The sequence below is a fragment of the Streptomyces sp. NPDC044106 genome (assembly GCF_056433985.1).
In genome coordinates this window covers 112,111-226,384 of record NZ_JBWKFZ010000011.1, presented here as the reverse complement: position 1 = coordinate 226,384, position 114,274 = coordinate 112,111, and the positions used below count along the sequence as shown (strand labels likewise).

Below are 114,274 nucleotides of genomic sequence, written 5' to 3'. Positions count from 1 at the left end.
CAGCTGGGCCGGGTGCAGGGCATGCGGGGACTCGCGCAGCGCATCGCCACCGTGGCCGCGGCACCCCTGGGCGGCCTCGCCGTCGCGCTCGGCGGCCCGGCGGCCGCGTTCGGCGCGGCAGGCGCGCTGTTCGCCCTCTCGCTGGCGCTCCTGACAGCCGTACGTCTGCGCCCGCTGCCCACCACCACCACCGCCGCCGCCGCCGACGACGAGGCGGCGGCGGCGGCGCGCGGCGGCCCGCCCGGACGCCAACTCGCCGACGGACTGCGGTACATCCGCGGCCACCGCGTGCTCGGCCCGCTGATCCTCGTGGCGGCGGTGATGGAGCTGGGCTTCTCCGGCCCCGCCAACATCGGCCTGGTGCTGCTCGCCGACGAGCGCGGCTGGGGCGCCGTCGGCATGGGGTGGATCGTCGCGGGCTTCGGCGCCGGAGCGGGTCTCTCCGCCCTCCTGCTCACCGTGCGCGGGCGCATACCGAGGGCCGGGGCGGTGCAGTCCTGCGGCGTCCTCGCCGGCTCGGCAGCCCTGGCCTGGATCGGCTTCGCGCCCTCGGTCGCGACGGCCACCGCGGGCGGGCTCTGCGTCGGCCTGTGCATCGGCCTCGGCGGCGCCCTGATCGGCGCGCTCACGCAGACCGTCGCGGACCCCGCCTACCTCGGCCGCGTCACCAGCGTGGCCGCCCTCTTCAGCATGGGCATGGCCCCGCTCTGCTACCCGGTCGTCGGCGCCGCGATCGGCGCGTGGGGCATCGAACCGGTCTACGCGGCCTGCGCGGCGCTGTGCGCGACAGGCGGCCTCATCGGCCTCTGCTCAACGCCCCTGCGCCGCGCCGAACTCCCGCGCTGACGCGGCTCCTCCACCGACGCCGACGCGGCCTCTCAGAGCCCCAGCCGCTTCGTCTCGTGCAGGGCGGCGATCGCGTCCTTGTCACCGTCGAGACCGACGTCCGCGACCTCCTGCCTGCCGTACGCGAACAGCAGCAGCTCCGCGGGATCACCGGTCACCGTCACCACAGGAGCTCCCCGGTGCGCCACCACCGTCTGGCCGTCGGGACGGCGCAGGACCAGGCCCACCGGCGCCTTGCGGCCCACCAGGCGGGCCGTGCGCTCCAGACGGGACCACAGGGCGTCCGAGAAGACCGGGTCGAGCACGCGCGGCGTCCAGCCGGCCCGCGCGCGGCGCACGTCCTCGGTGTGGATGTAGAACTCGACGGCGTTCGACGCCTCGTCGATCTGCTTGAGCGAGAAGGGCGAGAACCGCGGCGGACCCGTTCTGATGAGCTGGATCAGCTCGTCGTACGGCTTCGCGGAGAACTCGGCCTGCACCCGCTCCAGGCGCCCGGCCAGCTGTTTGATCAGCAGCCCGCCCGCCGCGTCCGCGCGGCGTTCGCGCACCACGATGTGGGCCGCGAGGTCACGGGTCTTCCAGCCCTCGCAGAGGGTGGGCGCCCCGGGGCCCTCCGCCTCCAACAGATCGGCGAGGAGAAGTCGTTCACGCTTCGCATGGGTCGACATGACAGCCAGCCTACGACCGCGGCACCGGTCCGCCCAGTGGACGGCCATCAGAAGCCCCGCCGACGCGCGGCACAATGGGCCCATGACCAGCGTTCCGCCGCCCAGCAGCAACCTCGCCCCGGAGATCGCCGCGCGCCTCAGGCGCAGCGCCGACGGTCTCGTCCCCGCCATCGCCCAGCAGTACGACACCGGTGAGGTGCTGATGCTCGGCTGGATGGACGACGAGGCGCTGCACCGCACCCTCACCACGGGCCGCTGCACCTACTGGTCCCGCAGCCGCCAGGAGTACTGGGTCAAGGGCGACACGTCCGGCCACTTCCAGTACGTCAAGGAAGTGGCGCTCGACTGCGACGCGGACACCGTCCTCGTCCAGGTCGACCAGGTCGGCGCCGCCTGCCACACCGGCACCCGCACCTGCTTCGACACCGACGTGCTGCCCGTCCTCCGCGTGCCCGGCGCCGACGCGCCCGGTCAGTAGGGTCTGCTGCCATGGACCTCGAGACCTTCCGCAAGCTGGCCTGTGACCGCCGCGTCATCCCCGTCGGCCGCAAGCTCCTCGCGGACGGCGACACCCCCGTGGGCCTCTACCGCAAGCTCACCGCGGAACGCCCCGGCACCTTCCTCCTGGAGTCCGCGGAGAACGGCCGCGCCGGGGCCCTGTGGTCCCGCTACTCCTTCGTGGGCGTCCGCAGCGCCGCCACCCTCACCGTCCGCGACGGCGAGGCCCACTGGCTGGGCACCCCGCCCGTCGGCGTACCCACCTCCGGCGACCCGCTCGAAGCCCTGCGCGCCACCATCGGCATACTGCACACCCCGCGCGACGTGGTCAGCGCCCACGGCCTGCCGCCCTTCACCGGCGGCATGGTCGGCTACCTCGGCTACGACATCGTGCGCCGCCTGGAGAAGATCGGCCCCGGCGAGCGGGACGACCTGCGGCTCCCCGAGCTGACCATGCTCCTCACCAGCGACCTCGCCGTCCTCGACCACTGGGACGGCTCGGTCCTGCTGATCGCCAACGCGATCAACCACAACGACCTCGACACCGGCGTCGACGAGGCCTACGCCGACGCCGTGGCCCGCCTCAACGTCATGGAGGCCGACCTCTCCCGGCCGCTCTCCCAGCCCCCGGCCGCCCTGCCGCCCTCCGAGCTCCCCGAGTACACCGCCCTGTGGGGCGGCCCCCAGTACCAGGACGCCGTCGAGGACATCAAGGAACGCATCCGGGCCGGCGAGGCCTTCCAGGTCGTGCCCTCGCAGCGCTTCGAGACCCCGTGCACCGCGAGCGCCCTCGACGTCTACCGCGTGCTGCGGGCCACCAACCCCTCGCCGTACATGTACCTGTTCCGCTTCGACGGATTCGACGTCGTCGGCTCATCGCCCGAGGCCCTCGTCAAGGTCGAGGACGGCCGCGCCATGGTCCACCCCATCGCGGGGACCCGGCACCGCGGCGCGACGCCGCAGGAGGACCAGGCGCTCGCCGACGAACTGCTCGCCGACCCCAAGGAGCGCGCCGAGCACCTGATGCTCGTCGACCTCGGCCGCAACGACCTGGGCCGGGTCTGCGAGCCGGGCTCCGTCGAGGTCGTCGACTTCATGTCCATCGAGAAGTACTCCCACGTCATGCACATCGTCTCCACGGTCACCGGCCGCGTCGCCGCCGACCGCACCGCCTTCGACGTGCTCACCGCGTGCTTCCCGGCCGGCACCCTCTCCGGCGCCCCCAAACCCCGCGCGATGCAGATCATCGACGAGCTTGAGCCGTCCCGGCGCGGCCTCTACGGCGGCTGCGTCGGCTACCTGGACTTCGCGGGCGACTCCGACACCGCCATCGCCATCCGCACCGCCCTGCTCCGCGACGGCACGGCATACGTGCAGGCCGGAGCCGGGGTCGTCGCCGACTCCGACCCCGTCGCCGAGGACACCGAGTGCCGCAACAAGGCCGCCGCCGTGCTGCGCGCCATCCACACGGCGAACCGGCTGCACGACAGTTCGAGCCGTGAGGGATAGTGGACAGGTGACTTCTGCCGTACCACCGCCCCGTACCGAGGCCGAACCCGAGAGCCGGGCCCAGCGCAGCAGCAGGCGCAGCATCGCCGCGGCGCTGCTGCTCGGCGCCGTCGGCGCCGCCCTCGCGCTGCTCGCCTCCCGACAGGACTGGGCCCACGGCACCGCGTCGGTGGCCGGTGGCCAACTGCCGCTGTCCGCCAAGGGCAGCGACGTCACCGGCGTGCCAGCGGCCCTCGCCATAGTCGGCCTCGCCGCCCTCGTCGCCGTCTTCGCGGTCCGCCGCACCGGACGCGTCCTGGTCTCCCTGCTGCTCACGCTCAGCGGCGGGGGCATCGTGGCCGCCGCCCTGCTCGGCGCGGACGACAGCGGCGCCCTCGACGAGAAGGCCGCGACGGCCGCCGGCGACACCGCCGCCACCATCGGCGGCCTCTCCCACACCGGCTGGCCGTACGCCGCCGCCGCCGCGGGCGTGCTGATCCTGCTCGCCGGGCTGCTCGCGCTCACGTACGGCCGTTCCTGGCCCGCGATGTCGGGACGCTACGAACGCGACGGCACCCCGGCCCCCCGCAAGGCCCGCCGGGCCGTCGACCCTGAGCGGCCCGAGGAGCTGTGGAAGGCCCTCGACCGCGGCGAGGACCCGACGCGCGGAACATGACCCCCCGCGCTCGGGGCACCCGCGCGCGTACGGGACAATGTGACCGACCGTCGGACGCGTGGCGGGCTTCCCACCCACCGCCGCGCACAGAGCAACGAGGAGCACATCAATGGCGGGCAGCCACGGACACACCCCGGCCGCTTGGACCGGATCCATCATCGCCTTCATCGGCTTCTGCGTCGCGGGCGCCTTCATGGTGATGGCCAACGTCCCCGGCTTCTGGGCCGGCATGGCCGTCATCGCCATCGGCGGCCTCGTGGGCGGTGCCATGCGCATGGCGGGCCTGGGCTCGGAGAAGCGTCCGCAGCGCCGGGCCGCCGGCTCCGAGAGCTGACCTCGCCGTACGGACAAGAGGCGGACCGGCAGGCGCCGGGGCCGCCTCTTTCGCGTCCGCGGGCGCCGGGTCCCCGGCCGGGCCGCCGGGCGACGCGCCCGGGCGCGCGGCACAATGCACGGGTGACCGCCGAACCCGGGAGCGCCGCGCCCGCCGCCCTGACCCGCCTGCTCGTTCCCGCCGGTGTGCTCGCCTCGGTCCTCGGCGCCTTCGCCTACGTCGGCGCCGTCGACCCGAACGAACCCGGCCACTACCCCGCCTGCCCGCTGCTGCGCCTCACCGGCATCTGGTGCCCGGGCTGCGGCGGCCTGCGCAGCGCCCACGCCGTCGCCCACGGCGATCTCGCGGCGGCCCTCGGCGCCAACGCGCTCGCCGTCGCCGGATACGCCCTCTTCGCCGTGGTGTGGACCGCCTGGGTGCTCGGGGCCGTGCGCGGACGGCCCCTGCGAATCAATGCCGGACCCCTTCAGCTGTGGGGTTTCGGAGTCCTCGTCACGCTCTTCACCGTGGTCCGCAATCTGCCGTTCGGGTCATGGCTGCATCCCTGAAACCGCAGGCCGCGAGGGGTTGCCGCGGTCCAGGTCGTGGGACGGGTGTCAACCGGATGCGGGGGCTTCGCCCTCCTGCGGATACCATCGCAGTGACCAGCTTGAACGTCAGCTCAACCGTCAGGGAAGGGGGCCGCTCGCGTGAGTGTGCTCGACGAGATCATCGACGGAGTCCGTGCCGACCTCGCGGAGCGGCAGGCACGCGTCAGCCTCGACGAGCTCAAGGAGCGTGCGGCCAAGGCTCCCGCGGCCAAGGACGGCGCGGCGGCCCTGCGCGGCGACGGCGTCAAGGTCATCTGCGAGGTGAAGCGCTCCAGCCCCTCCAAGGGCGCGCTCGCCGCGATCGCCGACCCGGCGGGTCTCGCCGCCGACTACGAGGCGGGCGGCGGCGCCGTCATCTCCGTACTCACCGAGGAGCGCCGCTTCGGCGGCTCGCTCGCCGACCTGGAGGCCGTCCGGGCCAAGGTCGACATCCCGGTGCTCCGCAAGGACTTCATCGTCACCTCGTACCAGCTGTGGGAGGCCAGGGCGTACGGCGCCGACCTCGCGCTGCTCATTGTGGCCGCCCTGGAGCAGCCCGCCCTGGAATCCCTCATCGAGCGTGCCGAATCGATCGGCCTCACGCCCATCGTCGAGGTGCACGACGAGGACGAGGCGGATCGTGCCGTGGACGCGGGCGCCCGGGTCATCGGCGTCAACAACCGCGACCTGAAGACCCTGAAGGTCGACCGCTCCACCTTCGAGCGCATCGCGCCCGAGCTGCCGGACAGCGTGGTCAAGATCGCCGAGTCCGGTGTGCGCGGCCCGCACGACCTGATCGCCTTCGCCAACGCGGGCGCCGACGCGGTGCTCGTGGGCGAGTCCCTGGTGACCGGCGGCAACCCGCGGGCCGCCGTCTCCGACCTGGTCGCCGCGGGCACCCACCCGGCCCTCCGCCACGGACGGGGCTGACCCTCCTCATGGCCATCTCCGCCCGCCTCGCACCCGGCTGCCGCCCCCGCGGCTGCCGGGCGCCCGCGCGGCGCGTGCGGGGCCGGCGGGTGCGGTACCACATCGGTGCGGAGCCGGGCCAGATCCCCGGGATGCGATGGCGACGGCGCCCTGAGCGCCGACCGAGCTGAGGGCGCCCCTTCAGGGGCGCGGGGAACTGCGCGACCAGCCCACGCCGGGCGATGGTCGCGACGGAACCTGCTCCAGCTACGGCGACCGGGCGATCTCATGCCATACGCCAGCGTCAGCCATTGCGAGGTTTCCGCATGTCAAGCGAGTACTTCATCCCCGACCCGGAGGGTCAAATCCCCAGCGCCGAAGGGTACTTCGGCGCGTTCGGCGGCAAGTTCATCCCGGAGGCCCTCGTCGCCGCCGTGGACGAGGTCGCCGTCGAGTACGACAAGGCCAAGAGCGACCCCGAGTTCGCCCGCGAGCTCGACGACCTCCTGGTCAACTACACGGGCAGGCCCAGCAGCCTCACCGAGGTCCCCCGCTTCGCCGAGCACGCCGGCGGCGCCCGCGTGTTCCTCAAGCGCGAGGACCTGAACCACACCGGCTCGCACAAGATCAACAACGTGCTCGGCCAGGCCCTGCTCACCAGGCGCATGGGCAAGACCCGCGTCATCGCCGAGACCGGCGCGGGACAGCACGGCGTCGCCACGGCCACCGCCTGCGCGCTCTTCGGCCTCGAATGCACCATCTACATGGGCGAGATCGACACCGAGCGCCAGGCCCTGAACGTGGCCAGGATGCGGATGCTCGGCGCCGAGGTCGTCGCCGTGAAGTCCGGCAGCCGCACCCTCAAGGACGCCATCAACGAGGCGTTCCGCGACTGGGTCGCCAACGTGGACCGCACCCACTACCTCTTCGGGACCGTCGCGGGCCCGCACCCCTTCCCCGCCATGGTCCGCGACTTCCACCGCGTCATCGGCGTCGAGGCCAGGCGGCAGATCCTGGAGCGCGCCGGACGCCTGCCGGACGCCGCCGTGGCCTGCGTGGGCGGCGGCTCCAACGCCATCGGCCTCTTCCACGCCTTGATCCCGGACGCCGGTGTCCGCCTCATCGGCTGCGAGCCCGCCGGGCACGGCGTCGAGACCGGCGAGCACGCGGCCACGCTGACCGCGGGCGAGCCGGGCATCCTGCACGGCTCCCGGTCGTACGTCCTCCAGGACGAGGAGGGCCAGATCACCGAGCCCTACTCGATCTCCGCGGGCCTCGACTACCCCGGCATCGGCCCCGAGCACGCCTACCTCAAGGACAGCGGCCGCGGCGAGTACCGCGCGGTCACCGACGACGCCGCCATGCAGGCCCTGCGCCTGCTCTCGCGCACCGAGGGCATCATCCCGGCCATCGAGAGCGCCCACGCGCTCGCCGGTGCGCTCGACGTCGGCAAGGAGCTCGGCAAGGACGGCCTGATCGTCGTCAACCTCTCCGGGCGGGGCGACAAGGACATGGACACGGCCGCGCGCTACTTCGGCCTGTACGACACGGACGCCGCCGTCGAGGCGGACGCGGCAGCCACCGCGGAGATCGAGGGGGACGCCAAGTGAGCGGCAACATCCAGCTGTTGGACGAGACCCTCGCGGCCGCGAAGGCCGAGGGGCGCGCCGCCCTCATCGCCTACCTGCCCGCCGGGTTCCCGACCGTCGACGGCGGCATCGCGGCGGTCAAGGCCGCCTTCGAGGGCGGCGCCGACGTGGTCGAGGTCGGTCTGCCGCACTCCGACCCGGTGCTCGACGGCCCGGTCATCCAGACCGCCGACGACATCGCACTCAAGGCGGGCCTGAAGATCGCCGACGTCATGCGCACGGTGCGCGAGGCCTTCGAGGCGACCGGCAGGCCGGTGCTCGTCATGACGTACTGGAACCCGATCGACCGCTACGGCGTGGAGCGCTTCACGGCCGAGCTCGCCGAGGCGGGCGGCGCGGGCTGCATCCTGCCCGACCTGCCGGTCCAGGAGTCCGCGCTCTGGAGGGAGCACGCCGAGAAGCACGGCCTGGCCACGGTCTTCGTCGTCGCGCCGAGCAGCAAGGACGAGCGGCTCGCCACGATCACGGCGGCGGGCTCCGGCTTCGTCTACGCGGCATCGCTGATGGGCGTCACGGGCACCCGCGAATCCGTCGGCGAGCAGGCCCAGGACCTGGTGCGGCGCACCAAGGCCACCACCGACCTGCCGGTCTGCGTCGGACTCGGCGTCTCCAACGCCCGCCAGGCCGCCGAGGTCGCGGGCTTCGCCGACGGCGTGATCGTCGGCTCGGCCTTCGTGCAGCGGATGCTCGACGCGCCCGACGAGGCCGCAGGACTTGCCGCCGTGCGCGCGCTCGCCGGTGAACTCGCGGACGGGGTGCGCGCCCCCGCGTAACTCGTACGGGTGGACCTGGACCGGGGAGGCACGCTGGTGCCTCCCCGGTTCGTTTGGCCGGGTGTGAGCGAGAAGAACCGTGAGGGAAAGCGATCGGCCCGCGAGCGGCTGACGGAAGAGCGAGAGCGGCAGAAGGCCCGCGACAAGCAGCGCCGGGCGCTGATCGTCGGGGCCGCCGTGGTCGGGGTCCTCGGCCTCGCCGCCGTGGTGGGGCTGCTCGCCGCGGGCTCGGACGACGACAAGAGCGACTCGTCGGGCCCGGTGGCCGTGCCGAAGGGGGCGACAGGAAAGGACCGGCTGGCGCTCCCCGCGGGCAAGGACGGCGCCAAGTCGACCCTCACCGTCTGGGAGGACTTCCGCTGCCCCGCCTGCAAGGGCTTCGAGGACGGCTTCCGCTCGACCATCCATGAGCTCACCGAGAAGGGCCGGCTCAAGGTCGAGTACCACCTGGCGACCCTCATCGACCGGAACCTCGGCGGCAGCGGCTCGCTGCGCGCCGCGAACGCGGCGGCCTGCGCCCAGGACGCCGGCAAGTTCGCGCCGTTCCACGACGTGCTCTACAAGAACCAGCCGGCCGAATCCGACGACGCGTTCGGCAAGAACGACAAGCTGCTCGACCTCGCGGGCCAGGTCGACGGTCTGGTCACCGACTCCTTCAAGAAGTGCGTCGACGACGGTGCGCACGACAGCTGGGTCCAGAAGTCCAACAAGGCGTTCCAGGACGCGAAGTTGCGCGGTACCCCCACCGTGCGGCTCGACGGCAAGGACATCTTCGGCGACCAGCGGAACCCGGTGACGCCCCAGAAGCTGAAGCAGATGGTGGCGGAGGCGAACAAGAGCTGACGCCCGTGGCGCGGGGGCGGTGGTCCTGTTATGGATACGTAGCCGGACCGGTTGCCGCCCCCGACGCCCGGCACGGTAGCGTCGGACGCGTCATGGACCTTGCCTTCATTCCCAGTCCGTCGCGCGGTGTGGTCGAACTCGGACCCATTCCGTTGCGCGGCTACGCGTTCTGCATCATCATCGGCGTCTTCGTAGCCGTCTGGCTCGGCAACAAGCGGTGGGTCGACCGCGGCGGCCGGCCCGGCACCGTGGCGGACATCGCCGTGTGGGCCGTGCCGTTCGGCCTTGTCGGCGGCCGCCTCTACCACGTGATCACGGACTACCAGCTGTACTTCAGCGACGGCCGTGACTGGGTGGACGCCTTCAAGATCTGGGAGGGCGGCCTCGGCATCTGGGGGGCGATCGCGCTCGGCGCGGTCGGCGCGTGGATCGGCTGCCGCCGCCGCGGCATCCCGCTGCCCGCCTGGGCCGACGCGCTGGCCCCCGGCATCGCCCTCGCCCAGGCCATCGGCCGCTGGGGCAACTGGTTCAACCAGGAGCTGTACGGCAAGCCCACGGATCTGCCCTGGGCCCTGAAGATCACCTCGGCGGAGGACGGCCGGGTCCCCGGCACGTACCACCCCACCTTCCTGTACGAGTCCCTGTGGTGCGTCGGCGTCGCCCTGCTCGTCATCTGGGCCGACCGCCGCTTCAAGCTCGGACACGGCCGGGCGTTCGCGCTGTACGTCGCCTCGTACTGCGCCGGGCGCGGCTGGACCGAGTACATGCGGGTCGACGACGCGCACCACATCCTCGGCGTGCGGCTGAACGTATGGACCGCCATCGTGGTCTTCCTCCTGGCGGTCGTCTACCTCGTGCTGTCCGCAAGGAAGCGCCCGGGGCGGGAGGAGATCGTCGAGCCGGAGGCCCCCGCGGAGCCTGCGAACGCTGACGCGAACGCTGCCACGAAGGACGAAGTGAAGGCCGACACCAAGGACGAGGCCAAGAGCGAGGCCGAGAGCGGGGCCAAGAGCGGAGCCAAGTCCGTCGACAAGAGCTGACGCTCCGGCTGTACGCCGAGGGGGCCGCCGGATCGAACGATCCGGCGGCCCCCTCGGCTGTGCGGCGGGCGAGGAGAGTCCGGCACCGGACGGAGCCGCTACCCCCGGCGGGCCAGAGCCAGCGCCAGGACCCTTCGGGCGCCCTCCACCACCGCCTTGTCCACGAAGCGGCCGTCGGCGAGTGCCAGCGCGCCCTCGTCCGTCGCCGCCGCCTTGGTGATCTCCTCCGCCTCCTCGATCTCCCGGGCGGTGGGCAGGTAGGCACGTTCGATCACCGGGAGCTGGCGGGGGTGGATCGCCGCGCGGCCGAGGAAGCCGAGGGCGCGGCCACGGGCGCAGGAGGCGGCGAGGCCGTCCAGGTCGCGGATGTCCGGGTGGACCGACTGGGCGGGCGGGACCAGGCCCGCCGCCCGTGCGGCCACCACCACCCGGGAGCGCGCCCAGTCGAGGCCCGCGTCCGCGCGCACGCCGAGGTCCGCGCGGAGGTCGGCCTCACCGAGGGAGATGCCGTGCAGGGCCGGGTGCGCGGTGGCGATGGCGAAGGCGTGCTCCAGGCCGAGCGCCGACTCGACGAGGGCGTGCAGGGCGGGGGCGCCGCCGTCGGCGGGAGCCGCGCGGTCGGCGACGCGGACGATCTCGGCGCGGGAGGCGACCTTGGGCAGGCGCAGGCCCGCCAGGCCCGGCAGCGCGGCGACGGCGCGCAGGTCGGCGTCGGCCAGCGGGCCGTCCAGGGCGTTGACACGGACGTGGACGGGGAGCGGCTGGGGCTCGGAGAGGAGTTCCGCGGTCGCCGAGCGCGCGTACTCCTTGCGGTCGGGGGCGACCGCGTCCTCCAGGTCGACGATCACGGCGTCGGCGCCCGCGTGGAGGGCCTTGACGACCACGTCGGGCCGATCCCCGGGAACGTACAGCCAGGTCAGGGGAGAGGGCGTGGTCACAGTGCGCCCTCCTTGCGCAGGGTGGTGATCTCCCGTTCGCTCAGGCCGAGTTCGGCGAGGACCGCGTCGGTGTCGGCGCCGTGCGGGCGGCCCGCCCAGTGGATCGCGCCCGGGGTCGCGGAGAGCCGGAAGAGGACGTTCTGCATGCGCAGGGGCCCGAGTTCCGGGTCGTCGACCGTGGTGAGGGTGTTGAGGGCCGCGTACTGGGGATCGGTCATGACGTCGCGTACGTCCTGGACGGGAGCGACCGCGGCCTCCGCCTTCTCGAACGCCTCGATCACCTCGGCGCGGGTGCGCCGGGCGATCCAGCCGCCGACCGCCTCGTCGAGGACGTCGGCGTGGCGCGCCCGGTCCGCGCCCGAGGCGAACCACGGTTCCGCGATCAGTTCCGGGCGGCCGACCAGCCGCATCAGCCGCTCCGCGACCGACTGGGCCGAGGTGGAGACGGCGACCCACTTGTCGTCCGCCGTGCGGTAGGTGTTGCGGGGCGCGTTGTTGGTGGAGCGGTTGCCGGTGCGGGGCTGGACGTGGCCGAGCTGGTCGTACCAGAGCGGCTGGGGGCCGAGGACGGTGAGGATCGGCTCGATGATCGCCATGTCCACCACCTGCCCCTCGCCCGTGCGGTCGCGGGCCGTGAGCGCGGTGAGCACCGCGTACGCCGTGGCCAGGCCCGCGATCGAGTCGGCGAGGCCGAACGGCGGAAGCGTCGGGGGTCCTTCGGGATCGCCGGTGATCGCGGCGAAACCGCTCATCGCCTCGGCGAGAGTGCCGAAGCCGGGGCGGCGGGAGCAGGGGCCGAACTGGCCGAAGCCGGTGACGCGGGTGAGGACGAGGCGGGGGTTGGCGGCGCTCAGCTCCGCCCAGCCGAGTCCCCACTTCTCCAGGGTGCCGGGGCGGAAGTTCTCGATGACCACGTCGGCGGTGGCGGCGAGCCGCAGCAGCGTGTCGTGGCCGCCGGGTGTCGACAGGTCGAGGGTCATGGTGCGCTTGTTGCGGCCGAGCAGCTTCCACCACAGGCCGACGCCGTCCTTCGAAGGGCCGTGGCCGCGGGAGGGGTCGGGGCGTGTGGGGTGCTCGACCTTGACGACCTCGGCGCCGAAGTCGCCGAGCATGGTGGCGGCGAGCGGGCCCGCGAAGAGGGTGGCGAGGTCGAGGACGCGGATGCCGGTGAGGGGAGCTGTCATGGCGTACGGCCCGCCTCGTCGTCGATCTCCTTGCGGTACGGCATGGACGCCGAGGCTCCGGGCCGCTGCACGGAGAGCGCGGCGGCCGACGAGGCCCAGGTCAGCGCCTTCACCACGGAGGCGCCCTCGGCCAGCGCCACGGCGAGGGTGCCCGCGAAGGTGTCGCCCGCGCCCGTCGTGTCGACCGCGGGCACCCGCGGGGCGGCCACCGTGACAGGTTCGGTGTCGCGGGCCGCGTACAGGCTGCCGCGCGAGCCGAGTGTGATGACGACCTCGGGGACCTGGGAGAGGAGTGAGCGGGCGGCGGCGGACGGGTCGTCGATGATGCCGGTGAGGGCGGCGGCCTCGTGCTCGTTGGGCAGCAACAGGTCGGTGGCGTCCAGGAGTTCGGGGGGCAGGTGTTGTGCGGGAGCCGGCGTGAGAAAGGTGCGTACGCCGTGGCGGCGGGCGGCCCGCGCGGCGGCGAGCACGCCCTCGACCGGCACCTCCAGCTGGAGCAGCAGGGCGTCGGCGGAGGCGATGAGGCCCTCGTCGCCGGGGGTGAGGGCGGTGACGGTGCCGTTGGCGCCGGGGACGACGACGATCGCGTTGCCGCCGTCGTCGTCCACGACGATGTGGGCGGTGCCGGTCGGGCCCTCGACGGTGCGCAGCATGTCCGTGTCGACGCCGGAGTGTTCGAGGGCGGAGCGGAGCTGGGTGCCGTAGGCGTCGGTGCCCAACGCGCCGATCATCGAGACGGTGGCGCCCGCGCGGGCCGCCGCGACGGCCTGGTTGGCGCCCTTGCCGCCGGGGGCGGTGCGGAACTCGCGTCCCGTCACGGTCTCACCGCGCCGCGGGGCCTTCGCGACGTACGCGACGAGGTCCATGTTCGCGCTGCCGAGGACGGCGATGTGGGGGGTGGGGGTCATGAGTGGTGCGCCTCCCGGGCGGTGAGTTCTGCGAGGGTGTCGAAGCCGATGCCGTCGAAGTCGCCGACGGAGGTGGCGAGCCGGTTCTTGAGGGGCGCCGTCCAGTGGCCGGGGAGACGGTCCGGGTGCCCGGCGATGAGGCCCGCGACGGAGCCCGCGGTCGCGCCGTTCGAATCGGTGTCCCAGCCGCCGGAGACGGCGCGGGTGATCGATCCGGTGAAGTCGCCTTCGGCGTGGGTGAGGGCGGCGGCGAGGAGGGCGGCGTTGGGCAGGACGTGGACCCAGTGGTGGTTCGCGTACGTCTCGTGGAGCCGGTCCACCACGTCGTCGAAGTCCCTTGTGCAAGCCGCCAATTGCATGCCGCCGCTGACCGCGCGGGAGAGGCGGGAGTCCGCGGGTACGGTGGCGAGTCCCGCGCGCAGGCAGCCGTGGACGTCCGCGTGCCCGGCCGCCGCCTCGGCGATCGTCGCGGCCACGAACATCGCGCCGTACACGCCGTTCGCGGTGTGGGTCAGGACGGCGTCGCGGCGGGCCTGCCCGGCGGCGGCCGCCGGAGCGCCGGGGTTGGTCCAGCCGTGCAGGTCGGCGCGGATGAGGGCACCGATCCACTCGCGGAAGGGGTTGTGGTGGGTGGCGGTGTGCGGGGGCTCGATGCCCTGGAGGAGGTTGCGGTAGGCGACGCGCTCGGCGGTGAAGGTACGGCCCGCGGGCAGCTCGTCGAGCCAGAGCCGCGCCACGTCCGCCGTGGTGAAGGCCTTGCCGTGGCGCTGCAGCAGAAGCAGGTTGAGCAGCGGGTAGTTGAGATCGTCGTCCTCGGGCATGCCGTCGATGTTCTCGGCGAGGGAAGTGGCCGCGGAGCGCTTGTTCCAGGGGTACGCCGCCTTGAGCTCGGGCGGCAGGCCGCGCTCGGTGAACCAGGTGGTGAGGGGCCAGTTGCCGGTCGCCCGGGCGAGGCCGCGGATGCCGTCGAGGGGCAGCTTCTCCACAGGTTTGCCCAGCAGGCAGCCGGCGGCCCTGCCGAGCCAGGCGGCGTGCAGCCGGTGCCGCAGCCCGTCCTCGTCGGGTGCCGCGCCGCCGGTGTCCGGCGCCGTGGGGACGGGCTCGTCGTGCCACGGCCCGGGCGCCAGTTCGTCAAGGAGCTGCTCCGCGAGGGCCCGCAGGCGGGCGGGGGCCGGGCCCGGTGACGCGCCCGCGCGGAGCGGGGCCGGGTGGCCGCCCGCCGCGAGCCAGCGGGCGCGCACCGAGGTGACGGCGCGCCCCTCCTGCTCGGCCTGGTGGAGCTCGTGGCCGATCAGGTCCTCCGGCTGGACCCAGGTCAGCCGGATCATCGCGTGGCCGTCAGGGCCGTGAACGCGGACTCGTGGGTACGCCGGCGGCGTACGTCCCTGGCGAAGATCTCCTCGGCCACCTCGGTCAGCGCCGCCGCCGGGGCACGCAGGTCGATACGGCTGGCCTCGGCGACCTGTCCGGCCCACTCCGCGGGGACCGCCGCCTCGCCGCGCAGCGCGCCCACGATCGCGCCGCTCATCGTGGCGATGGAGTCGCAGTCGCGGCCGTAGTTGACCGAGGCGAGCACGGTGCGGCGGTAGTCGGCCTCGCCGACCAGGAGCATGCCGAGGGCGACCGGCAGCTCCTCGATGGCGTGCAGGCGGGAGGGGCGGCGGGCGCCCAGGGACGGGGCGCGGTAGTCGGGACCGACGGTGTCGAAGGGGGCGACGGCGGCGCGCAGCGGAGCCAGCGCCGCCTCGAAGTCCCGGTACCGCGCGGCGACTTCGGCCACCGCCTCGATCGCCGCACGCGTGCCGTCCTTCGCCAGGCCGACGCACGCCTCGATCACCGAGTCCGCCGTGGCGCCCGGCGTGCAGGCCGCCGCCACCGCCGCCGCGAAGACGCCCGCCGCCTCCCGGCCGTACGAGGACTGGTGGGCGCCCGCGATGTCGAGGGCCTCGGCGTACGCGGCCCGCGGATCGGCCGCGTTGACCAGGCCGACCGGTGCCATGTACATCGCCGCGCCGCAGTTGACGATGTTGCCGGTGCCGGCCTCGCGCGGGTCGACGTGGCCGTAGTGGAGACGGGTGGCGAGCCACTTCTCGGCGAGGAAGATCCGGTGCAGCGGGAGCGCCTCGGCCTCCAGCTCCGGGATCCAGCGCGGGTTCGTCATCAGGTCGGGGACGAGGTGGTCGGCCACGGCGTAGGCGTCGAGGTGGTCGCGGACCGTGGCGTACACCCGGATCAGGGCGTGGGTCATCAGGGTGTCGTCGGTGACGTGCCCGTCGCCCTTGTGGTACGGCGCGATGGGGCGGGCCGTGCGCCAGCGGTCGCCGTTCCAGGGGCCGACGATGCCGCGCACCCGGCCGCCGTGCCGCTCGGCGATCTGCTGGGGCGTGTACCCCTCGACGGGCCCGCCGAGCGCGTCACCGACCGCGGCGCCGACGAGGCTGCCCGTGATGCGGCAGGACAGGGAGGGCTCGGACGGTACCGGCTCGGAGGACGGTTCGTCAGTACGCGGCGTCATGGTCGTCATGTCGGGATTGTCCCCTTGGAGTGACCAGTTCCGTGTCTGCCAGATGCCCGGCGAGTTCCACCAGATCGGTGCCCGCGAGGCGGGGCAGGGCGCAGCCGGAGAGGGTGCGGCAGGCGTCGCGCCACGCCTCGGGGATCGCGGCGGCCGTCCCCAGTATGCCGGTGAGCGCGCCGGCCAGCGCGGGCGCGGAGTCCGCGACGCGCGACAGGCAGGCGGCGGCGGGCACCGCCTCGCCGATGCGGCCGCGGGCCGCGGACGTCAGGGCGAGGGCGACCGGGACGGTCTCGGCGGCGGCGATGCCGTAGCTGTAGACGTGGTCGACGATCTGGTGCTCAAGGAGCGGTACGAGGGCGAAGGCGCCGTCGTCCGTCTGGGCGCGGGCCATCTTCACGGCGTGCCGGGCGTTGCGGCCGATCTCCGTGTGCGCGGGGAGCTGGGCGAGGGCGGCGTCCACGGCGGTGTCGACGTCGGCGTCGGCGAGGGCGGCGGCGATCGCCGCGGCCATGGCGCGGGCGCCGTGTGTGCCGTCGCCGTCCTGGGTGTAGCGGGCGTCGAACTCCGCGAGGTCCGCGGCACGTTCGGGGTCGCCGGGGTGGGCCAGGGCGAGCACACAGGCGCGTACGCAGGCCGCGTCGTCGAAGTAGTGCGGGTTGTCGTGGCCGGTGGCGGGGGGCCGCAGACCGGCGGCGAGATTGCCGAGGCCCGCGCGCACGGAGATCCGGGCGCGCAGGGGCGGCACGGCGGACTCGACCTCCGGGGCGCGGGCCGCCGCCGCGGCGATCTCGGCGGCGAGGGTGTTCCAGGCGAGGTCCAGGGCCGCGCGGACCCGGCGGTCCGGGGACAGCCGCGCGTCCAGGGTGCCGTCCGCCGCGCGAAGCAGCGACTCGGCGGTGAAGGCCGCCCATTCGGCGCCGTCGGAGGGGCCGAGGCGCAGCGGTTCAGGGGGCTGGTTCAGGGCGATGGGGACGGGGAGGGTGGTCGTGGCGTTCTGCTCGGCGAAGGTGTCGAGTTCGCGGGTGAGCCGCCGTGTCCACTCGGGCATGCGGGACGCTCTGTGCCGCGCGGCGGGCCACCCGGCGGCGTCGCCTGCGGCGAGCCCGAGGAGGAGGGCTTCGGCGGTGCGGCTCCGCTCCAGAGCGGGCGCGGGTTGGTCTGTTGCGGTGCTGGACGGTGCGGGGCGAACGGATGGGTGGGTGGGAAGGATCCGCCGCGGAGCGGCGGGGTTCGAGGCGCCGGGCGGCACGACGCCGGAGGAGGCCGCCGGAGGCGAGCCGCACCCCGGCCCGGCGGGGTCCCCCGGCGTCACGAGACCCCGCCCGCGGGGGCCAGGAGATCGGCCACGTCCAGGACGTGGCGCCCCCGCATGGAGGGAAGACAACTGCCCCGCACCGGCCCGATCGCCGCAGCCCAGGGCGCCGGGATCGCCGAGGCGCCACACGTGGCGCCGGAGAGCGCCCCCGCGACCGCCCCCGTCGTGTCCGCGTCCCGCCCCATGTTCACCGCGGCGAGCACCGCGCCGCGAAAGTCCCCGCGCGCCACCGCGTACGCCCCGAACGCGAGACCCACCGCCTCGGGCGCGAGGTCCGTCCAGGGGTAGCCGCCGATGACCACCGCGGAGCGGACCGCCCGCTCGCCCCGGTGCGCGACCGCCACCGCGCGCCGCAGGGAGCGAGCCGTCCAGCAGTCGTCCGGGATGACGGAGAGAGCCGCCGTCACGACAGCGTCCACCCGCGCTCCGCCCATCGCCGCCGCGACGCCCGCCGCCACCGCCTGGCCGCCGTAGATGCCCTCGCCGTCATGGCTGACGGAGCCGTCGACCGCGACGAGGCGGGCCGCCTCGCCGGGGCGGCCCGCGGCGAAGACGCCGAAGGGCGCGGCCCGCATCGCGAGACCGTCGCTCCACGCGTGCCGGTGCTGGGCGGAGATGGGCGCGGCCAGGCCCCTGCGCAGGTTCTCCAGGGTGCCGCGCTCGCTGAAGCCCGCGCCGCGGAACGGGCCCTCGTCCAGGTCGGCGATCCACTCGTGCCAGGCCGCCTCGACGTGGGCGACCGTCAGCGCGGAGCCGTGCCGGGCGAGGAGAAGGCCGGAGAAGATCGCGTACTCGGTGTCGTCCGTGCCCGCCGGGTGCTCGGCCACGTACCCCGTGATGCGGCCCCAGCGGCGACGGATCTCGGACGGCTTCATGTTCTCGGCGGGGGCGCCGAGCGCGTCGCCGACCGCGAGGCCGAGCAGCGCGCCGCGCGCCCGCTCGCGGAGGTCGTCGGCGCCGCCGGGCGCCGTGGCCGAGGGAACGCATGCGATGGACGCCATGCCGTGCCTCCCTTGTACGCGGACCCGCGCACATCCGCGCGAAGGTGCGCGGGTGTGCACGGACCGCTGGATGCGGTCCTTGCTGCATCCCTGCCACGCGAGACGCTCACACGAGCACGCATGAGCTCAGATCACCCCTTCGCCCGCCGCGGAGGCGCGTCCCGTGGCCGGACAACCGTCCCCACCGCGGCGCGTTTTCGCAGGTAAGTACGGCCTTCCTTGCTGGCGGGAGATTTTTTTCGCGCGTACTTTCGAGGTGTCCGACCACGCACGAGGGGGCTCACCATGGCGATCATCGAGACCGAAGCGACGCTGCACGAGGCGCACCGCGACAACCACACCCACCGCGATGTGAACGGCGGCTGGCTGCGCCCGGCGGTCTTCGGCGCGATGGACGGGCTCGTCTCCAACCTCGCCCTGATGACCGGCGTGGCGGGCGGCTCCGTCTCGCAGCAGACCATCGTCATCACCGGTCTCGCGGGGCTCGCCGCGGGAGCCTTCTCCATGGCGGCGGGCGAGTACACCTCCGTGGCCTCGCAGCGCGAGCTCGTCGAGGCCGAACTGGACATCGAGCGCCGTGAGCTGCGCAAGCATCCCGCGGACGAGGAGCGCGAGCTCGCCGAGCTGTACGCCTCGCGCGGCGTCGAGCCCGGACTGGCCCGCGAGGTCGCCCGGCAGCTGTCCAAGGACCCCGAGCAGGCCCTGGAGATCCACGCCCGCGAGGAGCTCGGCATCGACCCCGGCGACCTGCCCTCGCCGACCGTCGCCGCGGTCTCGTCCTTCGGCTCGTTCGCGCTCGGCGCGCTGCTTCCCGTCCTGCCGTACCTGCTCGGCGCCACCGTGCTCTGGCCCGCCCTGCTGCTCGCGATGATCGGCCTCTTCGCCTGCGGCGCGGTGGTGGCCAAGGTCACCGCGCGGTCCTGGTGGTTCAGCGGTCTGCGGCAGCTCGCGCTCGGTGGGGCCGCGGCCGGTGTGACGTACGCCCTGGGCGGGCTGTTCGGTACGGCCGTAGGATGAGCCGCCGCAGGGGTATGCGAGAGCTCGCATAAGTTTCCGTTACTCGGCGGTTTCGAGTGGCTGATCGCGGGGCATGAGCCGTAAGCGCTGCGGGCAATGAGGCCTGCTTCGCTCAGGGCCTGTCCGAAGGCGGGCTCCCAGGGCCGTCGGTCACGGATCTGTCCGCAGGGTCCCCGCGAACCGCTCCCCACTCCGCGAGCGGTGTCCACATGGTGGAATGAGCTATCCGCTTTTCGAGAAGCGTTCCATCATGTAACCTGCACGAAATTTCGCCAGGGCCAACGTCGTCCCTCGCCTTTCACCAATGCCTCGACGACGACGGGAGTGCCGATGCGTACCCACGCCTGGTCGCCCATGGACGGTCGCCCCGCCCCCCAGGGGCTGTACGACCCCCGCAACGAACACGACGCCTGCGGTGTCGGGTTCGTGGCCACTCTGACCGGTGTGGCCAGCCATGAACTGGTCGAACAGGCGCTGACCGTACTGCGCAACCTCGAGCACCGCGGCGCCACCGGCTCCGAGCCGGACTCGGGTGACGGTGCGGGCATCCTGCTCCAGGTCCCCGACGCCTTCCTGCGCGAGGTGGCCGGATTCCAGCTGCCCGCGGCCGGTGCCTACGCCGTCGGCATCGCCTTCCTCCCGGTGGACACCGCCGGTACGACCGAGGGAGCCGTCTCACAGATCGAGACGATCGCCTCCGAGGAGGGCCTGACGGTCCTCGGCTGGCGCGACGTGCCCGTCGCCCCCGAGCTGCTCGGCGCCACCGCGCGCTCGACCATGCCCGTCTTCCGGCAGGTCTTCGTCGCCGACGGCGACACCACGGGCCTGGAGCTGGACCGCAAGGCCTTCCTGCTGCGCAAGCGCGCCGAGCGCGAGGCCGGGACGTACTTCCCCTCGCTCTCGTCCCGCACGATCGTCTACAAGGGCATGCTGACCACCGGCCAGCTGGAGCCGTTCTTCCCCGACCTGTCCGACCGCCGCTTCGCCACGGCCGTCGCGCTCGTCCACTCCCGCTTCTCGACGAACACCTTCCCGAGCTGGCCGCTCGCGCACCCGTACCGCTTCGTGGCGCACAACGGCGAGATCAACACGGTCAAGGGCAACCGCAACTGGATGCGGGCCCGCGAGTCGCAGCTCGCCTCCGAGCTGTTCGGCGCCGGGAACAAGAGCCTCGACCGCCTCTTCCCGATCTGTACGCCGGACGCCTCCGACTCCGCGTCCTTCGACGAGGTGCTGGAACTCCTGCACCTCGGCGGCCGCTCGCTCCCGCACTCCGTCCTGATGATGATCCCCGAGGCCTGGGAGAACCACGCCTCCATGGACCCGGCACGGCGCGCCTTCTACCAGTACCACTCCACGATGATGGAGCCCTGGGACGGCCCGGCCTGCGTCACCTTCACCGACGGCACCCAGGTCGGCGCGGTCCTCGACCGCAACGGCCTGCGCCCGGGCCGCTACTGGGTCACCGACGACGGCCTCGTCGTCCTCGGCTCCGAGGTCGGCGTCCTGGACATCGACCCCGCGAAGGTCGTCCGCAAGGGCCGCCTGCAGCCCGGCCGGATGTTCCTCGTCGACACCGCCGAGCACCGCATCGTCGAGGACGACGAGATCAAGGCGTCGCTGGCCGCCGAGAAGCCGTACCAGGAGTGGCTGGAAGCCGGCGAGATCGAGCTCTCCGACCTGCCCGAGCGCGAGCACATCGTGCACACGCACGCCTCCGTCACGCGCCGACAGCAGACCTTCGGCTACACCGAGGAAGAGCTGCGCATCATCCTCGCGCCGATGGCCAAGACCGGCGGCGAGCCGCTCGGCTCCATGGGCACGGACACCCCCATCGCGGCCCTCTCCGCCCGCCCGCGGCTGATCTTCGACTACTTCACGCAGCTGTTCGCGCAGGTCACCAACCCGCCGCTTGACGCCATCCGGGAAGAGCTCGTCACCTCGCTGCACAGCTCGCTCGGCCCGCAGGGCAACCTGCTCGACCCGACCGCCGCCTCCTGTCGCAGCGTCACCCTGCCCTTCCCGGTGATCGACAACGACGAGCTCGCCAAGCTCATCCACATCAACGCCGACGGCGACATGCCCGGCATGAAGGCCGCGACGCTCTCCGGCCTCTACCGCGTCAGCGGGGGCGGCGCCGCCCTCGCCGCCCGCATCGACGAGATCTGCTCCGAGGCCGACGCCGCCATAGAGGCCGGTGCCCGCCTGATCGTGCTCTCCGACCGGCACTCCGACGCCGAGCACGCGCCGATCCCCTCGCTGCTGCTCACCTCGGCCGTCCACCACCACCTCATCCGCACCAAGCAGCGCACTCAGGTGGGCCTGCTCGTCGAGGCGGGCGATGTGCGCGAGGTCCACCACGTAGCCCTCCTCATCGGCTACGGCGCCGCGGCCGTCAACCCCTACCTGGCGATGGAGTCCGTCGAGGACCTCGTCCGCGCGGGCACCTTCCTGCCGGGGATCGAGGCCGAGCAGGCCATCCGCAACCTGATCCACGCCCTCGGCAAGGGCGTCCTGAAGGTCATGTCCAAGATGGGCATCTCCACCGTCGCCTCCTACCGCGGTGCCCAGGTCTTCGAGGCCATCGGTCTCGAAGAGGCCTTCGTCGAGCGGTACTTCAGCGGTACGACGACGAAGATCGGCGGCGCCGGGCTCGACGTCGTCGCCCAGGAGGTCGCCGCCCGGCACGCCAAGGCCTACCCGGCCTCCGGCGTCCCCTCCGCGCACCGCGCCCTCGACATCGGCGGCGAGTACCAGTGGCGCCGCGAGGGCGAGCCGCACCTGTTCGACCCCGAGACGGTCTTCCGCCTTCAGCACTCCACGCGCAACCGCCGCTACGACGTCTTCAAGCAGTACACGGACCGCGTGAACGAGCAGTCCGAGCGGCTGATGACGCTGCGCGGCCTGTTCGAGCTCAAGTCGGACCGCCCGTCGATCCCCGTCGACGAGGTCGAGCCCGCCTCCGAGATCGTCAAGCGCTTCTCGACCGGCGCCATGTCGTACGGCTCCATCTCCAAGGAGGCGCACGAGACCCTCGCCATCGCCATGAACCAGCTGGGCGGCAAGTCCAACACCGGTGAGGGCGGCGAGGACCCCGAGCGCCTGTACGACCCGGCGCGCCGCTCCTCGATCAAGCAGGTCGCCTCCGGCCGCTTCGGCGTCACCAGCGAGTACCTCGTCAACGCCGACGACATCCAGATCAAGATGGCGCAGGGCGCGAAGCCCGGCGAGGGCGGCCAGCTGCCCGGCCACAAGGTCTACCCGTGGGTCGCCAAGACGCGTCACTCGACGCCCGGCGTCGGCCTCATCTCGCCGCCGCCGCACCACGACATCTACTCCATCGAAGACCTCGCCCAGCTGATCCACGACCTGAAGAACGCGAACCCGCAGGCGCGGATCCACGTCAAGCTGGTCTCCGAGGTCGGCGTCGGCACGGTCGCCGCGGGCGTCTCCAAGGCCCACGCGGACGTCGTCCTCATCTCCGGGCACGACGGCGGCACCGGCGCCTCCCCGCTGACCTCCCTGAAGCACGCGGGCGGCCCCTGGGAGCTCGGCCTCGCCGAGACCCAGCAGACCCTGCTGCTCAACGGCCTGCGCGACCGCATCGTCGTGCAGACCGACGGCCAGCTCAAGACCGGCCGCGACGTCATCATCGCCGCGCTGCTCGGCGCCGAGGAGTTCGGTTTCGCGACCGCGCCGCTCGTCGTCTCGGGCTGCGTCATGATGCGCGTCTGCCACCTGGACACCTGCCCGGTCGGCATCGCCACGCAGAACCCGGCGCTGCGGGACCGCTTCTCCGGCAAGGCCGAGTACATCGTCAACTTCTTCGAGTTCATCGCCGAAGAGGTCCGCGAGCTCCTCGCCGAACTCGGCTTCCGCTCCATCGAGGAGGCCGTCGGCCACGCCGAACTCCTCGACACCGACAAGGCCGTCAGCCACTGGAAGGCGCAGGGACTCGACCTGGCACCGCTGTTCCACGTGCCGTCGCTGCCCGCGGGCGCCGTCCGGCACCGGATCGCGTCCCAGGACCACGGCCTGGAGAAGGCGCTCGACAACGAGCTGATCAAGCTCGCCGCCGACGCGCTCGCCGCGGCCGGCGTGGCGGACGCCCACCCGGTCCGCGCACAGGTCCCCATCCGCAACATCAACCGCACGGTCGGCACCATGCTCGGCCACGAGGTGACGAAGAAGTTCGGCGGCGCGGGCCTGCCCGACGACACCATCGACATCACCTTCACCGGATCCGCGGGCCAGTCCTTCGGCGCCTTCGTGCCGCGCGGTGTGACGCTGCGCCTGGAGGGCGACGCCAACGACTACGTCGGCAAGGGCCTCTCCGGCGGCCGCATCATCGTCCGCCCGGACCGCGGCGCCGATCACCTCGCCGAGTACTCGACCATCGCGGGCAACACCATCGCGTACGGCGCGACCGGCGGCGAGCTGTTCCTGCGCGGCCGCACCGGCGAGCGCTTCTGCGTCCGCAACTCCGGTGCGACGGTGGTCTCCGAGGGCGTGGGCGACCACGGCTGCGAGTACATGACCGGCGGCCACGCGGTCGTCCTCGGCGAGACCGGACGCAACTTCGCGGCCGGCATGTCCGGCGGCATCGCGTACGTCATCGACCTCGACCGCGACAACGTCAACGCCGGCAACGCCGCGGCCGTCGAGCCCCTCGACGAGAGCGACAAGCAGTGGCTGCACGACGTCGTGCGCCGCCACCAGGAGGAGACGGGCTCCACCGTCGCCGAGAAGCTGCTCGCCGAGTGGGACACCGCCGTGCAGCGCTTCAGCAGGATCATCCCCACCACGTACAAGGCAGTGCTCGCCGCCAAGGACGCCGCCGAGCGGGCCGGTCTCTCCCAGACCGAGATCACCGAGAAGATGATGGAGGCGGCGACCAATGGCTGATCCCAAGGGCTTTCTGAACCACGGCCGCGAGGTCGCGCGGACCCGCCCGGTCGACGAGCGCGTCAAGGACTGGAACGAGGTCTACGTTCCCGGCTCGCTCCTGCCGATCATCTCCAAGCAGGCCTCGCGCTGCATGGACTGCGGCATCCCGTTCTGCCACAACGGCTGTCCGCTCGGGAACCTCATCCCGGAGTGGAACGACTACGCCTACCGCGAGGACTGGTCGGCCGCTCAGGAGCGGCTGCACGCCACGAACAACTTCCCGGAGTTCACCGGGCGGCTCTGCCCGGCCCCGTGCGAGTCGGCGTGCGTGCTCGGCATCAACCAGCCGCCCGTCACCATCAAGAACGTCGAGGTCTCGATCATCGACCAGGCCTGGGACCGCGGCGACGTCGCGCCCCAGGCGCCGGAGCGCCTCTCCGGCAAGACCGTCGCGGTCATCGGCTCGGGCCCCGCGGGCCTGGCCGCCGCCCAGCAGCTGACGCGGGCCGGACACACCGTCGCCGTCTACGAGCGCGCCGACCGCATCGGCGGCCTGCTGCGCTACGGCATCCCCGAGTTCAAGATGGAGAAGCGGCACATCAACCGCCGCATCGAGCAGATGCGCGCGGAGGGCACCAAGTTCCGCACCGGCGTGGAGATCGGCCGCGACATCGACGCGGCGAAGCTGCGCAGGCGCTACGACGCGGTCGTCATCGCCGCCGGTGCCACCACCGCCCGCGACCTGCCCGTCCCCGGCCGTGAGCTCAAGGGCATCTACCAGGCCATGGAGTACCTGCCGCTGGCCAACAAGGTCCAGGAGGGCGACTACGTCACCACGCCCGTCTCCGCCGTGGGCAAGCACGTCGTCGTCATCGGCGGCGGCGACACCGGCGCGGACTGCGTGGGCACCGCCCACCGCCAGGGCGCGGCATCCGTGACCCAGCTGGAGATCATGCCGAGGCCGGGCGAGGACCGTGCCCCGCACCAGCCGTGGCCGACCTTCCCCATGCTGTACAAGGTCACCTCCGCGCACGAGGAGGGCGGCGAGCGCGTCTACGCCGTCAACACCACGCACTTCGAGGGGGACGAGGAGGGCAACGTCCAGTTCCTGCACCTCGTCGAGGTGGAGTTCATCGAGGGCAAGCTGACCCCGAAGCCGGGCACCGAGCGCAAGATCCCCGCCCAGCTCGTCACCCTCGCCATGGGCTTCACCGGCACGGACCGCGAGAACGGCCTCGTGGACCAGTTCGGCCTCGAACTCGACGCGCGCGGCAACATCGCGCGGGACGCCGAGTTCCAGACGAACGTCCCCGGCGTCTTCGTCGCAGGCGACGCCGGCCGCGGCCAGTCGCTCATCGTCTGGGCCATCGCCGAGGGCCGCTCGGCGGCGCGCGGCGTGGACAGCTTCCTCACCGGTGCGAGTGATCTTCCGGCCCCGATCCGCCCGACGGACCGCGCCCTGACCGCCTAGCCCGTACGGTCTGCTTCCGTACGACCTCTCAGACGTCCCGTACAACGGCGTACGGAACTGAGCGGCGCCCGCCCCGTCCCCGACCGGACCCGGGCGGGCGTCGTGGCGTCCGGGGCCGCGTCCCACCGGTGGAGCCGGTCCAGGCCGAGCTCCTTGATCAGCACGACGCGGGAGAGCGCGAGCGCCGCGACGGGGACGCAGAACAGCACGGCGGCCGTGCTCAGCACGTTCATCCGCAGCGTCTTCAGGGGCGTCGGGACGGATCTCCTGAAACCGGCGTCCCGCGCAACGGGTGCGTTGCGTGGGGCGCAATGCTATGAGCGTATGTTGCGTCACTCGCAACCCTCATTACGGTTCGGCCGCTTATACCAATGGGTCTAGACCGCCTAGGCCCGGTGTGACCACAATCGCTCCCACCAATCGGAACCTGGAGGGGGCCGGCATGAATCGACGTGTCATCGCCGCTGGTTGTATCGCCATGAGTCTCGGACTGACCGCTACGGCGTGCGGTGGCGATGACGGCGACGACGGCGGCAGCGCCACCGACGGCAAGGGCAAGACCCTCACCGTATGGATCATGGAGGGGACCAACCCCGACGCGCGGCCCTTCTTCAAGGAGGCGGGAGACGCCTTCGAGAAGAAGACCGGCGCCAAGATCAAGGTCGAGTACCAGCAGTGGGCCACCGCCCAGAAGAAGTTCACCACCGCCATCGAGGGCGGCGCCGACCAGGTGCCCGACGTGGCGGAGGTCGGCACCACCTGGCTCCCGCAGTTCGCCGACGCCGAGGCGCTCGTCGACGTGACGGACGACGTGAAGAAGTCCGGCCTCGGTGACGACCTCGTCGCGGGCTTGAAGGACGCGGGAACGCTCGACGGCAAGCAGTACGGCATGCCGTGGTACGCGGGCGTCCGCTCGATCGTGTACCGCAAGGACATCTTCGAGAAGCACCACCTGAAGGCCCCCACGACCTGGAAGGAGCTGGAGTCCACCGCGAAGACGCTGAAGTCGAAGGAGCCGGACCTGGTTCCGTTCCCGGTGGCGGGTGGCGCGGAGATGTTCGCCATGCCCTTCGTCTGGGGCGCCGGCGGCGACCTCGCCAAGGAGGAGGGCGGCAAGTACACCGCCGCCATCAACTCCCCGGAGTCCATCAAGGGCATCGAGTTCTACACCGGCCTCGCCACCAAGGACAAGGTCTCCCCGGCCAAGGTCAACACCTGGACGGAGAAGGAGGTCGGCGACGCCTGGAACAAGGGCGAGGTCGCGATGTCCATCGGCGGTAACTGGACACCGAAGGCCATCACCGACAACAACCCCAAGCTCAAGGGCAAGCTCGGGGTCGTCCCGATCCCCGGTCAGAACGGCGGCATGTCCAAGTCGTTCCTCGGCGGCTCCTACCTCTCCACCTTCAAGTCGCACAAGCAGGCGCTGGCCTGGGAGTTCGTGAAGATGCTGACCACCGGTGAGTTCGCCGCCAAGTGGGCCGAGCAGACCAACTACTTCCCCGGCCAGAACTCCGAACTGAAGAAGATCGAGGCCAAGAAGGACCCGCTGGTCGAGCCGTTCGCCAAGCAGATGATCGAGGCCGGGGCCACCATGCCCAAGACCAAGGCGTACAGCGAGATGCAGGCCTCCAAGGTCGTTCCGGCCATGGTCCAGTCCATCCTGACCGGCAAGTCCAGCGTCAAGGAGGCGGCGGACAAGGCGGCCAAGGACGTGAACGCGATTCTCGCGAAGGACAAGTGAACGAGGGCGAGTTCGGCACTGTGAAGGACGCGACTGTCGTGAAGGACACGCCCGTCGGCGGCGGGCCGAAGATCCCGGCCCGCCGCGGCCCCCGGCAACAGCCCGACGGCGGGGCACAGGCGGCCCTGCGCCGCAAGAAACTGATCACGAGCACCCGGCCCTGGCTGCTGCTCGCGCCGTCCCTCGTGGTCCTCGTGGGCCTGCTGCTCTGGCCGCTGATCCAGGTCGGCAAGCTCTCCCTGCAGGACTACGAGGTCAAGTTCGGCGGCGGCAAAGGTACGTTCACCGGCTTCGACCACTACAGCGACCTGCTCTCCAGCAGCCTGCTGTGGCAGACGGTCCTGCCCAACACCGTCTTCTTCGCCGTCGCCTGCGTCGGCCTCACCGTCGCGCTCGGCACCCTGGTGGCCCTGCTGCTCAACCGCCTCGGCGCCACCTGGCGGATGATCTGCTCGATCGCGATCCTCGCCGCCTGGGCGATGCCCGCGGTCACCGGCACGTACGTCTGGATCTGGCTCTTCCAGCCGCAGGACGGCATGGCGAGCCAGCTCGCGGGCTCGATCGGCCTGATCGACCCCGAGACCACCAACTGGTTCACCGAGCGCGGCCCGTTCTACGCCATCGCCACGCTCAACGTCGTCCACCACGGCTTCCCCTTCGTCGCCATCACCGTCCTCGCGGGACTCATGACGATCCCCAAGGAGCTGTACGAGGCGGGGGAGCTCGACGGGGCCAACGCCTGGCAGCGGTTCTGGAACATCACCGTGCCGACGATCAAGCCCGTCTTCCTCGTGGTGACCATCCTCTCCACCATCTGGGACTTCAAGGTCTTCACCCAGGTCTATCTGCAACCCGGCGGCGACGGTTCTAACGAAGACGTCTACAACCTCGGCGTCTTCTCCTACATCCAGGCCTTCGCCAAGAACGACTACGGCACGGGAGCCGCGGCCGCGGTCCTGCTCACCGTGCTGCTCCTGGCCATCACCGTCGTCTACATCCGCACGCTGTTCCGCCAGGGGGAGGAGGACCTGTGACCACCCGCCGCACCACTCTCGCCGCACGCGTCGGCCTGCCGGCCGCCGTCGTCGGCCTGCTCCTCTTCACGCTCTTCCCCGTCTACTGGATGATCTCCACGGCGCTCGACCCGAAGGCCTCCGTGCGCGGCTCGGACGTGCTGCCGAGCGGCCTGAGCCTCGAACACTTCGAGTTCGTCTTCGACAAGGGCAACTTCGGTACGTACCTGCTGAACTCGGCGGTCGTCGGCATCGCCACGATCGTCGCGGCCGCGCTGCTCTCGCTCTTCGCGGCCATCGCGGTGGCACGGTTCAAGTTCCGCTTCCGCACCTCCGTGCTGATCATGATCCTGATCGTGCAGATGGTGCCGCTGGAGGCGCTGGTCATCCCGCTCTTCATCCAGATGCGGGACTACGACATGCTCAACTCCCTGCTGGGGCTGAGCGTCGTCTACATCGCCCTCTCGCTCCCGTTCGCCATCTGGACGCTGCGCGGCTTCGTCGCCACCGTGCCCAAGGAGGTCGAGGAGGCGGCGTACATCGACGGCGCTTCCTGGCCGCGGATGTTCTGGTCGGTGCTGCTCCCGCTGGTGGCGCCGGGGCTCGTGGCCACCTCGATCTTCGCCTTCATCACGGCGTGGAACGAGTTCGTCTTCGCGTACACCTTCATGAAGGGCAGCGACAAGTACACGGCCGCCGTGGGCATCTACCAGTTCTTCGGTGAGAACTCGACGGCCTGGGGCCCGGTCATGGCCAGCTCCACGCTGGTCACCGTGCCGGTGATGATCTTCTTCGTGATCGTGCACCGGAAGCTCGGCTCGGGCCTGGCGGCGGGCGCGGTCAAGGGCTGAGCTGCGCCCGGACGGTGTACGGGGAAAGGGCCCTACGGCACCTTGTACGTATCCCCGTACACCTTCCAGGTCAGCGGCGTGTCCAGGCCCAGATTGCCGTCGTCGAGGAACTTCCGCTGCGCCGTGTCCACGCGCGAGGTGTCGCGGTGGGCCGCCTCCCGCTTCATCGCCCCGCGGCGGATGTCCAGGAAGACGTCGAGGTACGCCTTCTCCCCGCCGCCCCGGGACGGCGGGTCCGCCTTCTTCAGCGCCGCCGCGCGCAGGCCGTCGAAGCCGCGCGCGCCGGGGCCGTGCACGACCATCGCGTCGTAGTAGACGAACTGACCGAGCGTGCCGAGCCCGTCGCGCCTGGCCAGGCGCACCGCCGGGTCGAAGTAGCCGCGGTCGCGCGCGCGGTCCTGCGCCGAACGGAACGCGGCCTTCGACGCCTCCGCCCGCCACGCGTCGGGGAAGCCGGGCGCGAGGCCCTCGTGCGAGTCGCTGCCGTCGACCTCACGCAGGGCGGGCAGATAGCGGGCCAGGCCGTTGTCCGGGTGGTCCTTGGTGTAGCGCTCGACGAGGGCAAGCAGGTCGTGGGTGCCGGTGCAGAAACCTATGATCCCCGCCGTGTAGCCGCGCCCGTCGCCGATGTCCTCGACGTAGCCGTACTGGCCGCGCCAGTCGAGCGTCGAGTTCTCCGCGCTCGACACCAGCTTCTGGGCGAGCTCCTTCTTCGCGGGCGCGGCCAGACCCTGCCCGCCGTGCTGGGGGTCGCCGCCGCCCGCGCCGTCGCCGTGCGAGCCGCCGCCCAGGGCGTAGGCGGCGACGGCGGACGCCAGGGCGAGGGCGACGAGAAGGAGGAGAGCGGCACGTTTCATCCGCGCAAGATTACGTGGGCATGACCGGCGGCACGGCTCCCAGGCCCCCGCCCGCCGCCACTATTGACTAAAAGTCAGTTCGGCGTCAGTCTCGGGACCCGTACCCAGCCGTGGGGTCAGCCCTGGGAGGCGACGTGGACACCGGAGCACGGGCACAACACGAGCGACTCGGCGCGGAACTGCGCGACCAACCGCCCGAATCCTTTCGGGAGTTGGATCCCGAGCAGCTGGCGGCGCTGGCCGACGCGCTGGAGCGGCAGCGCGAGAGCCGCGCCGCGGGACTGCACGAGGCCGCCGAAGACGCGCTCGCACTCGTGCCCGCGCTGGCCCGCGGCCCCGTCCGCCGCATTCTCTTCCGATAGCCGAGTGGAGCGAGGAGTCAGCATGGACAAGCTGCGCGGCAGGGCCGAGACCCGCAAGATCGCCCACCTGCTCGACGTCGAACCCGACACGCTCGCCTTCCTCCAGGCGCTGCCCGTCGAGGACGTACGCCGATTCCGCGCCCAGAGCGTCGCGGCGCTCTTCGACCGGGCGCCCGACATGCTCGACCGGATCGCGTCCGCGACCAAGCTGGTGCCTGCCGGAGTGGCCGCCGCCATCTCGCAGAAGGCCCTCGGCCCGCGCCTGGCCGCCGCCGTCGCGGGACGGCTCGAACCCGCGCGCGCCGCCGACATCATCGAGAAGCTGCCGGTCTCCTTCACCGCCCCGGCCTGCGCCCACCTCGACCCGCGCCGCATCGAGGGCATCGTCGGCCGGCTCGACGAGGACCTGCTCGTCCGCATCGCCGTGGCGCTCGCCGAACGCGGCGACCACCTCACCATGGGCCGCTTCGTCGGCCACCTGCCCGACCCCGCGCTGCGCCGCATCCTGCCGCAGGTCGACGACGCCGCCGTGCTGCGGACGGGCTTCGCGATCGACGTGCCCGAACGGCTCGGCCACCTCATCGAGCTGATGGGCCCCGACCGGCTCGCGTCGGTCATCGGCTCGGCGTCCGCCGACGGCCTGTGGCCCGAGGCGCTGGCCGTCGCCGGCATGGTCACCGGGGAGCAGCGCGGCCGCATCGCCTCGCTCACCGCCGCACAGCCGCAGCACCGCCTCGACTCCCTGGTCGCCACGGTGGCGGAGCAGGACCTGTGGGAGTCCCTGCTTCCGCTGGTCGCGCTGCTCGGCGACGAGGAGCGGCGCACGGTGGCCGAACTGCCCTCGCTGCGGGACGCGGACGTGCTCGGCGGGGTCGTCAGGGCCGTCGTGGCCACCGGGCTGTGGGCGGAGTTCCTGCCACTGGTCGACGTGCTGCCCGCTCAGTCCCGCAAGGCCGTCGCCGACACCGCGGGGGCGCTGCCCGAGCCCGCCCTTGACGCGCTGGCCAGGGAGGTCGACAAGCAGGACCTGTGGGAGCTGGTCATGCCCCTCGTCGAGCTGATGGACGATACGGCGAAGACCCGGATCTTCGCCCTGCCCGCCTTCCAGGACCAGGCCGGAGGGTAACCCGCACGGCGTACGAAGAATCGATGCGGCAGCACCGCACGGGTGACACCGCGTGTCCCGGGGCCGCCGAGCGGGGAGAGCGCCTGGCGGACCCGTCGACTCCCGTACGGGTCCGGCCACCCACCCCGCCGGACCCCCGCGTCCGGCGCCGGACCGAAACGGACCCCATGCGCCTGCGCCACACCGTCGCCGCCGCCCTCGGCGCGCTCGTCCTCGTCGTCACCCTGCCGACCTCGGCGAACGCCGCCGAAGGCGACTTCTCGTACAAGTTCGTGGGCCTCGACGGAACCCCCCGGAAGGCCACGCTCCACGACCCGCAAAGCCCCGGCTGCGCCACGCTCCCCGAGGTCGCGGACCCCGAGGCCTCCGAGCCCGCGTTCGCCCCGCACAACGACACCGACACCTGGGTGATGGTGTTCACCGAGCCCGACTGCACCGGCGACTCCTGGACGCTGCGCCCGCACGGGCACCCCGCATCGGACCGCCTCAAACTGCGCTCGGTGCACTTCACCGGCCGCCACTGAACCGGCCCTCACCCCGTCGTCGACCCGCCGTCCACGGTGAACTCCGCCCCCGTGACGTACGACGACGCGTCCGACGCCAGGAACAGCACGAGAGCGCCGACCTCCTCCGGGCGGCCCATCCTGCCCAGCGGCAGATGCGAGAAGTCCCGCCCGGCGGAGGCCGCGGAGATCATCGGGGTGTCGATCACCCCCGGATGCACGGAGTTGACCCGCACCCGGTACTTCGCCAGGTCCAGCGCCGCCGACCGGGTCAGGCCCCGCAGCCCGAACTTCGACGACCCGTACGCCGCGTGCCCAGGGATGCCGACGAGACCGGCCGTCGACGACACGTTCACCACCGAACCGCCGCCCGCCTCCTTCAGCGCGGGCAGCACCGCCTGGATGCCCAGGAAGGGTCCCAGCAGATTGACCCGGAGCACGGCCTCGAAGTTCTCGCGCGTCTCGTCCTCCACGGACGCCGTGCGCCACAGCGCGGCGTTGTTCACCAGGACGTCGAGGCGCCCGAAGGCATCGAGCGCACCCGCCACGGCCGACGCCCAGTCCGCCGCGTCGCTCACGTCGTGCCGTACGAACAGCCCCTGGTCCCCCAGGGAACCGGCGACCGCGCGCCCCTCCTCCGCGCGTACGTCCGTCACCACGACCCGCGCCCCCGCCTCGGCGAAGAGCCGGGCCTCCGCCGCGCCCTGGCCGCGGCCCGCGCCGGTGATCAGGACGGTCCTGCCGTCCAGGCGGTAGGCGGTCCTCGGCGTCTCGCCGCGGGAGTCCGCCGGGTTCATCGGCCGACCAGCTCCTCGCGCAGTCGCAGGACCGTGCGGGCGTCGAGCCCGAGCCCCTTGGTCAGGTACCCCTGGAGACCCCCGTACCGCTTCGTCGCCTCGTGGAGCGCCGTGCCGAGGTAGTCGGTGCGGACCTCCTGGAGCGGGATGATCAGGTCCGGGTTCTGCATGAGGCCGCCCTGTTTGAGCGCCTCGCGCAGCCGCGCGTCGTACGCGGCCCGGTAGGTGTTGGACGCCAGGTAGTCGCCGGTCGCGGTCCGGTCCGGCACGCCGACCAGGCGCAGCAGCAGATACGTCGTCCAGCCGGTGCGGTCCTTGCCCGCGGTGCAGTGGTAGAGCAGTGGTGAGCCGCCCGCCGCGATGTCGCGCAGGGTGGCGGCGAACTGCGCGCGGTTGACGTCGTCGGTGACGAAGGTGCGGTAGACGTCCCGCATGAACGCCGCCGCCCTGCCGTTGCCCAGCATCTCCTCCTGCTTGACCGGGTCCTTGGAGGCGATCGCGGTGAGCAGCCGGGTGAACAGGCCGTTGTCGGTGATCGGCCGGGAGACCGCGGCGACCCCGGCGGGCAGCCGGTCCGCGCCGTCGTACTGCACCTCGGCGGGCACCCGGAAGTCGACGACCTTCGTCAGGCCGAGCCCGGCGAGGGTGCGCAGATCGGTGTCGGTGAGCTTGCCGAGGGCGTCGCCGCGGAAGACCCGGCCGTAACGGACCTGCTCCCCGTCGTACGTGCGGTAGCCGCCGACGTCCCGCACATTGACCGCGCCCTGCAGCGGAATGTGACGCACGGTGTCGGCCGCGGACCGGGGCGCGGTGGCCGCGGTGGCCGCAGCGGGTGTGCCGGGTGCGGCGATCCCGGCGGGGGACGCCCAGGCGGGCAGGGTGCCCAGGGCAACCGCGGCGATCACGAGTCCGGTCGCGGTACGGGTACGAGAGATGCGCATCGGTCCGCCTTCCCATGCTTCCCATCGGCCCAACCAAGCGATTGTTTGGCAGGGGGTCGAAGGTAGCGAGGCGCCGGTGGGCGGGGAAGGGGCGCGCCCGGGAAACTGACGAATGGTCAGTTCTGTACAGCGGCGGGTGCGAGCGCGAGCGCGGGTGCGGGCGGGCGGCGGTCGGGGTGTACGGGGCGTAAGGTAGGTGTGAGGCGTACGCGTCTCGCGGGTCCGGGAACACGCGGGCGCGTGAGCGTGTTAGGCTTTTAGTGTTGCAGTTTTGGTACCCATGAACTTTATGTGCGCCTGACGGGAATGCTCCGAGGGCGCATTATTGTTTTTCCGGTTCTCTCCGGTATGGGGGTCATTGCAGCGCTGGAGATTCGCAATTCGGTGTTTCTCCATTCACTGCCCCTGTTGAGGAGATTGACATGGCAACCGGCACCGTTAAGTGGTTCAACTCGGAAAAGGGCTTCGGCTTCATCGAGCAGGACGGCGGCGGCCCCGACGTCTTCGCCCACTACTCGAACATCGCGTCCTCCGGCTTCCGTGAGCTCGTCGAGGGCCAGAAGGTCTCCTTCGAGGTGACCCAGGGCCAGAAGGGCCTGCAGGCCGAGAACATCGTTCCTGCCTGATCGCCGCAGCGCGCGAACCTCACAGCCGAGGCCCGCACCGGAAGGTGCGGGCCTCGGCTTGCGCTGTCATCGGGCCCGACGGGCCCAGAGCCGCACCGGCTCAGAGGTCCGGAAAGTCCAGCGACCAGGAAGGCATTACTGCATGAACCGCTCCGAACGCCCGGCGCGCCCCGCCCGCAAGCGTCCCGCCACCGCAGGCGGAAAGGGCCGGCCGAACGGCCAGGCGAAGGGCTCCGCGCATTCTTCGCAGTCCGCGAAGAAGTCCGGCGGACGCAGGCCCGTGCAGGGCGGCGAGTTCGCACTGCCCGAGAGCATCACGCCCGCGCTGCCGGCCGTCGAGGCCTTCGGTGACCTGGACATGCCCGAGGCCCTCCTGAAGACGCTGGCCGCCCAGGGCGTCACCGAGCCCTTCCCGATCCAGGCGGCGACACTCCCGAACTCCCTCGCCGGGCGCGACATCCTCGGCCGCGGACGCACCGGCTCCGGCAAGACCCTCGCCTTCGGCCTCGCCCTCCTGGCCCGCACGGCCGGACACCGCGCCGAGTCGAAGTCCCCGCTCGCCATGGTCCTGGTCCCCACGCGCGAGCTGGCCCAGCAGGTCACGGACGCCCTCACCCCGTACGCCACCTCGGTGAACCTCCGCATGGCCACCGTCGTCGGCGGCATGTCGATCACCCGGCAGTCCGGGACGCTGCGCCGCGGCGCCGAGGTCCTCGTGGCCACCCCCGGCCGCCTCAAGGACCTGATCGAGCGCGGCGACTGCGACCTGTCCCGGGTCCGTACGACCGTCCTCGACGAGGCCGACCAGATGGCCGACATGGGCTTCATGCCGCAGGTCACGGCGCTGCTCAAGCAGGTCGAGCAGGGCGGCCAGACGATGCTGTTCTCGGCGACGCTCGACAAGAACATCGACCGGCTCGTACGGATGTTCCTCACCGATCCCGTCGTGCACTCCGTCGACCCGTCGGCGGGCGCGGTGACCACGATGGAGCACCACGTGCTCTACGTCGCCGACGAGACGGACAAGAAGGCCGTCGCCATGCGCATCGCCGCCCGCGAGGGCCGCGTGATCATGTTCCTGGACACCAAGCGCGCGGTGGACCGCTTCACCAAGCGGCTGCTCGCCAACGGCGTACGCGCCTCCGGACTGCACGGCGGACGCTCGCAGCCGCAGCGCAACCGGACGCTCGACCAGTTCAAGACCGGCCAGGTCACCGCATTGATCGCGACGAACGTCGCGGCGCGCGGCATCCACGTCGACGACCTCGACCTGGTCGTGAACGTCGACCCGCCCACCGACCACAAGGACTACCTCCACCGGGGCGGACGCACCGCGCGGGCGGGGGAGTCGGGCAGCGTCGTCACCCTCGTGCTCCCCGACGAGAAGCGTGAGATGACGCGGCTCATGTCGGACGCGGAGATCAGCCCCAACACGGCGCGCGTCTCGTCCTCCGACGAGGAGCTCGTACGGATCACCGGGGCGCGGGAGCCCTCGGGCGTCCCGGTCGTCATCGAGACGCCGCAGCCGCAGCAGCAGCAGCCGTCCGCGCGGCCCGGCTCCGCCCAGCGGCGCCGTCGGCCCCGTGGGAGCGGGGGCGCCGCGGCCGGTCAGGGCCAGGGCCAGGGGCAGCGCAGGGTTCCCCGGCAGGGTCAGGGCCAGAGTCAGGGTCAGGGCCAGGGTGGCGGCCAGGCCAGGAGCGGTTCCGCCGGAGCCGGTGGCGGCGTCGGCGGTCGTGCCCGTCGCGGTCGCTCCGGTGGCGGCGCTCAGGGAGGCCGCCGCTCCGCGGCGTGACGCAGGCAGGAACTGATCCACACCGCCCGCAGCCGGAACCTTCCGGCTGCGGGCGGAACAATGACGTGACGTACCACCGCACAGCCCGGCACCGAGGAGCCCGCCCGATGACACCGGAGCGACCGGAGCGCGAACCCGCCGCCCTGCCCCGGCACCTGCCCCTGCTCGACGACGACCGCGCGGCCCTGCGCGCCGACTGCGGCAGCTGTTTCGGGCTGTGCTGCGTGGCCCTCACCTTCGCCAGGTCCTCGGACTTCGCGGTGGACAAGGACGCGGGCACGCCCTGCACCAATCTCCGGGCGGATTTTCGCTGCGGCATCCACCGCGACCTCCGGGACAAGGGGTACCGGGGCTGCACGGTGTATGACTGCTTCGGAGCCGGGCAGCGCGTCTCCCAGTCCACCTTCGAGGGCCGCGACTGGCGTCAGGATCAGGCCACGGCGCGCCAGATGTTCGAGGCCTTCCCGGTCATGAGGCAGCTCCACGAACTGCTCTGGTACGTGACCGAGGCGCTCACGTACCCGCAGACCCGGCCGATCGCCGCCGACCTGAGGCGCGCCCTCGCCGCGACGGAGCGGCTGGCCGGGGGCACCCCCGAGGCCGTCGTCGACACCGATGTGGCCGCCCACCGCCAGGACGTCAACAAGCTCCTCCTGCGCACCAGCGAACTCGTCCGCGCCGAGCACCAGGGCGCGGGCGGCAGGGGCGGAAAGGGCGCCAGGAACGGTAAGGGCGGTAAGGGCGGCAAGAAGAGCCGCAGGGGCGCCGACCTCATCGGCGCGCGGCTCAAGGGCGCCGATCTCAGGGGCGTCGATCTGCGCGGCTCGTACCTCATCGGCGCCGACCTGCGCGACGCGGACCTGCGGGCGGCCGATCTGATCGGCGCGGACCTGCGCGACGCGGACCTGCGGGGCGCCGATCTCACCGGCGCGCTCTTCCTCACCCAGTCGCAGGTCAACGCGGCCAGGGGCGACGACCGCACCAGGCTCTCCGACTCCCTCCACCGCCCCGGACACTGGTCCGCCGCCTGACACGGGCAGCCTGATACGCGGCTGCCCGCCGCCCGTTGCCGACGCCAGGGGGGCGGCCCCGCTACGTGTCTAACTCCAGCACCGTCCGGCACAGCGTGCACCGCGCCCGCATCCGCCCCCGCGCCGGCAGCCGGATCCGCTGGTGGCAGGCGGGGCAGGGGAACGTCACCCGCAGGGTGCCGCCGCCGACGGAGAAGGAGTAGTCCCCGCCCGTTCCGCCCGCCGCGACCGCGCCGCCGTGGTCCCGCGCGTACCGCCGGTCCTTCGCGTACCGCCGCCGCCCCGCCCACCCGGCGGCCGTCAGCGGAGGCTGCTGCTCGTCGCGGCGCGCCTGGGCGAGACCCTTGGTGTACGCCGTGTACGCCTGCGCGCTGGTGAACCAGGTCTCCGGAGCCTCGCCGAACGCCAGCGCCCGCTTGGCCAGGACGTAGCCGAATTCCTCCGGCGTGAGGTAGCCGAGCTTCTGCGAGGACGCGCCGTCCTCGCGGTAGGCGTCGAGCAGCAGCCAGCCCGCGCCCAGGTAGGCGGTGGCGGTGTCGGTCAGGATCTCGTTGTCGCGGGTGCCGGGGAACGACAGATCGAGCCGGTGCAGGTAGACGTGCATGACCTCATGGGCGAGCGCCGCGCCGATGTCCCTGCGGTGCGTGCGGAAGCGGTCGTTGAGCTCGATGAAGTACTCGGGTCCCGCGGCGAGTTCGACGTACGCGGCGTGCTCCATCTCGCGGAAGCTGACGATCATCCGGGCGTCGGGCAGGCGCAGGTGCCGCACCATCTCGCGGGCCACCCGCTGCACGCCGAGGTACAGGTCGTCCTGGTCGCTGAAGGCCACGTCGGCGGGGGCGACGCTGGTCTCGAAGGTGTGGACGGTGTCGTACGAGAGGCGTCTGTAGAGCGCGGTGACAGCGGCGCGCACGGTCTCCAGATGGGGGTAGCCGTGCACGACTGGACCGCCGCCGACCGCCACGTCCGCACCCCCTGAAACCACGCACCGGGCACTGCAACCCTGGCCCACTGTACGGGGGTTGCCCCGCCCGGAGCGGGTCCGTGCGACACGTCGTGGCCGGAAACCGCCCCTTGTCCTGAGCGGACACCGATCTCCATAATCCGCAACAACGCTTTGGCGGGCACATGCCATGACGCCCGTACGACTCATGAACCCCCCACCTAGGAGAGTCAGTTGAAGACCAAGCTGCGTGGAGCCAAGAGAGCCGCCGCCCTCGGTACGATCGCGCTCGCCGCCGTCAGCCTTCAGCCCGTCGCCGCCCAGGCGGCCCCGAGCCCGGGCCCGAAGCCGGGCGAGAGCGTCGTCGGCGGCACCCGTGCCGCACAGGGCGAGTTCCCGTTCATGGTCCGTCTGTCGATGGGCTGTGGCGGCGCTCTGTACGCCAAGAACATCGTGCTGACCGCCGCCCACTGCGTGGACGGCTCGGGGAGCAACACCAGCATCACCGCCACCGGCGGAGTCGTGGACCTCCAGAGCTCCTCCGCGATCAAGGTGAAGTCCACCAAGGTCCTCCAGGCCCCCGGCTACAACGGCAAGGGCAAGGACTGGGCGCTCATCAAGCTCGCGAAGCCGATCGACCAGCCCACCCTGAAGATAGCCACGGACACCAAGTACAACACCGGCAACTTCACCATCGCGGGCTGGGGCGCGGCCAGGGAGGGCGGCGCACAGCAGCGCTACCTCCTCAAGGCGACCGTCCCGTTCGTCAGTGACGCCGACTGCAAGGCCGCGTACGGCGATGACCTCACGCCCGGCGAGGAGCTCTGCGCCGGCAAGCTCGCCGAGGGCGGCACGGACACCTGCCAGGGCGACTCCGGCGGCCCCATGTTCCGCAAGGACGACGCGGGCCAGTACATCCAGGTCGGCATCGTCAGCTGGGGCAACGGCTGCGCGCGGCCGAAGTTCCCCGGCGTGTACACCGAGGTGTCGACCTTCGCGCGCGACATAGAGAAGGCGGCTTCGACGCTCTGAGCGCAACGGCGGGACGCCCACGGCCACGGCGTCCCGCCCGCCCGGAAGTTAGTCCAAGACCTGTCCCCCCTTTGTCCATGGGCGCCCCCGTCCCACCCGGCCATCGTGATCGGCACCGATTCCGTCCCCTGGAGGAGTGCCGCATGCTGCCGTCAGACAGGTCAGGACCGAGCCGCCGAGCCGTGGTCGCCACCGGTGCGGTCGCCGGGGTGGGGGCCGCACTCGGAGCGGGCGGAACCGCGTTCGCCGGGGGTACGCGGAGCGCTCAGGGCGCCCCCGGCAGGCCCCTGCCCGACGAGGTGGTCCTGCGCTCGGCCGACCTGGACGTGCGCGTCGCCACCGCCTTCCCGCGCGTCGTCTCCTACACGGACCGCGCGAGCGGCGCCGTACTGCACGGCCGGCGGGACGCCGTCACCACGGTCCTCATCGACGAGGCCGCGCACACCCCGCAGGTCACCGCCACGACGGGCGGATCCCGCGCCGCGTACGTGCTGGCCTTCGACGGCGGCACCCGGATCGACGTCGAGATCGCGGTCGAGGGCAGGCAGGTCCACTGGCGCGTCACGAGGATCGCGGACACCGACGCGCTGCGGGTCGGCACCCTGCGGATCCCCGGCCTCGCCCTGCTCTCCGTGCGCAGCGACCAGCCCGGGGCCGCTCTCCTCGCCGCCAAGGTGCAGCTGGACAAGGCCAAGAGCGGCGACACCCTCGTCCGTCCCGCCGCGGACACCCCCGCCGAACCGCCCACCGGCTGCGCCTACGCCGTCGTGGCACACGACAGGATCGGCGGAGCCATCGAGACCAACACCGTCTACGACAAGCCCACCAGCGAGGCGGGTACCACCTGGGAGAACGGCCGCCTGTGGCGCGAGACGGTGCGGCACGACGCCGGGAACGCCGACTACGTAGAGGCCCGGTTGAGCCCCGGACAGTGGACATACCGCGCCGCGACCGCGCCCGTGCACGCCACCGAACCCCTGCCCTACGCCACCGTCGTCATCACCGGCGACCGGGGCGGCGACGGCAAGGTCGACTGGCAGGACGCGGCGATCGCCTTCCGCGACATCATGGTGACCCCGCGCGGCGCCGACGAGCAGCACCTGCGCGTCGTCCCGCACATCCCGTTCAACTTCGCCTCGCAGGCCACCAACCCGTTCCTCGCCACGCTCGACAACGTCAAGCGGATCCACCTGGCGACCGACGGCCTGCGCCAGTACACGCTCCTCAAGGGCTACCAGTCCGAGGGCCACGACTCCGCCCACCCCGACTACGCGGACAACTACAACACGCGCGCGGGCGGCCTTACAGACCTCAACACCCTGGTCCACGAGGGCAAGAAGTGGAACAGCGACTTCGGCGTACACGTCAACGCCACCGAGTCGTACCCCGTGGCGAACGCCTTCTCCGACAAGCTCGTCGACAGGAAGAACGAGCAGTGGGACTGGCTCGACCAGAGCTACCGCATCGACCAGCGCCGCGACCTGGTCTCCGGGGACGTCATCAAGCGCTTCGCCGACCTGCGCGCCCAGACCGACCGCGGCCTGAACACCCTCTACATCGACGTGTTCCGCGAGTCCGGCTGGACCTCCGACCGCCTCCAGCGGGCCTTCCGCGACCAGGGCTGGACCGTCACGTCGGAGTGGGGCCACGGCTTCGAGCGCTCCTCCCTCTGGTCGCACTGGGCCACCGAGACCGACTACGGCGGCGACACCTCGCGCGGCGTCAACTCCCGGCTGATCCGCTTCATCCGCAACCACCAGAAGGACGTCTTCGCCGACAAGTGGCCCACCCTGCTCGGCGCCGCCCGCATGGGCAACTTCGAGGGCTGGGTCGGCAAGACCGACTGGCACGCCTTCTACGACCTGATCTGGACCCACTCACTGCCCGCCAAGTACCTCCAGGCGAACCCCATCAAGAGCTGGGACGAGCACGAGATCACCTTCTTCGGGGCGACGAGGACGACGGTCTGCGACTCCACGGGCGTGCGGCGCATCACCACGGACGGAAACGTCGTCTACGAAGACGGCCGCTACCTCCTCCCCTGGGAGCCCCGCAAGGCACACGACCCCGCCAAGCTGTACCACTACAACCCGGCGGGCGGCGCCAGCACCTGGCAGCTCCCGCGCGCGTGGGCACGCCGCTCCAGGGTGGCGCTCTACCGGCTCACCGACCAGGGACGGGTCTTCGAGTCGTACGTCTCCGTAGCGGGCGGCAAGGTCACCGTCGAGGCCGACCCGAAGCAGCCCTACGTCCTCTACCGCGAGCGCGCCGCCGCCCTGCCCGACCCCAAGTGGGGCCAGGGAACACCCCTGCACGACCCGGGCTTCCACTCCGGCTCCCTGAAGGGCTGGACGGTCAGCGGCCCCGCCACCGTGCGGCTCAGCGACCTCGGCGACCACGAACTGGTCATCGGCGCGGGCGCCGCGGCCTCCGTCGGCCAGCGCCTCACCCGCCTGAAGGCCGGGACGTACGTCGCGTCCGTGCAGGTCGAGGTCGGCGAGAAGCCGGGGGAGCGGCGCAGGGCGTCCCTGGAGGTGCGCACCGCCGACGGCGTCACCGCCGCCAACTTCACCGAGACGTCCACGGCGGGCAACTACGTCGCCGCCGACCGCAAGCACGGCACCCGCTTCCAGCGCATGTTCACGTACTTCACCGTCCCCGAGGGCGGCGGCAGGGCCGAGCTGACGCTGCGCGCCGAGGCGGGCCACGCGCGCGTGCGCTTCGACAACGTACGGATCGCCGCCACCCGGCGCCCCGCGAAGCGCCCCCGCGCCACCCTCGCCCACGAGGACTTCGAGCACGTCCCGCAGGGCTGGGGCCCCTTCGTGAAGGGCGACGCGGGCGACGTCACCGACCCGCGCACCCACATCGCTCAGCGCCACGCCCCTTTCACCCAGCGCGGCTGGAACGGCAAGGCGATCGACGACGTCATCGACGGCACCAACTCCCTGAAGTCACGCGGCGAGAACACCGGCCTCGTCTACCGCACGGTCCCGCACACCGTCCGCTTCGCACCGGGCAAGCGCTACCGCGTCTCCTTCCGCTACGAGAACGAGAAGGCGGGCCAGTACGCCTGGATCACCGCGGTCGACGACCCGTCCCCCCACGAGAACGACCGCAAGGACCTCCCGGCCGCCACCGAACCCACCACCCTCACCTACGAGTTCACCGCCCCCGCCGAGGGCGAGGCCTGGGTCGGCCTGCGCAAGACGGGCGAGGACGGCAAGGCGGAGTTCGTCCTTGACGCGTTCGAGGTCAGCGAGGTGTGAGGCGCGGGGGGTGGGGAGGGCTGACTCGACAGCCCGCCCCACCGCCGACTCACACCAGCCCCACCCGCTCCCCGGCCCCCTCCAACTCCAGCACCCACACCTCATTCGCCCCGTCCCGCAGCACAGGGCCGGGCACGTACAGCGACATCTGCGGGCCCACCGTCCAGTAACGCCCCAGGTTGAAGCCGTTGACCCACACGAACCCCCGCGTCCAGCCGGGGAGCTCCAGGGACGCGTCGCCGGGGGAGCCGACCTCGACCGTGCCCCGGTACAGGCCGGGCCGGCCCTCGCCGGGGCCGGCCGAGGGGACCCCCCGTACCGCCGACGGCACGTCGAACGCGTCGAGCCGCAGGCCGCGTGCCCGCACCCCGTGCAGGTACTGCCGTTCGTGCAGGACGCCTCCGGTGATGCCCTTCGGCTCGCCCGTCCGGGGCCCGTAGTTGACCCTCCCCAGGGACTCCACCCACAGCTCCACGCGCGCGTGCCCGGCGACGGGCGTGCTCAACGCCGGGGTGCCCTCGGTGAGGACACCGGCGCGCTCCCCGTCGACGTACACCACCGCCCGGTCCCGAAGGCCCCGCACGCTCAGCGGGTACGGTTCGCGCGGCCCCGGCACCGTGACGGCGTACCGGACCAGGCCCCGGTCCACGTCCAGCTCCTCGAACGTGGGCGGGACGGCGTGCTCCGCCTCGGGGCCGCCCAGCCAGTCCAGGACCGTGTCCAGGGGGGCCCAGTCGGTGAGGACGGCCGACGCGGGAGCGCCGAGCGCCGGGAGCGGCGGGGGCGGCTCCGGCAGGGGACCGGACGCGTACTCCGCGAGAACCTCACGGAAGGCCCAGAACTTGGGCGTCGCGCGGCCGAACTCGTCGATCGGCGCGTCGTAGTCGTACGAGGTGACGTCGGGCTGCAGCTCGCCGTCGTGCAGGGCGCCGCCGCCCCGGTTGGCGCCCGCCCAGCCCGCGAAGTTCGTCCCGCCGTGCGCCATGTAGAGGTTCACCGACGCCCCGCACTCCAGGATCTCGCGCAGCGCCGCCGCCGCGTCACCGGCGTCCCGCACGACATGCTCCGCGCCCCAGTGATCGAACCAGCCGCACCAGAACTCCATGCACATCAACGGGCCCCTGGGCCGGTGCCTGCGCAGCGTGCCGAAGCCCGCCCGGGCGCCCGAGCCGAAGTTGGCCGTCGCGAGGACGCCCGGGACCGACCCGCCGGTCAGCATGTGGTCCTCGGGGCCGTCCGAGGTGAACAGGGGGACCGTGACGCCCTCGGCGCGCAGCAGGCCGGCCAGGTGGCGCAGGTACACCTGGTCCGAGCCGTAGCTGCCGTACTCGTTCTCGACCTGCACCATGATCACCGGGCCGCCGCCCGCACCGCCGTGCTGGCGCGGCACGATCTCCCGCAGCAGCAGGCGGAACCACCGCGACACGTGCCCCAGATACTCCTCGTCACGGGTACGCGCGCGTGCCCCCACCGCACCGGTCAGCCAGTGCGGCAGGCCGCCGTTCTCCCACTCCGCGCAGATGTAGGGCCCTGGCCGGACGATCGCCCAGAGCCCCGCCTCGCGCGCCGCGTCCAGGAACCGGCCGACGGCCCCGACGTCACGGCTGTCACCGGGGCGCGGCTCGTGCAGGTTCCACGGCACGTACGTCTCCACGCAGTTGAGGCCCATCGCCCGCAGCATCGCCAGACGATGGCCCCACTGCGCCTCGTGCACCCGGAAGTAGTGCAGCGCCCCGGAGAGCAGCCGCACCGGCCGCCCGTCCAGCTCGAAATCGTCCTCGCCGACCCTGAACCCGTTCATCGCGTCCTCTCGCTCACGTACCGCCCGCCCACGATTGCCCCTGGCGGGCGGCAGGGTCCATGGACAAAGATCGGGTCCGGTTGGACGCAACGAGACAGGACGAACGCGTCCGGCGACGCACCGAGCGGGCCGGGCCCCGGCCCGCACCGGAAGGGACGCACGCGGATGTACCACACCTGGATGCGGTATTTCACCCCGAGCCCGGCCCACCACCGGCTCGGCCTCGCCTGCCTCGGCGTCGGCCTGCAGCACGGCCTCCTGCCGACCGTGGGCCCGCGCACCCTCGACCACCACGTCGCCGTCGTCATCAGCGCGGGCGGCGGCTGGTTCCGCGGCGCCGACGGGCGCCGGACCACCGTCACCGCGCCCGCCCTGATCTGGCTCACCCCGGGCACGCGCCACCACTACGGGCCCGACCCCGAGACCGGCTGGGACGAGTGCTTCGTCGACTTCACGGGCCCCGCCACCGACACGTACACCGAACTCGGCTACATCGAACCCACCCGGCCCGTCGTACCGCTCTCCGACGCGGCCGGCGCCCGCGCCGCCGTCGCCCGCATCGCCCGCGCGGCCCGCCGCGGCAACCCCCTCCTGGAGGTCGAGACCGGCGCCGCCGTCCACGAACTCCTCGTCGCGCTGCGCCGCGCCCGCGCCGACATCGCCCCCGACGGCGACCCCGTGCTCCAGGCCCTGGCCCGCGACGCCTTCCAGCCCCTGTCCGTCGCCGAGCACGCGGCCCGGCACGGCATGACCCCCGCCGAACTGCGCACCGCAGTGCGGCGCGGCGCCGGCTGCAGCCCCAAGGACTACCTCCTCGGCATCCGCCTCGGCCGCGCCAAGGAACTCCTCGCCGCCACCGAGCTCCCCGTCGCCGCCGTCGCCCGCCGCGTCGGCTACGACGACCCCGCGTACTTCTCCCGCCTCTTCACCCGCCGGGTCGGCACGGCGCCCGTCCGCTTCCGCGACCAGCAGGGCAGGGCCGTACCCGGCGGCTGGTCCCAGCAGATACCCGACCCCGACCACCCGCCGATCCTGCGCTCCTGCGCCGATGGCGGGCCCGCACCGGCAACGTAGGCTCGTGGCCCATGACCACCAGCCACACCAGTGACGAGAACAGTGACGGCACGCCCGCGGTCGCGGACGAGACGGTGCGCGCCGAGCTGTCCCGGCTGCGCGACAGCATCGACAACATCGACGCCGCCGTCGTCCACATGCTCGCCGAACGCTTCAAGTGCACCCAGCAGGTCGGCCACCTCAAGGCCCAGCACCACCTGCCGCCCGCCGACCCCACCCGCGAGGCCCGCCAGATCGCCCGCCTGCGCCAACTGGCCGAGAACGCGAAGCTCGACCCGGCCTTCGCCGAGAAGCTGCTCAACTTCATCATCGCCGAAGTGATCAGACACCACGAGCAGATCGCGGAGGGGCCCGTGAGCGGCGACGGGACGGCTCCGGCGACGACGCCGACCACGGACTGATCCGTCCCCACCCCACGCCCCTGCACCGACCCGCCCGCCATCAGGCAGCATGACCCCATGCCCGTACTGACGCGCGACGAAGCGCAGACCCGTGCCCAGCTCATCGACGTCCACCGGTACACCGTCGAGCTCGATCTGAGCCGGGCGGCCGATCCCGCCCGCGACACCTTCGACTCCCGGACCGTCATCCGGTTCAGCGCCCGCGCCGACGGCGCCACCTTCGTCGAGCTCAAGCCCGCCGAGCTGCGCTCCGTCACCCTCGACGGGCGGCCCGTCGACCCGGCGGGCCTGGCCGACAACCGGCTCGCGCTCGACGGGCTCACCGCGGGCGAGCACGAGCTGCGCGTGGACGCCGCGATGCGCTACTCCCGTACCGGCGAGGGCATGCACCGCTTCACCGACCCCACCGACGGCGAGACGTACGTCTACACGCAGCTCTTCATGGAGGACGTGCAGCGCGTCTTCGCCGCCTTCGACCAGCCCGACCTGAAGGCCGTCTTCGAGTTCTCCGCCACCGCCCCCGAGGGCTGGACCGTCCTCGCCAACGGCGTCACCGACCACCTCGGTGGCGGGACGTGGCAGGCCGCGGCCACCCCGCCCATTTCCACCTACCTCGTCGCCGTCGCCGCGGGCCCCTGGCACTCGGTGCGCACCGAACACCGCGGACTGCCCTTCGGCATCCACTGCCGGCGCTCCCTCGCCCCCTTCATGGACGCCGACGCCGAGGAGATCCTCGACGTCACCCGCGCCTGCTACGACCGCTACCACGAGAAGTTCGACGAGCCCTACCCCTTCGACTCCTACGACCAGGCGTTCGTCCCCGAGTTCAACGCGGGCGCCATGGAGAACCCCGGCCTCGTCACCTTCCGCGACGAGTTCATCTACCGCTCCGCCGTCACCGACACCGAGCGGCAGACCCGCGCCATGGTCATCGCCCACGAGATGGCCCACATGTGGTTCGGCGACCTCGTGACCCTCACCTGGTGGGACGACATCTGGCTGAACGAGTCCTTCGCCGAGTACATGGGGTTCCAGACCACCGCCGAAGCCACCTGCTTCACCGACCCCTGGACCGACTTCGGCGTCGCCCGCAAATCCTGGGGATACGACGCCGACCAACGCCCCTCCACCCACCCCGTCGCCCCCGACCCCGACGCCGTGCCCGACACCGCGTCCGCACTGCTCAACTTCGACGGCATCTCGTACGCCAAGGGAGCAAGCGCCCTGCGCCAGCTCGTCGCCTGGCTCGGCGAGAAGGACTTCCTGGCGGGCATCAACATCCACTTCGCGCGGCACAAGTTCGCCAACGCCACCCTCGCCGACTTCATCGACTCCCTCGCCCACGCCACCGACCGCGACGTGCACGGCTGGGCCGAGGCGTGGCTGCGCACCACCGGCGTCGACACCCTCACCCCGAAGGTCTCCCACAGCGGCCGTGAGTGGACGCTCACCGTCGACCGCGACGGCGGCCCGAGCCATGACGCGGGCCCCGGCCACGGCGGCGGCCGCCCCCACCGCATCGCCGTCGGCGTCTACGACCGCGACCTCGCGGACGGCCGCTCCCTGGTCCTGCGCGAACGCTTCGAGACGGACATCCCGGCCACCGACGCCACCCCGCGCGACGGCGGGCGCCCCGCCCTCATCGTCCTCAACGACCAGGACCTCACCTTCGCCAAGATCCGCCTCGACGAGACCTCCCGGGAAACCGTCCTGCGGAGCCTCTCCGGCGTCCCGGACGCGCTCACCCGCGCCGTCCTGTGGAACAGCCTGCGCGACATGGTCCGCGACGGCGAACTCGAAAGCGCCGCCTACCTGGAGGCCGCCCGCGCGCACCTGCCCGAGGAGAGCGACCTCGCCATCGTCCAGGGCGTCCTCGCCTTCGCCACCACCCACATCGCCCACCGCTTCGCCACCCCCGGGCAACGGCCCGCCGCCCTCACCCTCCTCGGCGAACTCTGCCGCGACCTGATCCGCCGCACCGAGGACGGCTCCAACCCCGGCCTGCGCCTGACCGCGGTCCGCGGCGCCATCGACGTCGCCACCCAGGCGGCGCCCCTTCAGGCCTGGCTGAGCGAGGGCACCGTACCCGGCGGCCCCGAGCTCGACCCGGAGCTGCGCTGGCGGGCCCTCGGCCGGCTCGCCGCGCTCGACGCGACCGACGAGGCCGCCATCGCGGCCGAGCTGGAGCGCGACCCGAGCGCCACCGGCCGCGAGGGCGCGGCACGCTGCCGGGCCGCGCTGCCCGACGCGGCGGCCAAACGGGCCGCCTGGGAGGCCATGTTCGCCACCGACGAGCTGTCGAACTACCTCTTCACCGCCACCGCCCAGGGCTTCTGGCAGCCCGAACAGGCCGACCTCGTAACGGAGTACGTCCCGCGCTACTTCGAGGACGCGGTCGCCCTCGCCGCCCGCCGCGGACCCGCCATGGCCGAGGCGGCGGGCCGCTACGCCTTCCCGCTGCCCTTCGTCGACGCCGAGACGCTCCGGCTCGGCGAACGGTGCCTGCGCGACGCCGACCCCACCCCCGCCCTGCGCCGCAAGCTCGTCGACCAGCTCGACGACCTGGCACGGGCACTGCGCGTACGGCAAGGGGCGGAGAAGGGCTGACGGAGGCGGACGGGGGGGCGTAGGACCTGATGCCTACGCCCCCTGGTCCCCTGCGACTGGTCCCCTACGACGATCCGGGACCCCGCGGACCCGGCCTAGGGTGAAACGGAAGCCGCTCAGGACCCGCCCGACCGGCCCCCGGCACCAGGACCGGAGCAGACCGGCCGGGCCGCACCAGCAAGGAGCCACCCCGTGATCGTCGTGACCGGTGCCACCGGAAACGTGGGCAGCGCCCTCGTCACCCAGCTCATCGCCGAACGCGTCCCCGTACGCGCCCTCAGCCGCGACCCGCGGCGCGCGGACCTGCCCGCCGAAGCGCACACCGCCCGCCTCGACCTCACCGGCGACCTGCCCGAACCCGCCGAACTCCGTGCCCTGTTCGACGGCGCGACCGGCCTCTTCCTGCACGCACGAGCCATGGGCGAACACACCGCGGCCCTCCTCCAAACGGCCCGCGCACAGGGCGTCCGGCACGTCGCCGTCCTCTCCTCGGGCATCATCCAGGACGGCGCCGACACCACCCACCCCATCCACGTCCAGCACGCCCGACTGGAAGAGCACGTACGCGACAGCGGCCTCGACTGGACGTTCCTGCGCCCCAACGCCTTCGCCACCAACGCGTTCCAGTGGGCGCCCCAGATCCGCACCGGCGACACCGTTCGCGGCCCCTTCCCGGACGCCGTGACCGCCCCCATCCACGAGGCCGACATCGCCGCCGTCGCCGCCCGCGCCCTCCTCGACGAAGGCCACCGCGGCGCCGTCCACCGCCTCACCGGCCCCGCCCCGGTCACCACCGAGGAGCAGGTCCACACCATCGGCGCCGCCCTCGGCCGCACCCTGCGCTTCGTCGACGTACCCCCAGAGGACGTGGGGCCCGACCTCTTCCCGCACGTACCGCCCCACATGCTCCCCGCCCTCCTGCGCTCCTTCGGCGACGCGGTCGGCACCGAACCGGAGATCACCACCACCGTCAAGGCCGTCACCGGCACGCCGGCCCGCACCTTCGAGGAATGGACGGCCGACCACAAGGACGCCTTCCGCTCCTGACCATCCAAAGGCGCGCCCGTACCAACACGCCCCAGCGGGGCCCGCCCTAGCACCCCGCCCCGCCCCCACACGTTTCCTCCGTACGGCAATACCACTTTCGGGTTCCCTCGCGCCGGTATCCAGGCGCACCGGGCCGCGCGACGTACAGGCTGGTGCCCCTGTACGCGCGCACCCGGAGGACCGCCCATGAGCACCCCGCCACCCCTCGCCGGAGGCGCCCAAGGCCCCGACGCCCTGCGGCCGTTGCTCGCAGCAGCCCTCGAAGGCCTGTACACCGGCACGGCCGCCCGCCAAGGCCCCCTCCCCGCCGGCGGCCCCGAAGCCGTCGCCGACCGCGTCCGCGCCGCCGCCGAACCGGTCCTCCCCGAACACGGCACGGGACCCGAGGCGGCCCTGCGCACCCTCGTCCACACCCTCGCCGAAGGCGCCGCCGACCCCGCGGACCCGCTCTGCGCCGCCCACCTGCACTGCCCACCCCTCGCCGTCGCAGCCGCCGCCGACCTCGCCGTCTCCGCCCTCAACCCCTCCATGGACTCCTGGGACCAGGCACCCGCCGCGACCGCGCTCGAAGCCCTCGTCACCCGCGCCCTGGCCGCCGAGATCCACGACGGCGGCGACGCCCTCGTCACCACCGGCGGCACCGAGGCCAACCAGCTCGCCCTCCTCCTCGCCCGCGAAAGCCCCACAAGCCACGGCCCCCTGCGCCTCCTCACCGGCGAGAACGCCCACCACTCCCTCGCCCGCGCCGCCTGGCTCCTCGGCCTCCCCGACCCCGTCGTCGTACCCGCCCCCGCGGGCACCCTCGACCCCGCCGCCCTCGACGAAGCCCTCACCGAACTCGGCGGCCCACCGGGCACCTTCCTCGTCGCCGCCACCGCGGGCACCACCGACGCCGGACTCATCGACCCCCTCGACGAGATCGCCGACCTGTGCGCCGCCCACGGCGCCCGACTCCACATCGACGCCGCGTACGGCGGAGGACTCCTCTTCAGCGACACCCGCAAGGAACAGCTGCGCGGCCTCAACCGCGCCGACACCGTCGCCCTCGACCTGCACAAACTCGGCTGGCAACCCGCCGCCGCCGGCCTCCTCGCCGCCCGCGACCCCCGCGACCTGCACGCCCTCGCCCACCGCGCCGACTACCTCAACGCCGACGACGACACCGAAGCGGGACTCCCCGACCTCCTCGGCCGCTCCCTGCGCACCACCCGGCGCCCCGACGTGCTCAAGATCGCCGTCACCCTCAAGGCCCTCGGCCGCACCGGACTCGGCGCCCTAGTCGACCAGGTCTGCGACCGGGCGGCCGAGTTCGCCGCCCTCATCGACGCCCACCCCGCCTTCGAGCTCTACGACACCCCCGCCATCAGCACCGTCCTGTTCCGCCCCACGAACGCCACCGACGACCACATCGCCCACGTACGCAGACGGCTGCTCACCGAAGGCACCGCCGTACTCGGCCGCGCCGACCTCGACGGCCGCCGATGGCTCAAGGCCACCCTCCTCAACCCCCACACCCGGCCCGGCGACCTCGCCGCACTCCTCAAGCTCGTCGAAGAACCCGACACCGCACCCACCGCCGCGCCCGCCCCCGACCACGTGGAAGGAACCACCCCCCGATGACCGGCACACCCGACCACCCCCGCCCCCGGCCGCTCACCACCCCCGAAGACCCCCGCGACCTGGTCGGCATCGGCATCGGCCCGTTCAACCTCTCCCTCGCCGCCCTCGCCCAGCCCCTCGGCGAACTCGACACCGCCTTCTACGAACAGCGCCCCGAATTCCACTGGCACCCCGGACTCCTCATCGACGGCGCCACCCTCCAAGTCCCCTTCCTCGCCGACCTCGTGACCCTCGCCGACCCCGCGAACCCCTGGTCCTTCCTCAACTACCTCAAGACCCGCGAGCGGCTCTTCCCCTTCTACTTCGCCGAGCGCTTCCACATCCAGCGCGCCGAATACGACGCGTACTGCCGCTGGGTCAGCGAGAACCTCACCGGACTCCACTTCGGACACCAGATCGACGCCGTCCGCTGGAACCCCGAACGCGGCCTCTTCGAAGTCGACTTCACCCAGCTCGACACCGACGGCGAAGCCGAAGCCCTCGGACGCACCTACACCAAGAACATCGCCCTCGGCATCGGCACCGCCCCCCACATCCCCGAACCCCTCAAACCCCTCACCGAAGCCCCCACCGCCCCCGTCATCCACTCCGCGGACTACCTCCACCACCGCGACCTGCTGCTCAGTGCCGAACACATCACCGTCATCGGCTCAGGGCAGTCCGGCGCCGAGATCTTCCTCGACCTGCTTCGCGCCCGCCCCGCGGGACAGGAGAAGATCCACTGGCTCGCCCGCACCGAGGCCTTCGCACCCATGGAGTACTCCAAACTCGGCCTGGAACACTTCACGCCCGACTACACCCGCTACTTCCACGCCCTGCCCGAAGCCGTCCGCGACGGCCTCGTCCCGCACCAGTGGCAGCTCCACAAAGGCATCGACGCCGACACCATCGCCGCCATCCACGACGAGCTCTACCGCCGCACCCTGCACGGCGGCTGGCCCGACGCCGTCCTCACCCCCGGCGTCCGCGTACGCACCGCGGGCCGCGTCGCCACCACCCGCGTCGAACTCCACCTCGAACACCTGCAACAGGGCACCCGCTCCCGGCTCACCACCGACGCCGTAGTCCTCGCCACCGGCTACCGCGAGCGCCCCCTGGACCAGCTCCTCGCCGGCCTCGACCCCTACATCCGCAGGGACTCATCGGCCCGCCCCCGCATCGACGAGCAGTACCGCCTCGTCCTCGACCCGTCCGTCACCGGATCGGTCTACGTACAGAACGGCGAACGCCACACCCACGGCGTCGGCGCCCCCGATCTCGGCCTCGCCGCCTGGCGCAGCGCCACCATCCTCAACTCCCTCTCGGACGACGCCCCCTACCCGCTGCCCGACCGCACCGCGTTCACCACCTTCGGCCTCCAGAGCTCCGAACGCCGTACCGGCACCGCGGGCCGCATCGGCGAACAGCGCGGAAACCTCGTACGTCTCAAGAGCTGACATCCCCCGCCGCCAGCTCTCCGACCCGCGCCACCACCCCGCCCGACCTCGGACACGACCACACCGCGACGCCCGCCACCACCCCGGCCGCCAGCGGATGCGTGTCCGGGTGCGCCGGGCACTCCGGCCACACGGCGGGCGCCAGCTCCGCGCACAGCGCCTCGACCGCCCAGTCCGACGCCTGATCCGCGAACTCCGCCGTCAGAGCCTGTGTCATATCCCCGGCCCCCTCGGCGCCGAAGCGCACGACAAGACCCGCGCCCGAACCGTCCGGCCCGTACAGCGCGACGTACTCCCCGAACTGCGGATCCCGCTCCTCCCGGACGACGGGGCGCACCGCGCACGTCGCCGACAGATCACGGAGCACCGGTTCGAGAGCGGCGGCAATTACCGTATCCATGGGGCGAATTGTCCCCGCCCAAGCGCCCACACGCCGCCGAATATTCCTGCGAGAAAAACGCCCCGCCGCGAAATACCCGTCCCGCCCGCCCGGTTCAGACGATCATGACCACCGACACCACAGCCTCCTGGACCGCAGCCTTCCGCTCCGCCGTCGTCAGCTCCCACGAAAGCATCGAACTCTTCGAACGACGCGGCTTCGCCGGCCACACACTCCGCCAGATCATCCGGCTCGACGGCGGCGGCACCGCCGTCCGCGTCCACCTCAGCAACCGCTACGGCAAGGAACCCCTCCACATCGGCGGCGCCCGCCTCGCCAGACGCACCGAAGGAAGCGGCATCGACGCGGACAGCGATACGCCGGTCCGCTTCGGCGGCGCCGAGGACTTCACCGTCCCCGTCGGCGAGGACGCCGTCAGCGACCCCGTCGAGCAGACCGTGCGGGCCGGCGACGAACTCGCCCTCACCCTCTGGCTGCCCGACGACACCGGCCTCTCCACCTACTCGGCCGTCCCCCTGCGCACCGGCTACGCCGTACCCGGCAACGCCCTCACCGCGCCCACCCTCCACGGCACCGAAGGCCTGGAGGAACTCGCCACCCGCCACTTCATCAGCGGCGCCGACGTCCTCGCCCCCACCCGCACCCCCATCACCGTCGCCTTCGGAGACTCCTGGTTCGAAGGCACCGGCACCACCCCCGACACCGACCACCGCTTCCCCGACCTCCTCAACGACCGGCTGCGCGCCGCGGGAAGCACCGGCTGGGTCGTGAACCAAGGTCTGTCCGCCAACCGGCTGCTCACCGACGAGGTCGGCGAACACGCCCTGGCCCGACTGCGCCGCGACGTCCTCGACGTGCCCGGCGTCACCCACGTCCTGGTCCACTTCGGCCTCAACGACCTCGGCATACCCGGCCAGGAGGCCTACCCCGACCCCGCACCCACCCCCACCGCCGCCGACCTCATCGCCGGCTTCACCGCCCTCGCCGACCGCCTCCACGCGGCAGGCCTCACCGCCACCATCACCACCGTCGGCCCCTACAAGGACACGGTCTACGAGGGCTACTCCACCCCCGAAGGCGTCGCCGTCGCACGCGAGGTCAACGACTGGATCCGCAGCGGGAACAGCCCCTTCGACGCCTACGCCGACTTCGCCGCCGCCGTCGCGGACCCCGCCGACCCCGACAGGATCCACGACGACTACGACAGCGGCGACGGCCTGCACGTCAACGACGCGGGCGCCCAGGCACTCGCCGACGCCGTCGACCTGGCCACCCTGGGAATCCAGCAGCCGTGACGGCCTAGAACACCGGCGTGCCGTCCCGGGTCAGCTTCCAGTCCACCGACGCGAACCGACCCGGGTCGACCGTGCCCTTCGCCTTCACCCAGCCGATGATCGTGTTCCGGATCTCCTCGGAATTCGCCCACAACTGCTTGGCGCCCGCGATGTGCGGGAAATTCCCGCCCCCGCTCGCCCGGTAGTTGTTCACCGCGAGCACGAACTCCGCCTTCGGATCGATCTCCTTGCCCTCGAACGCCAGCTTGACGATCCGCGACCCCACCGGCTTCGCGATGTCCACCTCGTACGTCACGCCCCGCACCGCGTCATAGTTGTAGTCCGGGATGTTGTCGGCGTTCGTGAGCTTCTCGGGGTCGACCGGACCACCGGCAGGAGTACGCACGTAGTACCGCGCCGAGAACTCCAGATAATCCTTGAGCTGCGCGCCCGTGAGCAGCCGCGCCTCCAGCGTGTTCTCGAACGGATAGAGCCCCGCCGCGTCCTTGATCGTCACATCGCCCGCCGGGATCCGCGCCGTGCGCGAGAAGCACGAACCCTGCGAAAGCACCGGCAGCGCCGCATACGCGCCACCCTTCAGCGCCGCCGCCACCGTCTCCGTCTGCACCAGATTGATCAGATCGATGATGGCGACATCCTTGTACGGGCCCTCGGCCGTGCTCATCGCCGCCGTCGACGTGCCGATCACCTGATTCACGTACGCGACGACCTTCTTGTGCTCGTCCGCCAGCAGCCGTGTGATCTTCTTGTCCTCGGCCGCCGTGTTGGAGTTCAGAACCTTCGCACCGGCCCGCTCCACCGTCCAGCGGCCCTTCGCCCACACCAGATCGAAGTCGAACAGCGTGAGGCGCTGCCCCCACTTCAACGGCTCGGAAAGGACGACCTTCTTCCCCGTCTTCTTGTTCTCCACGAAGTACTCGGGAATCTCCGTGTGCGCGTGCCCGACCAGAATCGCGTCGATCCCCGGCACCTGCTCCGCCACCAGACCGGCCGCGTTCTCGACGTACGGCAACTGATCACCGTACGACGACGTGCCGCTGGAACCCGAGTGCGCCGACACGATCACCACATCCGCACCCATCGACCGCAGCTTCGGCACCCACTTCGCCGCCTGCTCCTCAAGGCCCGGGAACACCATCTTCCCCTGCACATTCGCCTTGTCCCAGATCGCGATGCCCGGATTGGTCAGACCCAGCACCGCCACCTTCACCTCCCGGCCGTGCGGCGTACGCAGACGCTTCATGAAGTACGGCGGGAAAGCGGGCTTCGCCGTCCTCGCGTCCAGCGCGTTCGCACCGAGCAGCGGAAAGTCGCACTGCTCCTCGAACTTGCGCAGCACCGGAATGCCGTAGTTGAACTCGTGATTGCCGAGCGCCGCCGCGTCGTACCCGATCGCGTTCATCGCCTGCGCCATCGGATGCACCGGACCGTGCTCGGCGGTGATCGGATCGACCTTCGCGTAGTAGTACGAGAGCTGCGTGCCCTGAATCGTGTCGCCCGCGTCGATGAGAAGGGTGTTGCGGCGACCCTTCTCCTTCCGGACCTGATTCACCAGCGTCGAGATCTTCGCCAGGCCCACATCGTTGTGGTCCTTGTCGTCGAACTCCTTGTCCGTGAAGTAGTCCCAGTTGAAGACATTGCCGTGCAGATCCGTCGTCCCCAGCACGGTGAACGAGTACCGCTTCTCGCGCCGCCCGCCCTTGCGCGACTCACCGGCCTCCGCGGCCGGTGCCACGGCCGCGCCCGTCACCGCCAACCCCACACCCGTGGCAGCAGACGTACCCAGGAACTTCCGGCGGTTCAGCGGCATTTCCGTACTCCTCAGTCGACCGATGTAACGCGCGTAGATTCTGACCCCGGCCACCCGGCCCGCAACAGACCTTCCAGGTTTCGATCCGGTGACTGTCCGGTGCGCCCACCCGGTGCGAGAGTGACCGCATGGACACCGCACCCACCCCCCACGGCACCCCCGACGCCCCCCGACTCGCCGTCCGCGGCGAAGCCCACCTCGAAGTCGACCCCGAGATCGCCCGCATCAGCATCACCGTCAACGCCCGCGGCACCGACCGCCGCGACGCCCTGAACGACCTCACCCGACGCAACGCCGCCGTCCTCGACCTCATCAAGGCCTACGGCGACACCGTCGAAAAACTGGAGACCGGCGCCTTCTCCATCAGCCCCGAACTCACCAGACACGGCCGAGGCGAACGCGTCCGCGCCTACCACGGCCGCGTCCACACCACCGCCGAACTCACCGACTTCACCGCCCTCGGCGAACTCACCACCCGCATCGCCGACCTCGACCTCACCCGCGTCGAAGGCCCCTGGTGGGCCCTGCGCCCCGACTCACCCACCCACAGCCAGGCCCGCCGGCAAGCCGTCCGCGAAGCGGTCCAGCGCGCCCGCGAATACGCCGAAGCCCTCGGCACCAACCTCGCCGCCCTCACCGAACTCGCCGACATCGGCGCCGACAACCCCACCCCCGCATACGGCTACGGCAGCCCCGCCGGCGCCATGCGCTCCATCGCCTACGGCGGCGCCCCCGACCTCCCCGAGAACGCCGCCCCCCTGGACCTCGAACCCCAGCGCCAGCACGTCTACGCCCAGGTCAACGCGCGGTTCACCATGGTTCCCCCGGACCTGCGGTAGCCGGTGGGCCCCGCCCCGCTCAGGCCAGCATGCCGCCGTCGACCGGCAGCACCGCGCCCGTGACATAGGAAGCACGGTCGCTCAGCAGCCACGCGGCGGCCTCCGCGATCTCCCGCGGAGCGGCGGCACGACCCAACGGCGTCCGGGCATTGAGCTGATCGATGGTGCCCGGCGACCGCTCGTCCCACTCCAACAGCATCTCGGTGAGCGTCGTCCCGGGCGCCACCGCGTTGACCCGGATGCCCTCGGGGCCGTACGTCGCGGCCGCCGACGCCGTCAGACTGTTCAGCGCCCGCTTCGCCGCCCCGTACGCGGGCAACTGCGGATTGGCCGTCAGAGCGCCGACACTGGACGTGTTGACGATGGCCCCGCGCCCGGACGTCGCACGCATGGCCGCGACCTGCGCCGCCATCGCCCACCACGGCCCCTTCACATTGACGGCGTAGACACGGTCGAAATCGGCCTCCGACAACTGATCCATCGGCCCCGGCGGCTGCCCCGTCGCACCATTGTTGAATGCCACGTCCAACCGGCCGTACACCTCCACACAACGCTCCACCGCCGCCCGCACACTCACCGGATCGGCCAGATCGCACACCACATACTCCGCGCTGCCCCCGCCCGCCCGGATCTCCTCCGCCACCGCGGCGAGCTGACCCTCCGTACGCGCCGCCAGGAGCACCCGCGCACCCTCCCCGGCGAACAGCCGCGCCGCCGCCGCACCGATGCCACGACCGGCACCCGTGACGAAAGCGACCTTGCCGGCGAGCAGACCGGCACCCGGATCGGACGGAACCGGCGCAGATGTGAGCGATGTGCTGTTGCTCGTGTTGTTCCTCGTGTCGTTCATGGACCGAGCCTGCGCCCCGCCACCCACCTCATCCAGGCACCAGCAGTACCTGGCTGAGCCCGCCCCGGCGCAGGTCCACGCAGGTCAGCTCGTCCACACTGGTCACGTGGAACGACGTCAGCAACGAGAACTCGGCGATTTCCTGCGCAGCCGACGGGAGCGGATCACCCCCGCCGACGTGGGACTGCCCGCCGGACCGCGCCGCCGCACCCCCGGCCTGCGCCGCGAAGAAGTGGCACAGCTGGCCTACATCTCCACCGAGTACTACACCCGCCTGGAACAGGCCCGCGCCCCGCACCCCTCCCGCGAAGTCCTCGCCCACGTCACCCGCGCCCTGCGCCTCTCGGACGTCGAACGCGACCACCTCCACCACCTGGCAGGACTCCCGCCAGGACCGCCGCCAGGACCCTCCCGAGAAGTACGGCAGAGCATCGTCGAGCTGCTGGACAGGCTGCCCGGGGCCGCGGCGGTCGTCCTGTCCGCCACGTACGAGGTCATCGCCTGGAACCCGCTGGCCACCGCCCTCATGGAGGACTTCTCCGCCCTGCCGCGGCCGGCCCGCAACCTCATCCGTCGCACCTTCCTCGCCCCCTACCGGCACGGCCGGCGGCTGTACGGCGTCACCGACGCGGACGAGTTCGCCCGGACCTCCGCCCAGCACCTGCGCACCGCCGCCGCCCGCTACCCCGACGATCCGGAAGTGACCGGTCTCGTCGAGGAACTCCTCAACGGCAGCGAGGAGTTCGCCCACCTCTGGGCCGCCCACGACGTCACCGACCGGCCCACCCTGTGCAAGACCTTCGAGCACCCCCTCGTCGGCCCGGTCACCCTGCGCTGCGACGTCCTGGACATCACCGACCGGGACCAGCGTGTAGTCGTCTACACCGCAGCGCCCGGCTCGCCGTCGGAAGAGGCGATGCGGCTGCTGTCGGTCGTCGGCACGCAGACGGTGAATGTGCCCGGTTGACGCCACCGGTCGACCTGATGTTCGGGTGGGCTGTGTTCGGACAAAGTCACCCGTACGTGTCTGCGGGGCCATCGCGCACATCGCCCTCGCGTGTGACTTGAGCCACACACGCCGCTGATATTGGCGTAGACCTTGCACCATGCGCAACGGCGAACCCCATGGTCACGCTCCGTTACCCACGAGTATGTGGTGACGTTGTGCAGCGTTCAATGATCACTACGTAATATTCGCTCCTCCACGCATGCGTGTTCGCCCACTTCGAGCGGTTGAGTAACCCTCACCAGTGGGCGACGGGACAAGAGTTGACGGTCGCCCTTCGCTTCAAGCCCTCCATGAAGAGGACTCATGCCCGAAGATGTCCACGCGGAGGACGGCAGCAGCCCAGTAGCCGAGTCCGTGCTGCCACTGCCGCTGGAATTCGAAACGCTCTACCTGACCAACCAGGAAGCGTTTCACGCCTACGCGTTGCTGCGACTCGGCACCAACGGCGCTGCCGAAGACGCGGTGCACCGCGCGTTCCTGGAAATCCTGCAGCACTGGAACGCACTGATCGAAGAGAGCGACGTACAACAGCAGACGTGGGCGATCCTCCGACGGGTCGTCATGTCACAGACCCTCAGAGCCTTCCGCAAGCGCCTGGCCCTGCTGCCCAGCGACATCGGCCTCTTCCGGGCCATGAGCAACCTGCCGCCACGCCAGTTCGACGTCATCGTCCTGCGCTACGTCCTGCAGTACGACACCAACAGGATCAGCGGATACATGGGCGTCACGCCCAGCACCGTCGACTACCACTGCCGCAAGGCGAAGGAGCGGCTGGAGCCCGCCGTGGCCTCACACATCAAGACCCAGGGGGACCGGGAATGACAAAGATGGAGACACTACTGGCACAGGTCGGCACGGAACTACGCACCCGACGGCGCCCGTTCGACGTAGCAGCCGGACTCCGCCGCCTCGCCGAAGACGCCGGCTACATACCCCAGACCAGAGAAATGCCACCCGTCGCACGAGCCCGCCGCCAACTCACCGCAGTGGTCCGCGGCACACTCGACCAGACCGGCGCGGCCATCCACATCGAACGCCTCGCACAAGAAATCGGCGAAGACGGCCCCGACGGCAACCGCACACCACTCAAAGACCTCGACATCGGCGGCGCACACGTATTCGCCTGCATGCTCCACCTCGCCGACCACCCCGAAAGCGCCCAGTTCTGGTGGCAACTCGCCGCAGGCGCCGGAAACCGCACCGCCGTCCACTGCCTCTACCTCCACCACCTCGGACGCGGAGAAAACCCCGAAGCCACCCACTGGCTCGGCCAGCTCCAGCACTGCCACGACGACACCCTCACCGACCACTTGGCCCACGGCACCCGCGAACCCGGCATCACCGCCGAAGTGGCCCGCCTCGCCGCCCGCGACGACACCGAACCCGTCCTCGTCTGCCGCCCCGAACGCGAAATCGCCGACCGCCTCCAGCACTGCGCCCAACAGCACTGACCCCACCGACCGCACCCCGCCGACCACACCCCACCAACCACACCCCCCGCCAACCACAAAGAGCCTGCCAAGCGGTCCCGGTTCCTACGCCACCGACCGCCGACAGGCTCCCCAACAGGCACGCCCCCAGGAGGACCACCCATGCCGCAGCCTAAGCCGAAGCCCGCACCCGCCACCAGCGCACCACCGGCCAAGAGCCGCCGCAAAGACGCCGCCACCCACCTCCTGCGCGGCACCTGCTACGGCCTCGGCACCGGCCTCGCCAGCCTCGCCGCCCGCTGGATCCAGCAACATGACTGACCACCACGACAGGGGCTCCTTCGCCCGCTGGCTGCTACGCCACTACCGACTCGCCGGATACGACACCGACGACGTCGAAGCGCACATCCGCATCGTCGTCACCGCCGCCGTCGCCCTCGACACGGGACTCACCCCCGAACAGACGACCGCACTCGCCCACACCCTCGCCGTCACACCACAAGAGATCACCGACGCCTACGCCACCGAGATCCGCCAACGCACCCTGGAAAAGATCCTCGCCCACCCCGGCCTCGCCGAACTCGACACCCACCTCGACCACATCACCCGCTGGTAATACAACGGAGCCGCTCATCGGAGCGGCTCCCCGCACAATTCAACACTTGTCAACACCCCTTCACGCAAAGGTTGTTGAGTAGTCACCCCCGACCAATTCTCTACCCGCCGGTAAGCCCTAGGCTCGAACCATGCGCCGAGCAAAAATCGTCTGCACCCTGGGACCCGCCACCGACTCGTACGACCAGATCAAGGCACTGGTCGAAGCCGGAATGGACGTCGCCCGCTTCAACCTCAGCCACGGCACCCACGCCGAACACGAGGAGCGCTACCAGCGCGTGCGAAAGGCCTCCGAGGAGACCGGACGCAGCGTCGGCATCCTCGCCGACCTTCAAGGCCCGAAGATCCGCCTCGGCCGCTTCAGCGAAGGACCCGTACTCCTCGAACGCGGCGACGAGTTCACCATCTCCGTCGAAGCCGGCATAGAGGGCGACCGCCAACACTGCGGCACCACCTACGACGGCCTCGCCGACGACGTCACCACCGGCGAACGCATCCTCGTCGACGACGGCAAGGTCACCCTCGAAGTCACCTCCGTCATCGGCCCCCGCGTCACCACATCCGTCATCGAAGGCGGCATGGTCTCCGACCACAAAGGCCTCAACCTCCCCGGCGTCGCCGTCTCCGTCCCCGCCCTCAGCGACAAGGACGAAGCAGACCTCCGCTGGGCCCTGCGTTCAGGCCTCGACATCATCGCCCTCTCCTTCGTACGCAGCGGACGCGACATCGAAGACGTCCACCGCATCATGGACGAAGAAGGCCGCCGCCTCCCCGTCATCGCCAAAGTCGAAAAGCCCCAAGCCGTCGACAACATCGAAGACATCGTCGCCGCCTTCGATGGCATCATGGTCGCCCGCGGCGACCTCGGCGTCGAAATGCCCCTGGAACAAGTCCCCATCGTCCAGAAGCGCGCCATCAAACTCGCCAAACGCAACGCCAAACCCGTCATCGTCGCCACCCAGATGCTCGACTCGATGATCGACAACTCCCGCCCCACCAGGGCCGAAGCGAGCGACGTCGCCAACGCCGTCATCGACGGCACCGACGCCGTCATGCTCTCCGGCGAGACCAGTGTCGGCAAATACCCCATCGAGACCGTCAAAACGATGGGCCGCATCGTCGAAGCTGCCGAGGAAGACATCCTCGCGAAGGGCCTGCCGCCGCTCACCGAACGCAGCAAACCCCGCACCCAAGGCGGCGCCGTCGCCCGCGCCGCCGCCGAAATGGGCGACTTCCTCGGCGCCAAATTCCTCGTCGCCTTCACCCAGTCCGGCGACACCGTCCGCCGCCTCTCCCGCTACCGCTCACCCATCCCGCTCCTCGCCTTCACCCCCGACAAGGCGACCCGCTCCCAGCTCAACCTCACGTGGGGCGTGGAAACCCTCCTTGGCCCGCACGTCGACTCCACCGACGCGATGGTCGAGCAGGTCGACGAACTGCTGCTCAAGAGCGGCCGCTGCGACAAGGGCGACACGGTGGTCATCACGGCGGGCTCCCCGCCGGGCGTCCCCGGTTCGACGAACCTGGTCCGCATTCACCACATCGGCGAGGACGACAGCCCGGAGTAGGCGTCAGTACTTCGGGCCGATGTGGGTGTCCATGAGGGCGACGTCGTCCTTACGGGCCACGGAGATGTTGCACGGGTTGCCGTGGCGGGTGCAGTGCGTCCAGCTGACGCCGAGCTTGTCGAGGGTGTCGGTGAAGAGTTCCCTGATGTCGTCCGACTTGTTGGTGAAGAAGTACCGGGGGTATTCGTAGCGCTTGCGTACGCCGCTGACGATGCGGGTCGTCCAGTTGGTGATGCGGCAGCCGTCGGAGTGGATGAGCCCCCGGATGAACGCCCAGGGATGGGCGTCGACGATCTCCTGTTGCCAGGGTTCGAGGGCGATGGTGCGGTGATGCTTCTTACCGGGCCCGTGCTGCGGGAATAGGCACGGCCAGTGTTTGCTGAAGGAAGTGACGTACTGGCAGCCGACGCTCTGGACCCGGCACACCTTGTTGTTCGGGCGTACGGCCGAGATGGCTGCGGCGCAGGCTTCGATGAGGCCGGGCCAAGCATCGGCACAGGCGATCCGCAGGGAATGGACACCGCGCCGCTGGAGGCTGATGCAGCCGTCGCCGAGATAGAGCCCCAGCAGGTACGAGTACGCGGCGGAGTTCTCGGGAGCGTGCGGCCTGTCCGCGCATCGAGGGCACGGGTCGGCGCGGCCGTGGACGAGTGGCTCGATGCGCGTCTGCCAGGAACGGATGGCGGCTCTGGATACGCCGGTCTCTTTGCTGACGGAGTTCAGACTGCGGCCTTGGCCGATCAGCACCATGGCCCGCTTGCGTGTGCCCATGTCGTACATGAGCTCACTGTGCGGAGCTCCGGGCCTCGGAGCACAGCAAAAAGCGGATGTTCACGGGAACGAGAACATCCGCTTGCAGATGGTGACCTTGGAGATTAAGGAAAAGTGCCCCGGGTGGGACTCGAACCCACACTGTAAGGTGTTTGAGACCTTCGTCTGCTGCCAATTGGACTACCGGGGCCCAGCGAATTAAAGGTTTACCCTGACCCGCTGCCCACCCACCATACCGCAGCTAGGTAGGCTCTTGGGAGCTGCACCCCTGCCCTGATCTAGGAGCCCCCCGTGACCGCCCCCGAGTCGCCCCAGCCCACCGACGCGTCCGACGACGACAAGTCGCACGTGCCTCCGCTGACGACCCGCGTCGTCATCGCCGAGGACGAGGCCCTGATCCGGCTCGACCTCAAAGAGATGCTCGAGGAAGAGGGCTACAGCGTCGTGGGCGAGGCCGGCGACGGGCAGACCGCCGTCGAGCTGGCCCGTGAGCACAGGCCCGACCTGGTGATCCTTGACGTGAAGATGCCCGTCATGGACGGCATCTCCGCGGCGGAGAAGATCGCGGAGGAGTCCATCGCCCCGGTGCTCATGCTGACCGCGTTCTCGCAGCGCGATCTCGTCGAGCGCGCGCGGGACGCGGGCGCGATGGCGTATCTCGTGAAGCCCTTCAGCAAGACGGACGTCGTCCCGGCGATCGAGATGGCTGTCTCGCGCTTCACGGAGCTGAAGACGCTGGAGAAGGAGGTCGCCGACCTCTCCCAGCGCCTGGAGACGCGGAAGCTGGTGGACCGGGCGAAGTCGATCCTGCAGACGGAGTACGGCCTGACGGAGCCCGCCGCGTTCCGGTGGATCCAGAAGACGTCGATGGACCGTCGTCTTTCGATGCAGCAGGTCGCGGAGGCGGTCATCGAGGACGCCGAGGAGAAGAAGGCGTCCAAGGGCTAGGACCCCAGTCCGGAGTACGTACGACGAGGCCCGCACCCCCGGCTCGGGGTGCGGGCCTCGTCGTATGCGGGGCAGGCGTTCAGTCCTCGCCCAGGTACGCCTTTCGCACGGACTCGTCGTGGAGGAGGTCGCCGCCGGTTCCGGAGAGGACGATCCTGCCGACTTCCATGACGTGGCCGTGGTCGGCGAGGGAGAGCGCGGCCTGGGCGTTCTGTTCGACGAGGAGGATCGTCGTGCCGTTTGCCTTGAGTTCGGCGATGGTCGCCATGATTTTCTGCATCATGATCGGGGAGAGGCCCATGGAGGGTTCGTCGAGCATGAGCAGTTTCGGCTGGGACATGAGGGCGCGGCCCATGGCGAGCATTTGTTGTTCGCCGCCGGAGAGGGTGCCTGCGGCTTGCTTCTTGCGTTCGCCGAGGATGGGGAAGAGTTCGTATGCCCGCTTGATGTCCTTTTCGATGCCTGCTTTGTCGGTGCGGAGGTAGGCGCCGAGGCGGAGGTTGTTCTCGATGGTCATGCGGGGGAAGATGTGGCGGCCTTCGGGGGAGTGGGCGAGGCCTTGGGCGACGATTTGGTCGGCGCGGTATTTGCGCAGGGGCTTGCCGTTGAACTTGATGGAGCCGCCGACGGGCTTCAGTAGCCCGGACAGGGTGCGCAGTGTGGTGGTCTTGCCCGCGCCGTTGGTGCCGATGAGGGTGACGACTTCGCCTGCTTCGACTTTGAAGGAGATCCCTTTGACGGCTTCGATCTTGCCGTAGGCGACGCGGAGGTCCTCGACCTCGAGGAGCGTGGTCATGAGTTGTTCTCCTCGAAGGGTTCGCCGAGGTATGCGGCGATGACGCGGTCGTCCTGTTGCACGGTTTCGCTGGTGCCTTCGACGAGTTTCTCGCCTTGGACGAGGACGGCGACGCGGTCGCAGAGGTTGAAGATGAAGCGCATGTCGTGCTCGATGACGAGGACGGCGATGCCCATGTCGCGGATGGCGAAGACAAGTTCTTCGGTGGTGCGGGTTTCTTGGGGGTTCATGCCGGCGGTGGGCTCGTCGAGGAGGAGGAGGCCCGGTTCGCTGGCGAGGGCTCGCGCGATTTCCAGTTTGCGTTGTTCGCCGTAGGGGAGGTTGCGCGAGAGGTGTTCTGCTTTTGCGGCGAGGCCGACGAATTCGAGGAGTTCCATGGCGCGGGCTTTGGATGCGGCTTCCGCCTTGTGGAATCCTGGGCCGCGCAGGAGTGCCGACCAGAGGCCTTCTTTTGTGCGGGTGTGGCGGCCGACGAGGACGTTTTCGAGGACCGTCATGTTGGCGAAGAGGCGGATGTTCTGGAAGGTGCGGGCGATTCCTGCGGCGGTGACTTTGAAGGATTTGGCGGGGAGGATGTGTCCTTTGTAGCGGACTTCGCCTTCGGTGGGGATGTAGAGGCCGGTGAGGCAGTTGAAGAAGGTGGTTTTGCCTGCGCCGTTGGGTCCGATGAGGCCGACGATTTCGCCGGTGTTGACGGTGAGGTCGACGGAGCGTACGGCGGTGAGGCCGCCGAAGCGCATGGTGACGCCGCGGGCGTCGAGGACGGTCTCGCCGGCTCGGGGGGCCGGGGTGGGGTCCTTTTTGGTGGTGTCCGTGGTCATGGGTCAGACCCCCGTCTTGCTGAGGGCCGCGGGCGGCGGCGTCTCGCCGGGTTCGAGTTCGGCCTCGTGGAATTCGAGTTGGCGGCGGCGGTTGGGGATGAGGCCTTCGGGGCGGAATCGCATGAGGAGTGCGAGGGCGAGTCCGAAGGCGAACAGCTGGTAGTCGCCGAGGAATTGGAGTTTGTTGGGGATGAGGTAGAGCAGTGAGGCGCCGACGAGGGGTCCGCTGATGGTTCCCATGCCGCCGAGGACGACGGCGGCGAGGAGGAAGGCGGAGTTGGGTGGCACGGAGTTGGCGAATTGGTACTGCTCGGGGGTGACGGTGTAGGTGACGTGGGCCTGGACGGTGCCCGCGAGGCCTGCGAGGGATGCGCCGAGGGCGAAGGCGATGAGTTTGACGCGGAAGCCGTTGATGCCCATGGCGAGTGCGGCGGTCTCGTCTTCGCGGATGGCGACCCAGGCGCGGCCGATGCGGCTGTCTCCGCTGCGTCGGAATACGAGGACGACGACGAGGGTGATGAGCAGCATCAGGAAGAAGTAGTTGGCGAAGCGGCCGATGGTCTGGCCGAGGATGCTGTGTTCCACGCCGAAGTCGAAGCCGAGGATTTTGAGGTTGGGGATGGAGGAGATTCCGTTGGATCCGTTGGTGATGTCGGGTCCTGAGGAGCCGTCGCTGTTGTTGGCGGCGAGGCGGAAGATCTCGCCGAATCCGAGGGTGACGATGGCGAGGTAGTCGCCGCGCAGGCGGAGGGTGGGGGCGCCGATGAGGACGCCGAAGACGAGGGAGGCGCCGGCGCCGACGAGGATGGCGCCCCAGAAGGGGAGGTGGATGTCGAAGGGGGAGGAGGGGCTTCCGGAGACCATGGATGCGGCGTAGGCGCCGACGCCGAGGAAGGCGACGTATCCGAGGTCGAGGAGTCCTGCGAGTCCGACGACGATGTTCAGTCCGAGGGCGACGGTGGCGAAGATGAGGATGTAGACGCCGATGGTGGCGTATTGGTCGTCGCTTTGGGTGAAGGGGAATGCGGCGGCTGCGAGGAAGGCGCCGATGAGGGTGATGTTGCGGTGGCGTGCGGTGTAGGTGGAGATCTGTGCGACGAGTCCTGCTTTGGTGAGTGCGGCGAAGCCGAAGCCGACGGTGATGAGGAAGCCGATGAAGAGTTCGTCGTATTCGGTGCCGATGCCGTAGGTGAAGACGAGCAGGCCGGTGGCGAGGGCCGCGATGATGATGAGGATTTCGAGGTATGAGTTGAGCTTGCGGGGCGGGGCCGGGGTGTCTGCGGCGAAGGCGCCCTTGATGATGATGCGGCTGTTGCGGGCGCGGTGTTTGTACTGTTCCCAGGTGCTGTCTTCTTCGTCGACCGGGTAGGTGTGGGGTCGTTTGAAGGGGAGGGCGAGGGCGCCGGTGAATGCGGCGAGGGTGGCGATGGCGACGATCCAGCCGCCGGGTTCGAGGTTGGCGAGTCCGCCGAGTTTCTTGGCTATGGCGAAGAGCGTGTACCAGGCGGTGGCGAAGGCGGCGAGTGCGGCGTATTTGAGGGCGGCGTCGGCTCCGGCGGGGGCGAGGGCGCGCAGGCCTTTGGTGCCGTAGGAGGCGAGTCCGTAGAGGGTGGTGAGGGCGCCGGCTATGAGGACGAGCCATTGGAGGCCGCCGGGGTAGCCGTAGACGGTGAGGTCGCCGGGGAATGCGGAGGTCCAGGTCCAGGCGAGGAACGCGGAGATGACGGTGAGGGCGCCGCCGCCGGTGGCGAGTGCGCGGGCGGGGCCGGTGGGGAGGGGGATGAGTCCGGTGTCGGGTGCCTCTTTGGCCGGGTTCTGCGGGTGAGGGGCGTCGGCCGGTGTGGTGTGTGTGGTCATGGTGGTCACGCCCTGTCCGCGACGCGCTCGCCGAGTAGGCCTTGGGGCCTGACGAGGAGGACGATGATGAGGAGTACGAAGGCCCAGACGTCGGCCCAGGACTGGCCGCCGAGTTTGTCCATGCCGGGGACGTCGTTGATGTAGGCGGTGGCCATGGATTCGGCGAGGCCGAGGACGACGCCGCCGATCATGGCGCCGTAGATGTTGCCGATGCCGCCGAGGACGGCGGCGGTGAAGGCTTTGAGGCCGAGGATGAAGCCCATGCGGAAGTCGATCTGGCCGTATTTGAGGCCGCGGGCGACGGCGGCGATGCCGGCGAAGGCGGCGCCGATGGCGAAGGCGACGACGATGACGCGGTCGGTGTTGATGCCCATGAGTTTGGCGGTGTCGGGGTCTTGTGCGGTGGCTTGCATGCCGCGGCCGATGCGGGTCTTCATGACGAAGTAGCCGAGGGCGACCATGCAGATGGGTGCGGCGACGAGGAGGAAGATGTCGCCGGGTTGCATGGTGACGGAGCCGATGTGGATGGAGCCGCCGGGGAGTTCGGGGAAGGAGCGGGCCGATTTCGCCTCGGGGTACCAGGCCCAGACGGCTTGCTGGAGGGCGAGGGAGAGGCCGATGGCGGTGATGAGCGGGGCGAGGCGTGGTGCTTCGCGCAGGGGGCGGTAGGCGAAGCGTTCCGCGCCGACGGCGATGGTGGTGGAGACGAAGATGGCGCCTATCAGCATGAGGGGGACGGCTGCCCACATGCTGGTGCCGTCGGGGAGCCAGAGCCAGACCGTGAGGGCACCGAATCCGCCGGTCATGAAGATCTCGCCGTGGGCGAAGTTGATGAGCTGGACGATGCCGTAGACCATTGTGTAGCCGATGGCGATGAGGCCGTACATGGATCCCAATAGCAGGCCGTTGACCAGCTGTTGCGGCAGTTCGTGCACCGCAGGTCCTCCGAGTCTTTCGTTGTCGTACGACCGTTTCGCGGTGGCTCGTCGGCCTGCGCGCGGTCGCACGCTCCTGGTGACGAGTGCGACGGATGCGACGCCGCGCGGGGCGCTGGTGTGTGAGCGCCCCGCGCGGTCTGTCGTGGGCTGCGGGTGGTGCGTCAGTTGGATCCGGCGTAGGTGCCGGATTCGACGGGCTTCCAGCCGGTCTTGGGGTCGGTGGTCTTGACCTGGTAGACGGTGAGCTGCTTGTTGGTGGCGTCGCCGTATTCGTCGAAGGAGACCTTGCCGGTGACGCCGTCGAAGGTGACGTCCTTCATGGCGTCGATGACCTTGGTGCGGGCGTCCTTGGAGTCGGGGAGTTTGCCGTCGTTGTCGTCGACGACCTTTTTGACGGCTTCGATGATCGCCCAGGCGCTGTCGTAGGAGTAGCCGCCGTAGGCTTCGTAGGCTTCCTTGAAGCCGGCCTTCTTGTAGTTGGCGATGAACTCCTTGGCGGAGGGGAGTTCTTCGACGGGCTGGCCGACGGAGGTGGCGTAGTCGCCGATGCCTTGTTTGCCGGAGAGTTTGATGAAGTCGGCGCTGTAGATGCCGTCGCCGCCGACGAGGGGGGCTTTGGATCCGGCTTGTTTCATCTGCTTGCTGAGGGGTCCGGCCTGGGGGTATTCGCCGCCGTAGTAGACGAGGTCGGCGTCGGAGTTGCGGATCTTGGTGGCGACGGCGCCGAAGTCCTTGGTGTCGGGGTTGATGTGTTCGGTGCCGACGACCTTGCCGCCGAGCTTGGTGAACTCGTCCTTGAAGGTGGCGGCGAGTCCGGCGCCGTAGGTCTTCTTGTCGTCGACGACGAAGACCTTCTTCTTCTTGGCCTTGTTGTAGAGGTACTGGGCGGCGAAGGGCCCTTGGATCGCGTCGGTGGTGGCGGTGCGGAAGTAGGTCTTGTAGGGCCGCGCCTTTTTGCCGCCGTTCCAGTCCGGGCCCTGGGTGAGGGCGGGGTTGGTGTTGGCGGGGGAGACCTGGACGAGTTTGGCGTCGTCGAAGACCTTCTGCATGGATTCGGCGACGGAGGAGTTCAGGGGGCCGACGGCTCCGAGTACTTCCTTGTCGGCGACGAACTTGGTGGCGTTGGTCTGTCCTGACGAGGGCTGGCCCTGGTCGTCGAGTGCTTGGATCTTGAACGTGACTCCGTCGACGTACTTCTTCTCGTTGGCCTGCTTGGTGGCGAGGTCGACGGAGTTGCGGATGCCGAGGCCCAGTGCGGAGAGTTCACCGGTCAGGGGCGCGTCGACGCCGATGACCACGGTGGTTCCGCCGCCGTCGGCCTTGTCTCCGTCGTCCTTGTCGTCGCGCGAGCCACAGGCGGTGAGGGTGAGAGCCCCCGCGGTGAGTGCAGCGGTGATGGCTATGAGCGAACGTTGACGCACGATCAGTCCTTTCCCCTGGCACGGCTGTCCCTTGTTGGGATGCCGAGTCGAGCGCGGAACCGAACTGACAGGAATCCGGTGGGCGCGGTGACTGGCCGTGACTCTAAGGGTGGCTTTGTTCCTGGTGGAGTGGTCGGGCCAAGGCTGTGACGCTCTTGTTATGCCACGGAGTATTCCGGGCTGGAACACGGGGGGCGGTTGGGGCTGAATATGGCCTTGTTCGGTGGATCTCGACGTATCCGCATGCTGAGAATCTCCAGGGCAACTGGCAGGACTGTAAAGCCTTTTGACTCATGACAGTGGTGTTCGTGGGCATGCGGCGGTGAGAGCCCCGGAAAGATCATTCGCGTATTCCGGACCCAGGATGTAACTCTGCCTCTCGTTTGCGCGCGTATTACGCAGAGTTACTTCCAGGAAAGGGAGGCCGGCATTCCGGGGCACTTCTCCGCATTCGCGAATGTGCATCGTGATGATCAACTTCCGGGGTGATCCCGATTTCAGCGTGAAAGGGGCGGGAGGGGATGTGCTGACCGAAAGAGCCGCCGACGGCTGGGCCACCCGCCGGACGGTCACCGGCGGTCCCGACTCCTGCGCGAACGCGATGCCGAAGGTGAAGCTCCGGTCGCCGGCCCGCGGGTGCGAGATCCCGCCCGCGTACGTCACCGACACGCTCTGCGACGGCCAGGGCGGGCCCGGCGGGGGCGGCTCGGGCGGTGGCTGCGGGCGGGTGAGGAAGAGGGTGAGGCCGGCGGCGCAGGCGAGGGCGGCCGCGGCGGCGATGCCCGCGGTGCGGCGGCGGCGCCGGTGCGGGAGGAGCCGGGCCGGGGGCGGGGGGACGGGCCGGTGATCGTAGGTGTCCTCGCCCGGTTCGACCGGGCCGATGGCGTTCACACCCACGGCCCGCCGCTCGGCCCGCCGTCGCGGTACCGCTCGGCGCACCGCTTGCGCGCCTGACCGGCTATCGAATCCCGGCCCGCGGCGGCCGATTCCCGCCTGCGCTCGGTGCGCGCGGCGTCCAGGATGTCGCGCAGGATCAGGTACTGCCCGTTGGACAGACCCATCGACTGGTAGTCGCCGTACCCGGGGTCGCCCGAGTCGTAGATCTGCCGCGCCCACTTGGTGATGATCGTCGTGCAGAGGGCGGCGGGGGGCGTGGTGCCGGCGGCGGGGCCGGAAGTGGCGCCGGGACGGTCGTCGGATCCGGCGCTCTCGCATCCGGTGGAGAGGGGGGCGGCGAGGGCGGCGGTGAGGGCGAGCGCACAGAGCGATATCCGGTGCGTCATGGGGAGACGCTAGTGCGCAGCCGCCCACTCCGACAATGAGCCTGCGCCCGCCCCTTCTGAAGCCTGCCGGCTGTTGCGGGCGCCGGGTCAGCCCGCCGAGGCGACGGAGCCGGTCTCCGGGGTGGCGTCGCGCAGCATGCAGGTCAGGCGTGCGCTGCACACCCGCTTGCCCTGGTCGTCGCTGATCACGATCTCGTACGTCGCCGTGGAGCGGCCCCGGTGCACGGGCGTGGCCACGCCGGTGACCAGGCCGGAGCGTGCTCCGCGGTGGTGCGTGCAGTTCAGGTCGACGCCGACGGCGAGCTTGTCGACGCCGCCGTGCAGCATCGCGCCGACCGAGCCGAGGGTCTCCGCGAGCACCGCGGACGCGCCGCCGTGCAGCAGCCCGTACGGCTGGGTGTTGCCCTCGACGGGCATCGTGCCGACGACACGCTCCGCCGACGCCTCCAGCACCTGCACGCCCATGCGGGTGCCGAGGTGCCCCGCCGAGAACAGGGAGGGCAGGTCGACGCCGAGCGCGGCGTACTCGTCGATGACCTCCTGCGGGAACTTCACGCTGTGCTGCTCACCCATCGGCCCGGCTCCGTTCGTTCGGCTGCGTCACCTGTCGCTGAGCGAACGCTCAGTCGAGGGCCGATTGTTCCAGGCGTACGACGACGGACTTGCTGGCAGGGGTGTTGCTGGTGTCCGCGGTGGCGTCCAGCGGCACCAGGACGTTGGTCTCGGGGTAGTACGCGGCGGCGCAGCCGCGGGCCGTCGGGTAGTGCACGATCCGGAAGCCGGGTGCGCGGCGCTCCACGCCGTCCCGCCATTCGCTGACGAGGTCGGCGTACGTCCCTTCGGCGAGGCCGAGGTCCGCGGCGTCGTCGGGGTTGACCAGGACGACGCGGCGGCCGTTCTTGATGCCGCGGTAGCGGTCGTCGAGGCCGTAGATGGTGGTGTTGTACTGGTCGTGGGAGCGCAGTGTCTGGAGCAGCAGCCGTCCTTCGGGGAGGGCCGGGTACTCGACGGGGGCCGCCGTGAAGTTGGCCTTGCCGGTGGCCGTGGGGAAGCGGCGTTCGTCGCGCGGTGCGTGGGGGAGGGCGAAGCCGCCGGGGTGGGCCACCTTGGTGTTGAAGTCCTCGAAGCCGGGGATCACGCGCGCGATGCGGTCGCGGACGGTGGCGTAGTCCTTCTCGAACTCCTCCCAGGGTGTGTGCGACGCGCTGCCGAGGACGCGCCGGGCGAGGCGGCACACGATGGCCGGTTCGGAGAGCAGCTGCTTGCTCGCGGGCTTGAGGCGCCCGCGTGAGGCGTGCACCATGCCCATGGAGTCCTCGACGGTCACGAACTGTTCGCCGCTGCCCTGGACGTCGCGTTCGGTGCGGCCGAGGGTCGGCAGGATCAGGGCGCGGGCGCCGGTGACGGCATGCGAGCGGTTGAGCTTCGTCGAGACGTGCACGGTCAGGCGTGCCTTGCGCATCGCGGCTTCGGTGACCTCGGTGTCGGGGGAGGCGGCGACGAAGTTGCCGCCCATCGCGAAGAACACCTTGGCCTCGCCGTCGCGCAGGGCCCTGATGGCGCGGACGACGTCCAGGCCGTGGTGGCGGGGCGGCGCGAAGCCGAACTCCTTCTCCAGAGCGTCGAGGAAGGCGGGCGCGGGCCGCTCGAAGATGCCCATGGTGCGGTCGCCCTGCACGTTCGAGTGGCCGCGGACGGGGCAGACGCCCGCTCCGGGGCGGCCGATGTTGCCGCGCAGCAGGAGGAAGTTGACGATTTCGCGGATGGTGGGGACCGCGTGCTTGTGCTGGGTGAGGCCCATCGCCCAGCACACGACGGTGCGCTTGGAGGCGAGGACCATGCGCAGGGCTTCCTCGATGCGGGCACGCTCCAGACCGGTGGCCTTGAGGGTGTCGTCCCAGTCGGCGGCGGCCGCGGCCTCGGTGAACTCCTCGTAGCCGTGGGTGTGTTCGCGGACGAACTCCTCGTCGACGGCGCCCTCCGTCTGCAGGATGAGCTTGTTGAGGAGGCGGAAGAGGGCCTGGTCGCCGCCGAGGCGGATCTGCAGGAAGAGGTCGGTGAGGGAGGTGCCCTTGAGCATGCCCTGCGGGGTCTGGGGGTTCTTGAAGCGCTCCAGGCCGGCCTCGGGCAGCGGGTTGACCGTGATGATCTTCGCGCCGTTGTTCTTGGCCTTCTCCAGGGCGGAGAGCATGCGCGGGTGGTTGGTGCCCGGGTTCTGCCCGGCGACGATGATCAGGTCCGACTTGTAGAGGTCTTCGAGGAGGACGCTGCCCTTGCCGATGCCGATTGTCTCGGTGAGCGCGGAGCCCGACGACTCGTGGCACATGTTGGAGCAGTCGGGGAGGTTGTTCGTGCCGAGTTCGCGGGCGAACAGCTGGTAGAGGAACGCCGCTTCGTTGCTGGTGCGGCCCGAGGTGTAGAACACGGACTCGTCGGGGGAGTCGAGGGCCGCGATCTCCTCGGCGATGATGTCGAAGGCGCGCTCCCAGGAGACCGGCTCGTACCGCTCGCCGCCCTCCGGCAGGTACATGGGGTGGGTGAGGCGGCCCTGCTGTCCCAGCCAGTACCCACTGCGGGTGGCGAGGTCGGCGACGGGGTGCGCGGCGAAGAAGTCGGGGGTGACGCGCCGCAGCGTGGCCTCTTCGGCGACCGCCTTCGCGCCGTTCTCGCAGAACTCCGCCTTGTGCCGGTGGTCCGGCTCGGGCCAGGCGCAGCCGGGACAGTCGAAGCCGTCCTTCTGGTTGACGCGGAGCAGCGTCAGCGCGGTGCGGCGCACGCCCATCTGCTGCTGGGCCACCCGCAGCGTGTGGCCGATGGCGGGCAGGCCCGCGGCGGCGTGCTGCGCGTCGGCGACCTGCGGCGCGTCCTGGACCGGATCGCCCTTGGGCGGCTTGCTTGCCATGGTCGGCTCCCCTTCGAGCACGTGTGTGAGCTACGTCTCCGATCCTCCCACGCGGCACTGACGGAGGGGGCGTGGGCCGGGGTTGGGCCTCAGTGTCAGTGGGGCGTGGCAGGATCGGGGACGTGGCAGAAACAGCAGCGAAGAAGAAGTCCGAGACCGCGGTGGCGAAGGGCCGGAAGGCCGGCGGTGAGCAGCGTCCGCGCCTGATGCTCATGGACGGGCACTCCCTGGCGTACCGGGCGTTCTTCGCGCTGCCCGCGGAGAATTTCACGACGGCGACGGGCCAGCCGACGAACGCGATCTACGGCTTCGCCTCCATGCTGGCGAACACGCTGCGTGACGAGGCGCCCACGCACTTCGCGGTGGCGTTCGACGTCTCGCGCAAGACGTGGCGTTCCGAGGAGTTCTCGGAGTACAAGGCGAACCGCTCCAAGACCCCGGACGAGTTCAAGGGGCAGGTCGAGCTGATCGGCGAGATGCTCGACGCGATGCACGCGGTGCGTTTCGCGGTTGACGGCTTCGAGGCGGACGACGTGATCGCCACGCTGGCCACGCAGGCGGAGGCGGCCGGCTTCGAGGTGCTGATCGTCACGGGCGACCGGGACTCCTTCCAGCTGATCACCGACCACGTGACGGTGCTGTATCCGACGAAGGGCGTCTCGGAGCTGACGCGCTTCACGCCGGAGAAGGTCGTCGAGAAGTACGGGCTGACCCCCGCCCAGTATCCGGACTTCGCGGCGCTGCGCGGCGACCCGTCGGACAACCTGCCGGGCATCCCCGGTGTCGGTGAGAAGACCGCCGCGAAGTGGATCAACCAGTTCGGTTCGTTCGCCGACCTCGTCGAGCGCGCCGACGAGGTCAAGGGCAAGGCCGGGCAGAACTTCCGCGACCACCTGGAGGCGGTCAAGCTCAATCGCCGCCTCACCGAGATGGTGCGTGACGTCGAACTCCCCAAGGACGTCGCCGACCTGGAGCGCGTGGCGTACGACCGTACGGCGCTCGCGATGGTCCTCGACACCCTGGAGATCCGCAATCCCTCGCTGCGTGAGCGCCTGCTCGCCGTCGACCCGGGTGCACAGGAGGCCGAGCAGGCCCCGGCCGAGCCGGGCGTTGAGCTGGACGGCGCGGTGCTCGGCGCGGGCGAGCTCGCGCCGTGGCTGGCCGAGCACGGCAAGGCGGTCCTCGGCATGGCCACGGTCGACACCTGGTCGCTCGGTACGGGCACGGTGACCGAGGTCGCGCTGGCCGCGGCGGACGGGGCGGCGGCGTGGTTCGACCCCTCGACCCTGGACGAGGCCGACGAGAACGCGTTCGCGGCCTGGATTTGCGACCCCACCAAGCCGAAGGTCCTGCACAACGCCAAGGGCGCGATGCGGGTCTTCCCGGAGCACGGGTGGACGGTGGACGGCGTGACCATGGACACGGCGCTCGCCGCGTACCTGGTGAAGCCGGGCCGCCGCTCCTTCGCCCTGGACGCGCTCTCCCTGGAGTACCTGGGCCGTGAGCTGGCGCCCGCCGCGGCGGCCGACGGGCAGCTCGCCTTCGGTACGGAGGAGGACGACCGGGCCGAGGCCGACTTCCTGATGTCGCAGGCCCGCACCATCCTCGATCTGGGTACGGCCTTCGGGGAGCGGCTGACGGAGGTCGGCGCGAGTGATCTGCTCGCCGACATCGAGCTGCCGACGTCGGCGCTCCTGGCCCGCCTGGAGCGGCACGGCATCGCGGCGGACCGCGGCCATCTGGAGTCGATGGAGCAGCAGTTCGCGGGCGCGGTGCAGCAGGCCGTGAAGGAGGCGCACGCCGCGGCGGGCCACGAGTTCAACCTGGGCTCGCCCAAGCAGCTCCAGGAGGTCCTCTTCGGCGAGCTGAACCTCCCCAAGACGAAGAAGACGAAGACCGGTTACACCACGGACGCGGACGCGTTGGCCTGGCTCGCGGCCCAGACGGAGAACGAGCTGCCGGTCATCATGCTCCGCCACCGTGAGCAGGCGAAGCTGCGCGTCACCGTCGAGGGTCTGATCAAGACGACCGCGGCGGACGGCCGCATCCACACCACGTTCAACCAGACGGTGGCGGCGACGGGCAGGCTCTCCTCCACGGACCCGAACCTGCAGAACATCCCGGTCCGCACGGACGAGGGCCGGGCGATCCGCCGCGGCTTCGTCGTGGGCGAGGGCTTCGAATCCCTCATGACCGCGGACTACAGCCAGATCGAACTGCGCGTGATGGCGCACCTCTCCGAGGACGAAGGCCTCTTGGAGGCGTTCTCCTCCGGTGAGGACCTGCACACGACGGTCGCCTCGCAGGTGTTCGGCGTCGAGGGGTCCGCGGTCGACGCGGAGATGCGCCGCAAGATCAAGGCCATGTCGTACGGCTTGGCGTACGGGCTGTCCGCCTTCGGCCTCTCCCAGCAGCTGAACATCGACGCGGGCGAGGCGCGTGCGCTGATGGACACGTACTTCGAGCGGTTCGGCGGTGTACGGGACTATCTGCGCCGCGCCGTCGACGAGGCGCGCGCCACCGGTTACACGGAGACGATGCTCGGCCGCCGCCGGTACCTGCCCGATCTCAACAGCGACAACCGCCAGCGCCGCGAGATGGCCGAGCGGATGGCTCTGAACGCGCCGATCCAGGGCACGGCCGCGGACATCGTCAAGATCGCCATGCTGAACGTCCACGGTGCGCTCACCGCGGCGAAGCTGGACTCGCGGATGCTGCTGCAGGTCCACGACGAAATCGTCCTGGAGATCGCGCCGGGCGAGCGGGCGAAGGTGGAGGAGCTGGTCCGCAGGGAAATGGCGGGAGCGGTGGCCCTGCGGGCGCCGCTGGACGTGTCGGTAGGGGTCGGCCCGAACTGGGAATCCGCCGCGCACTAGTCCCTCCCGGGGTGGGGGGCGGTGTGGGGTGGGTGGGGTCCGGGGGCCTGTGTCGGGTGGATTGTGGCTCGTCGCGCAGTTCCCCGCGCCCCTCGGGGGCGTTGCGGTGTGGGCCCTGGGTGCGGGTGGGTCGTGGCTTGTCGCGCAGTTCCCCGCGCCCCTTGTGGGGTGTCGCGGTGCGGTCTTGCCTGCCGGCCCGCTGTGGCTGCTCGCGCAGTTCCTCGCGCCCCCATGCGGCCCCGCCAGGGGCGCGAGGAACTGCGCGCTCAACCACGGACGTATGCGCGGACGAATGAGCGTGTCCAGCCCCCCCAGGGGCGCGAGGAACTGCGCGACAAGCCACAATGCACCCGCAGGCAGGATGAGCCCGCCCGCCCGCTCAGGGGCGCGAGGAACTGCGCGCTCAACCACCACGCACCCGCAGACAGAATGAGCCCGCCCAGCCCCCCCCAGGGGCGCGGGGAACTGCGCGACAAGCCACGGTGTGCCCGCGGTCGGGGTGAGAGCTAAGGCTCCCACGCAGGGGGGGGCGCGGGGAACTGCGCGACAAGCCACCGCGTGCCCGCGGTCGGGACGAGAGCTGAGCCCCCCTGACGCGGTCGCGGGACAACACCCGCCGGCTCCGCCAGGAGTGCGTACCATCAACCGCATCGCCAAGCCCCGCCCCGCGCCACGTAACAGACCTGTCGCGACCACAAGGCCAACTGGTAAAAACCGGGCACGAACGGGTGTCTGGGTGCCCGAAGTTGTCGTAGTGTCGCCTGAGTCGACCCGCAGGAAGTACGAGCGTACGACAGCAAGCGTGTACGAGCGGAAAAGCGCGTACGCGAAGGTGGGGGCGGCGAGCAGAAGTCGTCACAAGGGGAGGGGTGGCTCGGTCATGGCGCCGGTAATCGGCAGGCGGCTGCGCAGAGGAACGGTGACCGCCGCGGTGGCCGCGGCAGCGGTGGCGGCTCTGGCCGCGTCGCAGGCCCCAGGCGTGACGGACGTACCGAGAGACGAGCCGGCGGCAGGCGCATCGGACGCCACCCCGCCGCCCGGCGACGGCTCCGCGACGGGCAACTCCCCCTACTACACCGACCTGCCGCGCCTGCACAGCCCCGTCCCGCCGAACAGCGGTGACAAGGAGGCCGAGGCGGGCCTGCCGGCCACCGTCCTGGACGCGTACAAGAAGGCCGAGCGCGCCCTCAACGCCGACAAGCCGGGCTGCAACCTGCCCTGGCAGCTGCTCGCCGCCATCGGCAAGGTGGAGTCGGGCCAGGCCCGCGGCGGCCGCGTCGACGCGGACGGCACGACGCTCGAGCCGATCCTCGGCCCGCCCCTGAACGGCATCGGCTTCGCGAAGATCACCGACACCGACAAGGGCGCCTACGACGGGGACACGACGCACGACCGTGCCGTCGGCCCCATGCAGTTCATCCCCTCGACGTGGGCCACCTCGGGCCGGGACGGCAACAACGACGGCAAGAAGGACCCCAACAACGTCTACGACGCGGCGCTCGCCGCCGGCTACTACCTCTGCGCGGGCGACCGCGACCTGGCCGTCGAGGACGACCTGCACGCGGCGATCCTGAGCTACAACCACTCCGAGGAGTACCTGAACACGGTCCTGTCGTGGCTGGAGTACTACCGCAAGGGCACCCACGAGGTGCCCGACGGCTCGGGTGTCCTGCCGGACGATCGCAGCGACCACCGGTTCCCGGGCCTCGGCTCCGGCCTGACGTCGCCTCTCTCCCCCACGCCGAAGCACAAGCCCGGCAACAAGCCCGGCTCCGAGGACCCCGGCAACAACGGCAACAGCAGCCACAAGCCGAAGCCGCCGCGCGAGGGCGAGGGCAGTCACAAGCCCGCCCCGTCGCCGGCCGTTGTCGACGTTCTGGCGAACGCGGGGACAGGCGATCTCGTCGCGAGGACGGGCGACACCTTCACCGAACGCGTCGCGGTGCGCGCGGAGTCGAAGTCGGGTGACTCCGTGCCGAAGACCACGGTGAAGTTCCGCGTCGTCGGCGCCACGGACACCCGCTTCGAGGGCGGCGCGAGGAGCGTCACCGTCACCACGGGCGCCACCGGCAGGGCCACCGCCCCCAAGCTCGTGGCCGGCGAGAAGGCGGGGAAGTTCAGCGTGCTGGCCACGGTCGTGGGCCACCGCGCGGTGCCCGGCGTCGACTTCGACGCGGAGGTCACCGCACGGCAGGCCGACGCGCTCGCAAGGACCACGGACAAGCCGCTGGTCTGCGCACCGGGCAAGGCGTTCGCCGACCGGGTCGAGGTCAAGGCGACGTACAAGGGCAGGGCGGCCGACGGCGTCGCGGCCACCGCCACGATGATCAAGTCGGCGACGGACGCGAACGCCAACGACAAGGGCCCCTACTTCAAGGGCGTGGACGGCAAGCCGGTCCGCACGCTCCAGGGCCTCAAGACGGACGCGAACGGCGTGCTGAGGCTCCCGAGGATGTACGCGGACGACGCGGCGGGCACGTACCTCCTGCGCATCGTCACGGAGGGCGGCGCCACCCTCACCGTCGAACTGAAGGTGGTGGCCGCCGCGGAGCCCGACACGACGCCCACACCGTCGACCTCTACGAGCCCCTCCCCGAGCGGCACGCCGGACGCCTCCCCGAGCGGCACGCCGAGCGCCTAGCCGTACGGCCGCGCGGCCACCGCGCAGCCTCCGACCGCCCCTTCGCCACCCACGGCGAGGGGGCGGTCCGTGTTTGTGCAACGTGTTCTCATCTCGCCGTTCCGTTGCTACGGTGCCCGCCCTGACGCCCTATCAGTTCCGGCCGCACGCCGAATCGGGAGGCCCCGCATGCGCGCCCTCATCGCCGCAGCCACCGGCCTCGCCGTCGCGCTCGCACTGGTCCTGACCATCACGGCGATCGGCGCCCCAGCGGGCAAGACGTCACCCGAGCCGCTCCTCACCACCGTCCCCGAGCACCCCTAGACGCACACCCACTGCCCACAGCCGTAGGGAGGGCCGCCGCGATGCGCCGCAAGGCCAGCCTCGTCCTGCTCGCCTTCGCCGTGTTCTGCACGGCCATGTCCCCGCTCATGCGCTGGTACGCCTTCCCCCGCCTCGCGAAGATCCCGCCGAGCCAGTACCAGGAAGCGGTCCTGGAGGCGGACGATCCGACCCTCATCGACTACGGCACCATGAAGGCCAAGAAGATCGACAAGGTCACCATCGTGCAGACCCTCAAGGGCAACGTGGAGGCTTCGGAGAAGATCGAGAAGAGCGCCGACCGCGACGTCGTCGTCTGGGACGCGCTCTCCTACGTCCAGGACGACAAGGGCAAGATGGTCTCCAAGATCCCCGAGCGGTACATCTTCGACGCGCACAGCCAGGAACCGGTGCACGCCACGGGCGAGATGGTCGACGGCGACGCGGTCAAACGCGAGGGCATCGAGTTCAAGTGGCCGTTCCTGACCGAGAAGCGGGACTACGAGTACTTCGACGCGCAGGCCCGCATCACCCGGCCCATCCACTACAAGGGCACCCAGGACTTCCGCGGCCTGAAGGTCTACTACTTCGAGCAGACCATCCCCTGGACCAAGGTGCCCTTCCCCAGGACGATGCCCGTCAAGGGCATCACCGCCCAGTCGCTCGCCAAGACCGGCACCACCCGCTGGTACACCACTGTCCGCAAGTTCTGGGTCGACCCGACAACCGGAGCACCCGTCTACGGAGAGGAGATCCAGCGCAACGAACTGCGCGGCGGCACCCTCCTCGGCGGTCGCGACAAGGTCACGGTCTTCGCCGGGCACGTGAAGATGCGCGAGGACTACATCAGGGACACCGTCGACCTGGTCAAGTCCCAGCGCGTCCTGGTCCTCCTGCTGACCTCGTACCTGCCCTGGGGCTTCCTCGTCCTCGGCACGCTCCTGCTGGCCCTCTCCCTCTGGCTGGAGGCCCGCAGCCGCAGGCCGGACGACCCGGCACCGGCGGCCGCGAAGGACCCCGCACCGGAACCGGTGGGCGCCTAAGCTTGTTCTTTTTCTTCCGGGCTCGAACGGTGTCTCGAACTGGGTCGCTCACCAGGGGGTTTGCCGGACGTGGGGGCGGCCTTCGTCTGATCCTGTGCTCCGACCAAGGTGCACGTGACCGAGACGAAGGCCGTGAGGGTGAGTCTGCTGCCTGATGCTGTGCGGAGGGATGCGTTCGCGGAAGCGTCACGCTTTCGGGGCGCGTTCTACGAGTGTCTGACCGCTCGGCGCGAGGAGTTGTTCGAGCTGGTCGACGCGATGCTGTGTGCGGACGGGGCGGTGAAGTCTCCGGTGGACCTGACGCTGCTGCCCGAGCATCGGCGTGGGCACGGAGCGATGTACGGCGGCCTGAACCACGGCCGGATCGATGTCGACCAGGTGCGGACGGTGCTGGCCGGGCTGTCGCTGCCGCGGTTCGACGGCGGACGACTGGTCCTGGCCGTCGATGTGTCGCCATGGCTTCGCTCGGACGCGCCATGCTCGGCCGAGCGGCTGTTCTGCCACGTCTACGGCCGGGCGAAGACAGCGTCGCAGTTCATCCCGGGCTGGCCCTACTCCTTCGTCGCCGTCCTGGAGCCGGGCGCCACCTCTTGGACCGCGATCCTGGACGCGGTCCGGCTCGGACCGGCGGACGATGCCACCGCGGTCACCGCCGCCCAGCTGCGGGGAGTCGTTGAACGGCTCATCATCGTCGGCCAGTGGCAGAGCGGCGACCCGCATATCGTGATCGTCAGCGACGCCGGTTACGACGTCACCCGCCTGGCCTGGGTCCTGCGCGATCTGCCGGTCGAGCTGGTCGGCCGGGTCCGCTCCGACCGCGTCATGCGACTGCCGAAGCCGCCTCGTGTCTACGACCCGAAGGGCGGACGACCGCCCAAGCACGGCCCGGAATTCCACTTCACCAAGCCGGAGACCTGGCCCGAGCCCGCGATCACCACGGTCACCGCCACCACCAACTACGGCAAGGCCGGGACACAGGCATGGGACCGGGTCCACCCACGGCTCACCCACCGCTCCTCATGGCTCGACCACGACGGCGAACTCCCGCTGGTCGAAGGCACGTTGATCCGGTTAAAGGTCGAGCACCTGCCGAAGGACCGGGATGCCCCGCCGATGTGGTTATGGTCCTCCAAGACCGGCGCCACACCGGACGACGTGGACCGTTTCTGGCAGGCATTTCTTCGCCGCTTCGACCTGGAGCACACCTTCCGCTTCGCGAAGCAGACCCTGGGCTGGACCACTCCCAAGCTCCGTACTCCCAAGGCAGCGGACCGCTGGACCTGGCTCCTGATCGTCGCTCACACCCAGCTCCGACTCGCCCGGCCTCTCGCCGAAGACCTCCGCCGGCCCTGGGAGAAACCCACCGCCTCCGACCGGCTCACCCCGGCCCGGGTCCGCCGGGGGTTCAGGAACATCCACGCTCACCTCGCCTGCCCGGCCCGTGTTCCCAAACCCCAAGGCGCCGGTCCCGGACGGCCCCCCGGCGCCAAGAACAAACACCGGGCACCCCGCTACGACGTCGGCAAAACCGTCAAACGCCCCGAGACCCTCAAGGCCATCGGCAAGCCCCGAAGATCTTGGTAGATAAAGAACAAGCTAAGAGCCTGTCTTTGAACCCCCGTCTGCGCCCCGGCGCCCGGCACGCACGCTCGGCGCACGGAGCCCCAGGACAGGTGGCTCCGCCACATGACCTGGGACTCCGCACTCCGATCGAACGCACCGAACACCGCTGCGCCCGCGCTTCGCGCGGACGACGGGGGTTCAAAGACAGGCTCTAACCCCCCGCGCCCCGCCCCGCCTGTCGGGCCTTCGTGTGCCGGGTCGGTTCGGCCGTCGCGGGGTCCTCCGGCCACGGATGCTTCGGGTAGCGGCCACGCAGGTCGGCGCGGACCGCGCGGTAGCCGGTCCGCCAGAAGGAGGCGAGATCGGAGGTGACGGCGGCGGGCCGGCCCGCGGGTGACAGGAGGTGTACGACCATCGGCACCGTGCCGCCCGCGATCTCCGGGGTCTCGGCGAGCCCGAACATCTCCTGCAACTTGACGGCCAGTACGGGCTGACCGGGATCGGAGTAGTCGATCCGGATCCGGGACCCGCTCGGCACCTCGAGCCGCTCCGGGGCGAGCTCGTCGAGGCGGACGGCCTCGCCCGTGGCCCACGGCAGCAGCCGTGCGAGAGCCTGCCCGGCGTCGATCCTCGCCAGATCCGCCCGTCGCCGCGCCCGGGACAGCTCCGGCTCCAACCACTCCTCCACGCGCGCGTGGAGGGCGTCCTCCGACACGTCGGGCCAGGGCGCCCCGAGGTGCCGGTGCAGGAACGCGAGCCGCTCCCGCAACTCCCGGGCGCCCCGCGACCAGTTCAGGAGCCCCGTGCCCGCCTCCCGCAGCCCGGTCAGCAACGCCTCCCGCACCAGCCGGGGATCGGGGTCCCGCAACGGGCGCACCACCAGCTCCACGGCGCCGAGCCGCTCCACATGCCGCGCCACGAGCTCACCGTCGCCCCAGGCCACCTCGTCGCCCTCGGAGTACAGCGGGGCCGCGGCGTCCCGCGCGACGTCCTCGTCGATGTGCCCGGCGAGCAGCACGCGCGCGTGCCCCGCGCCCACCGGCCGGTCGGCCACGGCCACCGCGAGCCACTGCGCCCGGGAGAGCGCGGAGCCCTGCCGCACCTCCGCCCGGGTGCCGCCCGCCATGAGGTACGTTCCGCCGCCCACGCCGCGGGCCACCCGCTCGGGAAACGCCAGCGCGGCCACCAGCCCCGCGACCTGCTCGTCACTCCCGCCACCGGCTCCGCAGGGCCCGCCCGGCACCGACGAGGCCAGCCGCCTCGCCTCGGTCCGCCACCGCGCCGCGTAGGAGTCGGCGCCCCGCCGCGCCGCCCGCCAGGCGCCCGCAAGGTCGTCCCCGTACTCGCGGGGCGGCTCCTCGCTCAGCAGCGCCACCGCCTCCGCCGCCCGCCGGGTGCCGACACGCGGTGCCGCGTCGAGGAGGGCACGGGCCAGGCGGGGGTGCAGGCCCACCCGGGACATCCGCGTCCCCCGCTCCGTGGCACGGCCGCTGCCCGCCTCCACCGCCCCGACCGCCACGAGGACGTCCCGCGCCGCCGCCATGGCGCCGCCCGGCGGCGGGTCGAGGAGCGCGAGCCCGGTGGCGTCGGGATCGCCCCAGCACGCCGTCTGCAGGGCGAACGCGGCGAGGTCGGCCACCTTGATCTCCGGCGCGGGAAAACGCGGCAGACGCCCGTCCTCCGCCTCCGCCCAGCACCGGTAGACGGCCCCCGGAGCCTCACGCCCTGCCCGGCCCGCCCGCTGCCGCCCGGCCGCCTGCGAGGCCCGCACGGTCGTCAGCGCGCTCAGCCCGCGCGCGTGGTCGACCCGCGGCTCCCTGGCGAGGCCCGCGTCCACGACGACCCGCACCCCGGGCACGGTCAGGGACGACTCGGCCACCGCCGTGGCGAGCACCACCCGGCGCCCCGGCGCGCCGGCGAGCACCGCGTCCTGCACCGCGGCCGGGGCCCGCCCGTGCACCTGGAGCACCTCCACGTCGCCGAGCCCCGTCAACTGCCCGGCCACCCGTGCGATCTCCCCGACCCCGGGAAGGAAGCACAGGACGTCCCCGTCCCGCTCGGCCAGCGCCCGCCGGACCACCGAGGCCACATGGGTCAGCAGCGCGGGGTCCACCCGCATGCCGTGCGGCGGCCGTACCGCGCGCGGGGGCGGCGCCCAGACGACTTCCACGGGATGCGCGACACCTTGCGCCCGCACCACGGGAGCGCCCCCGAGGACGCGCGCCCAGCCCTCCGCGTCGGTCGTCGCGGACGCCGCGACAAGGCGCAGCTCGGGCCGCAGCGCAGCCCGCACGTCCACCAGGAACGCCGCCACGGTGTCCGCGTCCAGGTGCCGCTCGTGGCACTCGTCGAGGATGACGACGTCGACGCCGGCCAGCTCCGGGTCCCGCTGGAGGCGCTGGAGCAGGACACCCGTCGTGACGACCTCCACGCGCGTGGAGGGCCCCACGACCCGCTCGCCGCGCACCGTGTAGCCGACGCTTTCACCGGCCTTCTCGCCGAGGAGCCACGCCATCCGCCGTGCGGCGGCCCGTGCGGCGATCCGCCGCGGCTCGGCGACGACGATGCGACGTACGACGTCATCGGCGCCGTCGAGGAGACCGGCCAGGAATCCGGCGAGCGCCAGTGGCACCAGCGTCGTCTTGCCCGTCCCCGGCGGGGCGCACAGCACGGCGCTGCCCGGCCCCTCCAGAGCGGAGCGGAGGGCGGGCAGCGCGTCGCGTACGGGCAGATCGAGGGCGTCGTTACGAGGAGCGGTCACGCACTCAGTCTCGTACGCACACGTAGATGGCCGTCCCCGGGATCAGGTTTCCGCGCAGCGGCGACCAGCCGCCCCACTCCTGGGTGTTCCAGGCGGGCCACTGGGGCTCCACGATGTCGACGAGCCGGAAGCCGCCGGCCACGATGTCCCGTACGCGGTCGCCGATCGTCCTGTGGTGCTCCACGTAGACGGCGTTGCCCTCCTCGTCCTGCTCCACATAGGGAGTGCGGTCGAAGTAGGAGGCCGCCACGGAGAGGCCCTCCGGTCCTGGCTCGTCGGGGAAGGCCCAGCGGATGGGGTGGGTGGCGGAGAAGACGAACCGGCCGCCGGGCCGCAGGACGCGCCGCACCTCCTTGAGGACCAGGGTGGGGTCGGCGACGAAGGGCATCACGCCGTAGGCGGAGCAGACGAGGTCGAAGGAGCCGTCCCTGAAGGGCAGCACTCCCGCGTCGGCCTGCACCAGCGGTACGTTCCCGCCGATCCGCAGCGCGTGCTGGAGCTGGCGGTGCGAGAGGTCGAGCGCGACGGGGCGCGCGCCCTGTGCGAGAAGCCAGCGCGAGCACTGCGCGGCGCCGGAACCGATCTCCAGGATGTCCTTGCCCTTGAGCTCCTCGGGCGGGCCGAGCAATTCGGCCTCCACCTCGTCGAGTCCCTCCGGGCCCCACACGAAGCGGTCGTCCCCGAGGAACGTGCCGTGCTCGACCTGGTAGTCGTCGGCGTTGCGGTCCCACCAGGTGCGGTTGGCGCGGCTGCTCTCGGTCACGTCGGCGTCACGCCTGGTGGCCTCGGGCTCGGGCGGCTCGGACTCTTGGATGATCGGCTCCATCGTCGTAATCTTCCGTACTTCTCGTCGGACCTCGTCGCGAAGGGGGCGCGGTACGGCCCGTGTGGCCTCATGCGACAGGTTTTGTGCCGGGTATGCGGCGATCCGCCCCGGGTGTGCGCCTTCGCGCATTGACCCTGTCCGGCTGCCCCCGTATGCTACAAGTTGCGCTGCGAGCCTGCGCTCCTCAGACGTAGCAGGCTGCGCTCGTGTCTGTTGCATGTCCCCTCGGTTGTCGAGGCGCCTCCCGCTTGCGGAAGTCGCGCTTCCTAGGCTGTCCGGCTTCTGCAGATCGAAATCGGCTCCCGGCGTTGCAGTACCTACGACTTCAATGTCCGTACCGGAGCCCTAACCCACATGACGAGCAGCACCGAGACCACCGCCACCACCCCGCAGGTAGCGGTCAACGACATCGGTAACGAGGAAGCCTTCCTCGCCGCGATCGACGAGACGATCAAGTATTTCAACGACGGCGACATCGTCGACGGCGTCATCGTGAAGGTCGACCGGGACGAGGTCCTGCTCGACATCGGTTACAAGACCGAAGGCGTCATCCCGAGCCGCGAGCTCTCGATCAAGCACGACGTCGACCCGAACGAGGTCGTCAAGGTCGGCGACGAGATCGAGGCCCTGGTTCTCCAGAAGGAGGACAAGGAAGGCCGTCTGATCCTGTCCAAGAAGCGCGCTCAGTACGAGCGTGCCTGGGGCACGATCGAGAAGATCAAGGAAGAAGACGGCATCGTCACCGGTACCGTCATCGAGGTCGTCAAGGGTGGTCTCATCCTCGACATCGGCCTCCGTGGCTTCCTTCCGGCCTCCCTCGTCGAGATGCGCCGCGTCCGCGACCTCCAGCCCTACGTGGGCAAGGAGCTCGAGGCCAAGATCATCGAGCTGGACAAGAACCGCAACAACGTGGTTCTGTCCCGCCGTGCCTGGCTCGAGCAGACCCAGAGCGAGGTCCGCCAGACCTTCCTCACGACCCTGCAGAAGGGCCAGGTCCGCTCCGGCGTCGTTTCCTCGATCGTCAACTTCGGTGCGTTCGTGGACCTCGGTGGCGTCGACGGTCTCGTCCACGTGTCCGAGCTCTCCTGGAAGCACATCGACCACCCCTCCGAGGTTGTCGAGGTCGGCCAGGAAGTCACCGTCGAGGTTCTCGACGTGGACATGGACCGCGAGCGTGTCTCCCTGTCGCTCAAGGCGACGCAGGAAGACCCGTGGCAGCAGTTCGCCCGTACGCACCAGATCGGGCAGGTCGTCCCCGGTAAGGTCACCAAGCTCGTTCCGTTCGGTGCGTTCGTGCGCGTCGACGAGGGCATCGAGGGCCTGGTCCACATCTCCGAGCTGGCCGAGCGCCACGTGGAGATCCCGGAGCAGGTCGTCCAGGTCAACGACGAGATCTTCGTCAAGGTCATCGACATCGACCTCGAGCGTCGCCGGATCTCGCTGTCCCTGAAGCAGGCCAACGAGTCCTTCGGCGCCGACCCGTCGGCCGTCGAGTTCGACCCGACCCTGTACGGCATGGCCGCGTCCTACGACGACCAGGGCAACTACATCTACCCCGAGGGCTTCGACCCCGAGACCAACGACTGGCTCGAGGGCTACGAGACCCAGCGCGAGGCCTGGGAGACCCAGTACGCCGAGGCGCAGACGCGCTTCGAGCAGCACCAGGCCCAGGTCATCAAGTCCCGCGAGGCCGACGCCCAGGCCGAGGCCGAGGGTGCGGCGGCTCCGGCCGGCGCCGCTCCGGCCGCGTCCGGCGGTGGCGGCGGCGGTTCGTACTCCTCGGAGTCGGACGACAACTCCGGCGCGCTGGCTTCGGACGAGGCGCTTGCCGCGCTTCGTGAGAAGCTTGCCGGTGGCCAGAGCTGAGGCTCGCCTCTAGGCGGTTGTAGCTGAACGCTGCGGGCCCGCATCCCTTCGGGGGTGCGGGCCCGTTGTGCGTCCCGGTCCGGGTGCGGGGCTGTGGGGGCCGTCGCGCAGTTCCCCGCGGCCCTGGAGGGCTCGTCCCTGCGGGACTTGCCCTCTACGGCGTGACCGGGATGTTCGTCAGGCCCCGGCCGCCGACCACCGTGTTGTTCGCGTACACCGTCGTCCTGCAGCTGCCGCTCCGATTCGTGACGTTGATGGCCAGCTGCTTGTCGCCCGTCGCGCCCGTCAGAGTCGACCTGTTGCCGCGGAAGACCGTGCCGCAGCCCCAGCCGGACTGCTGGGTGTGGGTCTCGTAGCCGTTGTTCGTGGTGTTCTTGCCGGTGTTGTTCTCGATGACGTAGTCGTTGCCCTTCACGTCGACCCACGAGTCGTCGAAGTGGGCGCCGGTCAGACCCTTGCCGTCGAAGGTGTTGCCGAAGACCTTGCCGCCGGTGGTGCCCTCCTTGAGGTCGACGGCCTCGCCGCCCACGTCCGGGCCGATGGTGTTGCCGAGGATCTGGACGTTGTCGCTCTTGTCGGAGAGCGTGTTGGCGGTGCCTACGTAGACGCCCTCTCCCATGCCGCGGCCGTCGTTCCCGGTGTCGTGGATACGTGAGTTCTTGAGCACGCCGTCCCTGCTCGACTTGCGGAAGTGGACGCCCTCCATGTCGAGGCCGTGGACCGTGACGCCGTCCACGACGACACCCCTCGCGGAGTCGATCATGATGCCCTTCTGGCCGCCGGTGACGGTGAGGCCCTTCACCGTCCAGTACGCGGCGCCGTCCAGATGCAATCCGTAACCGCCACCGGCCTTGAGCACCGCATCGGACGAACCGGTCAGCGTGATGCGGGAGTTGGCGCCCGCCGCCACGGAGGTCTTGAAGTTCCCGGAGTAGGTGCCGTCGGCGAGGTGGATCGTGTCGCCGGGTGAGGCGTCGGTGAGCGCCGCCTTCAGTTCGGCGGCCGTGGAGACCTCGACGGTCCGGGCGGACGCCGGTGCGGGTGCGGCTGCCGCGGTGGCGGCCAGGGCTCCGGAGGCGGCCGTCGCGGCGAGCAGGGCGGTGACCGTGGTGGGCAGGGTTCGTCGGGCGCGCATGGGGGTGGCCTTCCCGTCAGGGGGCGGTGGAGTCGGGCAGGGGGCGTCCGCATGGGGGAGAGTTCTCCAGACGTTCTGATACGTGAACGCCGTGTGCGGACTTGAACGTAGGTGAACGTAGAGGCGGTCCATGTTGGCGTCAAGGTATGGACCGGGTAAGGGAGTTCACGCATACGGACACCGCGGGGCGCCGAGGAAGCGGGCGTGGCCGGGAATGCCCGTGCCCCGGTGCTTGTTCTTCCCTACGAACATGAGGAGGAGCGGTCACAGTGCTTGATCCGCAGGGTTTGTACGCATGGGAGCCGAAGGGCCTCGCCGTCGTCGACATGGCGCTCGCCCAGGAATCGGCCGGACTGGTCATGCTCTACCACTTCGACGGATACATCGACGCGGGCGAAACCGGCGACCAGATCGTCGAGCGGCTCACGGACAGCCTTCCCGGACAGGTGGTGGCGAGGTTCGACCACGACCGGCTCGTCGACTACCGCGCCCGGCGCCCGCTGCTCACCTTCCGGCGCGACCGCTGGAGCGACTACGAGGTGCCGACGCTCGACGTCCGCCTCGTCCAGGACGCCACCGGCGCGCCCTTCCTGCTGCTCTCCGGGCCCGAGCCCGACATCGAGTGGGAGCGCTTCGCCGCGGCCGTCCAGCAGATCGTGGAGCGCCTGGGCGTGCGCCTGTCGGTGAACTTCCACGGCATCCCCATGGGCGTCCCGCACACCCGCCCCGTGGGGCTCACCCCGCACGGCAACCGCACCGACCTGATCCCCGGCCACCGCAGCCCCTTCGACGAGGCGCAGGTGCCGGGCAGCGCGGCCTCCCTGGTCGAGTACCGCCTCCTGGAGGCCGGCCACGACGTCCTGGGCGTCGCCGCGCATGTCCCGCACTACATCGCGCGCTCCGCCTACCCCGACGCTGCCCTCACGGTCCTCGAGGCGATCACCGGCGCGACCGGTCTGGTGCTGCCGACGGTCGCGCACGGCCTGCGCACCGAGGCGCACCGCACCCAGACCGAGATCGACCGGCAGATCCAGGAGGGCGACGAGGAACTCGTCGCGCTCATCCAGGGCCTCGAGCACCAGTACGACGCGGCCGCGGGCGCCCAGGACCGGGGCAACATGCTCGCCGAGCCGCTGGACATCCCGTCCGCGGACGAGATCGGCCGTGAATTCGAACGCTTCCTCGCTGAGCGGGAGGGCGACGCGTAGCGCCCGGTCCGAAGGCAGGCTCTAAGCTGCCGGTCATGCTGAAGGTGGGCCTGACCGGCGGAATCGGCGCCGGCAAGAGTGAAGTCTCGCGGCGGTTCGCCGCGTCCGGTGCCGTCCTGATCGACGCGGACAAGATCGCGCGTGAGGTGGTGGAGCCGGGAACTCCCGGTCTGGCGGCCGTCGTCGCGGCCTTCGGGCCGGAGATCCTGGCCCCGGACGGCTCGCTGGACCGGCCGAAGCTGGGCGCGGTCGTCTTCGCCGACCCCGAGAAGCTGGCCGCACTGAACGCGATCGTGCACCCCCTCGTGGGGGCCCGCTCCGCCGAGCTCGAACAAGCCGCTGCCAAGGACGCGGTCGTCGTCCACGACGTGCCCCTGCTCGCCGAGAACGGCCTCGCGCCGCTGTACGACGTCGTGGTCGTCGTCGACGCGGACCCCGCCACGCAGCTGGACCGCCTGGTGCGGCTGCGCGGCATGAGCGAGGACGACGCCCGCGCGCGCATGGCCGCGCAGGCCACCCGTGAGGAGCGGCTGGAGGTCGCGGACATCGTGATCGACAACGACGGTCCGCTGGAAGGGCTTGCGGAGCGGGTCGCCGAGGTCTGGGCGGAGCTCGCGCGCCGGGCACGCGCCTGACGGGACGCGGGAGGGCGCCGGGGGTGCAGCGGCGACCGGAGCCCGGAATAGGCGGGGGCGCGGCGGGTGTTGGGACCGGTGAGCCAGGAAAGGGAGCACGACGTGTCCGAGAACAGCCCGGAGACTCATGTCATCGACTTCCGTGCGGCGGAGCAGCTTCTCGCCGCCCGGGATCCGCGCGGCGCGGTGAAGCTGCTCGACACCGTCATCGCCGCCCACCCCGAGAACACCGCGGCGCGTCTGCTGCGGGCGCGCGCCTTCTTCGCGGCGGCCCAACTGCGCGCCGCCGAGTTGGAGTTCAGCATCGTCCTGGAGCGCGAGCCGGACAACGCCTTCGCGCACTTCGCGCTCGCCCGCACCTACGAGCGCGGGGCCCGCAGCGAGCAGGCGCGGCGCCACTTCCGCCTCGCGGCCGCCCTGGACCCGCAGCCGGAGTACTTGGCCGCGGCCCGCTTCGACAGCGGCGCCGGCCCGGCCTGAGCCGGAACGAGAGGCCCCTTCGGGGGCCTCTTAAGCGGCTGCTCGGCTCTAGCGGCCGCTCGGCGGGTCGTACGGGGGGACGTCCTTGCCCGGCTGGTAGTGCGGGCCCTGACGCATGCGGTGCACGATCCACGCGAGGTCGCCCGCGACCACCAGCATCAGCACCCCGCACGCCGCCGCCCACCCCGTCCGCCCCGTGAGCGCGAAGGCGACGGTACCGAAGGTGGCCCAGGCCAGACCCCATACGCTGAACCAGAGGCGCATGCGCAGGGGACTGCGCGCGGTCATGGGTTCACTGCCTGTACGCATCATGAGAGGTCATCTCCTCCTCTCAGGATAAGCAGGGCGGGCGGAACGCAGAGGGCAAAGACGGGGAGCGGAGACGGGGAGGGGCGGAACGTGGGCGGGAACATGCTGGACGCGCTCAGGGCCGACGGAAGGCTCGCCGCGTGGCTCGAGGCACTGGAGAGCGCGCCGGAGCCGCGCGCCCGGGCGGTGCTGCCGGAGGCCGACGAGCTCCCGGAGGTGCTGCTCGACCTCGCGGTGCCGCACGAGGACATCAACGCCCTGGTGGCGCTCCGCGACCGGCTGTGGGCCGACCCGGAGGCACGGTGGCTCCTTGAGCGCTGCGTGGACGCCGTCGTGCGCGACATTGGGGACGGTCGGCCGCGGCGGCCGTGCCCCCGTGCTGCCCGAGGCGTGGGGCGAGCTCGGGCGCTGCTTCTTCGTGTACGTGTACGTGGCGGCGCTGCCGCACGTGCGCGCGTACCACCGCGACCGCGGCATCCCCGCCGACGTCTCCCGCCACACCCTCGCCGACCTCGGACGTCACCTCGCGGTGCACCGCAGGGCGCACGGTGGCCGCGGTCTCCTCGTACCGGAATGGCTCGGTCTGCACTTCCGGGGCGAGCTCTACCAGGTGGGGCGGCTGCAGTTCCAGCGGGCCGTGCTCGGCCGGCGCATGGGCGGCGCGACGGCCGCGGCCGGGCACGGCGCGGGCCCCGGGGACCCCTGCCTGAACCTGCACATCACCGATTTCCGGGGCCCGTTGACGCCGCGGGCCTGCGACCGGTCGATCTCCCTGGCGCGCGAGTTCTTCGCGCGGCACTTCCCCGACGAACGATATGAGACAGCGGTCTGCCACTCCTGGCTGCTCGACCCGCAGCTGAGAAGCTACCTGCCCGCGGACTCGAACATCGTCCGCTACCAGGAGCGATTCCGCCCTGTGTACGACTATGACCAGGAGCCGGAGGACGGCGACCCCGTCGCCTTCGTCTTCGGCGACCGGGACCTCCCCGTGGACAAACTGCCCAGGCGGACGCGGGTGGAGCGGGCTGTCGGGGACCATCTGCGGGCGGGCGGCCACTGGTACATGGGACATGGCTGGTTCCCGCTGCGGGCCGCCGACGGGTGAGCGGGCGGGGAACGGCGCCGCGAGGTGCTTCGTTGGGCGGGCATGAGCCTGGAGATGCGTGAGGGATACGAAGGGTCGGGGCCCGGCGCGATCACGCCGGACGGTTGCGCCGTCGAGCTGTACGCGCGCCTGTCCGTCGGGGACGAGCCGGACGTCATCGAGGGCGCCGTGCCGCCCGGGTCGCACATCCTGGAACTCGGCAGCGGCGCGGGCCGGGTGACGCGGCCGCTCCTGGAGCGCGGCTTCCGGGTGACCGCCGTGGACGAGTCGGCGGAGATGCTGGAGAGGGTCGCCGCGCTCGACGGCGGGGTGCGGACGGTACGGAGCCCGATCGAGAAGCTGGACCTGGACGAGAAGTTCTCCGTGGTGATGCTCGCGTCGTTCCTCGTGCACAGCGGCGAGACATCGGTACGCCGCGGCATGCTGCGGGCCTGCCGGAACCACGTCACGGACGGCGGCTGCGTGCTGATCCAACGGGAGGGCGAGGACTACCACACCAATGTGCCGAGAGAGCGCGTCGACCCGGCCGGCTACACGATCCGGATCCTGTCGGCCGAGCCGGTCGGCGACGGGGTGAACGAGGTGCGCGCGGAGTACGTGTTCCCGGACGCCGTATGGACCCAGACGTTCCGGGCCCGGCCGCTCACCCGGAGCCAGTTCGAGGACGCCCTCGCGGAGGCGGACCTCAAGGTCGACAAGTACCTGACGGACGACGAGACCTGGGTGCGGGCGGTGCCGGTGGTCTGAGCCGCGGGCGCGACGGTTCCGGTGGGCGGACGTGGGGAGTGCGGTTCGCGGCGGCGTCGGAAATGAGGCTCGCGGCCGATGAGTTTCGCGTGGACGTCAGGTCTCTATGGGTGACAGTACGACGGCCCGCGGGATCGACGGGCCCCACCCACCGAGGAGACCGCGATGTCCGCCACCACCCCTTCCGTCGCTCCCGCAGCAGCCGCAGCCGAGGCGGTCGCCCCCTCGGCGGTCGCACCCGTCCGGGCCCGGAGCCGGGGCGCCCGGATCGCCCTGCGGAGCCTGCAAGTGCTGCTCGCCGTGTTCTTCGTCGCCGCGAGCGGGGCGCCCAAGCTGATGGCGCACCCGACCGCAGTCGAGGCCTTCGACAAGCTCGGGTGGGGTGCGCCGGGGATGTACACCATCGGCGTGCTGGAAGTGCTCGGCGGAATCGCGCTCCTGATCCCGCTGCTCTCCTCCCTCGCCGCCACGGCGTTCATCGGGCTGATGACCGGCGCGTTCATCGTGACGGTCACCGCGCTCGGCGGTGAGAACGCGGCGACGCCCCTGATCCTCGTCGTGCCGTTCGCGTGGATCGCGTGGGCGCGGCGCGAGGAGACGACGAAGCTGGTCGCCCGCCTGCGGGGGTGAGTGGAGGGAGGCGGTCCGGGCCACCTCCGACCTCTGATCTCCGATCTCCGCCGAAAAGTCTCAGCAACGCGCCCCTGGTGACGGGGCGCGTCGCTGAGACTTTTCTGTGTTCTGCCCGAGCCGCCCGAGCCGCCCGAGCCGCCCTCGCCGGCTGAGCTGACCGAACCTGCCTGCGGCTAGCCCTCCGCTCCTCGCAGGCGTTCCATCTCGCGGCGGTCCCGTTTCGTCGGGCGGCCGGTGCCCCGGTCGCGGATGCCCGCGGGCGCGACGGCCTCGCGGGGCGGCGGAGGCGGCGAGTTGTCGACGTAGCACTCCACCGCGACGGGCGCGCCGACGCGCTTGCGGATGAGGCGCTTCACGACGGCGACCCGCTCCCGGCCGCCCGCCTGCCGCACCCGCACCTCGTCGCCCACCCGCACGCCGTACGCGGGCTTGACGCGCTCGCCGTTGACCCGGACGTGGCCGCCCTTGCACGCCGCGGACCCCGCCGAGCGGGTCTTGACGAGGCGGACCGACCAGATCCAGCTGTCGACCCGCACCGAGCCCTCGCCTGCGGGTCCGGGCCCGGGGCCCGCCGAGCCGCCGCCCGTCGCGCGCTTGTCCGACGCCGAGCCGTCGGACGTACTGCCCGAAGCGCCACCCGGCGTATCGTCCGGCGCGCCGCCCGGCGTACTGTCCGCCACGCGACCCGTTCCGCCGCCCTCCGATGTCTCCGAAGCCATACGTCGACCTTAGTCCCGGCTTCGGCGCGGCATGCCCGTCGCACGGCGAGCCGTCCGGAAACCGCTGACCTTGGGCGTCGATAATTCGGACCGATCACAACAAAACGGTCCGGACGTGAGGACATGACACGCGACTCGCGCACCTCACGTGACTCGCGCGACGCCCAGGAGTGCTGCCCATGACGTCTTTCGAAGCCACCGTCGACGCTCTGATGGGCGGGCTCCGCGCCGACCTGGAACGGCTCGCCGCGATCCCCTCGATCTCCTTTCCCGGGTTCCCCGCGGGGCCGGTGGAGGAGGCCCACGACCTGGTGGCCGGGCTGTTGCGCGACGCCGGGGTGGAGCGCGTCGAGCGGCTCGACCTGCCGGACACCGCCCCGGTGATCTACGGCGAGATCCCGCCGCCGTCGCCGGACGCACCGACCGTCCTGCTCTACGGCCACTACGACGTGCAGCCGCCCGGCGACGAGGCCCTCTGGAAGTCCCCGCCCTTCGAGCCGACACCCGTCGAAGAGGCGGGCGGCGGCCTGCGCGCCCGGGGCATCGCCGACGACAAGTCCAACGTCATCGCGCACCTGGGCATGCTGCGGGCGTACGAGGGCAGGCCGCCGGTCGGGGTCAAGATCGTCATTGAGTGGCAGGAGGAGTACGGCAGCGCCTTCGACGGCTATCCGCCCACCGACCCGGAGCGGTTCGCCTGTGACGCCATGGTCATCGCCGACCTCGGCAACATCCGCCCCGGCACCCCCACCCTCACCACCGGTCTGCGCGGCGCCGCCGAGGTGACGGCCGAGGTCCGCACCCTCGACGAGCCGCGCCACAGCGGGGAGTTCGGCGGGGCTGCGCCCGACGCGCTGCTCGTCCTGCTCAAGGCGCTCGGCACCCTGCACGACGTCCACGGGGATGTCGCCGTCGAGGGGCTCAGGCGCGAGGAGTGGGACGGCACCTCGTACACGGAGGAGGAGTTCCGTTCGCTCGCCGGTGTGCGGGACGGGGCGCCGCTGATGGGCAGCGGCAGCCTGGGCGAGCGGCTGTGGAGCGGGCCCGCGATCACCGTCATCGGCCTCGACGCGCCGGGCGTGGAGCAGGCCGCGTCCGCCGTGGTGCCGTACGCCAGAGCCAAGCTGAACCTCCGCTTCCACCCGCGGCAGGACCCGCGCGAGGCACAGGGCAGGCTCGTCGAGCACCTGCGTTCGCTCCGGCCCTTCGGGATCGCGCTCACGGTCACGCCCGGTGACACGGGGCCCGGATATCAGGCGGCCACCGGCGGGCCCGCCTACCGCGCCGCGCTCGACGCGCTGCGGGAGGCATGGGGGAAGGGCGCCTCGTACGTAGCGACGGGCGGGTCGATTCCGCTGGTCAACGGTCTTGCGAAGGCGGTGCCCGGCGCCGAGGTGCTGCTCTTCGGGGCGCAGGACAGCATGTGCAATCTGCATGCCCCGAACGAGCGCGTCCTCTTCTCGGAGCTGCGCAACACGGTCGTCGCCCTGTGCGCCTTCGTACGGGAGTACGCCGACGGCTTCGAGCGGCCGGACGCGGGCCGCTCGAACCGCTCGAAGCCCTCGGCGGGCGGTGCCGCGTGAGCTCGACCGAGACGCCCGTGGGCGGCGACCCGTCCGAAGCGCCCCCGCAGAAGCGGAAGTTCACCTTCCCCAGCGCCCTGACCGTCCTCGCCGTCGTCACCGTCGCCGTCTGGCTGCTCGCCTTCCTGATCCCCTCGGGACAGTACGACCGGAGCGGCTCCGGCGCCCCCGTCCAGGGCACCTACCACCGCGTCGACTCCGGGCAGTCCTTCACCGGCCGCCTGAACGACCTCTTCCTGTCGCCCGTCAACGGCCTCTACGGCATCCAGGACGAGAAGACCTCGCTGGTCGCGCCGGACAACGCGGGGTCGCTCTACGGCAGCGCGGGCGTCTTCCTGTTCGTGCTGGCCATCGGCGCGTTCATCACCGTCGTCTTCGCGACGGGCGCGCTCGACCGCGGCATCGAGCGGCTCGCGCACCGGCTGCGGGAGCGCGGCGCGCTGCTCATCGCCGGGATCATGGTCGTCTTCTCCGTGCTCGGCACGGTCGAGGGCTTCGCCGAGGAGACGCTCGGCTTCTACGGCCTGATCGTGCCGCTGATGCTCGCCCTCGGCTACGACCGCATGACCGCCGTCGGCGCCATCATCCTCGGCGCGGGCGTCGGGGTGCTGTGCTCGACGGTGAACCCGTTCGCGACCGGCGTCGCCTCGTCCGCGGCGGACATCTCGCTCGGCGACGGCATCGTGCTCCGCTTCGCCATGTGGGCCGTCCTGACCGGCGTCACGGTCGCCTACGTCATCCGCTACGCGAGGCGCGTCCGGAGCGACCCGGAGCGCTCCCTCTCCGGGTTCCTGCCGGGCGACCGGGACCGCGAGCAGGCCGCCGAGGCCGACGAGGCGCCGGAGCTGACCCGGCTGCACAAGGCGGTGCTCGTCACCACGGCGCTGGTCTTCGCCTTCATGATCTTCTCGGTGGTGCCCTGGTCCAGCGCGCTCACCGGCAAGGCGGACGCGCAGCCGTACGGCTTCGAACTCGGCTGGTCCTTCCCGCAGCTGGCCGCCCTCTTCCTCTGCGCGGCCGTGCTCGTCGGTCTGGTCGCGCGGATGGGCGAGCAGCGGCTCAGCTCGACGATCATCCAGGGCGCCGCGGACTTCGTCTCGCCCGCGCTGGTCATCCTGCTCGCCCGCGGCGTCACGACGATCATGAACAACTCGAAGATCACGGACACCGTCCTGCACTCCATCGAGGGGGTGGTGAAAGGGACGTCGTCGGGTGTCTTCGCGGTCATCGTCTTCCTCGTGAACCTGCCGCTCGCCTTCCTCATCCCCTCCACCTCCGGCCACGCCACGCTCGCCATGCCGATCCTCGCCCCGCTCGCCGACTTCGCCGGAGTCCCGCGGGCGGTCGTCGTCACGGCCTGGCAGGCGGCGAGCGGCTGGATGAACCTGTGGGTGCCGACCACGGCCGTCACCATCGGCGGCGTGGCGCTCGCGAAGGTCGGCTACGACAAGTACCTGCGGTTCGTGTGGCCGCTCCTCGCCGTCCTGGCGGCGCTCATCTGCGCCTTCGTGGCGCTGGGCGCCGCGCTGACCTGACACGGGCTCTGCGGGGGCCCGGACGCTGCGGGTACGCGGGCGTACGTACGGTGGAGGCATGGACGGCCTGAGCGAACTGGACGAGCGGATCACCGAATGCCGTGCCTGCCCCCGCCTCGTGGAGTGGCGCGAGGAGGTCGCACGCTCCAAACGCGCGGCCTTCGCCGACTGGGAGTACTGGGGGCGGCCCGTGCCCGGCTTCGGGCCGCCCGACGCCGCCCTCCTGATCATCGGCCTCGCGCCCGCCGCGCACGGCGCCAACCGCACGGGGCGGATGTTCACCGGTGACCGCTCCGGCGAATTCCTCTACCCGGCGCTGTACGACGTGGGGCTCGCCTCCCGGCCCACCGCCGAGAGCGCCGACGACGGCCTCACCCTGTACGGCACCCGCATCACCTCGCCCGTGCACTGCGCGCCGCCCGACAACAAGCCCACCACGGGGGAGCGCGACACCTGCCGGTCCTGGCTGGTGAGCGAGTTGAACCTGCTCGCCCCGACGCTCAGGGCGGTCGTGGTGCTCGGCGGTTTCGGCTGGCAGGCCGCGATGCCGGCGTTCGCGGCGGCGGGCTGGCAGCTGCCGAAGCCGCGTCCGGCGTTCGGGCACGGGGCGCGGACGACGCTCGCGGGCGGCGAGGGCCGGGAGCCGCTGGACGTCTTCGGCTGCTTCCACGTCAGCCAGCGCAACACGTTCACCGGGCGGCTGACGCCCGCGATGCTGCGCGAGGTGCTGGGCGCCGCCGCCTTCGAGGCGGGACTGCACCCGAACAGCCCAGCACAGTGAGCCGCGCCGGGCGGTGATTCCTACGTTGAGGACGTGGACGAGACCCGCGCAGCCAAGCCGCCAGAGCCCTCCTCCGCGGCCTACCGCAACCTGGCCGTGGCGACGGTCGGATTCACGCTCACCTTCTGGGCCTGGGACCTGGTGGCGCCGCTCGGCAGCGACTTCAAGGACCGCCTGGGGCTCAGCTCCTTCGAGCAGTCGCTGCTGGTCGCCGTCCCCGTGATCGTGGGCTCGCTGGGCCGCGTCCCGGTCGGCGCGCTCACCGACCGCTACGGCGCGCGGCTGATGTTCCCGCTGGTCTCGGCGCTCACGATCGTCCCGGTGCTGCTGATCATCCCGGCCAGGAACAGCTACCTGGCGATGCTCGGGGTCGGCTTCCTGCTGGGCCTCGGCGGCACCACGTTCGCCATCGGCATCCCGCTGGTCAACTCCTGGTTCCCGCCCGCCCGCAGGGGCTTCGCGCTCGGCGTCTTCGGCATGGGCATGGGCGGTGTGGCGCTCTCCGGCTACTTCACACCGCGCATCGCCGAGCACGGCGACAACCTGCCGTTCGTCGTCGTGGCCGTCGCTCTCGCCGCCTTCGCGGTGCTCGCCTTCTTCCTCATCACCGACCGCCCCGACAGGACCGTGCCCACCAGCTCCCTCGGCACCCGGCTCGCCACGGCGGGCCGGCTGCGCGTCACCTGGGAGCTGTCCGCGCTGTACGCGATCGGCTTCGGCGGAATCGTCGCCTTCGGCGTGTACCTGCCGACGTACCTCAAGACCTGGTACGACCTCTCGCCCACCGACGCCGGGACCAAGGCGGCCGGCTTCGCGCTCGTCACCGTCGTCTTCCGGCCCGTCGGCGGCTGGCTCTCCGACCGTATCCACCCGGCCACGGTCACCACGACCGCCCTCGCGGTGGTCGCGCTCTTCGCCGTCGTGCAGGCCTTCGACCCGCGGCTGAACCCGACGGGCACGATCTGCTTCCTCGCCATGGCGGCCGGCCTCGGCACCGCGAGCGGCAGCGTCTTCGCCCTCGTCTCGCAGGTCACCCCGCAGCCGCAGGTCGGCTCCGTCACGGGCATCGTGGGCGCGGTGGGCGGCCTCGGCGGCTTCGTGCCGCCCCTGGTCATGGGCGCGATCCACAGCGCGAAGGGCACGTACTCGATCGGCTTCATGCTGCTCTCCGACCTGGCGCTCGCGGGCTGCGTCTACGCGTACGGACGGATGCGGAACGCGAGGGCGGACTGACGTGCGTCGGGGGCCCGGGGCGGGCGGTGGGCACCTCCTCGGTGGGGACGCCAACCACCCTCCTCGGGCACGTACTTGACGATCTTGGTACGCGGGGGGCGCCGCCGTCCGGGTGATCTTCGGGGCGAACCGCCGTGCACGCGGCCGGGTACGGGTTTCCGCCGCGGCGCGCCGACCGAACACTCCGGGGAAGCGCCGGACACCACCGGCGCCGTCACGTCGAACGACTGGAGCCGCCCGGTGCCTCCGCAGCCATTCCGCCGTCTCCGACCGCGCCTCTCCGTCCCCTTCCCCCGCCCCGGCCGCTCCCGCTCCCGGACCGTGCTCGCCGCCACGCTCCTGCTGGGCGCGCTGAGTACGGTGGCGACGGGCGGCGGGGCGGCAGCGGACGGCGCGGAGCCGACGGGACCGCCGCCCGCACCGACGGGACCGCCCGCACCGACGGAGACGGCTGCGGCGACGGAGACGGCCACTCCCACCGGGGCAGCCGTCCCCACCGAAGCACCAGCCCCCACCGAAGCACCAGCCCCCACCGAAGCACCAGCCCCCATGCAGACGGCCCCGCCCACCGCCCCGGCCGCTCCCGCTGCCCCCGCCGTCCCCGCCGTCCCCGCCGTCCCCGACTTCTGGGTCGATCCCGACAGCGCCGCCGTCCGCCAGGTCGCCCAGTGGCAGCGGGAGGGCCGCACCGCCGACGCCCGCCTCGTCGAGCGCATCGCGGCGCGGCCACAGGCCGTCTGGCTGTACGGGAGCGGGCCGGAGGCCACCGTCGGCTCCTACGTCGAGGCGGCGGCGAAGGCGGGCCGCACCGCGGTCTTCGTCGCCTACTTCATCCCGCACCGCGACTGCGGCGCGTACTCCTCGGGCGGTGCCCGCGACGCGGCCGAATACCGGCGGTGGATCGAGGAGTTCGCCTCGGGGCTCGGCACCCGGGGCGCGTACGTGATCGTGGAACCGGACGCCGTCGCCCAGCTGGTGGCGGGCTGCCCGCGCGCGGACGCCGCCGAGCGGTACGCGCTGCTCGCCCACGCGGTCCAGCGCCTCAAGCGCCAGCCGCACACCAAGGTGTACCTCGACGCGGGCAACGCCGGCTGGATCCCCGACGAGCGGCGCCTTCTCGACCCGCTGCGCCGCGCCGGTATCGCCGAGGCCGACGGTTTCGCGCTGAACGTCTCCAACCACCATACGGACGAGGTGAGTTCCGCGTACGGGCACCGGCTCGTCAAGGAGCTCGGCGGCGACAAGCACTTCGTCATCGACAGCAGCCGCAACGGCAACGGCCCCTACGCGGGCGACCAGGCCTGGTGCAACCCGCCGGGCCGCGCCCTCGGCAGGCCGCCCACCGCCGAGACCGGCGACCCCGCGCTCGACGCCTACCTGTGGATCAAGCGCCCCGGTGAGTCCGACGGACCGTGCCGGGGCGGCCCGCGGGCCGGCCAGTGGTGGCCGGAATACGCCTTGGGCCTCGCCCGCCGGGCGCGGAGCTAGGAGGGGTCAACGGCCGGGGACGACCGCGGTGGCGGTGATCTCGACGAGCTGCCCCCGGTAGCCGAGGCAGGACGTGCCGAGCAGTGTCGAGGTGTGCGGTCCCGTGTGCAGGGCGGATGCCTGGACGACCTGCCACGCGAGGTCGAGGGTGGCGGGGTCGTCGCCGACCACGTACACGGTGCTGGCCACCACCAGGGAAAGATCGCTGCCCACCGCGCGCAGCGCCTCGTCGAGGTTGGCGACGGCCTGCTCGGTCTGGCGGCCGATGTCCCCCTCGCCGACGAGGTTCCCGGCCGGGTCGAGGGGGACGGAGCCCGCCATGAAGGCGAGCCGGGTGCCGGCTTCGACGACGGCGGCGTGGGCGTAACCGGGAGGTGGGAAGAGGGTGGGCACGACGGTGCGTTCCGGTGTGGTCATGCGGTGATCGTGCGGGGGCAAGGCCGCTCACGCATCCGAATTTCGGGCCGGCTCTCAGCGCACCGCCGCCGGTGAACTCCCGCCCCGTACCCGCAAAGCGGGCCGCCCCGAGCCGTCGGCGGGCGTCGTCCAGATGTCCTGCTTGCGGCCGTCCTCGCCGGGGAGTGCGTACGCGAGGGTGTCGTCGTCCAGCCAGGCCGCCTGGTCGTCGACGCTGCGGCGCTCGGCGAGGGGGCGTTCGCGCATCGTGCGGAGGTCGAGGACGTACAGGCGCCAGGGGTCCCGCGTCCCCTTCCGCACCCGCTTCTTGAAGGCGAGGCGGGTGTTGTCGGGGGAGAGGGAGGGGCATTCGACATTCCGGCGAAGGGCGGTCGCCGCCCACTTCCTCATGTCGCCGCGTACGAGATACGTGCTGCCCTTGGTCGAGACGGTCGCGTAGAAGCGGTTGTCGTCGTCCGCGAAGGTCACGCCCCAGTAGTTGACGTCGGGGGCGTGGTAGCGGCGGCCGTCGAGGGTGAGAGGGATCTCCTCCATGTTCTTGATCAGGTAGCCGGTGCGGGTGTCCAGGATCGAGGTGCGGGTGGAGAAGGAGGAGCCCGCGTAGGAGTCGCCGGTGGCGAACATCGTCCAGGACAGCATCCGGCCCGACGCCGAGACGCGTGCGCGGTTGGGTATCCCGGTGAGTGCGATACGGCGCTTCTCGCGGAGCCGGTCGTCCAGGACGACGGCGTACGACCTGGGCGGGATTCCGGCACGGCGCTGAAGACACAGAGCCGTGCCCGCGGCGGCGTAGAAGCGCTCGCAGGAGGGGCCGCCGGTGGTGCGGGCGGTGCCAGTGGTGCGGGTGGCCTTGCCGGGTGCGGCCGTGGTCCTGCCGGACGAGGGAAGGCGGGCGACCCGGCCCGCGCCGGCTTCCGTGCTGCGGAAGTAGAGGTGCCCCCGGTCGAGGCCGAACTCCGATGTGGCGTCCGCCGACTGGGCGCTCTGCGCCGCGTTCAGGGTGTACGCGACGGCGACGCCCGCGAGGACGGCGGTGGCCGCGGCGACGGCCACGATCCGGGAGCGGAGGGAGCGGAGGGGGCCGGGGGAGCGTTCCGGTCCCGTGTGAGGCGTGGTGGTCATGGGCGCCTTTCGGAGGGCGGAAGCAGGACGGCCGCACCGGTGAGCGCCACGGTCAGCGCGAGTGCCGCGCAGGTCAGCGCCGTGCTGATGCCCCACAGTGTCCAGGCGGCCCCGAACCCCGCGGCGCCGACGAGCCGCGCGAGAGCCTGGCCGGTCTGCAGGACGGCCATGCCGCTCGCCCGCCGTTCCTGGGCGACCACGGGGGCGACGAGAGCCATCAGGACCCCGTCGGTGGCGGCGTAGAAGATGCCGAGCAGGAGCAGGACGCCGATCAGCAGGGGCCGGCCTTCGGTGGGGGAGAGCAGCAGGAGGTAGCCGCCGAGCAGGGCCACGTGTCCGGCGAGGAACGGCACGCGTCGTCCCGTGCGGTCGGCGAGCCGCCCGGCAGGCACCGCGAGCAGCAGGTAGACGGCGGCGGAGCCCAGCGGCAGCAGCGGGAACCACGAGATCGCGAAGTCGAGCCGCCGCTGGAGGAGGAGGTAGAGGAAGGAGTCACCGATGGTGGCCGCGCCGAGCAGCGCGGCGGCGCCGAGCACGCGCCGGAAGGCACGGACCCGGAGCAGGTCGAGGGCGCCGGTCCTGGGGCGGGAAGCGCTCTTGGGCGCGGGCACCCCGGCCGGACGCGCCTGCCCCGGCACGAACGCGACCAGCATCACCACCCCGAGCAGCCCGAAGCAGAAGCTGACCACGAACACGGAGTCGTACGCGTCCGCGGTCGCCCACAGCAGCGCGAACGCGGCGAGCGGCCCGAGCAGCGCGCCCGTCGTGTCCATCGCGCGGTGCACGCCGAAGGCGCGGCCCAGCGCGTCGGGCGGGCTGCTCAGCGAGATGAGCGCGTCGCGCGGCGCGGTGCGTACGCCCTTGCCGATGCGGTCGGCGACGAGCGCGGTGCCGATCCCGGCGGTGGCGCCGCCCGCGAGCAGCAGCCCGAGCCGGGACAGCGCGGAGAGGGCGTAGCCGCCGCCCGCGACCAGCTTGTGCCGCCCGCCGCGGTCGGCGGCGTACCCGCCGGCCAGCCGCACCAGGGCCGTGACGCCGTTGTAGAGCCCGTCCAGGAAGCCGAACTGGAGCGGAGAGAGGCCTAGTTGGAGGACGAAGTAGAGGGGCAGGACGGCCGTGACCATCTCGGAGGAGATGTCCGTGACGAGACTGACGGCGCCGAGCGCGAGGACGGGGCCCGCGACGCGGCCGCGCCGGGCCCCGGACCGCTCCGGGGTCTCGGCGGCCGCGTCGCCTTGAGTGACCGCGCCCGTGGAAGCGAGGTACATCGCGGTGCTCCGGCCGGCTCAGCGGCAGGAGTAGGACGGGCTGGTGTCCTTCGTCGAGCCGTCCGTGGCGACGAGGTTCCAGGAGAATCCGGTGTCGGTGAAGTTCAGCTTGACCACGCCGAAGGTGTCCGTGAGCCGCTTCTGGCTGTTGGGCTGGACCTCCTCGATGTCGTAGGGGTTGGCGCCGCCCATGCCGCCGAGGAGTTCCACGATGCCGTTGGCGTCGGCCTTGCCGTCCGCGTTCTGCGGGGCGAACCGCTCGTAGTGGTGGTCGTGGCCGTTCAGGACCAGCTCGGCCTTGTTGGCCTGGAGCAGCTTCCAGACCGGGCGGCTCACCGGGTCGTTGCCGTGCTCGCCGGAGGAGAAGAGGGGGTGGTGCCAGTACGCGGCCACGCACTTCTTGGAGTTGGCGGCGAGGTCGTCCTTGAGCCAGTCGATCTGCTCGTCGTCGTCGAAGTTGTTGGAGTCGAGCGCGATGAAATGCCAGTTGCCCCGGTCGAAGCTGTAGTAGCTCTTGCCGTCGGGGTAGGCGACGGACCCGAAGTAGGACTTGTAGCCCTTGAACGCGCCCGCCGGGTCGTAGCTCTCGTGGTTGCCGGGGACGGGCCGCGTCTTGCTCTTGAAGGCGCCCCAGGTCTTGTCGTAGTAGTTCTGGAAGTCCTTCAGGCGCGCGTCGTCGTACTGGTTGTCGCCCATGGTCATCACGAAGGACGGGTTGATCTGCTTGACCAGCGCGGCGGTCTTGACGTGCTTGCAGCTGCTGCTGCTCGCGGTGCACTGCTCGGCGATGTCCCCCGCGGCGACCGCGGTGAAGCCCGCCTGGGCGTGGGCGGCCGGGGAGACGTCGGCCTGCCCGGCGGGGGACCAGAGCAGGGCGCCGCCGACGAGGGCGAGCGAGGCGCCCGCGGCGACGGGAACGCCCCAACGCGCCTTCCTCTTGCGGGAGTTCTCGGGACTTCCAGGGCTTGCCATGGCGCGGGGGGTGGGCGACATGTCCGTCTCCTCGGTTAGGCGTGGGGGTGCCGGTCCGTCTCGAGGGGAATCCTGGCGATGCGACATGTGCGCGTCAATAAGTTCGGATGAATTATTGTTAGGAAACTTTCCTGCCAGTGTTCATGTGGGTGTTTGGCGACGCCTGTCGGTGCCTGTCGTCGCTCGCCGGGAGCGGGAGCGGGAGCGGGAGGGGCGGCCGCGGGCCCGTCGCCGGGGGCTTCGTGGGGGGCTCGATGTGGTTGCCCCGGCGTTGTCAGTGGTCTCGCCTAGGGTGGCGAGCGTGGGGACAGGTGGCGTGAGCTGGGGCTCGGTGAGGCGGCGGTGGTGATGACGGCGGAGACGGCGACGGGCGCGCGAGCGGCGGACGGGACGGGCGCCGACGACGCCTTCCTCGTACGCTCCTGCGCCGCCGTCTTCCTCCCGGCGGAGGCGCCCCAGGAGGGCCGGATGGCCTTCTGGCGCCCGGGTCCGGACAGTGGTGACCTTCCGGAGCGGGCGGGCCCTGCCGGTGTACGCGGTGACCTCGTCGTCGCCCGAAAGCACGGCAAGGGCGCCCGTAGGCGGACGGTTCCCGCGCTGTTCCTGCCGGTCGCCGAGGCCGTGCCGCTGCTGCTGCGCGCCGAGCGTCCGCAACCGGCCGCGGCCTGCTGGGGTGCGGCCGCCCGCCATGCGCTGCACCTGGCGGCGCGGGGCAGACTGCTGCCCGGCCTGACCGCGTGCGACCTGGACGCGTGGCGGGCGGGACCGCTGGACGAGGCCGATGTGGCGCACCTGCGGGCCATCGCCGCGGCGCTGCCCGCCGAGGCCCACGCGACACCCTTGCCCGGCCCCGGACCGCTGCGGCTGCCGCAGCCGTTCGCCCTGGTCAGAGCCTTCGTCGACGCGGTGGTCGACGCGCTGCCGCGCACCCCGGCCGCGGCGTACGCGGTGGGCGCGCCCTTCGCCGCACGCGAGCCGCGGCGGCTGCCGGGAGCGCGGGAGTGGGCGGCCGAGGTCGCGGCCGGAATGGACGCCGGGGTACGGGTGTCGCTGCGGCTCGACCTGCGGGCGCACGAGGTGTTCGACGGGGGAGAGGGCTTCGCAGGCTCCGCGGGGGAATCGGCGGACAGCGAGGACGAAGGCCCCGCCGAGGCCGTCCCCCGCACCGCCGTCCCCCGCACCGCCGTCCCCCGCACCGCCGTCGCCAGCCCGGCCGCCGCCGTCGTCCAGGTGCACAGCCTCGCCGATCCGGCGCTCGTCACGGACGTGCCGGGCCTCTGGGCGGGCGCCGACCACTTCGGCCCGCGCGCCCGCGTCGACACCCTGCTCGCGCTGCGCCGCGCCGCCCGCGTATGGCCGCCGCTCGGCAGGCTCCTTGAGCGGCCGCGGCCCGACGTGCTGCCGCTGAGCGAGGAGGAGTTGTACGACCTGCTCGGCGCGGCGGCAGGCCGGCTCGCCGCGGCCGGGGTGGCCGTCCACTGGCCGAGGGAGCTCACCCGCGGCCTCACCGCGACCGCCGTGGTCCGCCCGGCCCCCGGCACCGCCGCCGACAACTTCGACTTCTTCAAGACCGAACAGCTCCTGGAGTTCCGCTGGCAGGTGGCGTTCGGCGACCAGGACGCGCCGCTGACCGACGCGGAACTCGACGTGCTCGCGGAGGCGCACCGCCCCGTCGTCCGCCTCCGGGACCAATGGGTCCTGGTCGACCCCGAGCTCGTCCGCAAGGCACGCAAGCGCGACCTCGGCCTACTCGATCCCGTGGACGCCCTGTCGGTCGCGCTCACCGGCGCGGCCGAGGTGGACGGCGAGCAGGTGCCCGCCGTCCCCGTCGGCGCCCTGGCCCGACTGCGCGAGCGCGTGACGGGCGACCTCGACACGGTCGCCCAGCCGCCCGGCCTGCACGCCACCCTGCGCGACTACCAGCTCAGGGGCCTGGCCTGGCTGGACCGCATGACGTCGCTGGGCCTCGGCGGCTGCCTCGCCGACGACATGGGCCTCGGCAAGACGATCACGCTGATCGCCCTGCACCTCCACCGGGCACACCCCGCGCCGACGCTCGTGGTCTGCCCCGCCTCGCTCCTCGGCAACTGGCAGCGGGAGGTCGAGCGCTTCGCGCCCGGCGTGCCGGTACGCCGCTTCCACGGCCCGGGCCGCACCCTCGCGGGCCTGGACGCCGACGGCGGCTTCGTCCTCACCACGTACGCGACGATGCGCGCGAGCGCCACCGAACTGGCCGGTCAGCGCTGGGGCCTTGTCGTCGCGGACGAGGCGCAGCACGTCAAGAACCCGCACGCGGCGACGGCGAAGGCCCTGCGCACGATCCCGTCCCCGGCGCGGGTCGCGCTCACCGGCACCCCCGTGGAGAACAACCTCTCCGAGCTGTGGGCCCTGCTCGACTGGACGACCCCGGGCCTGCTCGGCCCCCTGAAGGCGTTCCGCGCCCGGCACGCGCGGCTGGTCGAGGGCGGCGACCCCGCGGGGGACGGTGCGAACGACGAGGCGCTGGACCGCCTCGCCCGGCTGGTGCGCCCCTTCCTCCTGCGCCGCAAGAAGTCCGACCCGGGGATCGCCCCGGAGCTCCCGCCGAAGACGGAGACGGACCACCCCGTCACCCTCACCCGCGAACAGACCTCCCTCTACGAGGCGGTGGTGCGCGAGACGCTGGCCCGCATCGAGGCGTCGGACGGCATGGCGCGCCGGGGCCTGGTCATGAAGCTCCTGATGGCGCTGAAGCAGATCTGCAACCACCCGGCGCAGTACCTGAAGGACGGCGCGCTGACGACGCGGACGGGCCGCCCCCGCTCGGGAAAGCTGGAGCTCCTCGACGAGCTCCTCGACACGATCCTCGCGGAGTCGGAGAGCGCGGGCGCGGTCCTGGTCTTCACGCAGTACGTGGAGATGGCGCGCCTCATCGAGGCGCACCTGTCGTCCCGCGGCATCGGGTCCCAGCTCCTGCACGGCGGCACGCCCGTCGCACGGCGCGAGGAGATGGTGGACCGCTTCCAGTCGGGCGAGGTCCCGGTCTTCCTCCTCTCCCTGAAGGCGGCGGGCACGGGCCTGAACCTGACCCGGGCGGGCCACGTGATCCACTACGACCGCTGGTGGAACCCGGCGGTCGAGGAGCAGGCCACCGACCGCGCGTACCGGATCGGCCAGACGCAGCCGGTCCAGGTCCACCGCCTGGTCACCGAGGGCACGGTCGAGGACCGCATCGCCGAACTCCTCGCCGCGAAGCAGGCGCTGGCCGACGCGGTGCTCGGCGAGGGCGGCGAGTCGGCGTTCACGGAACTGTCGGACGCGCAGCTGGCGGACCTGGTGGCGCTGAGGAGGACGGCGTGAAGGGGAGCAGCGGTGGGCCGGGCGGCGGGGCCCGTGCGGGCGGTGGCCCCGGTCCCGGCGCCGGTTCCGGGGTGCGGCGGGGCGGTGGTCTCGGCTGGGCCAGTGGGATGAGTGAGACGAGCCGCATGGGCAGCGGCCGCGTCTTCCCCGCCCTGCCGGCGTACCCCGATCCGGCCACCCCCTTCGCCACCTCCTGGTGGGGCAACGCGTGGATCGACGCGCTGGAGGAGAGCGCCCTGGACCCGGCCCGCCTGGCCCGCGGCCGTACGTACGCGCGCGAGGGCGCGGTCGACACGATCACCGTGGCGCCGGGGCGCATCGTCGCGTACGTCCACGGCAGCCGCCCCCGCCCCTACCGCGCGGAGATCCGCCTGCGGACGATGCTGCCCGAGCACTGGGACCGCTTCCTCGACGCGGTCGCCACCGACCCCGCGCGCATCGCGGCCCTGCTCGACAAGGAGATGCCGCACGCCCTGGCCGACGCGGCGACCCGGGCGGACGTCCCGCTCCTGCCCGGCGCCCGCGAACTGGCCCCCTCCTGCACCTGCCCGGACCGCGGGCACCCCTGCAAGCACGCGGCAGCCCTGGCCTACCAGACGGCACGCCTCCTGGACGCCGACCCGTTCGTACTCCTGCTGCTGCGGGGCGGCGAGGAACAGGACCTGCTGGACGAGCTGGCGCACAGGAACGCGCGCATGTCGGCGGCGGAGGAGCACCAGGCGGTCCGGCGACTGACATCACCCCGCGACACACCGTCACCCGGCGACACACCGTCACCCGGCGACACACCCTCACCCGGTGACGCCCCGCCCCGCGGTGACGCCTCATCACCCCGCGACACACCGTCGCCGCCGCCGGAGGGCCCGGCCTCGAAGGGCGCCCCCGTGTCGTCAGCCATTCCCGCCGCACAACCCGCCCAGCCTCCCCACAACGGCCCCGCCCAGGACGGTGGCCCCGCCCTCCCCGGCGTCCCGGCCGGCGAGGCCCTGGCCACGGAGTACCGCTCACCGCTTCCGGCCCCGCTCCCCGCGCCGCCCCGGCCCGGCGACCCCCCGGTCCTGCCGTCCCTCCCCGGCGCCCCGGACCCGACGGCCCTGGAATTCCTGGTCACGGACGCGGCGGCCCGCGCCCACGCCTTCCTCACCACCGGCACCGACCCGTTCACGGCCACGTCCCCCTGGCACGACGCGGTCCGCCTCGCGGCCTCGCACCCCGGCCTCACGGGCCGCCGCACGTTCAGCCGCCAATTCGCCGGGCTGGCCAGGTCGGTGGGGAGCAACCCCGCCGACCTCTCCAGGGCGGCGGCGGCCTGGCGCCAGGGCGGCGAGGAGGGCCTTGCGGTCCTGGAGGCCCCCTGGGACCCACCGGCAGGACCCTTCGACCGGGCCCGGGGAGCCCTGGTCGCGGCGGACCTCCCCCGCATGACGATCCACCGCAACCACCTCACGAACGCGGAGGGCACGCTCCAGCTCCGCTACGGCAGAGACGGCCGCTGGTACCCGTACGAGAGCGAGCCGGGCGCGGACGACTGGTGGCCCGAGGGCGAAGCGGACGCGGACCCGGTGGGGGCGTTGACGGGCATGGCGGAGACGTAGCGAGCGAAGGCGCGGCGAGGGAGGCGGCCGACCGCCGGTGAACCGTCGGTGGCCCGCGCTACGGTGAAGGCCCCCGGACGCGTGGCGGACGCGGGGACGAAGCAGGGAAGAAGCGGGGACGCGAGGAAGGGGAGGCGGTCTGTGGACGCTGAGTTGGCGGCGCTCGCGGCGACCGGTGCGACGGCGCTCGTGCAGCAGATGGTGACCGACGGATGGACGCAGGCGCGGGACCGGATCGCCGGGTTCTTCTCGCGCGGCAGGGGCGGCGAGGAGGACGTCCTCGCCGGAGAGCTGGAGGAGGCGCGTGCCGAGCTCGTCGCCGCGTGCGACGCCGGGGACGAGGAGACCGCGGACGATGTGCGGACGGAGTGGCGTTCACGGCTCCGCCGCAGGCTCGCGGCGGACCCGGCGGCGGCTGCCGAACTGCGCGCGCTGCTTGACGAGTTGGCACCCTCGCCCGCTCCGGACGCGCAGCCGGGCAGCGTCACGTACAACAACACCATCAGCGGCGGCACGTATCACGCCACGGTGATCCAGGCCGGGACCGTGCACCACGGCGACAGCCGGAGTCGGTGACGCGGCGGCAGGAACACCCGCTCGCCGCCCCCCACGGCCGATGCGCGCCCGTATCCCCGCTCCGTATCCCCGCGCGATCAGAAGTCGACGCGCGTCCGGTCCTCGACCCGTGCGACCGAGTCCTGCGCGAACGCCTTCTCGTAGTCGCTGCGGATCTCCTCGATCTGGACGTCCCGCCTGTGGGCCTCGGCCGTCGGATACAGCAGGATCAGCTCGTACGAACGCTCGCGCTCGATCGTGCCGTTGGAGTCACGCCACTGCCCGCGGCCGTTCTGGATCGTCAGCCCGTCGGGGAAGCCCGGCGTGACCTCCTTGTCGACGAAGGCCATGAACTGCTTGTCGGTCACCGCGGGACCGCCGTCGGGCCGCTCCGTCCCGAAGAGCAGCCGGGTCTCGATGTAGGGCTTGCCGCGGGGGACGGTCGAGGTGGCGGACGAGGGCGACGGCCGGGACTCGTCGTCCAGCGAGGCGTACGCGGCCGGGGCGCTCGCCGCGAGGACCGCGGTGACGGCACCGGCGACGGCGAGCCGGGTCCTGGAGATGCGGCTGAGGGTACGGGTGCGGGGCATGGAAATCCCTTTCTGCGGGGGGTTCGTGAGCTCTACGGGGCCGCTGGTCGCGAGCGCCCGCCACTCCCTAACGGCCTCGCAACGTAGCCGACACGCACGTCCCCCGTACGGACGTCGTCGTTCCAACGACCGGATGTCGTCCTCGCCGTGACCAACTGGGCCGTTGCCCGCATCAGCCCAACTCGTACGCCGCAAGGTCCCGCCAGGCACCACCCGCACCATCCGTCACGATCAGATGGACCGTGCCCACGTGGCTGGTGAGGGGGAGGTGCGGGGCGAGCTCCGACTCCAGCGCGTCGTACTCGCGTTGCCAGGTGTCCGGGCCCGCGTGGTTCGCGACGGTGAGGTGGGGTGCCAGGGGCGGGTCGAAGATGCCTCGGTAGGGGATGGCTTCCGGCCAGCGGGCCGTGACGGAGTCGGTGAGGGCGCGCAGGGGGGTGTCCGGGGTCGGGGGGAGGTAGAGGAGACCGGGGTAGCGGCGGAATTCCGTGAACCTGAGCGTGAAGGGGGCCTGGGCGGCGAACAGGGTCGTCAGTTCGGCGTGGGTGGACGAGGTGAAGCCGGACGTGTTGAGGAACGGGTAGAGCACCGTCACATGAGCCGGGAAACCCGCCTTCACCAGGGGGTTCGCCTCGGGGATGCGGATGGTCAGGGCCGTGTCGCCCGGGAGGTCGGGCCAGCCGTCGGCGGCCGTGGCGGCTGTGGTCTGGGTGCTCATGGCGTCACGCGTCCGGCGTGCTCACGCCCTCGCGGCGCAGACGGGCCGAGAGGTGGTGCTGCAAGGGCCGGCCCACCGCGGCCATGTCGTGCGTGAACGTGAGCGTGTCATCGTCGGTCAGCGTGTAGCGGCGGCGGGTGGCCGTGACGTCCTTCGCGGTGGGGGTGAGGGCCACCTCGTGGGTGGCGAGGTCGACCGTGCCGTCGGCCGCGGCACCGACCACGATCTCCGCGATGCCGGTGGGCTGGGTGACCAGTGCTTCCACCCGGCCGTCCGGCTGCAGCCGCCACCAGCCGCTCTCCCGGGCCGCGGGACGAAGGGGCGCGTCGTCGGCGTCGAGCAGCCAGGCCCGGGCCTCGTACCGGAGGAAGGGGCGGCCGTCGTGGCTGAACGTGACTTCCTGCGCGTACGCGAAGTCGGCGGGGAGCGTCGGGTACGTGCCCCGGCCCCGGCCGCGCCATGTGCCGAGCAGACCGAGCACCGGCGTGAGCAGCGCGTGCGGTGCGGGGGTCCCGTCCGGGCGGAGGCTGTCCGGGTACGGGTACGGGTGCTCCGGTGCGAGGTCGAACACGGTGAGGGCTCCTGGGGTCGGGGGCGGCGATAGAGCTGTGCGGTGCGAGGGGGCGTGGTGTGGCGTGGTGCCTGAGGCAGCTTAGGGGGCGTGCCCCGCAGGCCGGTGTTCCTGCCCGGAGGGGGCACTAGTGGCCCGCACGGACGAAAGTGGCCCGCACGGACGAAAGTGGCCCGCACGGACGAGAGTGGCCCGCACGGACGAAAGTGGCCCGCACGACGAAAGTACGTGCCTTCCGCCTCCTCCGTCGCTCCCGCGCCCCCTGACGTAAGACGCCGTCTTCCCCCGCGTCACCCGATTCCCTTACGTTTCCCGGGACTTGGGCGGTGCGCGATGGCGTGAGAGGGCGGTGGGCGTGATGGTGCGCAAGGGTGTGAGAGGGCTGCTGGTGGGGGCTCTCGTGGGCTGGGGCGTGCTCGGCGGCGCCGGGGCCGGGGCCTCGGCGGGGCCCCGCGGTGCCGATGACCCGGCGCCGGGCTCGGCCTACTCCGCCACCACCGGCGTCGGCGTCCACAACGCCTACGAGAAGGCGAAGTACCCGTACTTCGCCGACGCCCTCGACTCCGGCGCCGCCATGCTCGAACTCGACGTGTGGACCAACGCGTTCGGCAGCGGATGGCGGGTGTCCCACAGCAACCCCGTCGGCAACGACAACAACTGCGAGAACGCCCAGAGCCCCGCCGAGCTGCGCACCAAGGCGCGCAACCAGAGCCTCGCGGGGTGCCTGAAGGACATGCGCAGCTGGCACGAGGCGCACCCCGGTCACCGTCCGGTCCTCGTGAAGGTCGAGTTGAAGGACGGGTTCCAGGGCAAGCGCGGGCGCGGACCCGCCGACCTGGACGCGCTCCTCACCGGCGTACTCGGCGACGCCGTCTACCGCCCCGGTCAGCTCGCGGCCGGACACACCGGTCTCGACGACGCCGTACGGGACAAGGGCTGGCCGGTCCGCGCCGAGCTCGCGGGCAAGTTCGTGGTCGAGCTGATCCCCGGCACCGTCGAACAGGGCAACCCCGCCGACACCCTCTGGACGGACCGCGAGTACGCCACCCATCTGCGCGACCTCGCCGCCGCCGGCCGCCTCGGCGAGGCCGCGGCCTTCCCCGCCGTGCTCGGGGCGCAGGCGGGCGATCCGCGCGAGCGGTACACGGACGCGTCGATCCGGCCGTGGTTCGTGCTGTTCGACGGGGACGCCGCCGCGTACGCGGGCGGCGCCATCGACACCCGCTGGTACGCCGACCGGCGCTACCTCGTCGTCATGACCGACGCCCACGGCGTCGCCCCGGCCATTGACGGGACGCGGCCGACCGAGGCGCAGGCCAGGGAGCGGGTCGCGCTGCTCGCGAAGAAGCACGCCAGCATCGTCTCCGCCGACTGGTACCCGCTTCCCGGCGTCCTCTCCACCGTGCTGCCACGCGGCTGAACCCACCCATGACGCAGGGGGCGTGTCAAGGCTGGATGGTGATCCACACCGGCGCGTGGTCCGATCCCGCCGCCTCCCTGCGTACCGCCGGATCCCCGTCCGCGACCGAAGGCAGCGCGGTCGCCGCGGCACCCGGCGCGCCCGTGCCCGCGGACCGCACCTGGTCGAGGAGGCCCCGGCTCACGAGGATGTGGTCGATGAGTTCGCGGTGGCCGGCGTGGATGCGGGAGAAGCGCTGTTCGGGCGGGATCAGCGGGGCGACGTCCCACAGCCGCGCCGCGT

Annotated in this window: 101 protein-coding genes, 1 tRNA gene and 1 pseudogene (2 of these 103 running past the window's edge); 63 read left to right on the top strand and 40 right to left on the bottom strand. The window is 71.5% G+C overall.

Annotation, left to right across the window (positions count from 1 at the left end):
* Positions 1–846, top strand: partial view of an MFS transporter gene (locus AC07DI_RS21780; RefSeq protein WP_478905715.1) — the 3' portion only. 426 nt of this gene lie to the left of the window's left edge; the window shows 846 of its 1,272 coding nt (coding positions 427–1,272); its start codon lies beyond the left edge, outside the window; the stop codon is at positions 844–846.
* Positions 847–878: 32 nt separating this feature from the next.
* On the opposite strand, the gene AC07DI_RS21775 is transcribed toward AC07DI_RS21780, so the two are convergent.
* Positions 879–1,514, bottom strand: a complete 636-nt coding sequence (locus AC07DI_RS21775) for a TIGR03085 family metal-binding protein (RefSeq protein WP_478905714.1) — start codon at positions 1,512–1,514, stop codon at positions 879–881.
* Positions 1,515–1,596: 82 nt separating this feature from the next.
* Here AC07DI_RS21775 and hisI point away from each other — a divergent pair, with 82 nt between their 5' ends.
* The 10 genes from hisI (at position 1,597) to lgt (ending at position 10,293) form a co-directional block, all read left to right on the top strand.
* Positions 1,597–1,992, top strand: a complete 396-nt coding sequence (hisI, locus tag AC07DI_RS21770; protein WP_384255828.1) for a phosphoribosyl-AMP cyclohydrolase — start codon at positions 1,597–1,599, stop codon at positions 1,990–1,992.
* 11 nt (positions 1,993–2,003) lie between these two features.
* The gene (locus AC07DI_RS21765; RefSeq protein ID WP_478905713.1) at positions 2,004–3,521 is read left to right on the top strand and encodes an anthranilate synthase component I; all 1,518 of its coding nucleotides are present in this window, start codon (positions 2,004–2,006) and stop codon (positions 3,519–3,521) included.
* 7 nt (positions 3,522–3,528) lie between these two features.
* The gene (locus AC07DI_RS21760; protein ID WP_384255822.1) at positions 3,529–4,176 is read left to right on the top strand and encodes a TIGR02234 family membrane protein; all 648 of its coding nucleotides are present in this window, start codon (positions 3,529–3,531) and stop codon (positions 4,174–4,176) included.
* A 109-nt stretch (positions 4,177–4,285) separates the two neighbouring features.
* Positions 4,286–4,510 carry an HGxxPAAW family protein gene (locus tag AC07DI_RS21755; protein WP_478905712.1) on the top strand — a complete coding sequence of 75 codons (225 nt, stop codon included), beginning with the start codon at positions 4,286–4,288 and terminating at the stop codon, positions 4,508–4,510.
* Positions 4,507–5,058, top strand: coding sequence for a DUF2752 domain-containing protein (locus tag AC07DI_RS21750; RefSeq protein ID WP_478905777.1), 552 nt, complete (start codon positions 4,507–4,509; stop codon positions 5,056–5,058). The genes AC07DI_RS21755 and AC07DI_RS21750 overlap by 4 nt, the downstream gene beginning before the upstream one ends.
* 141 nt (positions 5,059–5,199) lie before the next feature.
* Positions 5,200–6,009 (top strand): indole-3-glycerol phosphate synthase TrpC, encoded by an 810-nt coding sequence (trpC, locus tag AC07DI_RS21745; RefSeq protein WP_384255814.1) that lies wholly within the window; start codon positions 5,200–5,202, stop codon positions 6,007–6,009.
* Between the two features lie 305 nt (positions 6,010–6,314).
* A complete protein-coding gene (trpB, locus tag AC07DI_RS21740) occupies positions 6,315–7,598 on the top strand; it encodes a tryptophan synthase subunit beta (protein WP_478905711.1) in 1,284 nt (427 codons plus the stop codon).
* Complete coding sequence (trpA, locus tag AC07DI_RS21735) at positions 7,595–8,410, top strand: tryptophan synthase subunit alpha (protein WP_478905710.1); 816 nt, start codon at positions 7,595–7,597, stop codon at positions 8,408–8,410. Before trpB ends, trpA begins: the two co-directional genes overlap by 4 nt.
* A 63-nt stretch (positions 8,411–8,473) precedes the next feature.
* The gene (locus AC07DI_RS21730) at positions 8,474–9,253 is read left to right on the top strand and encodes a DsbA family protein (protein ID WP_478905709.1); all 780 of its coding nucleotides are present in this window, start codon (positions 8,474–8,476) and stop codon (positions 9,251–9,253) included.
* Between the two features lie 92 nt (positions 9,254–9,345).
* Positions 9,346–10,293, top strand: a complete 948-nt coding sequence (gene lgt / locus AC07DI_RS21725; RefSeq protein ID WP_478905708.1) for a prolipoprotein diacylglyceryl transferase — start codon at positions 9,346–9,348, stop codon at positions 10,291–10,293.
* Between the two features lie 98 nt (positions 10,294–10,391).
* On the opposite strand, the gene AC07DI_RS21720 is transcribed toward lgt, so the two are convergent.
* From AC07DI_RS21720 to AC07DI_RS21690, 7 genes are read right to left on the bottom strand one after another with little or no spacing between them, the layout of a single operon-like run.
* The gene (locus AC07DI_RS21720; RefSeq protein ID WP_478905707.1) at positions 10,392–11,231 is read right to left on the bottom strand and encodes an HpcH/HpaI aldolase/citrate lyase family protein; all 840 of its coding nucleotides are present in this window, start codon (positions 11,229–11,231) and stop codon (positions 10,392–10,394) included.
* The gene (locus tag AC07DI_RS21715) at positions 11,228–12,415 is read right to left on the bottom strand and encodes a CaiB/BaiF CoA transferase family protein (protein ID WP_478905706.1); all 1,188 of its coding nucleotides are present in this window, start codon (positions 12,413–12,415) and stop codon (positions 11,228–11,230) included. Before AC07DI_RS21715 ends, AC07DI_RS21720 begins: the two co-directional genes overlap by 4 nt.
* On the bottom strand, positions 12,412–13,323 hold the full coding sequence (gene rbsK / locus AC07DI_RS21710; RefSeq protein ID WP_478905705.1) for a ribokinase: 912 nt from the start codon (positions 13,321–13,323) through the stop codon (positions 12,412–12,414). Before rbsK ends, AC07DI_RS21715 begins: the two co-directional genes overlap by 4 nt.
* Positions 13,320–14,651 carry an ADP-ribosylglycohydrolase family protein gene (locus tag AC07DI_RS21705; protein ID WP_478905704.1) on the bottom strand — a complete coding sequence of 444 codons (1,332 nt, stop codon included), beginning with the start codon at positions 14,649–14,651 and terminating at the stop codon, positions 13,320–13,322. Before AC07DI_RS21705 ends, rbsK begins: the two co-directional genes overlap by 4 nt.
* A complete protein-coding gene (locus AC07DI_RS21700; RefSeq protein ID WP_478905776.1) occupies positions 14,648–15,838 on the bottom strand; it encodes an ADP-ribosylglycohydrolase family protein in 1,191 nt (396 codons plus the stop codon). Before AC07DI_RS21700 ends, AC07DI_RS21705 begins: the two co-directional genes overlap by 4 nt.
* Positions 15,822–17,153, bottom strand: coding sequence for an ADP-ribosylglycohydrolase family protein (locus tag AC07DI_RS21695; protein ID WP_478905703.1), 1,332 nt, complete (start codon positions 17,151–17,153; stop codon positions 15,822–15,824). Before AC07DI_RS21695 ends, AC07DI_RS21700 begins: the two co-directional genes overlap by 17 nt.
* Positions 17,150–18,157 carry an ADP-ribosylglycohydrolase family protein gene (locus AC07DI_RS21690; RefSeq protein WP_478905702.1) on the bottom strand — a complete coding sequence of 336 codons (1,008 nt, stop codon included), beginning with the start codon at positions 18,155–18,157 and terminating at the stop codon, positions 17,150–17,152. The genes AC07DI_RS21695 and AC07DI_RS21690 overlap by 4 nt, the downstream gene beginning before the upstream one ends.
* Before the next feature lie 285 nt (positions 18,158–18,442).
* On the opposite strand from AC07DI_RS21690, the gene AC07DI_RS21685 reads away from it, so the two are divergent.
* From AC07DI_RS21685 to AC07DI_RS21675, 3 genes are all read left to right on the top strand, one after another.
* Positions 18,443–19,174: a VIT1/CCC1 transporter family protein gene (locus AC07DI_RS21685; protein ID WP_384255785.1), complete on the top strand. Its 732-nt coding sequence runs from the start codon at positions 18,443–18,445 to the stop codon at positions 19,172–19,174.
* Positions 19,175–19,504: 330 nt separating this feature from the next.
* Complete coding sequence (gene gltB / locus AC07DI_RS21680; protein ID WP_478905701.1) at positions 19,505–24,079, top strand: glutamate synthase large subunit; 4,575 nt, start codon at positions 19,505–19,507, stop codon at positions 24,077–24,079.
* On the top strand, positions 24,072–25,532 hold the full coding sequence (locus AC07DI_RS21675; protein WP_478905700.1) for a glutamate synthase subunit beta: 1,461 nt from the start codon (positions 24,072–24,074) through the stop codon (positions 25,530–25,532). The genes gltB and AC07DI_RS21675 overlap by 8 nt, the downstream gene beginning before the upstream one ends.
* Here the strand turns inward: AC07DI_RS21675 and AC07DI_RS21670 are convergent.
* Positions 25,529–25,765, bottom strand: a complete 237-nt coding sequence (locus AC07DI_RS21670) for a hypothetical protein (protein WP_478905699.1) — start codon at positions 25,763–25,765, stop codon at positions 25,529–25,531. The genes AC07DI_RS21675 and AC07DI_RS21670 overlap by 4 nt on opposite strands.
* 245 nt (positions 25,766–26,010) lie before the next feature.
* Between AC07DI_RS21670 and AC07DI_RS21665 the strand changes: the two genes are divergently transcribed.
* Genes AC07DI_RS21665 through AC07DI_RS21655 form a run of 3 tightly spaced genes read left to right on the top strand, consistent with a single transcriptional unit; the run spans position 26,011 to position 29,140 of the window.
* On the top strand, positions 26,011–27,276 hold the full coding sequence (locus AC07DI_RS21665) for a sugar ABC transporter substrate-binding protein (protein ID WP_478905698.1): 1,266 nt from the start codon (positions 26,011–26,013) through the stop codon (positions 27,274–27,276).
* 38 nt (positions 27,277–27,314) lie between these two features.
* Positions 27,315–28,310 (top strand): carbohydrate ABC transporter permease, encoded by a 996-nt coding sequence (locus AC07DI_RS21660; RefSeq protein WP_384255771.1) that lies wholly within the window; start codon positions 27,315–27,317, stop codon positions 28,308–28,310.
* Positions 28,307–29,140, top strand: coding sequence for a carbohydrate ABC transporter permease (locus AC07DI_RS21655; RefSeq protein WP_384255768.1), 834 nt, complete (start codon positions 28,307–28,309; stop codon positions 29,138–29,140). Before AC07DI_RS21660 ends, AC07DI_RS21655 begins: the two co-directional genes overlap by 4 nt.
* Before the next feature lie 32 nt (positions 29,141–29,172).
* On the opposite strand, the gene AC07DI_RS21650 is transcribed toward AC07DI_RS21655, so the two are convergent.
* Entirely contained in the window at positions 29,173–29,997 is an 825-nt protein-coding gene (locus AC07DI_RS21650; RefSeq protein WP_478905697.1) for a chitosanase, read from the bottom strand.
* Between the two features lie 134 nt (positions 29,998–30,131).
* Here AC07DI_RS21650 and AC07DI_RS21645 point away from each other — a divergent pair, with 134 nt between their 5' ends.
* Genes AC07DI_RS21645 through AC07DI_RS21635 form a run of 3 tightly spaced genes read left to right on the top strand, consistent with a single transcriptional unit; the run spans position 30,132 to position 32,009 of the window.
* Positions 30,132–30,359: a hypothetical protein gene (locus tag AC07DI_RS21645; RefSeq protein WP_478905696.1), complete on the top strand. Its 228-nt coding sequence runs from the start codon at positions 30,132–30,134 to the stop codon at positions 30,357–30,359.
* A gap of 22 nt (positions 30,360–30,381) precedes the next feature.
* The gene (locus tag AC07DI_RS21640; RefSeq protein WP_384255760.1) at positions 30,382–31,485 is read left to right on the top strand and encodes a hypothetical protein; all 1,104 of its coding nucleotides are present in this window, start codon (positions 30,382–30,384) and stop codon (positions 31,483–31,485) included.
* A 23-nt stretch (positions 31,486–31,508) separates the two neighbouring features.
* The gene (locus AC07DI_RS21635) at positions 31,509–32,009 is read left to right on the top strand and encodes a hypothetical protein (protein WP_478905695.1); all 501 of its coding nucleotides are present in this window, start codon (positions 31,509–31,511) and stop codon (positions 32,007–32,009) included.
* A gap of 8 nt (positions 32,010–32,017) precedes the next feature.
* On the opposite strand, the gene AC07DI_RS21630 is transcribed toward AC07DI_RS21635, so the two are convergent.
* Both AC07DI_RS21630 and AC07DI_RS21625 read right to left on the bottom strand, forming a co-directional pair.
* Entirely contained in the window at positions 32,018–32,785 is a 768-nt protein-coding gene (locus AC07DI_RS21630) for an SDR family NAD(P)-dependent oxidoreductase (RefSeq protein WP_478905694.1), read from the bottom strand.
* Positions 32,782–33,726 (bottom strand): tyrosine-protein phosphatase, encoded by a 945-nt coding sequence (locus AC07DI_RS21625; protein ID WP_478905693.1) that lies wholly within the window; start codon positions 33,724–33,726, stop codon positions 32,782–32,784. The genes AC07DI_RS21630 and AC07DI_RS21625 overlap by 4 nt, the downstream gene beginning before the upstream one ends.
* A 422-nt stretch (positions 33,727–34,148) precedes the next feature.
* Between AC07DI_RS21625 and AC07DI_RS21620 the strand changes: the two genes are divergently transcribed.
* The 3 genes from AC07DI_RS21620 (at position 34,149) to AC07DI_RS21610 (ending at position 37,175) form a co-directional block, all read left to right on the top strand.
* The gene (locus AC07DI_RS21620) at positions 34,149–34,352 is read left to right on the top strand and encodes a cold-shock protein (protein ID WP_055556530.1); all 204 of its coding nucleotides are present in this window, start codon (positions 34,149–34,151) and stop codon (positions 34,350–34,352) included.
* A 142-nt stretch (positions 34,353–34,494) separates the two neighbouring features.
* Positions 34,495–36,144, top strand: coding sequence for a DEAD/DEAH box helicase (locus AC07DI_RS21615; RefSeq protein WP_478905692.1), 1,650 nt, complete (start codon positions 34,495–34,497; stop codon positions 36,142–36,144).
* A gap of 107 nt (positions 36,145–36,251) precedes the next feature.
* Complete coding sequence (locus AC07DI_RS21610) at positions 36,252–37,175, top strand: pentapeptide repeat-containing protein (protein ID WP_478905691.1); 924 nt, start codon at positions 36,252–36,254, stop codon at positions 37,173–37,175.
* Between the two features lie 61 nt (positions 37,176–37,236).
* Here AC07DI_RS21610 and AC07DI_RS21605 read toward each other — a convergent pair whose 3' ends face one another.
* Positions 37,237–38,139, bottom strand: a complete 903-nt coding sequence (locus tag AC07DI_RS21605; RefSeq protein ID WP_478905690.1) for a hypothetical protein — start codon at positions 38,137–38,139, stop codon at positions 37,237–37,239.
* Positions 38,140–38,352: 213 nt separating this feature from the next.
* Between AC07DI_RS21605 and AC07DI_RS21600 the strand changes: the two genes are divergently transcribed.
* Together AC07DI_RS21600 and AC07DI_RS21595 are read left to right on the top strand one after the other, a co-directional pair.
* Positions 38,353–39,150 (top strand): S1 family peptidase, encoded by a 798-nt coding sequence (locus AC07DI_RS21600; RefSeq protein WP_384255743.1) that lies wholly within the window; start codon positions 38,353–38,355, stop codon positions 39,148–39,150.
* 143 nt (positions 39,151–39,293) lie between these two features.
* Positions 39,294–42,419 (top strand): endo-alpha-N-acetylgalactosaminidase family protein, encoded by a 3,126-nt coding sequence (locus AC07DI_RS21595; protein WP_478905689.1) that lies wholly within the window; start codon positions 39,294–39,296, stop codon positions 42,417–42,419.
* Between the two features lie 49 nt (positions 42,420–42,468).
* Here the strand turns inward: AC07DI_RS21595 and AC07DI_RS21590 are convergent, their stop codons facing one another.
* Positions 42,469–44,220 carry a beta-galactosidase gene (locus AC07DI_RS21590; RefSeq protein WP_478905688.1) on the bottom strand — a complete coding sequence of 584 codons (1,752 nt, stop codon included), beginning with the start codon at positions 44,218–44,220 and terminating at the stop codon, positions 42,469–42,471.
* 165 nt (positions 44,221–44,385) lie between these two features.
* On the opposite strand from AC07DI_RS21590, the gene AC07DI_RS21585 reads away from it, so the two are divergent.
* From AC07DI_RS21585 to AC07DI_RS21560, 6 genes are all read left to right on the top strand, one after another.
* Entirely contained in the window at positions 44,386–45,294 is a 909-nt protein-coding gene (locus tag AC07DI_RS21585; RefSeq protein WP_384255736.1) for a helix-turn-helix domain-containing protein, read from the top strand.
* A gap of 11 nt (positions 45,295–45,305) precedes the next feature.
* Positions 45,306–45,695 carry a chorismate mutase gene (locus AC07DI_RS21580; protein ID WP_384255733.1) on the top strand — a complete coding sequence of 130 codons (390 nt, stop codon included), beginning with the start codon at positions 45,306–45,308 and terminating at the stop codon, positions 45,693–45,695.
* Between the two features lie 57 nt (positions 45,696–45,752).
* The gene (pepN, locus tag AC07DI_RS21575) at positions 45,753–48,302 is read left to right on the top strand and encodes an aminopeptidase N (protein WP_478905687.1); all 2,550 of its coding nucleotides are present in this window, start codon (positions 45,753–45,755) and stop codon (positions 48,300–48,302) included.
* 192 nt (positions 48,303–48,494) lie between these two features.
* A complete protein-coding gene (locus AC07DI_RS21570) occupies positions 48,495–49,349 on the top strand; it encodes an NAD(P)H-binding protein (protein WP_478905686.1) in 855 nt (284 codons plus the stop codon).
* A 186-nt stretch (positions 49,350–49,535) separates the two neighbouring features.
* Positions 49,536–50,969 carry a pyridoxal phosphate-dependent decarboxylase family protein gene (locus AC07DI_RS21565; RefSeq protein WP_478905685.1) on the top strand — a complete coding sequence of 478 codons (1,434 nt, stop codon included), beginning with the start codon at positions 49,536–49,538 and terminating at the stop codon, positions 50,967–50,969.
* A complete protein-coding gene (locus AC07DI_RS21560; RefSeq protein WP_478905684.1) occupies positions 50,966–52,405 on the top strand; it encodes a lysine N(6)-hydroxylase/L-ornithine N(5)-oxygenase family protein in 1,440 nt (479 codons plus the stop codon). Before AC07DI_RS21565 ends, AC07DI_RS21560 begins: the two co-directional genes overlap by 4 nt.
* Here AC07DI_RS21560 and AC07DI_RS21555 read toward each other — a convergent pair.
* A complete protein-coding gene (locus AC07DI_RS21555; protein ID WP_478905683.1) occupies positions 52,395–52,805 on the bottom strand; it encodes a hypothetical protein in 411 nt (136 codons plus the stop codon). The two genes, AC07DI_RS21560 and AC07DI_RS21555, sit on opposite strands and share 11 nt — an antisense overlap.
* A gap of 104 nt (positions 52,806–52,909) precedes the next feature.
* Between AC07DI_RS21555 and AC07DI_RS21550 the strand changes: the two genes are divergently transcribed.
* Entirely contained in the window at positions 52,910–54,100 is a 1,191-nt protein-coding gene (locus AC07DI_RS21550) for a GDSL-type esterase/lipase family protein (RefSeq protein WP_478905682.1), read from the top strand.
* A 4-nt stretch (positions 54,101–54,104) separates the two neighbouring features.
* On the opposite strand, the gene AC07DI_RS21545 is transcribed toward AC07DI_RS21550, so the two are convergent.
* Positions 54,105–55,910, bottom strand: coding sequence for a bifunctional metallophosphatase/5'-nucleotidase (locus AC07DI_RS21545; protein ID WP_478905681.1), 1,806 nt, complete (start codon positions 55,908–55,910; stop codon positions 54,105–54,107).
* Positions 55,911–56,038: 128 nt separating this feature from the next.
* Here AC07DI_RS21545 and AC07DI_RS21540 point away from each other — a divergent pair, with 128 nt between their 5' ends.
* Positions 56,039–56,749, top strand: a complete 711-nt coding sequence (locus AC07DI_RS21540) for an SIMPL domain-containing protein (RefSeq protein ID WP_478905680.1) — start codon at positions 56,039–56,041, stop codon at positions 56,747–56,749.
* A 19-nt stretch (positions 56,750–56,768) separates the two neighbouring features.
* Here AC07DI_RS21540 and AC07DI_RS21535 read toward each other — a convergent pair whose 3' ends face one another.
* Entirely contained in the window at positions 56,769–57,599 is an 831-nt protein-coding gene (locus tag AC07DI_RS21535) for an SDR family NAD(P)-dependent oxidoreductase (RefSeq protein WP_478905679.1), read from the bottom strand.
* 106 nt (positions 57,600–57,705) lie between these two features.
* Between AC07DI_RS21535 and AC07DI_RS21530 the strand changes: the two genes are divergently transcribed.
* From AC07DI_RS21530 to pyk, 6 genes are all read left to right on the top strand, one after another.
* A complete protein-coding gene (locus tag AC07DI_RS21530; protein WP_478905678.1) occupies positions 57,706–58,566 on the top strand; it encodes a helix-turn-helix transcriptional regulator in 861 nt (286 codons plus the stop codon).
* 345 nt (positions 58,567–58,911) lie between these two features.
* A complete protein-coding gene (locus AC07DI_RS21525; protein WP_384255700.1) occupies positions 58,912–59,430 on the top strand; it encodes an RNA polymerase sigma factor in 519 nt (172 codons plus the stop codon).
* A gap of 5 nt (positions 59,431–59,435) precedes the next feature.
* On the top strand, positions 59,436–60,059 hold the full coding sequence (locus AC07DI_RS21520) for a hypothetical protein (protein ID WP_384255697.1): 624 nt from the start codon (positions 59,436–59,438) through the stop codon (positions 60,057–60,059).
* 141 nt (positions 60,060–60,200) lie between these two features.
* On the top strand, positions 60,201–60,359 hold the full coding sequence (locus AC07DI_RS21515; protein ID WP_478905677.1) for a hypothetical protein: 159 nt from the start codon (positions 60,201–60,203) through the stop codon (positions 60,357–60,359).
* Positions 60,352–60,654, top strand: a complete 303-nt coding sequence (locus AC07DI_RS21510) for a hypothetical protein (RefSeq protein WP_384255691.1) — start codon at positions 60,352–60,354, stop codon at positions 60,652–60,654. The genes AC07DI_RS21515 and AC07DI_RS21510 overlap by 8 nt, the downstream gene beginning before the upstream one ends.
* A 130-nt stretch (positions 60,655–60,784) precedes the next feature.
* Positions 60,785–62,221, top strand: a complete 1,437-nt coding sequence (gene pyk, locus AC07DI_RS21505) for a pyruvate kinase (protein WP_384255689.1) — start codon at positions 60,785–60,787, stop codon at positions 62,219–62,221.
* 3 nt (positions 62,222–62,224) lie between these two features.
* Here the strand turns inward: pyk and AC07DI_RS21500 are convergent, their stop codons facing one another.
* Positions 62,225–63,001 carry a transcriptional regulator gene (locus tag AC07DI_RS21500; RefSeq protein ID WP_478905676.1) on the bottom strand — a complete coding sequence of 259 codons (777 nt, stop codon included), beginning with the start codon at positions 62,999–63,001 and terminating at the stop codon, positions 62,225–62,227.
* A 106-nt stretch (positions 63,002–63,107) separates the two neighbouring features.
* Positions 63,108–63,182, bottom strand: a tRNA-Leu gene (locus AC07DI_RS21495).
* 101 nt (positions 63,183–63,283) lie between these two features.
* On the opposite strand from AC07DI_RS21495, the gene AC07DI_RS21490 reads away from it, so the two are divergent.
* The gene (locus AC07DI_RS21490) at positions 63,284–63,940 is read left to right on the top strand and encodes an ANTAR domain-containing response regulator (RefSeq protein ID WP_478905675.1); all 657 of its coding nucleotides are present in this window, start codon (positions 63,284–63,286) and stop codon (positions 63,938–63,940) included.
* Positions 63,941–64,019: 79 nt separating this feature from the next.
* Here AC07DI_RS21490 and AC07DI_RS21485 read toward each other — a convergent pair whose 3' ends face one another.
* From AC07DI_RS21485 to AC07DI_RS21465, 5 genes are all read right to left on the bottom strand, one after another.
* Positions 64,020–64,736, bottom strand: coding sequence for an ABC transporter ATP-binding protein (locus AC07DI_RS21485; RefSeq protein ID WP_384255680.1), 717 nt, complete (start codon positions 64,734–64,736; stop codon positions 64,020–64,022).
* Positions 64,733–65,557, bottom strand: a complete 825-nt coding sequence (locus AC07DI_RS21480) for an ABC transporter ATP-binding protein (protein WP_384255677.1) — start codon at positions 65,555–65,557, stop codon at positions 64,733–64,735. Before AC07DI_RS21480 ends, AC07DI_RS21485 begins: the two co-directional genes overlap by 4 nt.
* Positions 65,558–65,560: 3 nt before the next feature.
* Positions 65,561–67,414 (bottom strand): branched-chain amino acid ABC transporter permease, encoded by a 1,854-nt coding sequence (locus tag AC07DI_RS21475; protein WP_478905674.1) that lies wholly within the window; start codon positions 67,412–67,414, stop codon positions 65,561–65,563.
* Between the two features lie 5 nt (positions 67,415–67,419).
* Positions 67,420–68,349, bottom strand: a complete 930-nt coding sequence (locus tag AC07DI_RS21470; protein WP_470830484.1) for a branched-chain amino acid ABC transporter permease — start codon at positions 68,347–68,349, stop codon at positions 67,420–67,422.
* A 164-nt stretch (positions 68,350–68,513) separates the two neighbouring features.
* Complete coding sequence (locus tag AC07DI_RS21465; protein ID WP_384255668.1) at positions 68,514–69,773, bottom strand: branched-chain amino acid ABC transporter substrate-binding protein; 1,260 nt, start codon at positions 69,771–69,773, stop codon at positions 68,514–68,516.
* Positions 69,774–70,296: 523 nt separating this feature from the next.
* Between AC07DI_RS21465 and AC07DI_RS21460 the strand changes: the two genes are divergently transcribed.
* Positions 70,297–70,620 carry a hypothetical protein gene (locus AC07DI_RS21460; RefSeq protein ID WP_384255665.1) on the top strand — a complete coding sequence of 108 codons (324 nt, stop codon included), beginning with the start codon at positions 70,297–70,299 and terminating at the stop codon, positions 70,618–70,620.
* A gap of 40 nt (positions 70,621–70,660) precedes the next feature.
* Here AC07DI_RS21460 and AC07DI_RS21455 read toward each other — a convergent pair whose 3' ends face one another.
* The 3 genes from AC07DI_RS21455 to AC07DI_RS21445 all read right to left on the bottom strand — a co-directional run bounded on the left by AC07DI_RS21455 (position 70,661) and on the right by AC07DI_RS21445 (position 73,958).
* Positions 70,661–71,056 carry a hypothetical protein gene (locus tag AC07DI_RS21455; protein ID WP_478905673.1) on the bottom strand — a complete coding sequence of 132 codons (396 nt, stop codon included), beginning with the start codon at positions 71,054–71,056 and terminating at the stop codon, positions 70,661–70,663.
* An 87-nt stretch (positions 71,057–71,143) separates the two neighbouring features.
* Positions 71,144–71,629, bottom strand: coding sequence for a PaaI family thioesterase (locus AC07DI_RS21450; RefSeq protein WP_384255660.1), 486 nt, complete (start codon positions 71,627–71,629; stop codon positions 71,144–71,146).
* Positions 71,630–71,678: 49 nt separating this feature from the next.
* A complete protein-coding gene (locus AC07DI_RS21445; protein WP_478905672.1) occupies positions 71,679–73,958 on the bottom strand; it encodes an FdhF/YdeP family oxidoreductase in 2,280 nt (759 codons plus the stop codon).
* Between the two features lie 122 nt (positions 73,959–74,080).
* Here AC07DI_RS21445 and polA point away from each other — a divergent pair, with 122 nt between their 5' ends.
* From polA to AC07DI_RS21420, 5 genes are all read left to right on the top strand, one after another.
* Positions 74,081–76,834, top strand: a complete 2,754-nt coding sequence (gene polA / locus AC07DI_RS21440) for a DNA polymerase I (RefSeq protein ID WP_478905671.1) — start codon at positions 74,081–74,083, stop codon at positions 76,832–76,834.
* 880 nt (positions 76,835–77,714) lie between these two features.
* Entirely contained in the window at positions 77,715–79,475 is a 1,761-nt protein-coding gene (locus tag AC07DI_RS21435; protein WP_478905670.1) for a lytic transglycosylase domain-containing protein, read from the top strand.
* Positions 79,476–79,643: 168 nt separating this feature from the next.
* On the top strand, positions 79,644–79,778 hold the full coding sequence (locus AC07DI_RS21430) for an SPW_0924 family protein (RefSeq protein ID WP_478905669.1): 135 nt from the start codon (positions 79,644–79,646) through the stop codon (positions 79,776–79,778).
* Positions 79,779–79,819: 41 nt separating this feature from the next.
* Complete coding sequence (gene pgfA / locus AC07DI_RS21425) at positions 79,820–80,818, top strand: cell envelope lipid trafficking protein PgfA (RefSeq protein WP_384255648.1); 999 nt, start codon at positions 79,820–79,822, stop codon at positions 80,816–80,818.
* Positions 80,819–80,956: 138 nt separating this feature from the next.
* Complete coding sequence (locus AC07DI_RS21420) at positions 80,957–82,402, top strand: NF041680 family putative transposase (RefSeq protein WP_478905775.1); 1,446 nt, start codon at positions 80,957–80,959, stop codon at positions 82,400–82,402.
* 190 nt (positions 82,403–82,592) lie between these two features.
* Here AC07DI_RS21420 and hrpB read toward each other — a convergent pair whose 3' ends face one another.
* Both hrpB and AC07DI_RS21410 read right to left on the bottom strand, forming a co-directional pair.
* Entirely contained in the window at positions 82,593–85,142 is a 2,550-nt protein-coding gene (gene hrpB, locus AC07DI_RS21415; protein WP_478905668.1) for an ATP-dependent helicase HrpB, read from the bottom strand.
* 4 nt (positions 85,143–85,146) lie between these two features.
* Positions 85,147–85,968, bottom strand: coding sequence for a class I SAM-dependent methyltransferase (locus AC07DI_RS21410; protein ID WP_478905667.1), 822 nt, complete (start codon positions 85,966–85,968; stop codon positions 85,147–85,149).
* A 354-nt stretch (positions 85,969–86,322) separates the two neighbouring features.
* On the opposite strand from AC07DI_RS21410, the gene rpsA reads away from it, so the two are divergent.
* Positions 86,323–87,834, top strand: a complete 1,512-nt coding sequence (gene rpsA, locus AC07DI_RS21405) for a 30S ribosomal protein S1 (protein WP_384258565.1) — start codon at positions 86,323–86,325, stop codon at positions 87,832–87,834.
* A gap of 154 nt (positions 87,835–87,988) precedes the next feature.
* Here rpsA and AC07DI_RS21400 read toward each other — a convergent pair whose 3' ends face one another.
* Positions 87,989–88,969: a right-handed parallel beta-helix repeat-containing protein gene (locus AC07DI_RS21400; protein WP_478905666.1), complete on the bottom strand. Its 981-nt coding sequence runs from the start codon at positions 88,967–88,969 to the stop codon at positions 87,989–87,991.
* A 269-nt stretch (positions 88,970–89,238) separates the two neighbouring features.
* On the opposite strand from AC07DI_RS21400, the gene AC07DI_RS21395 reads away from it, so the two are divergent.
* The 3 genes from AC07DI_RS21395 (at position 89,239) to AC07DI_RS21385 (ending at position 91,292) form a co-directional block, all read left to right on the top strand.
* Entirely contained in the window at positions 89,239–90,177 is a 939-nt protein-coding gene (locus tag AC07DI_RS21395) for a PAC2 family protein (RefSeq protein WP_384258570.1), read from the top strand.
* A gap of 35 nt (positions 90,178–90,212) precedes the next feature.
* A complete protein-coding gene (coaE, locus tag AC07DI_RS21390; protein ID WP_478905665.1) occupies positions 90,213–90,812 on the top strand; it encodes a dephospho-CoA kinase in 600 nt (199 codons plus the stop codon).
* A gap of 102 nt (positions 90,813–90,914) precedes the next feature.
* Entirely contained in the window at positions 90,915–91,292 is a 378-nt protein-coding gene (locus AC07DI_RS21385; protein WP_384258576.1) for a tetratricopeptide repeat protein, read from the top strand.
* Between the two features lie 48 nt (positions 91,293–91,340).
* On the opposite strand, the gene AC07DI_RS21380 is transcribed toward AC07DI_RS21385, so the two are convergent.
* Positions 91,341–91,601, bottom strand: coding sequence for a DUF6343 family protein (locus AC07DI_RS21380; RefSeq protein WP_478905774.1), 261 nt, complete (start codon positions 91,599–91,601; stop codon positions 91,341–91,343).
* Positions 91,602–91,703: 102 nt separating this feature from the next.
* Between AC07DI_RS21380 and AC07DI_RS21375 the strand changes: the two are divergent.
* From AC07DI_RS21375 to AC07DI_RS21360, 4 genes and pseudogenes are all read left to right on the top strand, one after another.
* Positions 91,704–91,958, top strand: a pseudogene (locus AC07DI_RS21375) (acyltransferase domain-containing protein); the annotation flags it as partial.
* Between the two features lie 19 nt (positions 91,959–91,977).
* Positions 91,978–92,706, top strand: a complete 729-nt coding sequence (locus AC07DI_RS21370; RefSeq protein WP_478905773.1) for an acyltransferase domain-containing protein — start codon at positions 91,978–91,980, stop codon at positions 92,704–92,706.
* A gap of 42 nt (positions 92,707–92,748) precedes the next feature.
* The gene (locus AC07DI_RS21365; RefSeq protein ID WP_478905664.1) at positions 92,749–93,453 is read left to right on the top strand and encodes a class I SAM-dependent methyltransferase; all 705 of its coding nucleotides are present in this window, start codon (positions 92,749–92,751) and stop codon (positions 93,451–93,453) included.
* Between the two features lie 165 nt (positions 93,454–93,618).
* Positions 93,619–94,083 (top strand): DoxX family protein, encoded by a 465-nt coding sequence (locus tag AC07DI_RS21360; RefSeq protein ID WP_478905663.1) that lies wholly within the window; start codon positions 93,619–93,621, stop codon positions 94,081–94,083.
* 176 nt (positions 94,084–94,259) lie between these two features.
* On the opposite strand, the gene AC07DI_RS21355 is transcribed toward AC07DI_RS21360, so the two are convergent.
* On the bottom strand, positions 94,260–94,805 hold the full coding sequence (locus tag AC07DI_RS21355) for an RNA-binding S4 domain-containing protein (protein ID WP_478905662.1): 546 nt from the start codon (positions 94,803–94,805) through the stop codon (positions 94,260–94,262).
* Between the two features lie 179 nt (positions 94,806–94,984).
* On the opposite strand from AC07DI_RS21355, the gene AC07DI_RS21350 reads away from it, so the two are divergent.
* The 5 genes from AC07DI_RS21350 to AC07DI_RS21330 all read left to right on the top strand — a co-directional run bounded on the left by AC07DI_RS21350 (position 94,985) and on the right by AC07DI_RS21330 (position 101,425).
* Positions 94,985–96,388 carry a M20/M25/M40 family metallo-hydrolase gene (locus AC07DI_RS21350; protein WP_478905661.1) on the top strand — a complete coding sequence of 468 codons (1,404 nt, stop codon included), beginning with the start codon at positions 94,985–94,987 and terminating at the stop codon, positions 96,386–96,388.
* Positions 96,385–97,923, top strand: a complete 1,539-nt coding sequence (locus AC07DI_RS21345) for a YfcC family protein (RefSeq protein ID WP_478905660.1) — start codon at positions 96,385–96,387, stop codon at positions 97,921–97,923. The genes AC07DI_RS21350 and AC07DI_RS21345 overlap by 4 nt, the downstream gene beginning before the upstream one ends.
* A 58-nt stretch (positions 97,924–97,981) precedes the next feature.
* Positions 97,982–98,704, top strand: coding sequence for a uracil-DNA glycosylase (locus AC07DI_RS21340; protein ID WP_478905659.1), 723 nt, complete (start codon positions 97,982–97,984; stop codon positions 98,702–98,704).
* A gap of 33 nt (positions 98,705–98,737) precedes the next feature.
* Positions 98,738–99,937, top strand: coding sequence for an MFS transporter (locus AC07DI_RS21335; protein ID WP_478905658.1), 1,200 nt, complete (start codon positions 98,738–98,740; stop codon positions 99,935–99,937).
* Positions 99,938–100,177: 240 nt separating this feature from the next.
* Entirely contained in the window at positions 100,178–101,425 is a 1,248-nt protein-coding gene (locus tag AC07DI_RS21330; protein WP_478905657.1) for a glycoside hydrolase family 6 protein, read from the top strand.
* 6 nt (positions 101,426–101,431) lie between these two features.
* Here AC07DI_RS21330 and AC07DI_RS21325 read toward each other — a convergent pair whose 3' ends face one another.
* From AC07DI_RS21325 to AC07DI_RS21310, 4 genes are read right to left on the bottom strand one after another with little or no spacing between them, the layout of a single operon-like run.
* Complete coding sequence (locus AC07DI_RS21325) at positions 101,432–101,842, bottom strand: RidA family protein (RefSeq protein WP_478905656.1); 411 nt, start codon at positions 101,840–101,842, stop codon at positions 101,432–101,434.
* A gap of 54 nt (positions 101,843–101,896) precedes the next feature.
* Entirely contained in the window at positions 101,897–102,964 is a 1,068-nt protein-coding gene (locus AC07DI_RS21320; RefSeq protein WP_478905655.1) for a TolB-like translocation protein, read from the bottom strand.
* Positions 102,961–104,232 (bottom strand): MFS transporter, encoded by a 1,272-nt coding sequence (locus AC07DI_RS21315; RefSeq protein WP_478905654.1) that lies wholly within the window; start codon positions 104,230–104,232, stop codon positions 102,961–102,963. Before AC07DI_RS21315 ends, AC07DI_RS21320 begins: the two co-directional genes overlap by 4 nt.
* Positions 104,233–104,250: 18 nt before the next feature.
* Positions 104,251–105,225, bottom strand: coding sequence for a metallophosphoesterase family protein (locus tag AC07DI_RS21310; RefSeq protein ID WP_478905653.1), 975 nt, complete (start codon positions 105,223–105,225; stop codon positions 104,251–104,253).
* A gap of 327 nt (positions 105,226–105,552) precedes the next feature.
* On the opposite strand from AC07DI_RS21310, the gene AC07DI_RS21305 reads away from it, so the two are divergent.
* The 3 genes from AC07DI_RS21305 (at position 105,553) to AC07DI_RS21295 (ending at position 110,714) form a co-directional block, all read left to right on the top strand.
* The gene (locus AC07DI_RS21305; RefSeq protein ID WP_478905652.1) at positions 105,553–108,543 is read left to right on the top strand and encodes a DEAD/DEAH box helicase; all 2,991 of its coding nucleotides are present in this window, start codon (positions 105,553–105,555) and stop codon (positions 108,541–108,543) included.
* The gene (locus AC07DI_RS21300; RefSeq protein WP_478905651.1) at positions 108,540–110,138 is read left to right on the top strand and encodes an SWIM zinc finger family protein; all 1,599 of its coding nucleotides are present in this window, start codon (positions 108,540–108,542) and stop codon (positions 110,136–110,138) included. Before AC07DI_RS21305 ends, AC07DI_RS21300 begins: the two co-directional genes overlap by 4 nt.
* A gap of 141 nt (positions 110,139–110,279) precedes the next feature.
* Positions 110,280–110,714, top strand: coding sequence for a hypothetical protein (locus AC07DI_RS21295; RefSeq protein ID WP_478905650.1), 435 nt, complete (start codon positions 110,280–110,282; stop codon positions 110,712–110,714).
* Positions 110,715–110,791: 77 nt separating this feature from the next.
* Here AC07DI_RS21295 and AC07DI_RS21290 read toward each other — a convergent pair whose 3' ends face one another.
* From AC07DI_RS21290 to AC07DI_RS21280, 3 genes are all read right to left on the bottom strand, one after another.
* Complete coding sequence (locus AC07DI_RS21290) at positions 110,792–111,283, bottom strand: DUF3574 domain-containing protein (RefSeq protein WP_478905649.1); 492 nt, start codon at positions 111,281–111,283, stop codon at positions 110,792–110,794.
* 172 nt (positions 111,284–111,455) lie between these two features.
* Positions 111,456–112,001, bottom strand: a complete 546-nt coding sequence (locus tag AC07DI_RS21285) for a 2'-5' RNA ligase family protein (protein ID WP_478905648.1) — start codon at positions 111,999–112,001, stop codon at positions 111,456–111,458.
* 4 nt (positions 112,002–112,005) lie between these two features.
* On the bottom strand, positions 112,006–112,572 hold the full coding sequence (locus tag AC07DI_RS21280) for a nitrobindin family protein (RefSeq protein ID WP_478905647.1): 567 nt from the start codon (positions 112,570–112,572) through the stop codon (positions 112,006–112,008).
* A 358-nt stretch (positions 112,573–112,930) separates the two neighbouring features.
* Between AC07DI_RS21280 and AC07DI_RS21275 the strand changes: the two genes are divergently transcribed.
* Complete coding sequence (locus AC07DI_RS21275; protein ID WP_478905646.1) at positions 112,931–113,992, top strand: phosphatidylinositol-specific phospholipase C domain-containing protein; 1,062 nt, start codon at positions 112,931–112,933, stop codon at positions 113,990–113,992.
* Between the two features lie 25 nt (positions 113,993–114,017).
* Here the strand turns inward: AC07DI_RS21275 and AC07DI_RS21270 are convergent, their stop codons facing one another.
* Positions 114,018–114,274, bottom strand: the 3' portion of a protein-coding gene (locus AC07DI_RS21270) for an endonuclease/exonuclease/phosphatase family protein (protein WP_478905645.1). 700 nt of this gene lie beyond the right edge of the window; the window shows 257 of its 957 coding nt (coding positions 701–957); the start codon falls outside the window, past its right edge — the gene reads right to left on this strand; it ends in the stop codon at positions 114,018–114,020.

Coding starts and splice junctions, on each gene's coding strand:
- AC07DI_RS21550 (WP_478905682.1), top strand. CDS start 52,910: ATGACCACCGACACCACAGCCTCCTGGACCGCAGCCTTCCGCTCCGCC.
- AC07DI_RS21475 (WP_478905674.1), bottom strand. CDS start 67,414: ATGACCACACACACCACACCGGCCGACGCCCCTCACCCGCAGAACCCG.
- AC07DI_RS21640 (WP_384255760.1), top strand. CDS start 30,382: ATGGACAAGCTGCGCGGCAGGGCCGAGACCCGCAAGATCGCCCACCTG.
- AC07DI_RS21515 (WP_478905677.1), top strand. CDS start 60,201: ATGCCGCAGCCTAAGCCGAAGCCCGCACCCGCCACCAGCGCACCACCG.
- AC07DI_RS21435 (WP_478905670.1), top strand. CDS start 77,715: ATGGCGCCGGTAATCGGCAGGCGGCTGCGCAGAGGAACGGTGACCGCC.
- AC07DI_RS21525 (WP_384255700.1), top strand. CDS start 58,912: ATGCCCGAAGATGTCCACGCGGAGGACGGCAGCAGCCCAGTAGCCGAG.
- AC07DI_RS21485 (WP_384255680.1), bottom strand. CDS start 64,736: ATGACCACGCTCCTCGAGGTCGAGGACCTCCGCGTCGCCTACGGCAAG.
- AC07DI_RS21365 (WP_478905664.1), top strand. CDS start 92,749: ATGAGCCTGGAGATGCGTGAGGGATACGAAGGGTCGGGGCCCGGCGCG.
- trpB (WP_478905711.1), top strand. CDS start 6,315: ATGTCAAGCGAGTACTTCATCCCCGACCCGGAGGGTCAAATCCCCAGC.
- lgt (WP_478905708.1), top strand. CDS start 9,346: ATGGACCTTGCCTTCATTCCCAGTCCGTCGCGCGGTGTGGTCGAACTC.
- AC07DI_RS21625 (WP_478905693.1), bottom strand. CDS start 33,726: ATGCGCATCTCTCGTACCCGTACCGCGACCGGACTCGTGATCGCCGCG.
- AC07DI_RS21320 (WP_478905655.1), bottom strand. CDS start 102,964: ATGACCACCACGCCTCACACGGGACCGGAACGCTCCCCCGGCCCCCTC.
- AC07DI_RS21715 (WP_478905706.1), bottom strand. CDS start 12,415: ATGACAGCTCCCCTCACCGGCATCCGCGTCCTCGACCTCGCCACCCTC.
- AC07DI_RS21545 (WP_478905681.1), bottom strand. CDS start 55,910: ATGCCGCTGAACCGCCGGAAGTTCCTGGGTACGTCTGCTGCCACGGGT.
- AC07DI_RS21290 (WP_478905649.1), bottom strand. CDS start 111,283: ATGCCCCGCACCCGTACCCTCAGCCGCATCTCCAGGACCCGGCTCGCC.
- AC07DI_RS21275 (WP_478905646.1), top strand. CDS start 112,931: ATGGTGCGCAAGGGTGTGAGAGGGCTGCTGGTGGGGGCTCTCGTGGGC.
- AC07DI_RS21510 (WP_384255691.1), top strand. CDS start 60,352: ATGACTGACCACCACGACAGGGGCTCCTTCGCCCGCTGGCTGCTACGC.
- AC07DI_RS21620 (WP_055556530.1), top strand. CDS start 34,149: ATGGCAACCGGCACCGTTAAGTGGTTCAACTCGGAAAAGGGCTTCGGC.
- AC07DI_RS21400 (WP_478905666.1), bottom strand. CDS start 88,969: ATGCGCGCCCGACGAACCCTGCCCACCACGGTCACCGCCCTGCTCGCC.
- pyk (WP_384255689.1), top strand. CDS start 60,785: ATGCGCCGAGCAAAAATCGTCTGCACCCTGGGACCCGCCACCGACTCG.
- AC07DI_RS21565 (WP_478905685.1), top strand. CDS start 49,536: ATGAGCACCCCGCCACCCCTCGCCGGAGGCGCCCAAGGCCCCGACGCC.
- AC07DI_RS21580 (WP_384255733.1), top strand. CDS start 45,306: ATGACCACCAGCCACACCAGTGACGAGAACAGTGACGGCACGCCCGCG.
- AC07DI_RS21455 (WP_478905673.1), bottom strand. CDS start 71,056: ATGACGCACCGGATATCGCTCTGTGCGCTCGCCCTCACCGCCGCCCTC.
- AC07DI_RS21665 (WP_478905698.1), top strand. CDS start 26,011: ATGAGTCTCGGACTGACCGCTACGGCGTGCGGTGGCGATGACGGCGAC.
- AC07DI_RS21340 (WP_478905659.1), top strand. CDS start 97,982: ATGGACGGCCTGAGCGAACTGGACGAGCGGATCACCGAATGCCGTGCC.
- AC07DI_RS21555 (WP_478905683.1), bottom strand. CDS start 52,805: ATGGATACGGTAATTGCCGCCGCTCTCGAACCGGTGCTCCGTGATCTG.
- AC07DI_RS21630 (WP_478905694.1), bottom strand. CDS start 32,785: ATGAACCCGGCGGACTCCCGCGGCGAGACGCCGAGGACCGCCTACCGC.
- AC07DI_RS21285 (WP_478905648.1), bottom strand. CDS start 112,001: ATGAGCACCCAGACCACAGCCGCCACGGCCGCCGACGGCTGGCCCGAC.
- rbsK (WP_478905705.1), bottom strand. CDS start 13,323: ATGACCCCCACCCCCCACATCGCCGTCCTCGGCAGCGCGAACATGGAC.
- AC07DI_RS21595 (WP_478905689.1), top strand. CDS start 39,294: ATGCTGCCGTCAGACAGGTCAGGACCGAGCCGCCGAGCCGTGGTCGCC.
- AC07DI_RS21430 (WP_478905669.1), top strand. CDS start 79,644: ATGCGCGCCCTCATCGCCGCAGCCACCGGCCTCGCCGTCGCGCTCGCA.
- AC07DI_RS21520 (WP_384255697.1), top strand. CDS start 59,436: ATGGAGACACTACTGGCACAGGTCGGCACGGAACTACGCACCCGACGG.
- AC07DI_RS21705 (WP_478905704.1), bottom strand. CDS start 14,651: ATGATCCGGCTGACCTGGGTCCAGCCGGAGGACCTGATCGGCCACGAG.
- rpsA (WP_384258565.1), top strand. CDS start 86,323: ATGACGAGCAGCACCGAGACCACCGCCACCACCCCGCAGGTAGCGGTC.
- AC07DI_RS21590 (WP_478905688.1), bottom strand. CDS start 44,220: ATGAACGGGTTCAGGGTCGGCGAGGACGATTTCGAGCTGGACGGGCGG.
- AC07DI_RS21410 (WP_478905667.1), bottom strand. CDS start 85,968: ATGGAGCCGATCATCCAAGAGTCCGAGCCGCCCGAGCCCGAGGCCACC.
- AC07DI_RS21540 (WP_478905680.1), top strand. CDS start 56,039: ATGGACACCGCACCCACCCCCCACGGCACCCCCGACGCCCCCCGACTC.
- AC07DI_RS21690 (WP_478905702.1), bottom strand. CDS start 18,157: ATGGCGTCCATCGCATGCGTTCCCTCGGCCACGGCGCCCGGCGGCGCC.
- AC07DI_RS21585 (WP_384255736.1), top strand. CDS start 44,386: ATGTACCACACCTGGATGCGGTATTTCACCCCGAGCCCGGCCCACCAC.
- AC07DI_RS21305 (WP_478905652.1), top strand. CDS start 105,553: ATGACGGCGGAGACGGCGACGGGCGCGCGAGCGGCGGACGGGACGGGC.
- AC07DI_RS21450 (WP_384255660.1), bottom strand. CDS start 71,629: ATGGGTGAGCAGCACAGCGTGAAGTTCCCGCAGGAGGTCATCGACGAG.
- AC07DI_RS21350 (WP_478905661.1), top strand. CDS start 94,985: ATGACGTCTTTCGAAGCCACCGTCGACGCTCTGATGGGCGGGCTCCGC.
- AC07DI_RS21315 (WP_478905654.1), bottom strand. CDS start 104,232: ATGTACCTCGCTTCCACGGGCGCGGTCACTCAAGGCGACGCGGCCGCC.
- AC07DI_RS21615 (WP_478905692.1), top strand. CDS start 34,495: ATGAACCGCTCCGAACGCCCGGCGCGCCCCGCCCGCAAGCGTCCCGCC.
- AC07DI_RS21355 (WP_478905662.1), bottom strand. CDS start 94,805: ATGGCTTCGGAGACATCGGAGGGCGGCGGAACGGGTCGCGTGGCGGAC.
- coaE (WP_478905665.1), top strand. CDS start 90,213: ATGCTGAAGGTGGGCCTGACCGGCGGAATCGGCGCCGGCAAGAGTGAA.
- AC07DI_RS21765 (WP_478905713.1), top strand. CDS start 2,004: ATGGACCTCGAGACCTTCCGCAAGCTGGCCTGTGACCGCCGCGTCATC.
- AC07DI_RS21560 (WP_478905684.1), top strand. CDS start 50,966: ATGACCGGCACACCCGACCACCCCCGCCCCCGGCCGCTCACCACCCCC.
- AC07DI_RS21360 (WP_478905663.1), top strand. CDS start 93,619: ATGTCCGCCACCACCCCTTCCGTCGCTCCCGCAGCAGCCGCAGCCGAG.
- AC07DI_RS21445 (WP_478905672.1), bottom strand. CDS start 73,958: ATGGCAAGCAAGCCGCCCAAGGGCGATCCGGTCCAGGACGCGCCGCAG.
- AC07DI_RS21380 (WP_478905774.1), bottom strand. CDS start 91,601: ATGCGTACAGGCAGTGAACCCATGACCGCGCGCAGTCCCCTGCGCATG.
- AC07DI_RS21755 (WP_478905712.1), top strand. CDS start 4,286: ATGGCGGGCAGCCACGGACACACCCCGGCCGCTTGGACCGGATCCATC.
- gltB (WP_478905701.1), top strand. CDS start 19,505: ATGCGTACCCACGCCTGGTCGCCCATGGACGGTCGCCCCGCCCCCCAG.
- hisI (WP_384255828.1), top strand. CDS start 1,597: ATGACCAGCGTTCCGCCGCCCAGCAGCAACCTCGCCCCGGAGATCGCC.
- AC07DI_RS21675 (WP_478905700.1), top strand. CDS start 24,072: ATGGCTGATCCCAAGGGCTTTCTGAACCACGGCCGCGAGGTCGCGCGG.
- AC07DI_RS21610 (WP_478905691.1), top strand. CDS start 36,252: ATGACACCGGAGCGACCGGAGCGCGAACCCGCCGCCCTGCCCCGGCAC.
- AC07DI_RS21325 (WP_478905656.1), bottom strand. CDS start 101,842: ATGACCACACCGGAACGCACCGTCGTGCCCACCCTCTTCCCACCTCCC.
- AC07DI_RS21775 (WP_478905714.1), bottom strand. CDS start 1,514: ATGTCGACCCATGCGAAGCGTGAACGACTTCTCCTCGCCGATCTGTTG.
- AC07DI_RS21310 (WP_478905653.1), bottom strand. CDS start 105,225: ATGTCGCCCACCCCCCGCGCCATGGCAAGCCCTGGAAGTCCCGAGAAC.
- AC07DI_RS21635 (WP_478905695.1), top strand. CDS start 31,509: ATGCGGCAGCACCGCACGGGTGACACCGCGTGTCCCGGGGCCGCCGAG.
- AC07DI_RS21685 (WP_384255785.1), top strand. CDS start 18,443: ATGGCGATCATCGAGACCGAAGCGACGCTGCACGAGGCGCACCGCGAC.
- AC07DI_RS21670 (WP_478905699.1), bottom strand. CDS start 25,765: ATGAACGTGCTGAGCACGGCCGCCGTGCTGTTCTGCGTCCCCGTCGCG.
- AC07DI_RS21700 (WP_478905776.1), bottom strand. CDS start 15,838: ATGACGCCGCGTACTGACGAACCGTCCTCCGAGCCGGTACCGTCCGAG.
- pgfA (WP_384255648.1), top strand. CDS start 79,820: ATGCGCCGCAAGGCCAGCCTCGTCCTGCTCGCCTTCGCCGTGTTCTGC.
- AC07DI_RS21535 (WP_478905679.1), bottom strand. CDS start 57,599: ATGAACGACACGAGGAACAACACGAGCAACAGCACATCGCTCACATCT.
- pepN (WP_478905687.1), top strand. CDS start 45,753: ATGCCCGTACTGACGCGCGACGAAGCGCAGACCCGTGCCCAGCTCATC.
- AC07DI_RS21500 (WP_478905676.1), bottom strand. CDS start 63,001: ATGTACGACATGGGCACACGCAAGCGGGCCATGGTGCTGATCGGCCAA.
- AC07DI_RS21650 (WP_478905697.1), bottom strand. CDS start 29,997: ATGAAACGTGCCGCTCTCCTCCTTCTCGTCGCCCTCGCCCTGGCGTCC.
- AC07DI_RS21480 (WP_384255677.1), bottom strand. CDS start 65,557: ATGACCACGGACACCACCAAAAAGGACCCCACCCCGGCCCCCCGAGCC.